This window comes from Halomonas rhizosphaerae (assembly GCF_030012485.1).
Classification (GTDB): Bacteria; Pseudomonadota; Gammaproteobacteria; order Pseudomonadales; family Halomonadaceae; genus Halomonas; species Halomonas rhizosphaerae.
The window spans coordinates 113074-221455 of the sequence record NZ_JASCQQ010000038.1 but is presented as its reverse complement, the minus strand read 5'-3'; the positions used below and the strand labels follow the sequence as shown (position 1 = coordinate 221455).

The 108382-nt window shown below is 61.6% G+C and carries 102 protein-coding genes, 3 tRNA genes, 2 rRNA genes and 6 pseudogenes (1 of these 113 cut by a window edge); 85 read left to right on the top strand and 28 right to left on the bottom strand.

The window, feature by feature from the left end:
• Positions 1 to 1692, top strand: a 23S ribosomal RNA gene (locus QLQ86_RS18545); the annotation flags it as partial.
• A gap of 82 nt (positions 1693 to 1774) precedes the next feature.
• A 5S ribosomal RNA gene (gene rrf, locus QLQ86_RS18540) occupies positions 1775 to 1890 on the top strand.
• A gap of 90 nt (positions 1891 to 1980) precedes the next feature.
• On the opposite strand, the gene gloA2 is transcribed toward rrf, so the two are convergent.
• Together gloA2 and hisC are read right to left on the bottom strand one after the other, a co-directional pair.
• Positions 1981 to 2409: an SMU1112c/YaeR family gloxylase I-like metalloprotein gene (gloA2, locus tag QLQ86_RS18535; RefSeq protein WP_282817956.1), complete on the bottom strand. Its 429-nt coding sequence runs from the start codon at positions 2407 to 2409 to the stop codon at positions 1981 to 1983.
• A gap of 8 nt (positions 2410 to 2417) precedes the next feature.
• Entirely contained in the window at positions 2418 to 3473 is a 1056-nt protein-coding gene (hisC, locus tag QLQ86_RS18530) for a histidinol-phosphate transaminase (protein WP_282817955.1), read from the bottom strand.
• A gap of 120 nt (positions 3474 to 3593) precedes the next feature.
• Here hisC and QLQ86_RS18525 point away from each other — a divergent pair, with 120 nt between their 5' ends.
• The 5 genes from QLQ86_RS18525 to mnmH all read left to right on the top strand — a co-directional run bounded on the left by QLQ86_RS18525 (position 3594) and on the right by mnmH (position 8747).
• Entirely contained in the window at positions 3594 to 4487 is an 894-nt protein-coding gene (locus tag QLQ86_RS18525; protein WP_106230265.1) for an AEC family transporter, read from the top strand.
• Positions 4488 to 4587: 100 nt separating this feature from the next.
• On the top strand, positions 4588 to 5037 hold the full coding sequence (locus tag QLQ86_RS18520) for a copper resistance protein NlpE N-terminal domain-containing protein (protein ID WP_282817954.1): 450 nt from the start codon (positions 4588 to 4590) through the stop codon (positions 5035 to 5037).
• A 121-nt stretch (positions 5038 to 5158) separates the two neighbouring features.
• Positions 5159 to 6538 (top strand): DNA repair protein RadA, encoded by a 1380-nt coding sequence (gene radA, locus QLQ86_RS18515; RefSeq protein ID WP_282817953.1) that lies wholly within the window; start codon positions 5159 to 5161, stop codon positions 6536 to 6538.
• Positions 6539 to 6588: 50 nt separating this feature from the next.
• Positions 6589 to 7626, top strand: coding sequence for a selenide, water dikinase SelD (gene selD / locus QLQ86_RS18510; protein ID WP_282817952.1), 1038 nt, complete (start codon positions 6589 to 6591; stop codon positions 7624 to 7626).
• Positions 7623 to 8747 (top strand): tRNA 2-selenouridine(34) synthase MnmH, encoded by a 1125-nt coding sequence (gene mnmH, locus QLQ86_RS18505; protein WP_282817951.1) that lies wholly within the window; start codon positions 7623 to 7625, stop codon positions 8745 to 8747. Before selD ends, mnmH begins: the two co-directional genes overlap by 4 nt.
• 4 nt (positions 8748 to 8751) lie before the next feature.
• Here the strand turns inward: mnmH and QLQ86_RS18500 are convergent, their stop codons facing one another.
• Positions 8752 to 9450, bottom strand: coding sequence for a type 1 glutamine amidotransferase (locus QLQ86_RS18500; protein ID WP_282817950.1), 699 nt, complete (start codon positions 9448 to 9450; stop codon positions 8752 to 8754).
• Positions 9451 to 9506: 56 nt separating this feature from the next.
• Here QLQ86_RS18500 and QLQ86_RS18495 point away from each other — a divergent pair, with 56 nt between their 5' ends.
• Positions 9507 to 9800, top strand: coding sequence for an MGMT family protein (locus tag QLQ86_RS18495; RefSeq protein WP_282817949.1), 294 nt, complete (start codon positions 9507 to 9509; stop codon positions 9798 to 9800).
• Positions 9801 to 9972: 172 nt separating this feature from the next.
• On the top strand, positions 9973 to 10557 hold the full coding sequence (locus QLQ86_RS18490) for a YjaG family protein (protein WP_282817948.1): 585 nt from the start codon (positions 9973 to 9975) through the stop codon (positions 10555 to 10557).
• Positions 10558 to 10611: 54 nt separating this feature from the next.
• Here the strand turns inward: QLQ86_RS18490 and hisF are convergent, their stop codons facing one another.
• The 4 genes from hisF to hisB form a co-directional block, all read right to left on the bottom strand.
• On the bottom strand, positions 10612 to 11385 hold the full coding sequence (gene hisF, locus QLQ86_RS18485; protein WP_282817947.1) for an imidazole glycerol phosphate synthase subunit HisF: 774 nt from the start codon (positions 11383 to 11385) through the stop codon (positions 10612 to 10614).
• A 3-nt stretch (positions 11386 to 11388) separates the two neighbouring features.
• Entirely contained in the window at positions 11389 to 12135 is a 747-nt protein-coding gene (gene hisA / locus QLQ86_RS18480; RefSeq protein ID WP_282817946.1) for a 1-(5-phosphoribosyl)-5-[(5-phosphoribosylamino)methylideneamino]imidazole-4-carboxamide isomerase, read from the bottom strand.
• A 78-nt stretch (positions 12136 to 12213) separates the two neighbouring features.
• Positions 12214 to 12855 carry an imidazole glycerol phosphate synthase subunit HisH gene (hisH, locus tag QLQ86_RS18475; RefSeq protein WP_282734410.1) on the bottom strand — a complete coding sequence of 214 codons (642 nt, stop codon included), beginning with the start codon at positions 12853 to 12855 and terminating at the stop codon, positions 12214 to 12216.
• Positions 12856 to 12886: 31 nt separating this feature from the next.
• Positions 12887 to 13480, bottom strand: coding sequence for an imidazoleglycerol-phosphate dehydratase HisB (gene hisB, locus QLQ86_RS18470; protein ID WP_282734409.1), 594 nt, complete (start codon positions 13478 to 13480; stop codon positions 12887 to 12889).
• Between the two features lie 193 nt (positions 13481 to 13673).
• Here hisB and QLQ86_RS18465 point away from each other — a divergent pair, with 193 nt between their 5' ends.
• The 39 genes from QLQ86_RS18465 (at position 13674) to QLQ86_RS18275 (ending at position 47015) form a co-directional block, all read left to right on the top strand.
• Positions 13674 to 14126, top strand: coding sequence for an acetyl-CoA sensor PanZ family protein (locus QLQ86_RS18465; RefSeq protein WP_282734408.1), 453 nt, complete (start codon positions 13674 to 13676; stop codon positions 14124 to 14126).
• A complete protein-coding gene (locus QLQ86_RS18460) occupies positions 14123 to 16468 on the top strand; it encodes an AsmA family protein (protein WP_282817945.1) in 2346 nt (781 codons plus the stop codon). Before QLQ86_RS18465 ends, QLQ86_RS18460 begins: the two co-directional genes overlap by 4 nt.
• Before the next feature lie 69 nt (positions 16469 to 16537).
• Positions 16538 to 17629 (top strand): A/G-specific adenine glycosylase, encoded by a 1092-nt coding sequence (gene mutY / locus QLQ86_RS18455; RefSeq protein ID WP_282817944.1) that lies wholly within the window; start codon positions 16538 to 16540, stop codon positions 17627 to 17629.
• Between the two features lie 22 nt (positions 17630 to 17651).
• The gene (locus QLQ86_RS18450) at positions 17652 to 17924 is read left to right on the top strand and encodes an oxidative damage protection protein (RefSeq protein WP_250063664.1); all 273 of its coding nucleotides are present in this window, start codon (positions 17652 to 17654) and stop codon (positions 17922 to 17924) included.
• A gap of 90 nt (positions 17925 to 18014) precedes the next feature.
• A tRNA-Phe gene (locus QLQ86_RS18445) sits at positions 18015 to 18090 on the top strand.
• Positions 18091 to 18096: 6 nt separating this feature from the next.
• A tRNA-Gln gene (locus QLQ86_RS18440) sits at positions 18097 to 18171 on the top strand.
• Between the two features lie 43 nt (positions 18172 to 18214).
• Positions 18215 to 18290: transfer RNA gene (locus QLQ86_RS18435), tRNA-Thr, on the top strand.
• 138 nt (positions 18291 to 18428) lie between these two features.
• The gene (locus QLQ86_RS18430; RefSeq protein ID WP_282817943.1) at positions 18429 to 19295 is read left to right on the top strand and encodes a ParA family protein; all 867 of its coding nucleotides are present in this window, start codon (positions 18429 to 18431) and stop codon (positions 19293 to 19295) included.
• Entirely contained in the window at positions 19282 to 20685 is a 1404-nt protein-coding gene (dnaB, locus tag QLQ86_RS18425; RefSeq protein WP_407650121.1) for a replicative DNA helicase, read from the top strand. Before QLQ86_RS18430 ends, dnaB begins: the two co-directional genes overlap by 14 nt.
• Positions 20682 to 21062 carry a DUF7673 family protein gene (locus QLQ86_RS18420; protein ID WP_095623389.1) on the top strand — a complete coding sequence of 127 codons (381 nt, stop codon included), beginning with the start codon at positions 20682 to 20684 and terminating at the stop codon, positions 21060 to 21062. The genes dnaB and QLQ86_RS18420 overlap by 4 nt, the downstream gene beginning before the upstream one ends.
• Entirely contained in the window at positions 21055 to 21291 is a 237-nt protein-coding gene (locus QLQ86_RS18415; protein WP_095623388.1) for a hypothetical protein, read from the top strand. The genes QLQ86_RS18420 and QLQ86_RS18415 overlap by 8 nt, the downstream gene beginning before the upstream one ends.
• 48 nt (positions 21292 to 21339) lie before the next feature.
• Entirely contained in the window at positions 21340 to 23229 is a 1890-nt protein-coding gene (locus tag QLQ86_RS18410; RefSeq protein ID WP_282817942.1) for a ParB family protein, read from the top strand.
• Positions 23226 to 23828, top strand: a complete 603-nt coding sequence (locus QLQ86_RS18405; RefSeq protein WP_282817941.1) for a DUF2857 domain-containing protein — start codon at positions 23226 to 23228, stop codon at positions 23826 to 23828. The genes QLQ86_RS18410 and QLQ86_RS18405 overlap by 4 nt, the downstream gene beginning before the upstream one ends.
• Positions 23828 to 25189: an STY4528 family pathogenicity island replication protein gene (locus QLQ86_RS18400; protein ID WP_282817940.1), complete on the top strand. Its 1362-nt coding sequence runs from the start codon at positions 23828 to 23830 to the stop codon at positions 25187 to 25189. The genes QLQ86_RS18405 and QLQ86_RS18400 overlap by 1 nt, the downstream gene beginning before the upstream one ends.
• An 82-nt stretch (positions 25190 to 25271) precedes the next feature.
• Positions 25272 to 26039, top strand: a complete 768-nt coding sequence (locus tag QLQ86_RS18395) for a PFL_4669 family integrating conjugative element protein (protein ID WP_282817939.1) — start codon at positions 25272 to 25274, stop codon at positions 26037 to 26039.
• 168 nt (positions 26040 to 26207) lie between these two features.
• The gene (locus QLQ86_RS18390) at positions 26208 to 26663 is read left to right on the top strand and encodes a DUF3158 family protein (protein WP_282817938.1); all 456 of its coding nucleotides are present in this window, start codon (positions 26208 to 26210) and stop codon (positions 26661 to 26663) included.
• Between the two features lie 18 nt (positions 26664 to 26681).
• Positions 26682 to 27116 (top strand): single-stranded DNA-binding protein, encoded by a 435-nt coding sequence (locus tag QLQ86_RS18385; RefSeq protein WP_282817937.1) that lies wholly within the window; start codon positions 26682 to 26684, stop codon positions 27114 to 27116.
• A 37-nt stretch (positions 27117 to 27153) separates the two neighbouring features.
• Positions 27154 to 27741 carry a hypothetical protein gene (locus tag QLQ86_RS18380; RefSeq protein ID WP_282817936.1) on the top strand — a complete coding sequence of 196 codons (588 nt, stop codon included), beginning with the start codon at positions 27154 to 27156 and terminating at the stop codon, positions 27739 to 27741.
• Between the two features lie 348 nt (positions 27742 to 28089).
• Positions 28090 to 30090, top strand: a complete 2001-nt coding sequence (locus QLQ86_RS18375; RefSeq protein ID WP_282817935.1) for a DNA topoisomerase III — start codon at positions 28090 to 28092, stop codon at positions 30088 to 30090.
• Positions 30091 to 30901: 811 nt separating this feature from the next.
• On the top strand, positions 30902 to 31177 hold the full coding sequence (locus tag QLQ86_RS18370; protein WP_282817934.1) for a hypothetical protein: 276 nt from the start codon (positions 30902 to 30904) through the stop codon (positions 31175 to 31177).
• A gap of 104 nt (positions 31178 to 31281) precedes the next feature.
• On the top strand, positions 31282 to 31815 hold the full coding sequence (locus tag QLQ86_RS18365) for an STY4534 family ICE replication protein (protein ID WP_282817933.1): 534 nt from the start codon (positions 31282 to 31284) through the stop codon (positions 31813 to 31815).
• Between the two features lie 206 nt (positions 31816 to 32021).
• A complete protein-coding gene (gene pilL2 / locus QLQ86_RS18360) occupies positions 32022 to 32666 on the top strand; it encodes a PFGI-1 class ICE element type IV pilus protein PilL2 (protein ID WP_282817932.1) in 645 nt (214 codons plus the stop codon).
• Entirely contained in the window at positions 32659 to 33423 is a 765-nt protein-coding gene (locus QLQ86_RS18355; RefSeq protein ID WP_282817931.1) for a type II toxin-antitoxin system HicA family toxin, read from the top strand. The genes pilL2 and QLQ86_RS18355 overlap by 8 nt, the downstream gene beginning before the upstream one ends.
• 19 nt (positions 33424 to 33442) lie before the next feature.
• Positions 33443 to 34186 carry a TIGR03759 family integrating conjugative element protein gene (locus QLQ86_RS18350; RefSeq protein WP_282817930.1) on the top strand — a complete coding sequence of 248 codons (744 nt, stop codon included), beginning with the start codon at positions 33443 to 33445 and terminating at the stop codon, positions 34184 to 34186.
• A 14-nt stretch (positions 34187 to 34200) separates the two neighbouring features.
• Positions 34201 to 34770, top strand: a complete 570-nt coding sequence (locus QLQ86_RS18345) for a transglycosylase SLT domain-containing protein (protein ID WP_282817929.1) — start codon at positions 34201 to 34203, stop codon at positions 34768 to 34770.
• 14 nt (positions 34771 to 34784) lie between these two features.
• Complete coding sequence (locus tag QLQ86_RS18340; RefSeq protein WP_282817928.1) at positions 34785 to 35366, top strand: integrating conjugative element protein; 582 nt, start codon at positions 34785 to 34787, stop codon at positions 35364 to 35366.
• Between the two features lie 9 nt (positions 35367 to 35375).
• The gene (gene traD / locus QLQ86_RS18335; protein WP_282817927.1) at positions 35376 to 37559 is read left to right on the top strand and encodes a type IV conjugative transfer system coupling protein TraD; all 2184 of its coding nucleotides are present in this window, start codon (positions 35376 to 35378) and stop codon (positions 37557 to 37559) included.
• Entirely contained in the window at positions 37528 to 37818 is a 291-nt protein-coding gene (locus tag QLQ86_RS18330; RefSeq protein WP_282817926.1) for a hypothetical protein, read from the top strand. The genes traD and QLQ86_RS18330 overlap by 32 nt, the downstream gene beginning before the upstream one ends.
• A gap of 1 nt (position 37819) precedes the next feature.
• Entirely contained in the window at positions 37820 to 38512 is a 693-nt protein-coding gene (locus tag QLQ86_RS18325) for a TIGR03747 family integrating conjugative element membrane protein (protein ID WP_282817925.1), read from the top strand.
• Positions 38513 to 38692: 180 nt separating this feature from the next.
• The gene (locus QLQ86_RS18320) at positions 38693 to 39046 is read left to right on the top strand and encodes an integrative conjugative element protein, RAQPRD family (protein WP_282817924.1); all 354 of its coding nucleotides are present in this window, start codon (positions 38693 to 38695) and stop codon (positions 39044 to 39046) included.
• On the top strand, positions 39046 to 39261 hold the full coding sequence (locus tag QLQ86_RS18315; protein WP_282817923.1) for a TIGR03758 family integrating conjugative element protein: 216 nt from the start codon (positions 39046 to 39048) through the stop codon (positions 39259 to 39261). The genes QLQ86_RS18320 and QLQ86_RS18315 overlap by 1 nt, the downstream gene beginning before the upstream one ends.
• A 59-nt stretch (positions 39262 to 39320) precedes the next feature.
• Positions 39321 to 39701 carry a TIGR03745 family integrating conjugative element membrane protein gene (locus QLQ86_RS18310; protein WP_282817922.1) on the top strand — a complete coding sequence of 127 codons (381 nt, stop codon included), beginning with the start codon at positions 39321 to 39323 and terminating at the stop codon, positions 39699 to 39701.
• Complete coding sequence (locus QLQ86_RS18305) at positions 39701 to 40084, top strand: TIGR03750 family conjugal transfer protein (protein WP_282817921.1); 384 nt, start codon at positions 39701 to 39703, stop codon at positions 40082 to 40084. The genes QLQ86_RS18310 and QLQ86_RS18305 overlap by 1 nt, the downstream gene beginning before the upstream one ends.
• Positions 40081 to 40725: a PFL_4703 family integrating conjugative element protein gene (locus tag QLQ86_RS18300; protein WP_282817920.1), complete on the top strand. Its 645-nt coding sequence runs from the start codon at positions 40081 to 40083 to the stop codon at positions 40723 to 40725. Before QLQ86_RS18305 ends, QLQ86_RS18300 begins: the two co-directional genes overlap by 4 nt.
• Positions 40725 to 41597 carry a TIGR03749 family integrating conjugative element protein gene (locus QLQ86_RS18295; protein ID WP_282817919.1) on the top strand — a complete coding sequence of 291 codons (873 nt, stop codon included), beginning with the start codon at positions 40725 to 40727 and terminating at the stop codon, positions 41595 to 41597. The genes QLQ86_RS18300 and QLQ86_RS18295 overlap by 1 nt, the downstream gene beginning before the upstream one ends.
• A complete protein-coding gene (locus QLQ86_RS18290; protein ID WP_407650120.1) occupies positions 41594 to 43036 on the top strand; it encodes a TIGR03752 family integrating conjugative element protein in 1443 nt (480 codons plus the stop codon). The genes QLQ86_RS18295 and QLQ86_RS18290 overlap by 4 nt, the downstream gene beginning before the upstream one ends.
• Complete coding sequence (locus QLQ86_RS18285; RefSeq protein ID WP_407650119.1) at positions 42999 to 43466, top strand: TIGR03751 family conjugal transfer lipoprotein; 468 nt, start codon at positions 42999 to 43001, stop codon at positions 43464 to 43466. Before QLQ86_RS18290 ends, QLQ86_RS18285 begins: the two co-directional genes overlap by 38 nt.
• Positions 43466 to 46393, top strand: a complete 2928-nt coding sequence (locus QLQ86_RS18280; RefSeq protein WP_282817918.1) for a conjugative transfer ATPase — start codon at positions 43466 to 43468, stop codon at positions 46391 to 46393. The genes QLQ86_RS18285 and QLQ86_RS18280 overlap by 1 nt, the downstream gene beginning before the upstream one ends.
• Before the next feature lie 199 nt (positions 46394 to 46592).
• Positions 46593 to 47015, top strand: a complete 423-nt coding sequence (locus QLQ86_RS18275) for a hypothetical protein (protein WP_282817917.1) — start codon at positions 46593 to 46595, stop codon at positions 47013 to 47015.
• 170 nt (positions 47016 to 47185) lie between these two features.
• Here QLQ86_RS18275 and QLQ86_RS18270 read toward each other — a convergent pair whose 3' ends face one another.
• The gene (locus tag QLQ86_RS18270) at positions 47186 to 47557 is read right to left on the bottom strand and encodes a histone-like nucleoid-structuring protein, MvaT/MvaU family (protein WP_282817916.1); all 372 of its coding nucleotides are present in this window, start codon (positions 47555 to 47557) and stop codon (positions 47186 to 47188) included.
• Between the two features lie 235 nt (positions 47558 to 47792).
• On the opposite strand from QLQ86_RS18270, the gene QLQ86_RS18265 reads away from it, so the two are divergent.
• From QLQ86_RS18265 to QLQ86_RS18245, 5 genes are read left to right on the top strand one after another with little or no spacing between them, the layout of a single operon-like run.
• Positions 47793 to 48227: a TIGR03757 family integrating conjugative element protein gene (locus QLQ86_RS18265; RefSeq protein ID WP_282817915.1), complete on the top strand. Its 435-nt coding sequence runs from the start codon at positions 47793 to 47795 to the stop codon at positions 48225 to 48227.
• Entirely contained in the window at positions 48224 to 49174 is a 951-nt protein-coding gene (locus tag QLQ86_RS18260; protein WP_282817914.1) for a TIGR03756 family integrating conjugative element protein, read from the top strand. Before QLQ86_RS18265 ends, QLQ86_RS18260 begins: the two co-directional genes overlap by 4 nt.
• A gap of 14 nt (positions 49175 to 49188) precedes the next feature.
• Positions 49189 to 50658, top strand: coding sequence for an integrating conjugative element protein (locus QLQ86_RS18255; protein ID WP_282817913.1), 1470 nt, complete (start codon positions 49189 to 49191; stop codon positions 50656 to 50658).
• A complete protein-coding gene (locus tag QLQ86_RS18250) occupies positions 50658 to 51038 on the top strand; it encodes a hypothetical protein (protein ID WP_282817912.1) in 381 nt (126 codons plus the stop codon). Before QLQ86_RS18255 ends, QLQ86_RS18250 begins: the two co-directional genes overlap by 1 nt.
• Positions 51038 to 52582: a conjugal transfer protein TraG N-terminal domain-containing protein gene (locus QLQ86_RS18245; protein ID WP_282817911.1), complete on the top strand. Its 1545-nt coding sequence runs from the start codon at positions 51038 to 51040 to the stop codon at positions 52580 to 52582. Before QLQ86_RS18250 ends, QLQ86_RS18245 begins: the two co-directional genes overlap by 1 nt.
• Positions 52583 to 52628: 46 nt before the next feature.
• Here the strand turns inward: QLQ86_RS18245 and QLQ86_RS18240 are convergent, their stop codons facing one another.
• The 4 genes and pseudogenes from QLQ86_RS18240 to QLQ86_RS20205 form a co-directional block, all read right to left on the bottom strand.
• Positions 52629 to 53015 carry a hypothetical protein gene (locus tag QLQ86_RS18240; RefSeq protein ID WP_282817910.1) on the bottom strand — a complete coding sequence of 129 codons (387 nt, stop codon included), beginning with the start codon at positions 53013 to 53015 and terminating at the stop codon, positions 52629 to 52631.
• A gap of 66 nt (positions 53016 to 53081) precedes the next feature.
• The gene (locus QLQ86_RS18235) at positions 53082 to 53396 is read right to left on the bottom strand and encodes a helix-turn-helix domain-containing protein (RefSeq protein WP_282817909.1); all 315 of its coding nucleotides are present in this window, start codon (positions 53394 to 53396) and stop codon (positions 53082 to 53084) included.
• Between the two features lie 2 nt (positions 53397 to 53398).
• Entirely contained in the window at positions 53399 to 53737 is a 339-nt protein-coding gene (locus QLQ86_RS18230) for a toxin (RefSeq protein WP_282817908.1), read from the bottom strand.
• Between the two features lie 622 nt (positions 53738 to 54359).
• Positions 54360 to 54620 (bottom strand): annotated as a pseudogene (locus QLQ86_RS20205) (IS1380 family transposase); the annotation flags it as partial.
• Here QLQ86_RS20205 and QLQ86_RS18220 point away from each other — a divergent pair.
• From QLQ86_RS18220 to QLQ86_RS18200, 5 genes and pseudogenes are all read left to right on the top strand, one after another.
• Positions 54615 to 55000: pseudogene (locus QLQ86_RS18220) on the top strand (transposase); the annotation flags it as partial. The pseudogenes QLQ86_RS20205 and QLQ86_RS18220 sit on opposite strands and share 6 nt — an antisense overlap.
• A 428-nt stretch (positions 55001 to 55428) precedes the next feature.
• Positions 55429 to 57552: a DEAD/DEAH box helicase family protein gene (locus QLQ86_RS18215; RefSeq protein WP_282817907.1), complete on the top strand. Its 2124-nt coding sequence runs from the start codon at positions 55429 to 55431 to the stop codon at positions 57550 to 57552.
• 213 nt (positions 57553 to 57765) lie between these two features.
• Positions 57766 to 59901, top strand: coding sequence for an AAA family ATPase (locus tag QLQ86_RS18210; RefSeq protein ID WP_282817906.1), 2136 nt, complete (start codon positions 57766 to 57768; stop codon positions 59899 to 59901).
• Positions 59901 to 60335 (top strand): hypothetical protein, encoded by a 435-nt coding sequence (locus QLQ86_RS18205; protein ID WP_282817905.1) that lies wholly within the window; start codon positions 59901 to 59903, stop codon positions 60333 to 60335. The genes QLQ86_RS18210 and QLQ86_RS18205 overlap by 1 nt, the downstream gene beginning before the upstream one ends.
• A 312-nt stretch (positions 60336 to 60647) precedes the next feature.
• The gene (locus QLQ86_RS18200) at positions 60648 to 63230 is read left to right on the top strand and encodes a DNA phosphorothioation-associated putative methyltransferase (protein WP_282817904.1); all 2583 of its coding nucleotides are present in this window, start codon (positions 60648 to 60650) and stop codon (positions 63228 to 63230) included.
• Positions 63231 to 63299: 69 nt separating this feature from the next.
• On the opposite strand, the gene QLQ86_RS18195 is transcribed toward QLQ86_RS18200, so the two are convergent.
• The 10 genes and pseudogenes from QLQ86_RS18195 to QLQ86_RS18150 form a co-directional block, all read right to left on the bottom strand.
• Complete coding sequence (locus tag QLQ86_RS18195) at positions 63300 to 64115, bottom strand: phosphoadenosine phosphosulfate reductase family protein (RefSeq protein WP_282817903.1); 816 nt, start codon at positions 64113 to 64115, stop codon at positions 63300 to 63302.
• Complete coding sequence (locus QLQ86_RS18190; RefSeq protein ID WP_282817902.1) at positions 64102 to 67401, bottom strand: hypothetical protein; 3300 nt, start codon at positions 67399 to 67401, stop codon at positions 64102 to 64104. The genes QLQ86_RS18195 and QLQ86_RS18190 overlap by 14 nt, the downstream gene beginning before the upstream one ends.
• A 2-nt stretch (positions 67402 to 67403) precedes the next feature.
• A complete protein-coding gene (locus QLQ86_RS18185) occupies positions 67404 to 68306 on the bottom strand; it encodes a DUF4007 family protein (RefSeq protein WP_282817901.1) in 903 nt (300 codons plus the stop codon).
• Positions 68303 to 69505, bottom strand: coding sequence for a cysteine desulfurase family protein (locus QLQ86_RS18180; protein WP_282817900.1), 1203 nt, complete (start codon positions 69503 to 69505; stop codon positions 68303 to 68305). The genes QLQ86_RS18185 and QLQ86_RS18180 overlap by 4 nt, the downstream gene beginning before the upstream one ends.
• Positions 69506 to 69734: 229 nt before the next feature.
• Positions 69735 to 70409: a hypothetical protein gene (locus QLQ86_RS18175; protein ID WP_282817899.1), complete on the bottom strand. Its 675-nt coding sequence runs from the start codon at positions 70407 to 70409 to the stop codon at positions 69735 to 69737.
• Between the two features lie 141 nt (positions 70410 to 70550).
• Positions 70551 to 71228, bottom strand: coding sequence for a methionine adenosyltransferase domain-containing protein (locus QLQ86_RS18170; RefSeq protein ID WP_282817898.1), 678 nt, complete (start codon positions 71226 to 71228; stop codon positions 70551 to 70553).
• Between the two features lie 100 nt (positions 71229 to 71328).
• Positions 71329 to 71787: pseudogene (locus tag QLQ86_RS18165) on the bottom strand (S-adenosylmethionine synthetase N-terminal domain-containing protein); the annotation flags it as partial.
• Between the two features lie 91 nt (positions 71788 to 71878).
• Complete coding sequence (locus QLQ86_RS18160; protein WP_282817897.1) at positions 71879 to 72556, bottom strand: hypothetical protein; 678 nt, start codon at positions 72554 to 72556, stop codon at positions 71879 to 71881.
• Between the two features lie 224 nt (positions 72557 to 72780).
• Positions 72781 to 73437: a hypothetical protein gene (locus QLQ86_RS18155; RefSeq protein WP_282817896.1), complete on the bottom strand. Its 657-nt coding sequence runs from the start codon at positions 73435 to 73437 to the stop codon at positions 72781 to 72783.
• A complete protein-coding gene (locus tag QLQ86_RS18150; RefSeq protein ID WP_282817895.1) occupies positions 73434 to 73649 on the bottom strand; it encodes a hypothetical protein in 216 nt (71 codons plus the stop codon). The genes QLQ86_RS18155 and QLQ86_RS18150 overlap by 4 nt, the downstream gene beginning before the upstream one ends.
• Before the next feature lie 404 nt (positions 73650 to 74053).
• Here QLQ86_RS18150 and QLQ86_RS18145 point away from each other — a divergent pair, with 404 nt between their 5' ends.
• From QLQ86_RS18145 to QLQ86_RS18130, 4 genes are all read left to right on the top strand, one after another.
• Complete coding sequence (locus QLQ86_RS18145) at positions 74054 to 74395, top strand: YbjQ family protein (protein ID WP_282817894.1); 342 nt, start codon at positions 74054 to 74056, stop codon at positions 74393 to 74395.
• 76 nt (positions 74396 to 74471) lie between these two features.
• A complete protein-coding gene (locus QLQ86_RS18140) occupies positions 74472 to 75023 on the top strand; it encodes a hypothetical protein (RefSeq protein ID WP_282817893.1) in 552 nt (183 codons plus the stop codon).
• Between the two features lie 446 nt (positions 75024 to 75469).
• Complete coding sequence (locus QLQ86_RS18135; RefSeq protein WP_282817892.1) at positions 75470 to 76438, top strand: hypothetical protein; 969 nt, start codon at positions 75470 to 75472, stop codon at positions 76436 to 76438.
• Positions 76432 to 76722: a hypothetical protein gene (locus tag QLQ86_RS18130; RefSeq protein ID WP_282817891.1), complete on the top strand. Its 291-nt coding sequence runs from the start codon at positions 76432 to 76434 to the stop codon at positions 76720 to 76722. Before QLQ86_RS18135 ends, QLQ86_RS18130 begins: the two co-directional genes overlap by 7 nt.
• Positions 76723 to 76743: 21 nt before the next feature.
• On the opposite strand, the gene QLQ86_RS18125 is transcribed toward QLQ86_RS18130, so the two are convergent.
• A complete protein-coding gene (locus QLQ86_RS18125; RefSeq protein ID WP_282817890.1) occupies positions 76744 to 77814 on the bottom strand; it encodes a tetratricopeptide repeat protein in 1071 nt (356 codons plus the stop codon).
• Positions 77815 to 77923: 109 nt separating this feature from the next.
• On the opposite strand from QLQ86_RS18125, the gene QLQ86_RS18120 reads away from it, so the two are divergent.
• Positions 77924 to 78592 carry an SOS response-associated peptidase gene (locus QLQ86_RS18120; RefSeq protein ID WP_282817889.1) on the top strand — a complete coding sequence of 223 codons (669 nt, stop codon included), beginning with the start codon at positions 77924 to 77926 and terminating at the stop codon, positions 78590 to 78592.
• 331 nt (positions 78593 to 78923) lie between these two features.
• Here QLQ86_RS18120 and QLQ86_RS18115 read toward each other — a convergent pair whose 3' ends face one another.
• The gene (locus QLQ86_RS18115) at positions 78924 to 80198 is read right to left on the bottom strand and encodes a Y-family DNA polymerase (protein ID WP_282817888.1); all 1275 of its coding nucleotides are present in this window, start codon (positions 80196 to 80198) and stop codon (positions 78924 to 78926) included.
• A 14-nt stretch (positions 80199 to 80212) separates the two neighbouring features.
• A complete protein-coding gene (locus QLQ86_RS18110; protein WP_282817887.1) occupies positions 80213 to 80653 on the bottom strand; it encodes a LexA family protein in 441 nt (146 codons plus the stop codon).
• A 488-nt stretch (positions 80654 to 81141) separates the two neighbouring features.
• Here QLQ86_RS18110 and QLQ86_RS18105 point away from each other — a divergent pair, with 488 nt between their 5' ends.
• The 14 genes and pseudogenes from QLQ86_RS18105 (at position 81142) to istB (ending at position 98476) form a co-directional block, all read left to right on the top strand.
• Positions 81142 to 82530 (top strand): hypothetical protein, encoded by a 1389-nt coding sequence (locus tag QLQ86_RS18105; RefSeq protein ID WP_282817886.1) that lies wholly within the window; start codon positions 81142 to 81144, stop codon positions 82528 to 82530.
• 308 nt (positions 82531 to 82838) lie between these two features.
• Positions 82839 to 83300 (top strand): DUF6998 domain-containing protein, encoded by a 462-nt coding sequence (locus QLQ86_RS18100; RefSeq protein ID WP_282817885.1) that lies wholly within the window; start codon positions 82839 to 82841, stop codon positions 83298 to 83300.
• 317 nt (positions 83301 to 83617) lie between these two features.
• Positions 83618 to 83980, top strand: coding sequence for a hypothetical protein (locus QLQ86_RS18095; protein ID WP_282817884.1), 363 nt, complete (start codon positions 83618 to 83620; stop codon positions 83978 to 83980).
• A gap of 77 nt (positions 83981 to 84057) precedes the next feature.
• Entirely contained in the window at positions 84058 to 84597 is a 540-nt protein-coding gene (gene radC / locus QLQ86_RS18090; RefSeq protein WP_282817883.1) for a RadC family protein, read from the top strand.
• 93 nt (positions 84598 to 84690) lie between these two features.
• Positions 84691 to 85323, top strand: coding sequence for a DUF3275 family protein (locus QLQ86_RS18085; RefSeq protein WP_282817882.1), 633 nt, complete (start codon positions 84691 to 84693; stop codon positions 85321 to 85323).
• 82 nt (positions 85324 to 85405) lie between these two features.
• The gene (locus tag QLQ86_RS18080; protein WP_282817881.1) at positions 85406 to 85999 is read left to right on the top strand and encodes a hypothetical protein; all 594 of its coding nucleotides are present in this window, start codon (positions 85406 to 85408) and stop codon (positions 85997 to 85999) included.
• A 17-nt stretch (positions 86000 to 86016) separates the two neighbouring features.
• A complete protein-coding gene (locus QLQ86_RS18075; protein WP_456067123.1) occupies positions 86017 to 87570 on the top strand; it encodes a DUF6094 domain-containing protein in 1554 nt (517 codons plus the stop codon).
• 95 nt (positions 87571 to 87665) lie between these two features.
• The gene (locus QLQ86_RS18065; RefSeq protein ID WP_456067121.1) at positions 87666 to 89930 is read left to right on the top strand and encodes an SNF2-related protein; all 2265 of its coding nucleotides are present in this window, start codon (positions 87666 to 87668) and stop codon (positions 89928 to 89930) included.
• A gap of 321 nt (positions 89931 to 90251) precedes the next feature.
• On the top strand, positions 90252 to 91979 hold the full coding sequence (gene mobH / locus QLQ86_RS18060; protein WP_282817880.1) for a MobH family relaxase: 1728 nt from the start codon (positions 90252 to 90254) through the stop codon (positions 91977 to 91979).
• On the top strand, positions 91976 to 92917 hold the full coding sequence (locus QLQ86_RS18055; protein WP_282817879.1) for a tyrosine-type recombinase/integrase: 942 nt from the start codon (positions 91976 to 91978) through the stop codon (positions 92915 to 92917). Before mobH ends, QLQ86_RS18055 begins: the two co-directional genes overlap by 4 nt.
• 275 nt (positions 92918 to 93192) lie before the next feature.
• Complete coding sequence (locus tag QLQ86_RS18050; protein ID WP_282817878.1) at positions 93193 to 94125, top strand: IS4 family transposase; 933 nt, start codon at positions 93193 to 93195, stop codon at positions 94123 to 94125.
• Between the two features lie 319 nt (positions 94126 to 94444).
• Positions 94445 to 95863 (top strand): annotated as a pseudogene (locus tag QLQ86_RS18045) (IS1380 family transposase).
• A 221-nt stretch (positions 95864 to 96084) separates the two neighbouring features.
• A pseudogene (gene istA / locus QLQ86_RS18040) lies at positions 96085 to 97610 on the top strand (IS21 family transposase).
• On the top strand, positions 97607 to 98476 hold the full coding sequence (istB, locus tag QLQ86_RS18035) for an IS21-like element helper ATPase IstB (RefSeq protein ID WP_282817877.1): 870 nt from the start codon (positions 97607 to 97609) through the stop codon (positions 98474 to 98476). Before istA ends, istB begins: the two are co-directional and overlap by 4 nt.
• A gap of 67 nt (positions 98477 to 98543) precedes the next feature.
• On the opposite strand, the gene QLQ86_RS18030 is transcribed toward istB, so the two are convergent.
• On the bottom strand, positions 98544 to 98714 hold the full coding sequence (locus QLQ86_RS18030; protein ID WP_282817876.1) for a hypothetical protein: 171 nt from the start codon (positions 98712 to 98714) through the stop codon (positions 98544 to 98546).
• 193 nt (positions 98715 to 98907) lie between these two features.
• Between QLQ86_RS18030 and dctP the strand changes: the two genes are divergently transcribed.
• The 3 genes from dctP (at position 98908) to gltA (ending at position 103122) form a co-directional block, all read left to right on the top strand.
• Positions 98908 to 99930, top strand: coding sequence for a TRAP transporter substrate-binding protein DctP (gene dctP / locus QLQ86_RS18025; RefSeq protein WP_282817875.1), 1023 nt, complete (start codon positions 98908 to 98910; stop codon positions 99928 to 99930).
• Between the two features lie 267 nt (positions 99931 to 100197).
• Entirely contained in the window at positions 100198 to 101226 is a 1029-nt protein-coding gene (locus QLQ86_RS18020; RefSeq protein WP_282817874.1) for a porin, read from the top strand.
• Positions 101227 to 101835: 609 nt separating this feature from the next.
• Entirely contained in the window at positions 101836 to 103122 is a 1287-nt protein-coding gene (gene gltA, locus QLQ86_RS18015; protein ID WP_282817873.1) for a citrate synthase, read from the top strand.
• 127 nt (positions 103123 to 103249) lie between these two features.
• Here the strand turns inward: gltA and QLQ86_RS18010 are convergent.
• Together QLQ86_RS18010 and QLQ86_RS18005 are read right to left on the bottom strand one after the other, a co-directional pair.
• A pseudogene (locus QLQ86_RS18010) lies at positions 103250 to 103472 on the bottom strand (transposase domain-containing protein); the annotation flags it as partial.
• Between the two features lie 340 nt (positions 103473 to 103812).
• On the bottom strand, positions 103813 to 104577 hold the full coding sequence (locus QLQ86_RS18005; RefSeq protein ID WP_282817872.1) for an IclR family transcriptional regulator: 765 nt from the start codon (positions 104575 to 104577) through the stop codon (positions 103813 to 103815).
• 201 nt (positions 104578 to 104778) lie between these two features.
• On the opposite strand from QLQ86_RS18005, the gene QLQ86_RS18000 reads away from it, so the two are divergent.
• The 5 genes from QLQ86_RS18000 to QLQ86_RS17980 all read left to right on the top strand — a co-directional run.
• Complete coding sequence (locus tag QLQ86_RS18000; RefSeq protein WP_282817871.1) at positions 104779 to 105615, top strand: cyclase family protein; 837 nt, start codon at positions 104779 to 104781, stop codon at positions 105613 to 105615.
• A gap of 69 nt (positions 105616 to 105684) precedes the next feature.
• Entirely contained in the window at positions 105685 to 106029 is a 345-nt protein-coding gene (locus QLQ86_RS17995) for a cupin domain-containing protein (protein ID WP_282817870.1), read from the top strand.
• 3 nt (positions 106030 to 106032) lie between these two features.
• Complete coding sequence (locus QLQ86_RS17990) at positions 106033 to 106830, top strand: SDR family NAD(P)-dependent oxidoreductase (protein WP_282817869.1); 798 nt, start codon at positions 106033 to 106035, stop codon at positions 106828 to 106830.
• A 3-nt stretch (positions 106831 to 106833) separates the two neighbouring features.
• Positions 106834 to 107763, top strand: coding sequence for a 3-hydroxyacyl-CoA dehydrogenase family protein (locus QLQ86_RS17985; protein ID WP_282817868.1), 930 nt, complete (start codon positions 106834 to 106836; stop codon positions 107761 to 107763).
• A 69-nt stretch (positions 107764 to 107832) separates the two neighbouring features.
• A protein-coding gene (locus QLQ86_RS17980) for a sodium:solute symporter family protein (RefSeq protein WP_282817867.1) crosses the window boundary here: on the top strand, positions 107833 to 108382 show its 5' end (the start). It continues 923 nt past the right edge of the window; 550 of the gene's 1473 nt are visible here — the first part of the coding sequence; its start codon is at positions 107833 to 107835; its stop codon lies off the right edge, out of view.

Below are 108382 nucleotides of genomic sequence, written 5' to 3'. Positions count from 1 at the left end.
GAAGGTGGATCGAGAGGTCTGCTGGAGGTATCACGAGTGCGAATGCTGACATGAGTAACGACAAGGGGAGTGAAAAACTCCCCCGCCGGAAGACCAAGGGTTTCTGTTCGACGCTAATCGGAGCAGAGTGAGTCGGCCCCTAAGGCGAGGCCGAAAGGCGTAGTCGATGGGAAACGGGTCAATATTCCCGTACCTCACTGTATTGCGATGGGGGGACGAAGAAGGCTAGGTGAGCCAGGCGTTGGTTGTCCTGGTGAAAGTCAGTAGGCTGGGGAGTCAGGCAAATCCGGTTCCCCAAGGCCGAGAGACGAGACGAACTGACCACGGTCAGGAAGTCATCGATGCCACGCTTCCAGGAAAAGCCTCTAAGCTTCAGATACAGTGGGACCGTACCCCAAACCGACACAGGTGGTCAGGTAGAGAATACCCAGGCGCTTGAGAGAACTCGGGTGAAGGAACTAGGCAAAATGGTGCCGTAACTTCGGGAGAAGGCACGCCGGCATAGGGTGACGGGACTTGCTCCCCGAGCCTGAACCGGTCGAAGATACCAGGTGGCTGCAACTGTTTATTAAAAACACAGCACTCTGCAAACGCGCAAGCGGACGTATAGGGTGTGACGCCTGCCCGGTGCCGGAAGGTTAAGTGATGGTGTTAGCTCACGCGAAGCTCCTGATCGAAGCCCCGGTAAACGGCGGCCGTAACTATAACGGTCCTAAGGTAGCGAAATTCCTTGTCGGGTAAGTTCCGACCTGCACGAATGGCGTAATGATGGCCACGCTGTCTCCACCCGAGACTCAGTGAAATTGAAATCGCAGTGAAGATGCTGTGTACCCGCGGCTAGACGGAAAGACCCCGTGAACCTTTACTATAGCTTCACACTGGACGCTGATGTTGCTTGTGTAGGATAGCTGGGAGGCTTGGAAACCCGGACGCCAGTTCGGGTGGAGCCAACCTTGAAATACCAGCCTGGCATCATTGGCGTTCTAACTCAGGTCCGTGATCCGGATCGAGGACCGTGTGTGGTGGGTAGTTTGACTGGGGCGGTCTCCTCCCAAAGCGTAACGGAGGAGCACGAAGGTACCCTCAGCACGGTTGGAAATCGTGCATTGAGTGCAAGAGCATAAGGGTGCTTAACTGCGAGACAGACACGTCGAGCAGGTACGAAAGTAGGTTCTAGTGATCCGGTGGTTCTGTATGGAAGGGCCATCGCTCAACGGATAAAAGGTACTCCGGGGATAACAGGCTGATACCGCCCAAGAGTTCACATCGACGGCGGTGTTTGGCACCTCGATGTCGGCTCATCACATCCTGGGGCTGAAGTCGGTCCCAAGGGTATGGCTGTTCGCCATTTAAAGTGGTACGCGAGCTGGGTTTAGAACGTCGTGAGACAGTTCGGTCCCTATCTGCCGTGGGCGTTGGATGTTTGAGAAGTGCTGCTCCTAGTACGAGAGGACCGGAGTGGACGCACCTCTGGTGTTCCGGTTGTCACGCCAGTGGCATTGCCGGGTAGCTATGTGCGGACGGGATAACCGCTGAAAGCATCTAAGCGGGAAGCCCCCTTCAAGATGAGACATCCCCGAGGCCTCGAGCCTCCTGAAGGGCCCAGCGAGACCAGCTGGTTGATAGGCCGGGTGTGGAAGCGCTGCAAGGCGTTGAGCTAACCGGTACTAATGGCCCGTGAGGCTTGACCATATAACACCCAAGCGGTCTGCCGATGGCGACCGACAGCCGGATACGACGAGACGTTCTCGCCAGCATGATTCACCGTTTTTCGCCTGACGACCATAGCGTGCGGGAACCACCTGATCCCATGCCGAACTCAGCAGTGAAACCGCTCAGCGCCGATGGTAGTGTGGGGCCTCCCCATGCGAGAGTAGGTCATCGTCAGGCACCTATTCCGAGAAAACCCCGTGTTCGAAAGAGCACGGGGTTTTTTCATTTCAGGAACCCCGGCTTCTAACGACGCTGGGGTTTCCTCGTTTAGGGCCGCCGTTCCGGCGTTGGCACTTCGTACAGCTCGATCGGGGTGCCATCGGGGTCGGCCAGGAAGGTGAAGCGTGCGCCCGTGATCTCGTCGACCCGAATGGGTTCCGGCTGCGCACCACGGGCCCTCAGCAGGTCGATGCAGGCCTCGAGGTCCGAAGTGGCCAGGGCGAGATGACGAAGCCCGCAGGCTTCGGGGTAGCTGGGGCGTGGCGGCGGAGAGGGGAAGGAAAACAGCTCGAGCTGGATACCTCCCGGGAGGCGCAGGTCCAGCTTGTAGCTGTCACGCTCGGCTCGCCAGGTCTCGTGGATGATCTCGGCATCCATCACCTCGAGATAGAAGCGTCGGGCATGGGCGTAGTCGGCAGTGATCAGTGCCACGTGATGGACCCTGGCGAGGGGCAGTCGAGGACGTTCCTTGACCATGGGCGGCCCTAGCGGCAAAGGCTCTCGAGCGCCTCGACGAGGCTGTCCATCTCGTCATCGGTGCCGATGGAGATCCGCAGGTGGTCACGCAGCACCTCGGTGTTGAAGTGGCGCACCAGCACGCCGCGCTCGCGCAGGCCCACGAAGAGCTGGGCGGCATCGAGCTCCGGGTGGCTGACCAGCACGAAGTTGGCCTGCGAGGGCAACACCTGGAAGCCCAGGCTCTCGAGTCGCACCCGGGTGCGTTCGCGGGTGGTGATCACCGCCTCGCGACAGGCCTCGAAGTGCTCGTGGTCCGCCAGGGAGGCGATGCCCAGTGCACTGGCCAGGCTGTCGACGGGGTAGGAGTTGAAGGAGTCCTTGACCCGCTCCAGCCCCTCGATCAGCTCGCGGGAGCCTACGGCATAGCCGAGCCGCAGCCCGGCCAGACTGCGCGACTTCGAGAAGGTCCCGGTGACCAGCAGGTTGGGAAAGCGCTCGACCAGCGGCACGGCACTCTCGCCACCGAAGTCCACGTAAGCCTCGTCGACCAGCACCACCGCCTCGGAAACACGATCGAGCAGTCCGGCGATGGCCTCGCGTCCGTGGCCATGGCCGGTGGGGGCGTTGGGGTTGGCGAAGATCACCCCGCCGGCATCCTGGTAGAAGGCATCGAGATCGACGCGCCATTCGGTGTCGAGCGGGTGGGTGCGGCGCTCGACACCATAGAGGCGGCAGTAGACCGGATAGAAGCTGTAGGAGATGGTCGGCATCTCCAGCGGCCGCGCCTGGCGAAAGAAGGCCTGGAAGGCCAGGGCGAGCACCTCGTCGGAGCCGTTGCCGACGAACACCTGCTCTGTCGCTACCCCGAGCTCCGCCGCCAGGGCCTCGCGCAGGGCGCGGGACTCCGGGTCCGGATAGCGCCGCAGGTGGTCGGCGGGGAAGTTGCGCAGGGCGGCCTCGACCCCCGGGGCCGGCGGATAGGGGTTCTCGTTGGTGTTCAGCTTGATCAGGCGCTCGCGGGGCTGCTCGCCCGGGACATAGGGCGTCAGCTCGCGAACGGCGGGGCTCCAGAACTTGCTCATGGTCACTCGCTCGGGGGATTGGACTTTGGTCATGGTGACCCGAGCGGCGTGACCGCGCAAGCCGCGGCCATGCTAGTCTCGGGGCCGCCATCGATCATTCGCTGCCTACGGACCCATGCAATGACCGCCCAGATCCTCGCCACCCTGCTGCCCGTCTTCCTGATCGCCGGTTGCGGGACCCTCTACGGCCGCTTTCGCACGCCGGACATCCGCGGCCTGAACACCCTCAACATGGAGTTGTTCGTGCCGATGCTGGTGTTCGCCGTGCTCGCCGACCGCCAGGCACCCCTGGCGGACTATGCGAGCCTGGCCCTGGCGGGGGCCGTGGTGGTGCTGGGATCGGGGCTTGTGCTCTGGCCGGTGGCGAAGTGGCTGAAGCTCGAGACCAAGACCTTCCTGCCGCCGATGATGTTCAACAACTCCGGCAACATGGGGATCCCCCTGCTCGTGCTGGCCTTCGGCGAGAAGGCCCTGCCGGCGGCGGTGGTGCTGTTCATCATCGAGATGCTGCTGCACTTCTCGGTGGGGCTCTACATGCTCAGCCCGCATACCCCCCTGTGGCGGCTCCTGCGCATGCCCATCGTGCTGGCGAGCCTGGCGGGCCTCGCCGTCAACCTGGGCGGTGTGCCGCTGCCGGGCTGGTTCCTGGAGGCGCTGCACATGCTGGGTGGGGTCTGCATTCCGCTGATGCTCTTCGCCCTGGGCGTGCGGATGCTGGACATCGACTTCGGCGACTGGAAGACGGGCTTGCTCGGGGCGGTGCTCTGTCCGCTCTCGGGGCTGGTGCTTGCCGTGCCGCTGATCTGGTGGCTCGACCTGTCGGGCCTCCAGGCGGCGGCCCTATGGGTGTTTGCCGCCCTGCCGCCGGCCGTGTTGAACTATCTGGTAGCCGAGCAATATCGCCAGGAGCCCCACAAGGTGGCCTCGCTGGTGCTGATCGGCAACCTGGGCAGCCTAGTGGTCATGCCGCTGGTGCTGGCACTGATCTTCACCCATGTCTATCCGCTGGCCTGACGCATGGCGGGAAGGCTGTCCGCTGAGGGCACGAGAGGTTATGCTGTCACTCAGGCTGCCGTGCATCACGGCGTCATGCCCATTGGTTAGGAGGACACAAATGCAAATCAGGACCTTGCTGGCCGGCACTGCCCTGGCCGCCCTGTTGGCCGGCTGCGCCGCCGGACCCACCGACCAGGCCGCCGCTCCCGAGATGGAAGCGACCACGGCGACCTACCAGGGAACCCTGCCGTGTCGCAACTGCGACGGCATCGACCTGAACGTGACCCTGAACGGCGAGGAGCAGGATGCGTCCGATGAGCGCACCTTCGACCTCGAGGCCTCCTATCGGGAGCACCCGCAGGACCCGCCGGACGAGAACTACGCGGGTAACTGGGAGGTCCTCGAGGGAACCGAGCAGGATCCCACCGCCACCGTCTACGAGCTGACCCCCGATGGCGAAGGGCAGACCTACTACTTCCTGCGCGTCGATGAGCAGACCCTCGAGCTGATCGATCCCAACCTGCGGCGCTTCCAGAACAGCGAGATGCTGCAGCTCAAGCGCCTGTAAACGTCTGAATGCGCAGTAGCGGGGCGGCCCTCAGGGTCGCCCCTTGTCGTTGCGGGCATGCCATCGGCACGAGGCCCGTGGCGGATGGAAAGATGGCCCTGACCGTGGGAGAGAGCACCGCATGGCCAAAGCGAAGAGCGCCTTCGTCTGCACCGAGTGTGGTGCCGAGTACCGCAAGTGGCAGGGGCAGTGCAGCAGCTGTCAGGAGTGGAACACCCTGAGCGAGGTTCGTCTCTCGGCGGCGCGGCCCGGTGCCGCCACGGGCGCCTCCGCGACCGCGCGCGGCGGCTATGCCGGCGGCCTGTCCCGCGAGGTGGTCGACCTGGCCAGCGTCGACCTCAGCGAGGTACCCAGGCTCTCCTCCACCTTCGCGGAGTTCGACCGGGTGCTGGGCGGAGGCCTGGTGCCGGGGTCGGCGGTGCTGCTCGGGGGACATCCCGGGGCCGGCAAGTCGACCCTGCTGCTGCAGACCGCGTGCAAGCTGGCCCAGTCCCGCCAGGTGGTCTACGTCACCGGCGAGGAGTCGCTCTCCCAGGTGGCGATGCGCGCCCATCGCCTGCAGCTGCCGGTGCAGGGCCTGAAGATGCTGGCCGAGACCAGCATCGAGACCATCCTCGCCGTGGCCGAGCGCGAGCGCCCCGAGATCCTGATCATCGACTCCATCCAGACCATGCACCTGGAAGACATCGCCTCGGCGCCCGGCGGTGTGGCCCAGGTGCGTGAGTCCGCTGCGGCCCTGACCCGCTTCGCCAAGCAGAGCAATACCGTGCTGATGCTGGTGGGGCACGTCACCAAGGACGGCAGCCTGGCGGGCCCCAAGGTGCTGGAGCACATGATCGATGCCTCGCTGCTGCTCGAGGGCGGGGCGGACTCCCGCTTTCGCACACTCCGTGGCCAGAAGAACCGTTTCGGCGCGGTCAACGAGCTCGGCGTGTTCGCCATGCTCGAGCACGGCCTCAAGGAGGTGAAGAATCCCAGCGCTATCTTCCTCTCGCGCAACGAGGAGCAGAGTGCCGGCAGCCTGGTGATGGTGGTCTGGGAGGGCACTCGGCCGATCCTCGTGGAAGTCCAGGCGCTGCTCGACGAGTCGGCGCTGGGCAACCCGCGCCGCGTCGCCGTGGGCCTCGACCAGAATCGCCTGGCCATGCTGCTGGCGGTGCTGCACCGCCATGGCGGGCTGTTCACCGGGGACCAGGACGTCTTCCTCAACGTGGTCGGCGGGGTCAAGGTGCTGGAGACCAGCGCCGACCTCGCGGTGCTGCTGGCGGTGGTCTCCAGCCTGCAGAACCGGCCGCTTCCCCGGGAGCTGGTGGTGTTCGGCGAGGTGGGGCTCTCCGGCGAGATCCGCCCGGTACCCAGTGGCCAGGAGCGCATCGTCGAGGCGGCCAAGCACGGTTTCAAGCGGGCCATCGTGCCCCGCGGCAATGCCCCCAAGCGTTCGCCCGAGGGCATGGAGGTGGTCGCCGTGGACAAGCTTGCCGAAGCCCTGGACGCCCTCTAGGCCCCCCACTCTGATGTAGAATGCGGTTAGTGAATGCCAAGGAGAACGAGATGAGCGCCATCCGCCTGACCCAGTACAGCCACGGCGCCGGCTGCGGCTGCAAGATCGCCCCCGACGTGCTCGACGGCATCCTCGCCAAGGCCGGCCCCGGAGCCAGCCACTCGCGGCTGATCGTCGGCAACCAGGGGCGCGAGGACGCCGCCGTCTATGACCTGGGCGACGGTCGCGGCATGATCGCCACCACCGACTTCTTCATGCCGATCGTCGACGACCCCTTCGACTTCGGCCGTATCGCGGCGATCAATGCCATCAGCGACGTCTATGCCATGGGCGGCAAGCCGGTGCTGGCGCTGGGCATCCTCGGCTGGCCGCTGGACAAGCTCGGCGCCGACGTCGCCGGCGACGTGGTGGCCGGTGCTCAGGCGGTGTGCCGCGAACTCGGCCTGGCGCTGGCCGGGGGACACTCCATCGACGCCCCCGAGCCGATCTTCGGCCTGGCGGTCAACGGCCTCGTCGACCTCGAGCATCTCAAGCTCAACAAGGGAGCGAAGCCCGGTGACCTGCTGTTCCTCACCAAGCCATTGGGGGTGGGCCTGCTGACCACCGCCGAGAAGCAGGGGCTGATCGAGCCCGGCCATCAGGGCCTGGCGCGGGAGACCATGCTCAAGTCCAATGCCATCGGCATGGAGCTGGCTAAGGTCAAGGGCGTGCATGCCATGACCGACGTCACCGGTTTCGGCCTCGCCGGACACCTCGCCGAGATCTGCACGGCCAGTGGCGTGGCCGCCCGGGTCAACTTCCGCCGCCTGCCGCGGCTGGCTGAGGCCGAGGCCTACCGCCGTCAGGGCGCGGTGCCCGGCGGCACCAAGCGCAACCGCGAGGCGCTGGGCGCGAGCCTGCCGCAGATGGACGAGGCCCACTGGCAGTGGCTCTGCGACCCGCAGACCTCCGGTGGCCTGCTGCTCTCGGTGCACCCCTCCTGGGAGGACGATGTGGAACGCATCGGCCGCCAGCACGGCATCGAGCTCGTGCCCTTCGGCGAGGTCGTCAAGGCCGGCGGGCAAGCGTTGATCGAGGTGCGTGGATGAGCCTGCCGCTGGTCGAGCCCGACCTCGCACTGCTGCGGGAAGGGCGCGTGCTGATCGATGTCCGCGCGCCGGTGGAGTTCGCCCAGGGCGCCCTGCCAGGGGCAGTCAACCTGCCGCTGATGGACGACGAGGAGCGCCACCTCGTGGGGATCGCCTACAAGGCGCATGGCCAGGACGCCGCCATCGCCCTGGGGGAGCGGCTGGTCAGCGGCGGCCTCAAGGCGGCGCGGGTCGCCGCCTGGCAGCGGCTTCTCGCCGCCCATCCCGATGCCATCATCTACTGCTTCCGTGGCGGGCTGCGCTCCCAGGTCGCCCAGCAGTGGCTGGCGGATGTCGGCACCCTGCGCCCGCGCATCCGCGGTGGCTGGAAGGCGATGCGCCAGGCCCTCTGCGCACGCATCGACGGTGCGACCGAGCAGCCGCTGCTGGTGGTGGGCGGCCTCACCGGCTGTGCCAAGACGCCGCTGATCCTGGCACTGGACAATGGGCTCGATCTGGAGGGCTGTGCGCGCCACAAGGGCTCGGCCTTCGGGCGCCACCCGCTGCCGGCACCCAGCCAGATCGACTTCGAGCATGCCATGGGGCGGCGCCTGCTGGACCTGCCCGGGCCGGTGGTGGTGGAGGACGAGTCCCGGCGCATCGGGGCGGCCAACATCCCGCTGCGCTTCTGGGAAGGCATGGTGCCGGCGCCACGTATCCGAATCGAGATGCCGCTGGACTGGCGGCTGGCGCAGATCCGCAAGGACTACATCGATGACCTGTGGGAGGTCCATCGCCGGCAGTTCGGCGACTGGTTGGGCTGGGTGCTGATGCGCAAGCAGCTCAGCACCGCCCTGGGCCGGCTGAGGAAGCGCCTGGGCAGCGAACGCCTGGCGCGCCTGCAGCGCCTGCAGGCGCTCGCCTTCCGCGAGCATGAGCGGGGCAACCGCCAGGCCCATGAGGCGTGGCTGGCCCCGCTGCTGACCGAATACTATGACCCGCTCTATCGCCACCAGCTGGAGAAGCACCCCGAGCGCCACTTTCTCCACGTGGGCGACTGGGAGAGCTGCCTGCAGGTCGCCAGGGAGTGGTCGGCCGAGGCGGCGAGCAAGGACGGCCGGCCGCAGCCCCAGTCGGCCTGAGCCCTCATGCCGCGGCCGTGCTGCCCAGCCACTGGCTGAGCAGGCGGTCGAGCAGCGGGGCCAGCCGGTCGAAGCGCCTCGGGTCGTCGAGCATTGCTGCCCGGTCCTGGGCATGGAGGCTGGTCTCGCTGCCCTCGGGCGGCGCCTGATGGTCGAGCAGGGCGGTGACGCTGGCGGCGGTGGCCTCCAGATGGCAGAGCAGGGCCACCACCCGGCCGTCGTCCCAGGTGAAGCCCTGCAGCGGGCTGGCCTCGCTGCGGCCCAGCGCCAGGGCATAGTCGGGCAGCGCGAAGACCTCGCGGTGCCACATGAAGGCCTCGAAGGTGTCAGGCAGGTCGACGGGGCTCAGCGGGGCGAGGTCCACCCGGTGCCAGCCGGTCTCGGCCACGGTGCCGCGGGCCACCACCGCCCCCAGCGCCTCGGCGATCAGCCGGGCGCCGAAGCCGATCCCCAGCAGCGGCTTGTTGGCGTCCAGCGCCTGGTGGATCAGCTTGCGCTCGCCTCTGAGCCAGGGGCATCGGCTATCCTCGAGGCTGCCCTCCGGGCCGTCGAGCACGATCAGCGCATCGCCGTCGGCCAGCCGCGGCGGCAGCTCCCCCGCATCGAGGTGGAAGACGGTATGGCTGTGGCCCATGCTGGCAAGCCAGTCGGCGATGCGGGCCGGTCCCTGGTGGGGGCTGTGCTGGAGAAGGTGAACGTGCATGCGGGCCTCGCCTTGATGGAATACCGAGTGACGGACGGGACGGAGCGCAAGGGTACATGAAGCCGGAGCTGCGGGAACAGATACTGACCATCCTGGCCGAGATCCCGCCCGGCCGGGTGACCACCTACGGGCGCATCGCCGCAATGACCGAGGGCGCCACGCCGCGCCTGGTGGCACGGGCCCTGCGTGAGCTGCCCGCCGGCCACGGCCTGCCCTGGTTCCGGGTCATCACCGCCTCCCGCAAGCTGGCAGATCACGGCGGGGCCGATGAGCAGCGCAAGCGGCTGGTCGCCGAGGGCGTGCTGTTCGATCCCCGTGGGCGCGCCCCGGCGGAGCTTCTATGGCCTTGATCTGCGAAACGTCAGCGGGGCTGATTCGGCGACAGGCCTATGGGGAGGCGCTGTGAACCCATCCCTGGGCGCTACCGACGCCTTCCCTGGCGTAGGACCTCCCCTCCGGCCTGCCCCCGGCGCCCCTTGCCATCCATCGAGAACTCGGACAACAGGATCCCAAGGAGACTCCATGAGCGGCTTCTTCCAACGCCTGCAGCAGCTCGACCCGCGACGCCAGCAGGCCTTCATGGCGGCGCTCTGCGAGCGACTGCTGCCCAACTACCGCCTCTACGCCGAAACCACCGGCCAAGGCGACCCGCATGGCATCAGGGTGATCCTGGACCTGGTCTGGGAGCGGCTGGCGGTGAAGGAGGTACGCATCGACTTCGACCGCCAGGCCGAGAAGCTCGCCGACCTGGAGCCCCCCGGCGAAGACGACAGCTTCGGTGCCCGTCGTGCCCTGGAGGCGGTGGTGGCCCTCTCGGCGCTGCTCGACACCCTGCGCGGCGAGGCCCCGGAGGCGGTGCTGGAGGTCAGCCGGGCGTCCCGCAGCGGGGTGCGAGCCTATATCGAGCTCACCGAGGGCGAGGAGGACGCCGCGCGGCTGGGCGAGCTGGTGCGCGGCCATCCGCTGATGGCGGACGAGAACGACTTCCAGGACGCGGTGCTCGAGGCCGTGGAGGCGGGAGAGCTGGATCGCGAGGCACTCAAGGCGCTGCGTCGGCTGGGGCGCAACGAGGGCGTCAGCAACCTGGGCCTCTCCGCCGAGGAGTAGACCCAGGCCGGCCAGAATGCAAGGGGCTCGCCAAATGGCGAGCCCGTCGTTTTCCTACAGCCGCATCTCGATCCCCCGCTCGGCCATGTAGCGCTTGGCCTCGGGAATGGTGTATTCGCCGAAGTGGAAGATGCTGGCCGCCAGCACCGCGTCGGCACCGCCGTCGATGACGCCCTCGACCAGGTGGTCGAGGTTGCCGACCCCGCCGGAGGCGATCACCGGCACGCTCACCGCGTCCGCGATGGCGCGGGTCACCCCCAGGTCGAAGCCGACCTTGGTGCCGTCGCGATCCATGCTGGTCAGCAGCAGTTCTCCGGCGCCGTAGGCCACCATCTTCTTCGCCCACTCCACGGCATCCAGCCCGGTGGGGCGGCGTCCGCCATGGGTGAAGATCTCCCAGCGGTCCGGCTCGCCTTCCCCGGAGACCTTCTTGGCGTCGATGGCCACCACGATGCACTGGCTGCCGAAGCGCTCGGCGGCCTCGTGCACGAAGTCGGGATTGGTCACCGCGGCGGTGTTGATCGACACCTTGTCGGCGCCGGCGTTGAGCATGGTGCGGATGTCGTCGCAGGTGCGGATGCCACCGCCCACGGTCAGCGGGATGAACACCTCGCCCGCGATGCGCTCGACCATCTCCACCGTGGTGTCGCGGTCCTCGTGGCTCGCCGTGATGTCGAGGAAGGTGATCTCGTCGGCGCCCTGCTGGTTGTAGCGCTGGGCGATTTCCACCGGGTCACCGGCGTCGCGGATGCCGATGAAGTTGACGCCCTTGACCACGCGGCCGGCGTCCACGTCCAGGCACGGAATGATGCGCTTGGCGAGTCCCATGGATCAGCTCCCCTTGTGGCTGAGTTCGTCGCAGAGCCGTTGCGCCTCGGCCACGTCGAGGCTGCCCTCGTAGATGGCCCGCCCGGTGATGGCCCCCAGGATCCCCGGCTCGCCGGCCGCGATCAGGGCGCGCAGGTCATCGAGGTCGGTCACCCCGCCGGAGGCGATCACCGGCAGGCCCCCCTCGCGGGCAAGCTGAGCGGTGGCCTCGACGTTGACGCCGGACATCATGCCGTCGCGGGCGATGTCGGTGTAGACGATGCTGGAGACGCCGTCGTCGGCGAAGCGCTTGGCCAGGTCAGTGGCCTTCACCGTCGAGACCTCGGCCCAGCCGTCGGTGGCCACGAAGCCATCCCGGGCGTCCAGGCCGACGATCACGTGGCCGGGAAAGGCCTTGCACATCTCGCCGACGAAGGCCGGTTCCTTGACCGCCTTGGTGCCGATGATCACGTAGGAGACCCCCGCCTCGAGGTAGTGCTCGATGGTACGGGCGCTGCGGATGCCGCCGCCGATCTGGATGGGCAGGTCGGGCCAGGCGCGGGCGATGGCGGTGACCGCCTCGCCGTTGACCGGCGTGCCCTCGAAGGCGCCGTTCAGGTCGACCAGGTGGAGGCGCCGGGCGCCGGCCTCGACCCAGCGGGCGGCCATGGCCACCGGGTCGTCGCCATAGGTGGTGGCATCGTCCATGCGGCCCTGCTTGAGGCGGACGCACTTGCCGTCCTTGAGGTCGATGGCGGGAATTACCAGCATGTCAGTGTCCTCGGTTGGCGCGGCCACGGGCGCCCTGAATGGTGGCGCGGCGGCCACTCCCGTGAAGTGTGTCGCCGCTCAGGGCGTCCATTGAACGAAGTTTTCCAGCAGCTTGAGGCCGGCCCGGGAGCTCTTCTCCGGGTGGAACTGCACGGCGAAGGTGGCATCGCGGCCGATGGCCACATGGGCATTCACGCGACCATACTCGGTGGTGCCGAATACCGTGGCGTCGTCGGTGGCGTCGACATAGTAGCTGTGCACGAAGTAGAAGTGCTCGTCCTGGTCGATGCCTGCCCACAGGGGGTGGTCATGGTGCTGGTGCACCAGGTTCCAGCCCATGTGGGGCACCTTGAGGCGATTGTTCCGGTCATCGCGCATGTCGGTCGGGAACTTCCTCACCTCGCCGCGCAGGAAACCCAGACAGCCGATGCCGCCGTTCTCCTCGCTATGATCGAGCAGCATCTGCTGGCCGACGCAGATGCCGAGCAGCGGCTTGGCCTGGCGGGCGAGCAGTTCCTCGACCAGGCCACGCAGTTCGGTCTTCTCGAGCTCGCCCATGCAGTCGCGGATGGCGCCCTGGCCGGGCAGCACCAGGCGGGTGGCGCCGCGGATGCGACGGGCATCCCGCGTCACGATCACGTTCTCGTGGGTGACGTGTTCCAGTGCCTTGGCGACGGAATGCAGGTTGCCCATCCCGTAGTCGATGACGGCAATGGTCATGGAGCGCTCCTCGTGTGATCGTTTGGCGGCCTTAGAGACTGCCCTTGGTGGACGGCATCTGGCCGGCCATGCGCGGGTCCGGTGCCACGGCCATGCGCAGCGCGCGGCCGAAGGCCTTGAAGATGGTTTCCGCCTGATGGTGGGCGTTGAAGCCCTTCAGGTTGTCGATGTGCAGGGTCACCCGGGCATGGTTGACGAAGCCCTGGAAGAACTCCCAGAACAGCTGGGTATCCAGGCGGCCGATGCTGGCGCGGGTGAACTCGACGTCCATGAAGAGTCCCGGGCGGCCGGAGAAGTCTACCACCACCCGCGACAGGGCCTCGTCCAGGGGGACGTAGGCATGGCCGTAGCGGTGGATGCCGCGCTTGTCGCCGATCGCCTGATGGAAGGCCTGGCCCAGGGTGATGCCGAGGTCCTCTACGGTATGGTGGTCATCGATGTGCAGGTCGCCCACCGCCTCGATGTCGAGGTCTATCAGGCCATGGCGGGCCACCTGGTCGAGCATGTGGTCGAGGAAGGGCACGCCGGTCTCGCAGGCCAGGCGCCCCTCGCCGTCGAGATTGATGGTCACCGTGATCTGGGTTTCCCGGGTGTTCCGGGTGACCGTGGCGATACGCTCGGACATGTCGGGTCTCCAGCGCCGGGGCGCGTGTCGAGAGGGGCCGGTGATGGCCACCGGCCGGCAAGGCGGAAGGGCGCCGGGTGCTGTGCCTGACGCCGCGAGCCTGCCATTATAGTGAATCGCCTGCCCCATCCGCTACAATGCGGGCCATTACAGTGGTGGCGACCCCGCCGCCCCGGCTCAAGGAGAATCACGCATGCCGGTGACCCTTCAACAGGTCGACCAGGCCGCCTGGGAAGCGGATGCCCAGATACGCCTCGACCTCGCGCGCATCTACGCCGACGCTCCCGCCGAGCGCCTGCCCTTGCCCGTGGACGACTTCATCCGAGACCATCTCGCGAGTGGCCACCTGTTCAGCTGCGCCCGCTTCAACGACCGGCTGCTGGGCGCTGTGGCGGTGAAGCCCGACCAGGACGCCTGGTGGCTGTCGAACCTCTGCGTGCGCAGGACGACCCGGCGGCGCGGCGTCGGCTCACGGCTGCTGGCGCTGGTCAGCGAGAGCGCCCATGCCGAGGGACGTCGCCTCTATGCCGACTCCACCCACCTGCCGGTGGCCGACCAGATGCTGCTTGCCCGGCTCGGCTACCGGCTCACCAAGGACGGCGACTACTTCGAGCTCGACCTGTCACCGCGGGGAGGCCAGCAATGAAGCGCCTGTTGCGGACCCTGCTTGCCGCCATCGGCGTGCTCGGCCTGGTGATGGTCGGCGCTGTGGTCTATGTCACCACCTTCTTCGACCCCAATGACCTCAAGCCGCGGCTGGTCGAGGTGGTGCGAGAACACAGCGGGCTGGAACTGAGCCTGGATGGCTCCCTCTCCTGGTCCTTCTACCCCCGTCTGGGGGTGGGCGTGGAGAAGGCCGAGGCCCGCCTGCCGGATCAGGCGGTCGACTCGACGCCCTTCGCCGCCTTCTCCCACGCCGAGGTCAGCCTCGCCTTCACGCCGCTGCTGCGCGGGGAGATCGCCATCGACGGCCTGACCCTCGAGGGCCTCTATCTCGACCTTCGGCGCGACGCCCAGGGGGAGGGTAACTGGGAAGTGCTGCTCGAGCAGCTCAGAGAGAGCAGCGAGGAGGCCGAGGCCGCCCTGGCCCCGGCCAGCGCCGGGCCCGACCCCGACATCGACACCGGCCTTTCGGTGGCGCTCAACGTCGCCAGCGTGCAGGTCCGGGGCGGTGAGGTGCGTTTCCGCGATGCCCTGGGCGATCGCGAACTGCTCTTCGAGAACGTCCAGGTCAGTGGCAGCAACGTCAATCCCGGGCGGGCCTTCCCGGTCGCGTCCTCCTTCCGGCTGACGGCCCACGAGGGCCTCGACTGGCGGGAGCAGGAGCGTGAGGCGCGTCTGGTCAGCGACGTCTCCCTGGAGGGCCGGGTGGCCCTGGGCCTGGCGGAGGGCCGGCACGTGCTGGAGGGGCTGAGCCTGGAGACGGTCAACCGTCTCGCCGGTCTCGACAGCGAACAGAAGGTCAACCTTCAGGGCGCCGAGCTGGTCGTGAACGTCGCCGACGGCAGCCTGCAGCTGGAGGAGGGGCAGCTCGACGCCAGCCTCAAACATCCGCGCCTGGGCGAGAAGGTGGCGCCGCTGTCGCTGGCGTTCTCCCTGGATGCCGACCTCGACGAGCAGAGCGCCCGCCTGCGCGACATGGCGCTCACCGGCCCCGACGGCCTGGAGCTCAACGGTAACCTCAACTTCAGCGACCTCGCCGAGGCACCGGCCTACACCGGCCAGCTGCGCCTGGCGCCGCTGTCGCTGCGTCCCTGGCTGGCGCGGCTCGACATGATGCCCGAGATGGCCAATGGCGAGGCGCTCTCCGACGTGGCGCTGACCAGCCCCGTCAGCGGCGACCTCGAACGCTTCGAGCTCGCCGGCCTGACCCTGGTGCTGGACGGCAGCACCTTCACCGGCCGCCTGGCGGGGCAGTACGATGGTGAACAACTCGCCGCCGACCTGCAGGGTGACCAGCTCGACGTGGACGGCTACCTGCCGCCCCCGGGAGTGGAGGACGACGGCGCCTCGTTGTGGCGCCTGCCGGGCGTCCGCCGGGCCCATGCCGCCGAGTCGGACGCCCTGATGCCGACGGGTTGGCTGGCCGCACTCACGCTCGATGCTCACCTGTCCCTGGGTGAGCTGCGTCTGGCGGGGCTGGACTTTCAGGACGTTGACCTGACCCTCGAGGGGCGTGACGGGCGCCATCGCCTGGTCGCCTTCGAGTCGCGCTTCCACGATGGCCGCCTGGCCGCCGACGGTGCCCTCGACATGCGCGAGACGCCGGCCCGCTGGCAGCTGGCGCCGAAGGTCGAGCGGGTGCGCCTGGAGTCGTTGCTCGAGGCCCTCGGCAAAGAGCCCGCCCCCTTGAGCGGCCGCTTCAGCGGCGAGGGCGAACTCGCCACCCGTGGCAACACCCTGGTGGAGCTCAGGCGCCATCTGGGCGGCAACCTCGCCACCCGCGTCGAGGAGGGCGCGATTCCCGGGGTCAACATCTCCCGGGAGCTGTGCATCACGGCCGCCGCCCTGGAGGGCGAGCAGCTCGACCGCGAATGGCGCGACGAGACCCGCTTCGAGCGCATCCGTGCCACCCTCAAGCTGGATGAAGGTACCGCCAGGAGCGACGATCTTCTGGTCACGCTGCCCGGCATGGAGGTGGGCGGCAAGGGCGAACTGGACCTGGTCAGCGAGCAGTTCGACCTGCGTGCCGCCGTACGGCTGGTCAATGCCGAGAACGCTCCCTGTGAGGTCAACCGGCGCCTGGAGCGGGTGCCGCTGCCGGTGCGCTGCGAGGGGCAGCTGGACGGTGACAGTGCCGAATGGTGCCGCGTCGACCGCCAGGCCTTCCAGGGCACCCTGGCCGAGCTGCTGCGGGACGAGGCCTCGCAGCGGGCCGGCGAGGAGGTCGAGAAGCGCCTCGAGGGCGCCGCCGAGAAGATCGACGAGCGCATCGGCGAGGAAGCCGGCAAGGAACTTCGCGACGCCCTGAAGGGTCTATTCAATTGAGCAACACGTACGACCAGTCCCTGCGCCGACTTCCCCAGTCGGCGCTTTTTTGCGCGCAGTGAGAGCCCCATGACGGACATGCCGCCAGCCATCCTGCCGCCGGAGCGCTTCCAGCAGCGCCTGCTCGCATGGTTCGACGAGCACGGCCGCCACGATCTGCCCTGGCAGCACGAACGCAGCCCCTACCGGGTGTGGGTCTCGGAGATCATGTTGCAGCAAACCCAGGTGGCCACGGTGATCCCCTACTTCGAGCGCTTCATGACACGCTTTCCCGACGTGGCGTCGCTGGCGGCGGCCGACCAGGACGAGGTACTGCACCTGTGGACCGGGCTTGGCTATTACGCCCGGGGGCGCAACCTCCACAAGGCCGCTCGGGTGGTGGCCGATCAGCATGATGGGGCGTTTCCCGTCCACAGCCTCGACGAGATGGCGGCGCTGCCCGGCATCGGCCGCTCCACGGCCGGGGCGATCATCGCCCAGAGCACCGGGCGGCGCGCGGTGATCCTCGACGGCAACGTCAAGCGCGTCCTCACGCGCCTGCACACCGTGGAGGGCTGGCCGGGACGACCGGCGGTAGAACGGCGGCTGTGGGCTTTGGCCGAGCACTACACGCCCGACGAGCGGCTGGTCGACTTCACCCAGGCGATGATGGACCTGGGCGCGACCCTCTGCCGGCGCGGCACCCCGGACTGCGCTCGCTGTCCCTTCGAGGAGGTCTGCGTGGCCCACGCCCGCGGCGAGGAGAAGCTCTTCCCCGAGGGCAAGCCGAGGAAGGCCCTGCCCACGCGCACCACCGTCATGCTGCTCCTGCAGGACCGGGAGGGGCGCGTGCTGCTCGAGCAGCGCCCCTCCAGCGGCCTCTGGGGCGGGCTCTGGAGCCTGCCCCAGTTCGACGATGTCGAGGCGCTGCAGGGCTGGCTGGACGTCCAGGCGCCGGGCAGCCAGCTCCAACCCGCCTGGACGCCCTTCACCCATGTCTTCAGCCATTTCCGCCTCGAGATCACCCCGCAGCCGGCACGCATCGGTCGGCTGGACGCGGTGGACGAGGCGCGCTGCTGGTACGATCCCTCCGATCCCGCCAGCATCGGCCTGGCGGCGCCGGTCAAGGCGCTGCTGGCGTCCCTGGCGCCCTTCGCGCTGACTACCACTGCCGGGCCCTGAAACCCGCACGAGGAGAGACCTAATGAGCCAGACCGTCTTCTGTCGCAAGTACCAGAAGGAAATGGACGCCCTGCCGTTCCCGCCGCTGCCCGGCAAGAAGGGCCAGGAGATCCAGGCCAGCGTTTCCCGCCAGGCCTGGGAGGAGTGGCAGGCACTGCAGACACGCCTGATCAACGAGAAGCACCTCAACATGCTCGACGCCGCCTCCCGGGAGTACCTGATGGAGCAGATGGAGCGCTTCCTCGACAACCGCGAGACCGACCAGGCCGAAGGCTATGTTCCCCGGGGCGAGTAGCCCCCATGTCGCCGATCCTCGGCCATCTTTCTGAAACGGAAGGGGTTGACGGAAACGGCCCGCTGGGGTTTAATACGCACCGTTGGCAGCGGCCAGATAGCTCAGTCGGTAGAGCAGGGGATTGAAAATCCCCGTGTCGGCGGTTCGATTCCGTCTCTGGCCACCAATCTGCTGGGGTATAGCCAAGTGGTAAGGCACCGGTTTTTGGTATCGGCATTCCCAGGTTCGAATCCTGGTACCCCAGCCACGCCAACCCTGTTTCCGATTCTGTGACTCGAGTCGGTTCCCGAGCCGGCATAGCTCAGTTGGTAGAGCAACTGACTTGTAATCAGTAGGTCCCGGGTTCGACTCCTGGTGCCGGCACCACGTAAATTTCTCGAAATCAGCGTCTTGCGAGCGAGAAGTGGAAGCCCCGCGCGGGGTGGTGTGGATCGAGCCGTCTTCGTGTAATAGCTACAGATCATCAGCCTCACGCTTGATTCCATCTGGAACCGAGGTGAGGTTATGCGTGTTGTTTCCGTTGTTTCGACCAAGGGCGGCGTCGGCAAGACCACCGTCACTGCCAATCTGGGTGGCCTGTTGGCCGATGCGGGCCTCAAAGTCCTGTTCATCGACCTGGACAGCCAGCCCACGCTCTCCAGCTACTATCCCCTCCGCACCGAAGCCCCCGGCGGCACCTACGAGCTGATCGCGCTCAGCGATACCGCTCCTGCCCATGTCATATCGCATACCGCCCATCCCAACCTGGATGTGGTGATCTCCAACGATCACGCCGGCCAGCTCCCTCAGCTGCTGCTCAACGCGCCGGATGGCCGCTTCCGTCTCGCCCAGCTGCTCTCCAGCCTGTCGGGCTATGACCTGATCCTGATTGATACCCAGGGCGCTCGCTCGATCACCCTGGAGATGGCCGTCTTGGCCTCCGATCATGCCCTCTCACCCATCACCCCCGAGCTGCTCTCCGCCCGCGAGTTCGTGCGAGGCACCGTCGGCCTGCTGCGCGATCTCGAAGCGCTTAGCCAGTTCACCCACCTCTCCGTTCCCCCCGTTTCCGTCCTGGTTAACCGCCTGGATGAGACCGCCGATGCGCGGAGCATCCACCAGACGCTGGCGGAGATGTTCGCCGCCGGCGAGCAGGGCGTCAGCGTGATGCAAAGCACCATCCGTGCCGGTGTGGCCTTCCGACAGGCCGCCAGCGCCGGCCTGCCGGCGCATCAGTTCGAGCCGCGCAAGCCCGCCGGTCGCAAGTCGCCCGCCGCTGCCGACCAGGTCAAGGCGATGGCCTGTGAGCTCAACCCCGAGTGGCAGCCGTTGATCGACGCCATGGTCTGCACCACCGCCATGCAGGGGGGCTGCCACGATGAGTGCCATTGAGAACCTGGCCGAACTTCGGGTGGCCGAGGAGCGTCCGGAGGCCGGCTACATGCCGCCGCATAGTCTGGAGGCGGAGCAGTCGGTGCTGGGCGGTCTGCTGCTGGATAACGCCATGTGGGATGAGGTTGCCGACCGCCTGGCACCGGCGATGTTCTACCAGCAGGCCCATCGCCTGGTGTTTCAGGCGATTCAAGGGCTGGCGGAGTGCGACCAGCCAATGGATGTCGTGACGGTGTCCGAGGCACTGGAAGAAGCGCGTCAGCTTGAACAGGTGGGAGGTCTCGCCTTCCTGGCGGAGCTGGCACGCAATACGCCCAGTGCGGCCAATGTCGAGGCCTATGCTGAGATCGTGCGGGACCGCCATGCCCTGCGGCAGCTGATCCATACCTGCTTCACCCTGAACCAGCAGGCCCTGATGGCTCAGGGCCGTTCGGCCACCGAGCTGATCGAGGAGGCCGAGCAGAAGCTCTTTGCCCTGACGGAAGAGAGGAATGAGCAGCTGAGCTCCATGAAGGAGATGCTCGGTGAGGCCATCAACGTCATCGACCGGGCCTTCAATGCACAGGGTGGGGTGACGGGCATCCCGAGCGGCCTAAGCGAGCTGGACGCCATGACTGCGGGCTGGCAGCCAGGGGATCTGATCATCCTGGCCGGCCGCCCCTCCATGGGCAAGACCGCCATGGGGCTCGGTTTCGCGGAGCATGCCCTGACGGCAGAGGACGTTGCCGGCCCGGTCTTCATTTTCTCCCTGGAGATGCCGGAAGCGCAGCTGATGCTCCGGCTGATCGCCAGCCTGGGCAATGTCTCCCTGCAGAAGCTGCGCACCGGGAAGATGGAAGACGAGGATTGGCCGAAGGTGACCGCCGCGGTCAATCGGCTCACCCAGCTGGAAGGGAAGCTGCTGATCGATGATGTCTCCGGCATCACCGCCTCCAGCCTGAAGGCACGCGCACGCCGCATGACGCGCCGCTTCGGTCGCCCCTCCATGATCTTGGTGGACTACCTGCAGCTGCTTCAGGAGCCGGGCAGCGAGAACCGCACCCTCGAGGTGGGCAAGGTCAGCCGGATTCTCAAGGAGACCGCCAAGGAGCTGCGTGCCCCGGTCATTGCCCTGTCGCAGCTCAATCGCTCCCTGGAGACCCGCCCCAACAAGCGACCCTGCATGGCCGATCTGCGTGACAGCGGTGCCCTGGAGCAGGACGCCGACGTGATCGCCTTCATCTACCGCGATGAGGTCTACCACCCCGACAACGAAGACAGCCACGGCCTGGCTGAGCTGATCCTCGGCAAGCAGCGCAACGGGCCCACCGGCACCGTGCACCTGGCGTTCCAGGGGGAGTCGGCGCGCTTCAAGCCGTTGGCGTGGCAGCGCCAGGAGGTGACCCCATGAGCCAGCACCGCGTACGCACACCGGAGCCCCGTTCCCGGCTCTCCCAAGCCCTGGCCGAGGTGATGCACGAGACTCGCCAGCGGCAGCTCGAGGCTGAACAGCAGGGCCTTGCCGCTCTGGAGCACCTGGTCCGTGTGGCCCAGGGGCATAGCGGTCAGTCCCACCATCTTCGTCGCCTCCTGCTCGGGCTCTACAACGGCTACCGCTGGCCTTTCGAGATGCAGCGGCTGCGAGGGCTCGATGCAGACCTTCAGGCAGACGCCCTCGCGGTTATTCGGATGGCCACCTACAGCGGCCATGAGATCCACACCTTCATCGAAGGCGGTGACACCTTGCTGAAACGCTTCTGGGAGATCGAGGAGGCCGCAGATGAGTAAGTCGCTTTCCGTAGCGCGGGGGTGTAAGGGGATGCAGCGCCTGATTCGCTATGCCGCGACCCAGGGCTGGGAAGTGCAGCGTACCAGCGGTGGTCACCTGCGATTCAGCAAGCCAGGCTGTGCGCCGGTCTTCACCTCCTTCACCACCAAGGACCGCCGCGCCGAGCTCAATGCGCGCTCCCAGTTGCGCCGTGCGGAGTGGGAGAGGCGGTACCGCCATGAAGAGTGATTCCACTGTCATCACCTCCGTCGTGTCTATCGTAGAGGGAGCCCTCCTATGAAGCGTCCTACCGATCAACAGCTGCGGGACCGACTGACGCAGCCGGGACCCAGGCGCCAGGGGCAGCCGGTCGACGCCGTCACGCCGCCAGACCAGGAGATGGCGGTCTGGGTGACCCTGGACATGCTCAAGCCCTATGAGCACAACCCACGGCAGGTCCAGAACTCCAAGTATGAGGATATCAAGGCCTCGATCCGTGCCGCGGGTCTCAAGCACAAGCCCCCGGTGACCCAGCGGCCGGGCGAGAAGCACTACACCATCTGCGACGGCGGCAATACCCGCCTGCAGATCCTACGCGAGCTCTACGAAGAGACCGGTGAGTCGCGTTTCCATGCCTTCTATGCCCTATACCGACCTTGGCAGTCGGAAGTGAAGATGCTGACGGGTCACCTCAGCGAGAACGACAACCGTGGCCAGCTGCTTTGGATCGAGCGAGCCAAGGGGGTGATGGATGCCAAGGCGATGTACGAGGAGGAGAGCGGTGAATCGCTATCGCAGCGCGAGTTGGTCAAGCGCCTGTCGGAGGACGGCTACCAGGTGGCCCAGAGCCATATCAGCAAGATGCTCTATACCGTCGAGCATCTGCTGCCCACGCTGCCCAACACCCTCTACAGCGGCCTGGGGAGGCCGCAGGTCGAGAAGCTTATCAGCTACCGGGAAGCCTGCCGGCTGATCTGGGAGCGCTGCACCGAGGAAATCGCGCCAGAGGGGTTTGCCGAGGCCTGGCACCAGACCCTGGCCTGGTTCGATGACGAGGGCCAGACCGAGATGAACTGGGGCATCGTGGTCGACCGGTTATGCGGCATGCTCGCCGATCACACTGGGGTGCACTTCAATGTCTGCGAGCTGACCCTCGACAACATCGTCACCTATCGCAAGCGGCGCTGGGATCTTGAAGAGCACCAGGCCTTCGAGGCCCTGGATGCCGAACTTCAGCAGATGCGTGATCCCGATGCCCAGCCGCCTTCGCTCTATCCACCGCTGCCCGATAGTTCTACCGAACCGGCAGCGGGCAGTGCGCCGAAGGAAAAACCGCCAGCGCCTGACTCGGAGCCGCAAGCCGAGCAGCTGCCATCGCCGCGCACCCTCAGCGGAAGAGATGTGCATCCCGATGAGGGGCGGACGGAGAGTACTGAGCTGATCCGGCTCCGTCAGCAGGTCGCAGAGCTGGAGCGTGAAAAGGAGCAGATAAGCGAGTCGCAGTCTCCTGTAGTTCCGGGGGTCGAAGCGCCGGCGGCGGTGCCGGGATCTGCGTCCATGGTGGCGTCTCTGGAGGAGGAGCTCGACTGGCCCGAAGGCGCCGCTCGGACGGAGGCCGAACAGGCCGCCCGAGTCGAGGGGTTGACCCAGTCTCACTGGGAAGAGAGTCCCGGGAAACGGGGCTACCGCCACCACCTGGCCAGTGAGCTCGGTGTGCCCAGCTTCGACTTCGAGCAGCTGGCTCCCCTGGCGGCCCCGGTGCTCTCCGGCGAGACCACCCCGCCCATTGCCGATGTCTGGTTTATCGAAGGGGTAGAGGATGAGCCCCGTTCACTACGTATCCGTATCCGTGAGCTGGTCCAGGTCATTGCGCGCTGGGGTGGCTTTGGCGGAAGCGAGGTCGTGATCGCCGATGACGATGGCATCGGCTTCGATCTCGACCCGCTGCCGGACGCCGACGACCGTCGTGCCCTTTTCGCCTGGCAGGCGCTGGCCAGCCTGCGTGGCGAGCTCAACCCCGAGTACCCCTCGGACGCCACCCTGTGGGGAGCGCTGCTCGGCACTCACGGGGAAGAAGGTGACGAGAGTGCCTGGGACGATGCGGTGTTGCTTCGCTACTTCCGCCTGGTGCGGCTGATTCGCCGGCTTCGTGAACACCTGCAGGTACAACAGGAGGCCCAGTCATGAGCGCTTCATCCGCCAACCTGAACCAGGCGCTGCTCAGCCAGGTCATGGGGTTTCTTCGTGAGGGCAACATGCGCCGTGCGCTGGCCCTTGGCTTCAGTGAGGATGAGCTGCGCACCCTGCGTCGCCTGAGAGCGAGTGACATCGATTCGCTGGCCTGCGCGGGGCCTGTCGTCGCACGCTTCTCGGTGGACCACGCCGCGCTGCGCGGTGTCCTGGCGCGCATCGATCGCGACCAGGACCGCGAAACCCTGATCGACCGCTGCCTGAGGCTGGGGGCCAGCGTCAGCATGATGGGGGCCTTCTTCGGCCTGACCGGCAACGACTGCTCCACGCGCCGTCAGCTGCTGGGCATTGCGCCGCGGCAGGGACGTCTGGCGATGCCATCGGAGCAGGACGAGCATGATGCCTGGGAGCGCTGGCAGCATATTGCACTGGATCCCAGGTCGACGGATGACCTGCAGGGCATGGTCACCCTCGCGGAGGAGACCGGTATCCCCCTGGCGGTCCTCTGGCACCTCATCAAGCAGTGGGTGGATCCTGGCCAGCCGCGCACGTCGCCCCCTGCAGAAGAGTGGGCGGGCCCTGAAGGAGAGCGGTGATGGTTCAGCTGCGCGACGCCACTCGGCAGGGGCTGGATCGCTTGATCGGCCAAGCGGCTTCCGAGATGACCCAGCGCCGGGGGGAGTCCCCGGCATCTGCCATGGCGGGCAACGAGACGGGCCAGCCTGGGGAGACCTCGCCGGGGCTGGATGGGCTGCTGTTCTTCGGGAATCCGCACGAGACCGTGCCACGAGCCCTGCTGCTCGACCCTCGTCTGGGGCACGTCGACAAGCTCGGCTGGCAGATGATGCGGATGCTGGTCAATCCGGACCGAACCACCGCGGTGCCGACCTATGACGAACTGCAGCCCTTGCTGCGGGGCGCTCCAGGCCAGAAGGCCTCGCGGGCCACGGTTGCCCGCGTCATTGCCGTTCTCAGGCTGACCCGCTGGGTGAGCCTCGGGCACCGGGCTCGGAACGCGCAGAATGGCCGCATCATCGGCAACGTCTACATCCTGCACGACGAGCCGCTCTCTCCCGCCGAGGCCTCGGTGCTGGATGCCGATTACGTCGAGTATGTGTGCCGCTGTCTGAATCACCAGAACAAGGTGGTCAAGGCGGTGGCCGCCATCGTCTTCGAGGAGCTCCAGGAGGCCGGGGCACTCCATGAGCTACCGACGCGTCTCGATACCCTGGCGTCTCGCTCCAGCAAGGTTCGGCCTCCCTCGCCGGCTAAGCGTCAGGCCACTCAGTTCTCCACCACGACTCAGCAGAAGAACCAGGGGGAAGCGCCGAGTTCTCAGCGAGAACCCGGCAGGGTGAGCCACAAGAACTCCCCCGGTTTTCATCGAGAACCAAGTCTGGAATCAAGAGCTTATGAGGCCATTGATGCCGTTCTCCATGAAAACTCGGGCAGTTCTCCACGTACAGTACGTACTTCACACTGTGTAAAACCTACAGGTACGTCAGCCGTGAACCTGCACTGGCCGGCGTGTCTCTCGCTGGATGATAGCGAGCGTCAGGCGACTCAGCTGCTGATGTCGGGGCTATCAGGCGACACCCAGCAAGCCATTCTCGATGAGGCGGCGGGCCGCGTGAGCAGCGGTTCGGTGAGAAACCCCAAAGGCTTCCTGCGGGGGCTGATCAAGCGCGCTATCGGCGGCGAGTTCGTCGCGACCGGCTACGCCAAGACCCAGGCCGAACGCCGAACGGGCAGTGTGAGTCAGAGCACTCCACCCGCCATGCAGCGGTCTGCACCTCGTGCCGCGACTCAGCCACTCAGGCAGCCTGCGGCACCCACGGCATCGAGCACTCCGTCCAGCACCACGTCTCCCGAGGAGGCCCAGGCGGCCCGAGAGCAGTGCCTGCGCAAGCTGGGGCTATGGCCGGCTGGCGGGAAAAACTCACTCAGCAGCCATTAACGATTCCGCTGTCTCCCACTTACCAACTGATTGACAGTGCCTGCCATACCGCGGACACACATCAGCATGAGGACGACGCGACATGGCCGTTGATCGCCTGGGAGCACTGCGCAGCAAGATCGAGCTGACGCTTCATACCCACCACGCCGCACGGATCTGGAAGGGCCGTGGGGTCGAGACGGGGCGCCCACAGATAATCGGCATGCGGCAGTTCCTGCTGATCTGCGGTGCGATCAAGCAGAATGCAGCCAAGGATGACCCCTATGCGGACTACTGGCTGCTGCAGCTGGATGCCAAGCTTGCCGACACTCGCGCTCAGCTGGACCAGCGCCTCCAGGAGTTGGATAGCCTGATGGCACAGCTGCCGCCAGAGCTGGATGTCGAGGAGAACCTCAACCAGCAGCCGCTCAAGATCCCCGTCTATACCGGCGGCCAGCATGGATGGCTCGCCCTGCGCCTGCTGATCGACTTCGACCGCTTCGTCAGGCGCGTCATGCTTGCCCACCACATTGCCCTGATCGGCCGGCGCCAGATGGAGGAGTACGTCCGGGTTGGCGGACACCTTCTGCGTAGCCTTTGTGCGAGCACCCAGAAGTACCCGGGATTCAGCGGTGCCACCCGCGACGACTTCGCTGCCAACAATGCGAAGGCCCGAGATGCCATCGAGAAGTTTGGTGAGATGCCCGACGATGTGCTCTCCGGCAAGCACCGCAGCGAGTTTGCGCCACCGATAACCAAGCCGTCGGAGGCCAAGGCAGCCAGTGGTGGGAGCGAGTCAGAGAGTGACCAGGCCCCCTCCGCTGAGGCGTCGCGAATGGGGCCCCGGGGTGATTCCACTGGAATCACCTAGGTGGCTGAGCCGGAGTAGGTCTCTGGGGTGATTCCAGTGGAATCACTTCGGTGGTGGTGCCGGAGGGCGGTCTTGGGGTGATTCCAATGGAATCACTTCAGCGGTGGAGCCAGAGGAGGTCTCTGACGTGATGCCAGTGGCATCACGGCAAGAGCAGGAGAGGGCAGTTTGAATACCGCATCGAACAGCTATGGCAATGACGCATTCAACAGCTACGCAAAGGGTTTTTTAAAACCCTTTAAGGGTAAGGGGGAGCTGATTCGTCTACGTGATGAGCTTGAAGGCTCGGCAAGGGCGGCTCGGCAGGAGGCGATCGATATGGCGTCTAAGGCGAATGGCGGCCTGCTGAAATCGACCGATCTTTGGCTGACCCCATGGGGGAAGTCGGGCATCCCTGCCAGAACCCTGCAGTGGCGCGATAACAAGCAGCGAAGCATGGGACTTTGGCTGCTTGAGACGTTCTTGTCGCGTGATGACATATCCGAGGCGATGCGGCAATCCGTCATCGACCTAGAAGTCCAGCGCTGCGTGTTCAATGCCAAGGCGGCCACGATCAACTGGTCGATCAAGCGAATCGGTAAGGCGCTAGCGGATATCGAACATGCGGTCTCTTTTCAGCGATAACGACCAAGGAGGATACCCATGGGCACACGCTTCTACGGTGAGGGAAATATCGGCAGTGACCCCGAGGTTAGGACCTTCCCCGTGCGTGACAATCAGCCGCCCCGCACGCTGCTCAGGCTCAACGTGCGGTTCGATAACCTGGTCCCCAAGGATGGGGAAGTCGTGGATCGCGGTGGTTTCTGGGCAGACGTGGAGTGGTGGCACCGTGAAGCAGAGCGGTGGTCGCGGTTGTATCAGCGAGGGATGCGGATCGTGGTGGTGGGCAAGATGGTTCAGGACAGCTGGGAGCAGAACGGCGAGACGCGCACGGCCTTCAAGGTGCAGGCAGACCGGGTGGCCATCTTGCCTCATCGGGTGGCTCAGGTAATCATGGATACCCCCCATACCCACCAGCAGCCGGCGGAGCAATATGCCAGCGTCCCGGGAGCGAGCCAGGAAGGCTACGGGGAATAACCGCTGCGTGATCATGGATGAATCAAGGAGGAGAGCGATGAAGGGGGCGAAGAGAGTCCTGTGTTGGGTTGGGCTTGGCGCTATTGTGACTGTGGCAGCGGGCTGTACCACTCAGGACCACCTCTACTCTCAAGGGCGCTGCCTGACATGCATCAATAACCCGGTGACGGGGCAGCCTATCAATTACGATCTCGAGCAGCAGCCTGCTATCGAAGAAGACGCTGTGGCAGCTGGCCGGGACCAGGGAACAGCTGCAGGCAATCGGCATGGGCGGTTCAGCATGGCGTCGCCGTTGGACGTGGATACGGCCTATGCGAGGGTGCGCTCCGAGTTCGGATTCCGCTCGGAGGCGGACTTCAACCCGAACAGTAACTCTGACCAGTGGGCGATGATGGGTAATGCATGGCACTTTGATGCCACGCCCGGCGCCTTCTATCAGATGAGCGACTACGCCAGACAGACCGTCAACGGCACCGAGCACTCTCTCGTGCTGAAGGCTCAGATTCAGCGCGACGGTAGCAGCTCTCGCATCAACGTGGAGTACCTGCCGACTGCCAATGCCAGGTACGATGGAGATGCCATGGGCGAGGTGCTCGAGCAGCGCTTCCGCACGGCGCTTCGTTAACGCAGGGAGGAGGGCACTTGGTGACATCACGGGAGCTGAGAAACGAGCGGATCGGCATTGGCCATGCGGCTCAGCTGCTCGGCGTCCGTGTCACCGAGCTCAAGCATGCCCTTCGGCATGGCCGCGACCTTCGCGGCCATGCGCCACCCCGGCCTATCGTTAGGGGCGCCGGCTCGTCTGGCACCCAGATGCTGTTTCTCCTGGGTGACGTCATGGACGCTGCTGAGCTGATGGCGAAAGCCTGATGCCTGGTGGTACAAAGCCGCGTCGCTGACGTTTCCTTTCTTGCTTCGCTCGCCTCTATGGACTTGCCATGCTGCCCTCGACGTTCATGAGGGAGATGAGCCAATGCGTGTATTCCTGTGCGAGAAGCCCTCGCAGGCCCGTGATATTGCCCGTGTGATAGGTGCTGGCCAGCGTAGCGAGGGCTACCTGCACGGCGGCGGGAACGTGGTGACGTGGGGGTTCGGTCACCTACTCGAGCAGGCGCCGCCAGAGGAGTACGACCCGGCGCTCAAGCGCTGGTCCCTGGAGGCGCTGCCGATTATCCCCTCGACCTGGAAGATGGAGGTCAAGAAGAGTGGCCGCAAGCAATTCGGTGTCGTGAGGAAGCTGCTGGGCCAGGCGACCGAAGTGGTAGTGGCCACCGACGCCGACCGGGAAGGGGAGACCATCGCCCGCGAGCTACTGGATTACTGTGGCTACCGGGGGAGGGTGACCCGCCTGTGGCTTTCGGCCCTGGACGATGCCTCGATCCGGAAGGCGTTGGCCAGCATCAGGTCTGGGGAGGCGACCTATCCGCTCTATCTGGCCGGGCTGGGGCGTAGTCGGGCCGACTGGCTGGTCGGGATGAACCTGACCCGGGCCTATACGGTGCTGGCCCAGCGGCAGGGGCACCAGAGCGTGCTTTCGGTGGGGCGCGTGCAGACGCCCGCGCTGCGGCTGGTGGTGGATCGCGACCGGGAGATTACGAACTTCGTGCCCCAACCCTTCTGGGAAGTCGTGGCTCAGTTCCAGACGGCGGGCGGTACCTTCCAGGCGAAGTGGCAGCCACGCGACGCCTCGATCCTGGATGCCGCCGGGCGCTGCGTCAGCGAGGTTGCGGCCCAGTCACTGGTCCAGAGAGTCGCCGGGCAGCAGGGACACATCAGCCACCTCGAGACGACCCACAAGAAAGAGTCGCCCCCGCTGGTGATGGACCTGTCATCGCTTCAGCAGGAGGCCTCTCGCCGCTTTGGCTACGGTGCCCAGCAGGTGCTGGACACCGCCCAGGCACTCTACGAAACCCACAAGGTCACGACCTACCCCCGGACCGACTGCCGGTATCTGCCGGAGTCGCAGCTCGAGGATGCCGAGCGCATCGTGACGATGCTGCTGCACTCGGACGAGACGCTGTCGCCGCTTCGCCAGCGCCTGGATACGAGCCGCACGAGCCGCGTCTGGAATGACAGCAAGATCACCGCGCACCACGGCATCATCCCGGCGGGGGTGCCGTGTGACCTGGCCAAGCTGAGTGACGCCGAGCGCAACGTCTTTGACCTGATTCGTCGCCACTACCTATCTCAGTTCCTGCCGGCTCACGAGTATGATCAGACCGAGGTGGGGGTGGACCTGGAGGGTGAGGCGTTCCTGGCCTCGGGACGGCAGGTTAGGGTGGAGGGATGGCGCCTGCTCTTCCCTCGAGCGGCGTCGGACGAGGGCGGCGGGGAAGACCGGGAGGCACCCCCGCTGCCGGCCCTGAGCGAGGGAGAGTCCTGCAAGGCGCAGCACCTCGAGATGTTGGCCAAGCAGACGACGCCGCCCAAGCCGTTTACCGAGGGTACCTTGATCGCCGCCATGAAGCATGCAGCCCGGTTCGTGACAGACGAGCGCCTGAAGGCCCGCCTCAAGGAGACCGCCGGGATCGGCACCGAGGCAACGCGGGCCGGCATCATCGAGACATTGCTGAAGCGGGGCTTCATCAAGCGGCAGAAGCGCGCACTGGTCTCCACCCCGACCGGCCAGCAGCTCATTGATGCACTGCCCTCTGCCATCACCAACCCCGGAATGACGGCGCTCTGGGAGCAGGCGCTGGATGAGGTCGCGGCAGGGCGCCTGGTGCTGCAGGACTTCATGGCGCGACAAGTCGGCATGGTGGAGAAGCTGGTCCAGCATGCGCGGGAAGCTACGGTGACGATGCCTCAGCAAGACATCAAGAGGTGCCCGGAGTGTCAGGCGCCCATGCGCAAGCGCCAAGGCAAATACGGTGCCTTCTGGGGCTGCACGCGCTACCCGGAGTGTAAGGGCATGTTGCGCGATAAGGCGCCCAGGAAGGGCTCCGATAGCCGGCGTAAAGCGGTATCGCCTTGACCGTGGAGAGGGCAGCCTCAATAATATGAATACACCCCGTTGGTTGCTGACGGTCATCACGCAACGCCCTTTGAGCGCCAACGCTCATTCCCCCGAAGTATTCGCACCTCGCGCGACGAATACGCCCCATCCCGCCTTTACGGCTCACACTGCATCATCAACAGTCGGGGTTCGAGGTTCCTTAGTCCTAGGCCAGCTTGGTTGGTTGGCCACCCGTCTCATACGACGACCGGCCTGCCGGCTACCTTGATCCAGGGTAGCCGGCAGGCCGGTTGACGTTTCCACGCTGGAAACGCCTGCCCTTCTGCGGAGCCCGCCGCATCACCAACGGGAGCCCTTTGTACAGGGATCTGTGCTTGATCGACCGAATGCGTCCGCGAAGAGATTCGGGTGCCTCCGTGAGCAAAGCATGGCAACGAGGGACATGCCTTGGCTCCAGTCGCATGGCGGACATCCTGGTGCTTGTCGGTACGGCAACGACCCTGTTGATGCCCTCTATGGTCTTCAATCCCAAGACGTGGCGTGCCGCGTCTTGCGAGTGAGGATTTCGAGGAGACGCTGCCGAGCTGGCGGGCAGCCTCCCAGTGTGCAAGTGCTGCCGCTGGCAGCCCGGTGGTCTCGACCGGCTCCAACCGAGACACCCAGGCACCCAGGCGTTTCAAGGGTGCGCCGCCTGGCGGCACGCCATTTCCCAAGGCCTCGCGCATCCCGAGACGAGGCCGCCCGCCAGGGCTGGATGCCACTGCTACCACCCATTCGGGGAGATGCCTCCCCAGGGGGGCGGACCCCCTGGAATCTGGAGGAATGCCCCATGGCCACGATTGTTGACGACCACTTCATGGTCTGCCCCGACTGCCTGATGATCATCGCCAACGATGATGCCACCGGGCTGGATCACTTCCTGGATGAAGAGAGCGCAGCCGCCTGCGAGCGGGAGGTGCGTCACTCGATCGCCCCAGCGCAGCGCGACGGGAACTACCTCGTCGTCGGCGAGAACGAGCAAGACGAAGATCTCTCAACGGCGTCCTGCGACTGCTGCAACACTACCCTGGCCGGCTCCCGGCACCACTGCGTGCTGATGACCTGAGCCAACGCCTGAATCCACTGCCCACCCGGGAAGCCACTCGACTTCCCTGAGGGGGCGAGTGTCTCACCTGGGATCTCTCTCTGAACTCACCGAGGAGACACACCATGACGACCACTATTCACCAGAGTGCCACCACTGGCTTCTTCGATCTGCATATCACCGGCCTTGGCTACCTCAACCGAATCCGGGAGGTAAAGCCGAAGCGCGGGGAAGCGTTCTGGGCATGCGATATCGCGGCCCTGAATGGCCCTGCGGACGATGTGGGCTACACCCGCTTCGACTGCCGGATCAGCGGCCGTGAGGCCGAGGCGCTCGTCAAACGCTGCCGTCAGGCGGTCTACCAGGGCCGCAAAGTGCTGGTCGGCTTCAAGCTGGGCGATCTCTGGGCGGACACCTTCGTCTACGCGAAGGGCGACAAGGCCGGCCAAACCGGCGTTAGTCTCAAGGCTCGCCTGCTGTTCATCAGCTGGATCAAGGTGAACGGCGAGATGGTTTACCAGGCGCCCCGGCGCGATGAACAAGGTGCCGGTAACGACAGCCACGCTGGCTCAGCGGAGCCGCCTGAAGCAGGCAACGGCTACGCCGCTGCCCACGCTGGAGAAGCGGCCGGCTCCTTCGATTCGCCGGCCATGCACTGATCCACAGCGCTTCGATCAACCTCACCCTGGCGGGAATGACCCCGACACGTCATGCCCCTGCATTGACGATCGTCAACCCGCGAAGAACGCCCCACCCCGGGGCGTTTTTCCTTCTCCGCCTGATTACGCTTTCCAATCGACCCGCCCCCGCAAACCCGAGAACCTCCTGCCTCAACGCCATTGAATGGACTCCCTTGAGGCTACGCATGCTCAACCTTCCCACCCTCTCGACCGCTGCGCTGATCACCACCACGCTGCTGGCGGGCTGTGCCCATCAACCGCCACAGCTCCCTGATCCTTCGAACGTCGACCCGCTGGTGCTTTCGCTTCCGCACTTCGACGTCGATGGCGAGCGGCATCGGACCGTGGTCACCGGCCCCAACCCGCCGACGACCGAGGCCGTGACGCCGGACATCTATAGCGACGAACTGCCTTCCGTCGAGGTGATTCGCACCGGGCGCTACCAGCTGGTGGCGACTCAAGCCTCGCTGGGCCAGCGCCACCTCATGGAGCAGACCATTGACGTGCGTATTCCCGCTTCCATGACCACCACCGTGGAGGATGCGCTGCATCACACCTTGCGCTATACCGGCTACTCGCTATGTCCGGCACCCGGTCCCGCTCAGCGCACTCTCTATCGCAAGCCGTTGCCGGCGGCCCACTACTGGCTGGGCCCCATGCCGCTGCGCGAGGCCCTGCAGGTGCTGGGCGGCGATGCCTGGGAGCTGGAGGTCGACCCGGTGGCAAGAGAGGTCTGCTACCAGGTGCGGGATATCCGCTACGTGCCGGGCCAAGACGACAACAGCCGTGACGAGAGCAGCGTGACGGTGGCGGAGGAGAGCGATGAGTGAGCCCACCGAGCTGTCGCCCGACCACAAGCCGATTGGTCCTGCCTCCTCTTCGAAGCACAGCAGCAAGCGAGGGGCAGGGAAGGGCGGCAGGAAGGCCCTCTATGGCCTGCTGGCGGTCAGCCTGGTCGGCGCTGTGGTGTCAGGGGCCCTGCTGGTGAGACCGGCTCCCGACGAGGTTCCGGTGGAATCCTTGGTGCAGTCCAAGGTGCAGCAGGCGGTGGTGCCCCTGGAGGAGGTACTGGCTCGGGTAGAGTCCCAACAGGTCGCTCTGGAGCAGCGCCTGACGGACCTGGATCAGCGCCTCGAACAGGCCGAACAGCAAGTTCAGGAAACTGCTTCTGCCATCACTGCCAGGCAAGCTCAGCTGGAGCAGCTCGAGCCCCGCCTCGCTAGCCTGGCCGAGGAGCTGAGCCGCCTGGATAGCGAGCTTAACCTGCGCGTCACTGCCCAGAACGAGCAGATCCATGTGCTGAGCGAGCGTCTAGAGCAGAGCCGGCAGGCGGCGCCACGCCCGGCTCTTGCCCGCCAGGCGCCGCGGCCAGCGGCCCCGCCGTCGCCCCCGTTCCAGGTCACCGGCGTCGAGTCCCGGGGCGGGCGCCCCTACGTTGGCGTTTCTCCCAACGGCTTGTCGAGCCTGCGCGATATCCGGCTGCTGGGCGTGGGCGATCACCAGGATGGCTGGGAGCTGTCGGCGATTCGCGGCTCCCACGCGGTCTTCCGCCACAACGGCTACTCGGTCGACGTACAGATTCCCTGATGCCACCGGAGATCCTGCGATGACATTCATGCAACGCGCTGCCCTGCCTTTGGCGACCGTGGCTATGACGCTGCTGGGGAGCCAGGCATATGCCCAGTCCATCCCGGAGAGCCGCCCCGATGCCTCCGGCGTGATTCAAGAGGCGCAGCGGATGCTCGAGAGCGAGCGTACGCGCACGCGCACGGAGCAGGCCGAGGCCTGGAGGCTGACCGAGCGTGATTGGGAGCGTTATGAGTCGCTGATGGAGGGGCCTCGGGGGATCTGGTCGCCCAACTTGGATCCCATCACCGCACTCGGCGTCGAGGCACGCAGCGCCGAGGAGCGCCGCCGCTATGCGGAGCTGCTGGTGGAGGTGGAGCGTGCTCGCACCGAGCGTGAGCTGGCCTTCCAGCGCGCCTACGACGAGGCCTGGCAGCGCCTCTACCCCGATGAGATGCCCGTGGATGAGTTCACCCTGCGGCCGCGCTCGGCATTTCACTTTACCGATGAGGGCGCACTACAGGCCCGCCTGACGGTGTACGTGGCGGCCGAGGAGTGCGAGCGCTGTGACAGCACCGTCAGCGAGCTGATGGCCCAGGGCACCCAGATGGACATCTTCGTGCTCGACAGTGACGGCGACGACGCGGTGATACGCGACTGGGCGCGTCGAGTAGGCGTACCGGCTGACCGCGTGCGGGCAAGAGACATCACCCTCAACCACGGCCAACCGGACCCCGAGCGTGGCATTGCCGCGAAGTCACTGCCCCAGGTCTATCCCAGGTGAGGGAGGGGGTAGGCATGAGGCTGAAGCATTGGATGGGGAGTATGGCGATTGGCCTGGCAGTGCTGTCATCGCCGGCTACGGCATCACCGGTGCCGCCGGCCTACTTCGATGCCGCCAGCCTGCATCAGGTCCCGCCCGAAGTGCTCTACGCGGTGGCCACCGCGGAATCGGTGGTCAGCTTGAAGGCGGGGCGCCGGCCCTGGCCATGGACCCTGAACGTGGCGGGGGAGGGCTCCCATTTCGCGACCCGCCAGGCGGCCTGCGAGGCGCTGACGTTGGCCCTGCAGGAGACCCGCGTCGTGGACGTGGGAATCACCCAGCTTAATGTGCGCTGGCAGCCTCAGCTGTTTGGTGCCGGCAAGCGCTTTACTCAACCCTGCGATGCCCTGAACCCCTACGCCAATCTGGAGGAGGCGGCCCGCCTGCTGCGCGGCCACTATGAGGCCACCGGGGACTGGGTGCAGGCGGCCGGTCGCTATCACCGTCCCGCTGGCGGGGAGCCGGCGGCCCTCTATCGCCGCATCGTCGCCGCTGAGCTCGAACGGCTGAGAACGGCTCGCCAGCGGCAGCTGGCATCCAACTGAGGGAGATTCGACTGATGCTGCAGCGTGAATGCTATCGCCGAGTACTGTACGCAGTGACGGGGCTCGAACTGGTTCTCGGGCTCGCCGCAGCCGGCGCCCAGGCGGAAACGATGCCCCGGATGTCTCTGGTCGAGCGGTCCTCCCTGGAGGTACTTGCCGACCACGGCGGGGAGCCGGCACGCCCCTATTTCGTGGCCATCGGCATGGCCGGCATACCGGAGGAGGAGGGCTATGCGCCGGATCCGCGAGCGCCGGCGCCTTTCGGCGAGGCGGATATGCTGCCGGTGACCAGTGAGCGGCTGTCGCCCGGCGAGGTGCGCTTTCGCCCGCTCGAGCTGCCCAGCCGCATGACGCCCTTCTTCCTGGTCGGTGACGACCCGTTGTCGCTGCGCTGGTTGGAGACCCGAGGGGCGATCTTGCGCGAGCTCAATGCCGTGGGGCTGGTCGTCGAGGTGGCCACGGCCGAGGGGTTGCAGCGCCTGCGCGAGGCGGCGCCGGGGCTCGAGCTACGACCGACGCCGGGGGATGACCTGGCCGGCCGGCTGGGCCTTGCCCACTACCCGGTGCTGGTGACCGCCCAAGGGCTGGAGCAGTAGGAGCGTGCGATGAACCAGACACACCCCCTGGAGGCGCTGCTGCGCCCCGCGGTAGAGCTCAACACCGCCCTGGTCTGCCTGGCCTGTGCGGTGCTCTGCATCATGGCGCCCTGGTCGCTAGCCCTGTCGCCGAGCGTGGGTTACGGCATGGCGGCGGGCTTTTCTACCTTCGGGCTGTGGCGTGCCCGGCAGGCCTGGGTGGTACTGCGCTACCGTCGCAATATGAAGCGCCTGCCGCGCTTCGCCCTGCGCAGCCGGCAGATTCCGGTCAGCCAGCGGCTGCTGTGGATGGGCAAGGGCTTCAAGTGGGAGGCGCGCCACACCCAGCGGCTCCATGAGAGCCAGCAGCCCCACGTACAGCGCTATCTGCGCCCGGGGCTGGCCTACCGCTGGGCCCGTGGGCTGGAGAACCGGCTGGAGCGCTATGCTGCCGGCCGGACGCTGGTCAAGCTGCTCGCCGCGGATGTGCTCTGGAACCCGGTGCGCCCGCTGCCGCCAGTAGGTGGCATGGCGGCACTGCACGCCGTGGAGTGGCAGGAGCGCGATGTCTACCTGCCCCTAGGCGAGCGGGTCGGCCACACCCTGGTGGAGGGCACCACCCGGGTCGGCAAGACCAGGCTCGCCGAGATACTGATCACTCAGGACATTCATCGCGGTGACGTGGTGATCGCCTTCGACCCCAAGGGCGACGCCGACCTGATGATCCGCATGTATGCCGAGGCTCAGCGGGCGGGCCGCGGCGACGAGTTCTACGTCTTCCATCTGGGCTGGCCGGATATCTCCGCTCGCTACAACGCCGTGGGCCGCTTCGGGCGCATCTCCGAGGTAGCGACCCGGCTCGCCGGCCAGCTCTCCGGGGAGGGCAACAGCGCCGCCTTCCGCGAGTTCGCCTGGCGCTTCGTCAACATCGTGGCCCGGGCCCGCCACGCCCTGGGGCAACGCCCCACCTACGAGCAGATCCTCTCGGACGTGGTGAACATCGACGGGCTGATGATCGAGTACGCCCAGCAGACCCTGACCCGCCACGACCAGCACGCCTGGGAGCGGATCACCTCCATCGAGGGCAAGCTAAACGACAAGAACATCCCCCGCCAGTTTCAGGGGCGCGACAAGCGGGTGGTGGCGATCGAGCAGTACCTGCAGCAGATCAAGGTGGTGGACGCCGTGCTCGAGGGGCTGCGCAGTGCCGTGCGCTATGACAAGACCTACTTCGACAAGATCGTGGCGAGCCTGCTGCCGCTGCTGGAGAAGCTGACTACCGGGCGCATCGCCGAGCTGCTCTCGCCGGACTACGACGACATCGAAGACCCGCGGCCGATCATCGACTGGCAGCAGATCATCCGGAAGCGCGGCATCGTCTACGTGGGCCTGGATGCCATGAGCGACTTCGAGGTGGCCCAGGCGGTGGGCAACTCGATGTTCGCCGACCTGGTCTCAGTGGCCGGCCATATCTACAAGCACGGCATCGATGACGGCCTGCCCGCGGTGAACGGCAAGCGCATGGGCAAGGTGCCGATCAACCTGCACTGCGACGAATTCAACGAGCTGATGGGCGACGAGTTCATCCCGCTCATCAACAAGGGCGGTGGGGCCGGCATCCAGGTCACCGCCTATACCCAGACCCTCTCCGACATCGAGGCGCGCATCGGCAACGCCGCCAAGGCCGGCCAGGTGGTCGGCAACTTCAACAACCTGGTGATGCTGCGGGTGCGCGAGGAGAAAACAGCCGAGCTGCTGACCCGGCAGCTGCGCCAGGTCAACGTGGCCACTCGCATGCTGGTCAGCATGGCCTCCGACTCCAGCGACATTGCCAACGATATCGACTTCACCAGCTCCGGCGGCGACCGCATCAGCACCGTACAGGTACCGATGATCGAGCCGGCGGACGTGGTCTCGCTGCCCAAGGGGCAGGCCTTCGCCCTGCTCGAGGGTGGCCAGCTCTGGAAGGTGCGCATGCCGCTACCGCTACCCGACAAGCACGAGGATATCCCCGGCAGCATCGCCGAACTCGCCGAGCGCATGAAGCGCGACTACACCACCGGCGAGCAGTGGTGGACCGCGGTGATGCCACCGCCGGTGAACCTGGAGCTGAGTGACCTGGGGACAGAACTCTCCGTAGTGGGTAATGAACAACCCACGTCTCAAGCAATGGAGAACCGAAATGAACATCGAGACAGTGCCCATGACGGCTGACGCTGCGGCAACCGCCATCGTCTCCAGCGTCGCTCTGGAGAGCGGCTCCCTGAGTGAGCTGCCTCAAGCTCTGTTCGGGCTGCTCGATTACGTGGTCATCGGTATCGATCGCGTCGAGCTGACCCAGCGCGCCTATCGCAAGGGGCCCTCGCCGGTGTGGGAACAGGGCGACCACCCCCATGAGGGGCGGCTGATTCTGCACTATCACGACCGCCGTTGGTCGCTACTCTGCTCGCTAACACCGGTGAGGGTGCACTGAGATGGCCACCGCAGAGCGTGCCCAGGAGACGAGGCGCGGCTGGCTGGCCACGCTGTTCGGCCTGCCATTTCAGATCCTGGCGGTGCTGGTGGTCTCGCTGCTGATGTCGGTACTGGTCGAGTGGGCGGGGATCTACTGGCAGTGGTGGAGCCAGCCCGGTGCCCAGCATGCCCTGGAGACCCTGGAAGCCGAGGTGGCCCGACTGGATACCCACTTTACCCGCTCGCTGCTGGTTTCGGACCCAGTGGCACTGGCCACGGGTGCTGTTACCGGCGCCTACGATTGGCTGTTCATCAGAAGCGGCATCTCGGGATGGCTGGAGAGTAACGCCACTCAGGGTGGATGGCTGGGTACCTTGCATACCTACCTGCAGGCGGCCCTCTACGTCACGCTGATGACCCTGACCCGCGTGGTCATTCTGCTGCTCACCTCGCCGCTCTTCGCCCTGGCGGCCCTGGTCGGCTTCGTCGACGGCCTGGTGCGCCGCGACCTGCGCCGATTCGGCGCGGGACGCGAGTCCGCGTTTATCTACCACCATGCCAAGCGGGCGATCACGCCGATCTTCGTGGTCGGCTGGCTGCTCTACCTCAGCGTGCCCTTTGCCATCCACCCCAACGCCTTCCTGCTGCCCTGCGCGGCGCTCTTTGGCCTGCTGATCAGCATCGCCACGGGCTCCTTCAAGAAGTACCTCTGAGGCCTTCCCGCATCTACGCAGCCATTGGCCGGAGCCTGTGTGAGCTCCGGCGTTTCCATGAGTATCGAGTTGAGCTGACACAGATAAACGTCGTATGCGGCGCTTATGGTTTCCTGCTGCGCTGCACCCTGGCGGGCGACAGTATGACGGCAATCCCAGCCAACGGATGGACTGTCTGCCATGATGCTTCGCCGCTTGCCACGCGCCTTGTCGCCCCTGCTATTGGCGCTGCTGACCGCTCCTTTCGGTGCCGCGCATGCAGGCGAGCGCGACGGCATGCGTGATGAGATTGCCCGACAGGATCTGGCCCTGATCCAGGACCAACTGGCCCAGATCCAGCGCATCGTGGACCGGCTCGAGAACCGCGTCGGTGAATTCGACCCCCACACCTCCCGCGTCTTTCTGGACGTGCCGCGCCTGCGTTACGACATCGAGGCGGTGGCCGAGGGCATCGATGAAGTGCTGTCACCTCCGCGTCTTCCCCCTCGTCGGCCGGCGCCGCTTGCCGGGGACTACCTCCGGGAGCTGCGCTGATGGAGGCCTTCGCCGCCGGTGCCGGCTTCGATGCGCCACCCTTGGGCACGTTGATTGCCGGGGTGGGCTGCACCGTGGTGCTGCTATGGGCGTGCTGGAGCGCCATCTCCTCCTACCGGGGCTACGCCAAGGGACGCGTCAGCGGTGACGACTTCGGCTTTGCCGCCCTGCGAGCCGTCTTCCTGGTCGTGGTGATGTTCTGGGTTTTCCTCTGAGGTCGCCGGCCTCGCACTCTCCGACATTCAGCAATTCGTCATTCAAGAAGGAGCTCGTTATGACTACCGTGCGTTCACTCTTCTCCCGTGCCCGTGCCCGTGCCCGTGCCCGTACCCGAGGCCTCGCCGCGATGGCCTTGGTAGGGCTAGTTCCGGCTCAGGCCATGGCGCAGGGGCTTCCCACCATGGAGGCGCCGTCACGGGGGGAGGGCGATGGTCTTCTCACCACGCTCCAGAATTATCTCTATGACTTTGGCGCCCTGGGCGGCCTGATCCTGGCCACGGTGGCGTTCCTGATCGTCGCGATTGCCGCCATTGCCACCTTCAACGAGGCCCGGGTGCGTGGTGAATGGTCGAAGTTCGGGGTCGTGGTGGTCGTCGGGGTGGTGCTGATCATCGCCATCATCTGGCTGGCGACCAAGGCCGCGGAGATCCTCTGATGGCGAACCGCCTCGACTTTCTGCCGACCCGCCTGAACGCCGCACCGGTGGTGTTTCGAGGCATGACCGGGCACGAGGTTGGGATGATGGCGCTGGGCGGCCTGGCCGCGGGCCTGCTGCCGGGCGCGATCGGCGCCTGGCTGCTGGGAGCCATCGCCATGGTGCCGACCGTGGCGTTTGCCTGTGCCGGCATGGCGCTCTACTTCGGTGGCGCCGTGATGCGGCGGATGCGTCGTGGTCGCCCCGCCTCCTGGCTCTACCGCAGCCTACAGTTTCGTCTCGCTCGGCAGGGCATCCGTCTCAGGGGAGCCGACGCCCTGATCACCCGTTCCGGCCCCTACTCCCGGCGGCGGATGCGCTACCAACCGGGAGGACGACCATGAGTCGCTTTCGTCACGCGCTCAGCGCACGGGATGCCCATATCACCACCCTGCGCTTCATCATCCTAGTGCTGGCCCTGCTGTGTGCCGGCCTGTGGTGGGGTTGGAAGTCGGCCCCGGAGAATTTGACCATTCACAACCCGCCCGACCTGCGCTCCGGCAGTACCCGCGCCTGGTGGGAGGTCGACCCGTCGAGCGTCTACGCCTTCGGATTCTATGTCTGGCAGCAGATCAACCGCTGGCCCGCCGATGGCCAGACCGACTACCGGCGCAACCTGCAGGCCTATTCGGCGTTCCTCACCCCCTCCTGTCAGCGCTACCTGGCCAAGGACTACGAGGACCGCGATCGTCGCCAGGAGCTTTCCGGCCGGGTACGCGGCATCTACGAAATTCCCGGGCGAGGCTATCGTCCCGAAGCCGTAGAGATCCTCAGTCGCGACGCCTGGGTAGTGACCCTGGAAATGGCCATCGACGAGCAGTACGCCGGCACGCCGGTGCGCGACCTGTTCATTCGCTACCCGTTACGGGTGGTGCGTGCCGACGTGGACCCTCAGCGCAACCCCTGGGGCCTGCAGGTGGACTGCTTCGATGGCATTCCTCAGCGGCTGTCTGTACCAGACGCAGAGAAGCAAGGAGGCTCCTAATGAAGCGTGTGATGCTGGCCTGTTTGGCCACCGCTCTATTCGCCGGTGAGGCGCTGGCGGTGGAGGTCATGCACTGGGAGCGTCGCCCCCTGGAGATACCGCTGCCGGTGGACGAGGAGCGCATCGTCACCCTGGACCGCAACGTGCGCGTGGGGCTGCCTCAGGCGTTGGCCAACCCCGAGGTGCTGCGAGTCCAGAGCGCCGGAGGCGTGCTCTATCTCAAGGCCTTCGATCCCTTCGATACCCAGCGGGTGCGGGTGCAGGACGTGGAGACCGGCGACGTGCTGCTGCTGGACCTGTCGGCCGGGGAGGGCGCGAGTAGCGAGGAGATCCTGGTGTTGGACAGTCGAGAGGCATCTCCGGCCAGCTCTTCCTCGGGCAGCAGCGGAGCGCAGGTGACGCAGGCCTCTTCATCGTCGAAAGATGCTTCAGGCAGCGAGGCCCAGCACCCGACCTCCACGCCGGTGCCTGTGCTGCTGACCCGGCATGCGGCCCAGTCGCTCTACGCGCCGCAACGGACCATCGAGCCCCTGCGCGGCGTCTCACGCGTTCCCATGCGACTGCCGGAGTCCCTTAGCACCCTGCTGCCGTCGCTGCCGGTGACGACCACGCCCCTGGGCGCCTGGCGGCTCGAGGGCTGGACGGTCACCGCGGTGAAGCTGGAGAACAACGATCGGCAGCGCGCCTTCGAGATGGATCCGCGCTGGCTGCAGGGGGAGTTCTACTCCGCCACCTTCATGCATCCCTACCTGGCGCCGCGGGGCTCCATGGAGGACACCACCACGGTATTCCTGGTTACCCGCCGCGGTGGTCTGGACAGGGCGCTGATTCCCCTGGAAGAGGCGGATGATGCCGAGGAGGGCGCCTCATGACGCTGCGCAGCAACACCCTGCTGAAGATTCTGGTGCCTGGGCTGTTGGTGATCGTGTTGCTGATCCTGGTGCGCAGCCTGAGCGGGGGCGAAGCCGACCCTGAGGCAGAAAACGCCGAGACTGACCCGACGCTAAGCCTGACCGATGACGAGCTGCAGGCGCTGGGCATCGAGGGGGATACCCCGCGGGACACCGTGGCCACCCTGGTGGGCCACGTCCAGGCCATGCGTCGCGATCTGGAGCAGGCCCAGGCCGAAACCCAGGCGCTGCGTGACCAGAACGAGCAGCTGATGAGCCGCCACCAGAATGTGGAGGGCGCCATCGACGAGGCGTTGAACCGTGAGCGTGAACGGCTGCGTCAGGAGGCGCAGCGCACGCAGCAGGACAATCCACTGTTGAACACGCTTCAGCGGCAGCTGGACCAGCTGCGTCGGCAGGTGGGTGACCAGGGAGACCAGGAACTGCCTATCGGGTTGGGGCTGGAAGGGGGCGGTGGGCCATCCGGTACCGCCTACACCGGGCCAGGCTCGGAGCATGCGCTGACTTGGGTCGAGCCCCTGGACGCCCAGGAGGAGGAGCGTGGGCGCGGAGACACCACCTTCCCGACCCGTTTCAGTGAGGCGGCGAATGAGCTGGGCGAGGCGGCCTGGAGCACTTCGAGTGCGGTAGAGAGCCGGGTGACCGGTCGCCCCGATGAATCCACCGTGGAGCCCGTCTACACCCTGCCGGAAAACTCCACCCTGATGGGTTCGGTGGCCATGACGGCGCTGCTGGGGCGGGTGCCGATCGATGGCACGGTCAACGACCCCTATCCGTTCAAGGTAGTGATCGGCCGCGACAACCTTACCGCCAACGGCGTCACCCTGCCGGAGGTGGAGAGTGCCATCGTCAGCGGCACCGCCACCGGTGATTGGACGCTCTCCTGTGTGCGTGGCCAGGTCAACTCGATGACCTTCGTCTTCGAGGACGGCACCGTGCGCACCCTGCCGGCTCCCGATGACGTCAACGCCGGAGACGGCTCTGGTCGCACCATCCTCGGCTGGCTCTCCGACCCGCGCGGGCTGCCCTGCATTCCCGGGGATCGCAAGACCAATGCCCAGCAGTTCCTGCTGACCAGCTTCATCCTGGGCGCTGCCGAGGCCGGCGCCGATGCCATGGCCATGAACGAGGTGACCACCAGCGTGGACAGTAGTGGAGTGGTCAGCGGCCTTACCGGCGACTCCGGGCGCTACGCCGCCAGCCAGGCCCTGGCCGGGGGCGTCTCGGACGTGCGTGAGTGGGTGCAGGAGCGCTTCGGCCAGACCTTCGATGCCGTCTATGTGCCGCCGGGGCAGCCGGTGGCCATTCATATCGAGCGTGAGCTGCCCATCGACTATGAAACCCAAGGAAGGAGGGTGCGATATGACCGTTCCGGTGCGGGCAACCTCGATTTGCCGTAGCGCCGCCTTGCCGCTGGCGGCCTTGATGACCACCCTGGCGGTGGCGGGTTGTGCGACCTCCCAGAAAGAGCTGATGCCGGTGGGCGATACCACCATGAGGGACATCTGGCAGCACCAGGCCGGCCACAGTACCGGCGAGCGCCGCCTGTTGGACGTGCGCAGCGAGCTGCGACGCACGCTGGAGAGCGAAGACATGGTCACGGAGCAGCTGCGCTACAGCCGCGATGTGGGCAACGAGATCTACAGCCAGTTCCGCCGCCTGCCCAACCCGGACCTGGTGATGTATGTCTTTCCTCATCTGGCCGGGACGGAGCAGGTGCCGGTTCCCGGCTACTCGACGGTGTTTCCCCTCTATCAGCGCATCCAATACGCCATGCCCGGGGAGAGCGCACGCCCCACCGCAGAGTGGGTCGACGGGAGGGCTCTCTGATGTCCCAGTTCGATGACCTGATGAACCGACTGTTTAGCAGCGCCAAGGCGGGTGTGATCGATCAAAGGCGGTCGTTTGACGAGGAGCTGTCGACCCAGCCTTTAGCCCGTGAGCATGAGGCAAGGCCGACCGAATCCGACGCGCTGGCCGCGCTCAGCAACGACGCGCAGGGTCGGCCGCTGAGCCTGCCCCGAGGCAAGGCGCCGTCCGTGGCTGAGCTGCGTTCGCACTTCCGCCGGGCGCCGTCTTTCAGCAACTACCTGCCCTGGGTGGAATACCTGCCGGAGTCGGACTGCTTCCTCCTCGAGGATGGGGTCTCGGTGGGCGTGGTGGCCGAGATCTTCCCCATCGCCACCGAGGGACGCGCCCCGGAGTCCCTGGAGGCGATTCGCGACCAGATCGAGGCGGCTTTCCAGGACAGCCTGCCCGAGTATGAGCAGCACCCTTGGGTGGTGCAGCTCTACGTCAAGGATGAGCTCGACGCTCGCCCCGACCTGGAACGCATGCGCGACTACGTGCGGCCGCGGGCCCGGAAGACTGAGTTCACCCAGGACTGGCTGGCGAGCATGACCGACCACCTCAAGGCCATCGCCAAGCCGGGCGGGCTGTTCCACGACGACGGCGTGACCCAGACACGCTGGCGGGGCCAGACTCGTCGCACGCGTCTGGTGCTCTACCGCTGGCTCGGCAAGAAGCGCCAGGCGGGGGAACGCCAGCGGGGACTCTCTCCCGAGCAGACGGCCAACCAGGTCTACGAGCGACTGGCCGCGGCGCTGCGCGGTGCGGGCCTGCGCCTGGAGCGCTACGACGGACGCGCCTTTCACCGCTGGATGCTGCCGCGCTTCAATCCGCGGCCACGGCTGGCCCCCGATGACCCGGCGCGTTTCTATGCCCTGTGCGACTACCCCGAGGAGGCCGGTGATGTGGCCTGGAACTACGACCTGGCCGAGGGAATGCTCTTCAACTCGCCCCGCGGCGACGTCGAGACGGGGCTCTGGTGGTTTGATGGGCTGCCCCAGTGCTGCGTGGTGGTGGAGGAGATGCGCCGAGCCCCGGTGGTAGGCCACCTCACTGGCGAGGTGCGCCGCTCCGATGGCCAGGCGAGCAATGCGCTGATGGACAAGTTACCCGAGGGCACCGAGGCGGTGCTGACAATCGTCGCTACGCCTCAGGAGCCCCTGGAGGACCATATCAACCGACTGAACCACAAGGCGGTGGGTGACAGTGTGCTGGCACGCCAGGTCCGCGAAGACTGCGAGACCGCACGGCGCTATCTGGGCCAGAACCACAAGCTCTACCAGAGCACCCTCGCCTTCTACCTGATGGGGGAGGACGAACAGGATCTTCAGCAGCGCAGCATGGAGCTGGCAACCCAGCTGCTGCAGGTCAACCTCTCGCCGGTGGACCCTGAGGATGAGGTCGCCGGCTTGAATACCTACCTGCGCTGGCTGCCGATGAACTTCGAGCCGGAGCAGGACCGCAAGAACCGCTGGTACACCCAGTTCAACTATGTCCACCACCTGGCCAATCTGGCGCCGGTGTTCGGGCGTGGCCGTGGCACCGGCCACCCCGGGATGACCTTCTTCAACCGCGGCGGCGAGACCTTCAGCTTCGACCCGCTGAGCCTCGAGGATCGTTCGGCCAACGCCCATATGCTGGTGTTCGGCCCTACCGGAGCCGGCAAGTCGGCCACTCTGAACGGCGTGCTGAGCCAGGTGATGGCCATGCACCGTCCGCGGCTGTTCATCATCGAGGTGGGCAACAGCTTCGGGCTGCTGGGCCAATACTTCGAGCGCAAGGGGATAAGCGTCAACCAGGTCAAGCTGTCGCCGGGCTGTGGGGCGAGACTGCCGCCCTTCGCGGCGGCCACACGGCTTCTGGAAAACGAGGTGGAGGAGCGGCGACTGGCCCGAGACGCCGAGGACGCCAACCCCTTCGAGGAAGCCCCCTTGGAGGAGGAAGAGGAGCAGCCCGACGAGGAGCGCGACCTGCTGGGCGAGATGGAGATCACCGCCCGGCTGATGATCACCGGCGGCGACCCCAAGGAGGAGCGGGAGTTTCGCCGCGCCGACCGGCGCATGGTGCGCGATGCCATCTACCGGGCAGCGGAGCACTGCTGCGAAGAGGACCGCGACTGCATGACCCAGGACGTACGTGAGGCGCTTTATGCGATCTCACGCGACACGGCTATCCCCGAGGAGCGGCAGCGCCGCGCCTACGACATGGGTGAGGCCATGGGACTGTTCTGCGACGGCTTCGACGGTGAGGTCTTCAATCGGCCCGGCAGCGCCTGGCCAGAGTGCGACGTGACCATCATCGACCTGGCCCACTTCGCTCGAGAAGGCTACGAGGCCCAACTCGCCCTGGCGGTCATCAGCGTGACCAACATGATCACCAACCTGGCCGAGCGGGACCAGTACAGCGGCCGGCCCATCGTCCAGGTCATCGACGAGTGCCACCTGCTCACCGTCAACCCGCTGCTCAGCCCCTACCTGGTCAAGGTGGGCAAGATGGGGCGCAAGCTCTCCCACTGGATCTGGATGGCCACCCAGAACCTCGAGGACTTCCCGGACGCGGCCCGCAAGCTGCTCAACATGATCGAGTTCTGGCTGTGCCTCTACATGCCGCCGGACGAGATCGAGCAGGTCAGCCGCTTCAAGGAGCTCACCGCCACCCAGCGCAAGCTGATGGCTTCCGCTACTAAGGTCTCGAAGAAGTACACCGAGGGGGTGGTGCTCTCAGGGCGCCTGGAGGCGCTGTTCCGGGTGGTACCGCCCAGTCTCTACCTGGCCCTCGCCGGCACCGAGGGCGAGGAGAAGGCCGAGCGCATGCGGGTGATGCGCGAGCGGGGCTGCTCGGAGCTCGAGGCGGTGCTGCATATCACCCAGCGGCTGGACGAGGCCCGGGGTATTGGGGCCGCGACATAGGTGTTCTTGGGAGAGTGCTCAGGCGCCCTGAATATCGAGGTGCTGCATTTTTTTATTGAAATAATAATGTTGAGTTGGTAGGTTTATGCGCATTTTTTCAAGCGTAGGTAAGTGGCAAGGGAATGCACATAGGCCGATTCCCAGTGCTTAATAACTGCAAGAGGAATTTGAGGTGGGTCTAAGGGAAAATATGGATATAATGGAATACACTCTTCTGGTTATTACTGTGCTGGCGGCCCTTTCAGCATGTCTCCTGCTATGGCTTATTCGTCACCCAAAAACCCCGCGAGCACTAGATTTTATTGTAGGGGTTCAGTTGATTGCATTCGCTGCTTTTTTTCTCGGGCTACTTGGAGATCTTCGGGAGCTAGTACCGGATGAAAATAAAGTGAAAGCGGGCTATGATGTGGCTTTGCTTATTATTCCATTTTTCACAGCTGGGTTGGGGACAAACATAATATCGCATGTGGTGCTTTCTCGGCGAGACTACGAGGGGACGGTGAGTGTAAATGAAATTGGGGGGAGGGTGGCTTACTGGCTAGTGGTGTTATTCGGCATTATAATGCCGTTTGTGCTGCTTATTTATGTTATTTATTGCAAGTGTTACAAGAAGGCTTTCTGACAAGATTTTGAGCTTAAGCATCTGCTTTTTAGCAGTGGTTATAGGTTATCTTTGGATAGGGTGAAATTTTTTAGTCAGTGTCGCTTGGGTGTGTGCTTTGGGCGAAGGCTTTCCTGCCTGCCATCTTTTTGGCAAGCAGGAATGAGGCATATTGAGCTTCAGGAATATAGTTAGTCCTCAGTCCTCACCAGCCAACCCTCAACCGTCTCGGCACCATACTCCTCCTTCCACGCTTTCAGCGTCTTCTGGTTGCCGCCGCGGGTCTCGACGACTTCGCCGGTGTTGGGATTCTTGTAGATCTTCAGCTTGCGCTTGGCGCGGCCGGTGCTCGTGGTGATGGCGGCCTTGGCGGTAGCCGGCTTCGGGTCAAGCAGCTTGATGACGTCGGCAGCCGACTTGTCGAACTCGCGCATCAGGGCCTCGAGCTTGTCCTTGAACTCCAGCTCGGCCTTAAGGCGATCATCGTTCTTCAGCCTGTCGAGCTCTTCCTGGAGCTGCTTGAGCTGCTGTTCCTTCTGCATGTAGGTGTTGAGAATGGACATGGACTTCCTCGTGCTAGTGAATGTTGAGAAGGATTATGGTGGCAGCTTGGGTTTGAATCAATGTTCTTGGTCAGGTAAACGAAGATGATTTCGGCTATGAGTCGGGTTTAGTGATTATTGAGCCTTTGATGGCTGGGCCAGAAAACACCTCGCAACCGAATTAACATTTCCTGCTGCCTCTATTGATGTGCTCGGCAATGCTGTGCCAGTTCCTTGATCTACTGGAGTGGCAAGCATGGAGAGACACCACCCGCGCCGCTGGCTGGCTGCCTTTGGGTTATCTACTTGCCTGGCAGGCTCCGCACTCGCTGAGTCGACCGTCGAAGTCTTCACCACCGCCGGAGAGCCGGTCATCAATGTGCCGTCTGGCATGGTGGTTATCGAGCTCGATGCGCCTGGGCGTTTGGATGCTGCGCTGTCGCAAGATCTGCCCGCAGACCCTGAAGTCGCTGAGGGCTTTATGCGTGAGCGCATGTCGGTGCCTGAGTGGCAGGAGACCGCCGAGCGCTACGCCGATAGCTATCTCGGGTTGGCCAGGGCCTGGCAGCTGGGTGTCGAGAAAGTCCCTGCCGTGGTGATCGATGGCCGCTATGTGATTTACGGGCAGCCGGACGTCGCCGAGGCGGTGCGAGAAGCGGAGCGTCTCTTGGGGCAGGAGGGCCGCCGATGATCCCCTTCAAGACCCTGGTGGCCGTGCTCGGCGGTGCGCTGCTGAGTCTGAGCGTGGCGCAGAAGCCTGCCCTTGCCCTGACGACGCCGCAGATCGTTGCCTCGTCGCTCTCCACCCAGTGCCTGGATTACCAGGTCATCGGCATCTGTGTCTGGCTTAACTGCTCCTGGTCGGGCTGCTCGATCCGCACCTCAGTCCAAGTGCGTCACTTCATCCCAGAGCTCGTGGTCTCCAGCTATGAGAACACCGGCGATAACCCCTGGTGGGAGGTAGCGACTCTGTCGCCGCCTCTGGGAGAGGCGCTGGCCGGTGGGCAGAGCACGTCCGATGCCAACCGGGCTCGGCACGAGCACCTGCGCTTCAAGAATGTGGACGCCATCGGCCACCCAGCCGGCGGGGCCTTCAGCAGCTTCGCCAGCGCCTTCGGTATGACCTGCGCTGGGGCAGCGACGCCCTTCCAGCCCTACCACCTCTCGACCCTGGATGCCCTGGCGTGGCGCAGCGGGATTCCCGAGTCGCTTTACCCCGAGGCGCTGACGCCCGGCATGCGTGAACTGGGGCAGCCCGGCGACTTGTGGGGCAACATTTTTCCGCGCAGCGGCTTCCTGACCCAGGTGCACGACTACAAGACCGCGGCGACCACCGCCCAGCGCTCCGCCGACATCGTCACCCGCACGGGGCAGCCCCACGTCTATACCCCGCTGGTCGCCTCCAGCCGCGACGGCTACTGGCCCCCCGGGCCGGTCAAGGAGGGCGATGCCTCGACCCATCGCTGGCAGCGCCTGACGCCCAACATGAGTAACGCCTGCCGTGTGTGGCCTGACCGCAGCGTGACCGAGACCTATGCCGACCGCCTGGATATGGGGGGTGACTACGCCTGGTCGCTGTGGCGCCCCTATCGCTGCTGCCAGCGCCGTGGGCAGACCCTGCTCTACGCAGTCCCCTGAAGGAGAGAGGCACGATGAAAGGATCTCGCAAGCGCCGCTTCACCGTCACGCCGCTGGTCGGCGCCCTGGTCATGGGGCTGTTCGCTTCACAGGCCCAGGCTCAGTCGGCCGATGCGCTCTACTACCAGATCGGCGGGGCCTCACCCTTCAGCGTCTCCGCCGGTCGGGGCTACAACCCCAACAGTCGCGGGCTCGGCATCAGCTGGAACATGAATGCCAGCTGCGGCAACTTCGATATCGGCGCCACGGTCTCCAACCAGCTCAACGGTGTCACCAACGGCTTCCAGAACCTGATGGGGACGGTGGTCCAGAATGCCCAGAGTGCCGTGGCATCGCTGCCCGCCATGGTCATCCAGCGGGCCAACCCGGGCCTCTATGATCTCCTGAGCAACGGCGTGCTGCAGGGGCGGATTGATTTCGATCGCGCCTCGATGTCGTGCCGCCAGATGTCCGAGCGCATGGCGGACATGGTCACCGGTCAGGGATGGCAGCAGATGGCCATGGCCGAGAGCTGGCAGAGCGCAGCGCAGTCCAACGCCGATATCGTCTCGGCCCAGGAGCAGGTCGACCAGTCTGGCGGCAACCAAGGCGTGACCTGGGTGGGTGGCCAGCGCCGCGGCGGCCAAGATCAGGCGCCGATCCGCGTGGTACAGGACACCGCCCGCGCCGGCTATAACCTCCTGCATGGGCGAGACGACACCACCAGCAATGCGCCCATCGCCGGAGGCGGTGGCGGCTGGGGGTCGGTGGCCACCAATGATGGTACCTGGATCGGTGGCGGTGGACTGTCAGCCCCTTCCGGTGGGGATGGCTCAGGTATCGGTGGCGGAACAGGATCTTGCCTGGGCGGCATGTGCACGGTGTGGCAGAGCCCAGAAGAGGCCGCTGAGTGGGCCCAGACCGTGATAGGCGAGCAGTCGATCCGCACCTGCGACGGCTGCGAGCGTAGCGAGACCCAGGCCGGCAGTGGTCTGGTGCGCGAGCTGGAGCGTGAGCAGCAGGAGGTCTACGGCACGCTCCTGAGTCTGGTCGACGGCAGCGAGCCGTTGACGCCGGAGAACCTGCGCCAGGTCTCCGCCGGTGACGGCCTGACCGTGTCCCGAGGAGTGATCGAGTCGCTGCGCACCGACCCCGAGGCCTCTCTGTTGATTCACCGCCTGAGCGGTGAGATGGCCCTGGCCAGGACGCTGACCAAGGCGCTGTGGGCGCGCCGGCTGCTGCTGGCCGGCAGCAGCGACCCCGGTATCGCTGACAATGAACAGGGCATGTCGGCGCTGGATCGCAAGCTGGTAGCCCTGGATCGGGATATCGAGTCGCTGCGCTCCGAGATGGAGATCCGCCAGGCGCTGGGCAACAGTGCTGCCGGCATTGCCCTGGAGCGAGCCTCCCGGCGCAGCCAGGGAGCCTCTCAGGGCGAGACCTTCCGGCCGGATGCGGCCTTGGACAGCCGCGGGCGCCCAGCAAGCGAGGAGGGCGGCGACTGATGGCTCGACGCGTCTTCTCCTGCATGAATCCGGCCCGCTGGCCGTCGCTACTGGTCGCCATGGCGGTTCTGGTCGGGATGTTCCTGCTCAGCGGCGTCATTCTGGCCATCAGCGTGCGGCTGCTCGGCGGGCTCGAGGCCCACCATAGCGCCTGGCAGGCCGCCTGGCCGTGGCTGCTGGCCTGGCGGTTGAGCCTCTATGCCGCGCTGTTCCTAATCTGGTGGTACAAAGTGCGCCCCCGGGCAGTGGCTCGGCTGCGCCGGGATCGTGACGACGGTCGGCAGGCACTCGCTAAGCTGAGGCGGCTCGAGCTGATGGCCCTGGGCATCCTGGTCCTGCTGGAAGTCACCAACCTGATCAACCAGCTGGGAGGTGCCTGATGGGAGGCTTGCTTACCGCGCCGCTGGTGGTGTTCGACTACTTCGCCAACGCCATGACGCTGCTGGGCTGGATCATCAACAACGCCATCTGGAACGTCATGGTCGGTACCGGCATCGCCGCGGTGCCGTTCATTACCCTGGTGCTCTCCGAGTGGTTCAAGGCCCGGCAGGAGGGCGACGAGGCGGGGACCAAGGGCATCCTGACAGTCAACCGCATCGAGACCCGGCTCTACGCCATGATCCTGGCCTACGCCTTCACCTGCCTGCCGCTACTGCAGGTCCAGTTGGCCACCGCCGACATCGACGAGAGCCGCTCGCTGGAGTGCGGCACTCGCCAATTTGCCTCCGGCGGCTGGTCCGAGGGAGCGTTCGGCGCCACCGAGAACTCCATCGGTGGCCAGCAGGCCAGGATGCCGCTGTGGTGGGCGGGGGTGCATGCGGTATCGCACGGGGTCACTGCGGCGGCGATCCACGCGATCCCCTGCTCGACGGACTTCGAGTCGATCCGCATGGAGCTGGATCTGCACACTATCGAAGATCCGGGGCTGCAACAGGAGGTAGGGGAGTTTCAGCGCCAGTGCTTCGGCCCGGCGCGAAACCGGCTGCTGCAGGAGGGCGGGACCATTGAGGCGACACGTGCCATGGACGTGGACTGGATCGGCTCCAACTACTTCCAGACCACGCCCGGCTACTACGACAGCTTCTACGCCGGGCGACCTATCGCGGGTTTCCCCTACGATGCCGACCGGGATGTCTCCCGGCCCAACACCGGCCCCGGCTTGCCCGGCTATCCCTCCTGCCAGGAGTGGTGGTCAGCGGAGAACGTAGGCCTGAGGGCCCGGCTTCACGAGGAGATCAGCCCCGGCTTCTGGGACGACTTCCGTAGCGTCTTCACCAGCAGCGAGGCCGAGGACTACGTGATTCGGCGCCTGGTCAGCCCCCGCTCGGGTGCGGCCAGCGGCAATCTGGATCAGGCCGTGGTCGGCTTTCGCGGCCTGGATGGCGGCAGCAGCTTCTGGGGTGCCACCGTTACCGCCGGCTCCGCCATTGGCGGCACCCTGTCGATCCTGCCCTTCCAGGCCGGCATGGACATGCTCAAGCAGGCGCTGCCGATGGTGCAGGGCATCCTGGTGATGGCCATCATCATTTGCCTGCCGTTCGTGATGGTCATCTCCAGCTACAGCTTCAAGGTCGCCGGCATGGCCACCTTCGGGCTATTCGCCATGTGGTTCCTGACCTTCTGGTGGGAGCTCGCCCGCTGGATCAACGCCAACCTGGTGGATCTTCTCTACCGCAGCGACGCCGCCAAGCTGAGCTGGCTTTCCGCCGCCAATAACCTCTACGACCGCATGGTGCTGCAGTTCGTGGAGGGGATGATGTTTCTGGTGCTGCCGACGTTATGGGTCGGAGTGCTGAGTTGGGCTGGGATGCGGATTGGTAGCACAATCGGTCAGAGTGTTTCTCGGGGCTCTGAAGATGCTCAAGGAGCGGGCAGGTCAGGGGGCAGTAAAGCACAATCAACCGCCTCGGGAGGGAAGCTGTAGCGGTGCCTTGGCCGATGAATCCTTGCAGAGCCATCATGTGATGGCTCTACACTTCATCATCCATACGCCAGCCACCGTAGTAATACCCGTACCCAGCATGTCCGTCCCTCCAGCCGTTCTGTCTTTCTACTTGATCTTCTTTCTCTTCAGAATCCGCAGCCTGCAGCACCCCTTGGGCCACGCCACCGGCCACCACGGCCGCACCACCGACCACCTTCCCCGCTCCACGAGCAAGTCGTCGCCACCCATCCTGGGTGGTGGCGGTATGGGCGGTAGATTTGGCCGCATCGGCGGTGGAGTCACGCAGCACGCGCAACGATTCCGCGGTGCTCGCCCGGGTGTGCCATCCATCGGACCAGCCGTCCTGCTGGCCCTGACGGTGAGCCTGCTTGCCAGCTGCGACGGCTCGGGCCAGGAGTGATTTCATCACCATGGATTTCCCTCCCTGGGTACATCAGTCCTCTAGCATAGACCCTGTGCGGGAACGTCTCTACCTGGGTCAATTGAGCGATGCCAAGTGTTCGATGGTCTCGGGGTACCTCTGCACGAGCCGAATCAGGGTCTTGGCCTGAGCATTGGGCTTGGCGCGCCCTTGCTCCCAGTTCTCCAGTGTCCTGGGGTTGGTACGCAGGTACATGGCGAACACCGGGCGAGACATATGCAGCTTCTCGCGTAGCGCGATGAGCTCACCGGCCGTGATATCGGGGACTTCCTCCAGTGCTACAGAGTGAGAGCGCAGCGTGCGCTTGCCTTTGCGCTCATCCGCCAGAGCATCAAAGCCCTCGACGAGCTCGTCAAAGATGTTACGGCCCATGGTCATGTCCTCGCGTTGAGCTCCGCATCCAGCAGCTGTTTCAGGGTCTTGCGCTGGGCTGGCGTCAGGTCATCCTGTGAATCCTTGTCGTACAGGGTGAACAGCCAGAACTGGGAGCCACCCAGCCACCAGTAGTAGATGATGCGAACACCGCCCCGTTTGCCCTTCTGCCGCTTGGGGTCGCTGAACCGAACCTTGCGCAGCCCTCCTGTGCCCTGGATGACGTCTCCCGCCGCTGGGTTCCTGAGCAAAAAGTTCTGGAAGGCACGAAACGCAGCATCGTCGAAGTGGCTCGAGCGATGCCGCTCGAAGGCTGGCAGCTCGACAAATGTTGCTTTCATATAAGTGTACGTAGTTTGCGTATATTTTTGCCGCTGCACCTGACTCTGTCAAGGGGTGCACGATGGTCAGCCTAGAGGTATTACATCAGCAAAGGGTGAAAATGCCAAAAGGGCGGAAAGGGGTGTAAGGGAAGGGGTGCTCAAGGGGAAGGGGATTACCCCGAAAAGTCAGCATATTACGAACCCCCAAAGGGGAAAGGGCAAAGGGTTGCTACCGGGGCCCAGGTGCTGCTCGACCGTGTCACTGCCACTTTTGCACACGGCTACCGTGCAGAAAGAAAACTCCACTACTGCTGAAAGGAGCACAGCTAACCTGCTGAACCTGCAGTTTCTTACGCCGCTTTCGGTGCCCCGCCTTCAGCAACGGTTTGTCGCAGTGCAGAATGAGACCTGAATCCGTGATGCCGGCGCCGACACTTTCCCTATCACCGCCAATGTGCATTTTTTGACCACCGACCCCGCCTCGACCGACCAATGCGAGACTGTCATGGCCGGCAATAGCCGCGTCGGCCGGCGCCGACGGCCAGTTTTATTATGCATTTCTCTACCCGTCGGGCACGATAGATTTGGCGATCGCGTGTGGCTCGGAAGTGCCTGTGGATAGCGTGCCTTCGGTCGGCGGTCAACATGGTAGACCTCGCGTGTAACGCAGGCGGGCCCGCAGGGTGGTCAACACCGTCACACGCCCGATGTTCTGCCTGAAGTCGAGGATGATCTGGCGGGCCTTGTGGCACACGAGGCCAACACGATGCACCAGTTCCTGCAGGACGGTGCGCAGCCGGCGCCGCGTGGCCGGGTGGCGCACCGGGCTCAGCTCACCGTTCATGCCCAGTTGTTCCATCAGGCACAGGATATTGTAGGCGAGTTGCGCGAGGATCAGGATCGCCCCGATGACTTGCTATTGCATGCCTTCTTCATGGTCACCAACCTCAGTAAGTTCGACTGGCCGCCGGAGAGGGTCTTGGCTCTCTACCGCAAGCGCGGCAGCGCCGAAGCGCACATGGGTGAAGTGAAGTCGGGCTCGACTTGCACCTCTCATCGACCGATCGCGGCGCCTCCACTATCCAGGACGTGATGACCCGCAACTAGGTGAGCCTGTACGTCTACCAGGTCCTGCATGGGCTGCGGCGCTTGCTAGAGAGCCGGACGCACCAGGGATGGAGCCTGATCCGGATGCGTAAGCAGGTCCTCAAAGTCGCGGCGACGATGTCGCTGTGCGCCCGGCGTATCGCCGTTCATCCCGGCGCCGGCGCTGACAAGTAGTGGTCGACGTTGCTTAAGGAGCTGCCGAAGCTGACCGCACTGAACTGACGCTCCAGCGAGACCACCACAGCACCAGGAATCGAGCGACTACAGCGGTGGCCGGCGCTCACGGTTGTTTTGATAGCGGAGATTGATTCCTAAAAATTATAAAAAAGGTGGTAGAGAAGTAGCATTTGGGAATGAAGCAGTTGGATCTGACGCGGGCGATACTGATCCTGATGACAGATGCCGCTGGTAAGTAGCTTCAGACCGCCCGATCAGAGCCTTCATGAATGAGGCGGGTTCATCAAGATGGTGAAATATCAGGTCGCCGACTCAAATATCAATCAATAGCGTTGTGTTTGCAATTTGAGACCTCCGGGGGTTGCCCAAAAAGGAAAAGTACGGCTAAATAGGCTTAACAATAAAGCTTGCAGGAGGAGTGAGTGGTGAGTATAGACGAAATCGATAATTTGCCTCCTATATTTTTCCCTTCTGATGGAGGGGTTGATGAAAGGCTTTTTTATCCGCTAGCAAAAAATGCTATCGCACTAAAATGCATGGTTGGATACTTTTCAAGTGGATATGTTTCTGAGCTGGCTAGGTCAATATCCATATATCTAAACAGCGACCAAAACAAAAAGATGTCATTTGTTATAAGCCCTAACTTAGATAGGAGAGATGTTGAAGAGATAAAGAGAGCTTACGAGGGCGGGGACGATATGTTTGGGCACTTGTTCCCAATCGAAGAGGTGAACTACAGCGTTTTACAAGACTATGCTGTAAAGTCGCTTGCTTATCTGGTGAATAAGGGGCGTATTGAGCTAAAAGTTGCTTTAAAAAAGAAAGGGATATTTCACACTAAGTGCTGGATTTTTACAACACATCACGGCGAAGTGGCAGTGCATGGGTCAAGTAATGCAACTCAAGGGGGGATGCTTAATAATTTTGAGCAACTTGTAGTGAGTAGGTCATGGAGGAGCGAGGAATCACAATATATATGTCAAGAGTTAAGTGGTAAATTTGACTACCTTTGGCAAGGTGGCGATGAAGAGATTAGAGTGCTGCCTTTAAACAAAGCGACTGTAGATAAGATTAATAGTTATGCTCATGACTTCCAGTTTGATGAGAAGGAAGTTAAAGGAAAACTCGGAGAAATTTTGGGTGTAGCACAGGACTCTGACTGCTTTGATGTAAGCCCTCAACCTTGTACGCTTAAAATCCCCACCTACATGAATTACCAAGAAGGTGACTTCAAGCACCAAGGGGAGGCAGTAAAAGCATGGTTCGCGAATGAATGTGTTGGCATTTTAGCTATTGCTACAGGAGGTGGTAAAACATATACTTCCCTTATAGCTTCGACAAAATTATTGGAAAAAAAGAAGTCTCTTTTAGTGGTCGTTGCCGTTCCTACTAAAACTCTTATTGATCAATGGGAGGGCGATGTTGCTGAGTTTGGGATTTCAGCTATAAATACAAATGGGATGGGGCAAGGAGCAATAGCTAGAAATTTGAAATCAGCGATGAGGAAATTGCGTCTTAGTAGTAGCAAGTGCGAGGTTGTTATAGTTACGCATGATGCACTTTGTAGCAACGCGTTGAAGACTCTTGAAGGATATTCTCAGGAGTCTATGCTGCTTATTGCAGATGAAGTTCATAATTTAGGGGGGCCAAGAACGCAAGAAAATATCCCTACTTATTTTAAATATAAGCTAGGGCTTTCAGCAACCCATGAAAGGCAATTTGACCCTGAAGGTACCGACTTTCTTGTCAATTATTTTGGGGGAAAGGTTTATGAATTTGGCTTGCGTGATGCGATTGGAAAATGTTTGGTTGAATACGATTACTTCGTTTATAATGTTTACCTCAGCCCTGAGGAAGAGGAAGAGTTTCAAGAGCTGACACATGAAATAAAGCGTGTGTCATATGCGGCTTATGATGTTTCTGATACTCCTGCAAAAGAACGTTGGCAGCGGCTATGTCTGAAACGAAGATCTCTTGTTGAGTCGTCAAGCAATAAAATAAAAGCACTTGAAAATACTTTGAATGGCTTATATGACTGTAAGATCAGTAAAGCTTTAATATTCTGCACTGATAAAAAACCTGAGCAGCTTGTTAGTGTCAATAAACTTCTTATCGAGCTGGGAATAATGTTTCACCAGGTGACCGCAGAGGAGACGTCTAAGAAAGCAGTTGTTAAAAATATAATAGAGTCATTTTCTTCTGGGGAATTACAGGCTATAACATCCAAAAGGGTGTTGGATGAGGGCTTTAATTTACCTCAGACGGAACTTGCTTTTATTCTTGCTAGCAATACGGTTAAGAGGCAATGGACACAGCGGCTAGGACGCGTTCTGCGGATGTCCCCCAAAACAGGAAAAAAGAAAGCTGTAATTCACGATTATTTGGTCATTCCTGTTGCATCCGGCGAGGTTGACGAAGACTTGAAGTCTCTTATAGAATCAGAATATAAGCGAGTAGCTTTTTTTACGCAACTAAGCTCGAATAAGTCTGACTCGAATGGAGGAATGAAGGCAATGAATACACTTATGGAGATGTTGGGTGCATTATGAGTATTTCGCACAAGAAGATCAACTCAATGATAGAAAATGTTGTTGAAGATAGCGAGCTATTTACGGAAAAAAAGAATGAGTTTATCGAACTCTGTCAGCGGGTATATTTAATCGAGTCGACCGCTTCATCTTCAACAAGCAATAGGCAGCTTATATCAGATATAAAAGAAGAAATAGAAAGACGCTCGAAAACATTTACCAAGGAGGGGTGAAATGAAACTAATTAGCGCGAGCATTAAGAATTTTAGGCTTCTTAAGGACCTTCGTCTTGATTTTTCAATAGATCCTGAAAAGCCTCTTACTGTGATCAGAGCTGCTAATGAAACAGGAAAAACTACATGCTTGAATGCTTTGATGTGGTGCCTTTATGGCTCGTCATCTCTTCCAAGTAAAGGCCGATACTCTTTATTCCCCACCGATGAAGTTACAAAAGGTAAGGAAAGAATCGAAGTTTCTGTAGAGATCGATTTTGAAGCTGAGCATGCTATTGGAAAGGGTAGAGGGCGGCATGAGTATGTGGTGGCACGTTACAAGCTAAAACGCTCCTGCATAGAATTTTCTCCATCAGACAAGAGGAGTGAACGAGAAAATGAATTGTACAGTATGTGGGAGGTTTCAGATGAGGGGTTGAAGCGTATTGAACAGGCTATGGCAGTTAAAATTATCGAAGATGCTTTGCCTGAGACGCTTAAAGATGTATATTTTACAGATGGCGATAGGGCAATGTCATTTATTGAGGCGGCTGCTTCAAGTAGTGTGAAAAGACAGCGAGTCACCTCTGCTATTGAGTCTCTTCTAGGAATAAATACTCTCAAGAGAACAATATCTCATCTTGATAATGTCACTAATAAGTTCAGCCAAGAGATTGATAATCGAGATTATGCAAAAGAGCTAGAGAATTTGAATGATAGGATCGAAAGTTACAAAGAGGATATTGAATCGTGGACTAGTGAGAGAGAGGATGCCGAAGAGAAAATCGAGGAGTTAAATAAAGAGCTTAAGTCAATCAACACGAAGCTTGATGAAAGTTTAATGCTAGGGGATAAAGATAAGCTTGTTAAGAAGAAAGATCAGGCTATAAAAAATATTGAGAGGATGACTAAAAGTCTGGAGACGAGCCAGGCATCATTGGCTAGGCTAACTTGTTCTGAAGTTACATCAACTGCAATGCTGGCAGATTTTATTGATGATGCAAAAGAGCGTTTAACAGGCCTTAACAAAAATAAGCAGCTTCCTAAGGTCAATGTTCCTATCTTAGAAGAGCTTCTGGATAGAGACGTTTGTTTTTGTGGGAGTGATCTTAGAACTTCTGTTGTAGAAGGTGAAAAACGCAGAAGTGAGATAATAAAAGCTATTGAAAGTAGCCGACAATCAGACAAAGTACAAGAGGCCGCGTCAAGCCTTTTTTATAGAGTAAGAAGTCTAAATACAGATGATGCGGAAGCTAAGTGGGTAGAAAAATATTCAGATGTTTACGGGAGCATGCAAAATATTGCTGCATCTATAAAGAGATCTGAAGAGGATCTTAAAGAAGTTGAAAAAGATATAAAGGGAATCAACGATTCCCACATAGAAAAACTTAAAGAGCAACGAGAACATACAATCAGCGAGCTGCAAAAGTTTAGAGGTGTTGAGTCTTCTCGAAGTAGTCAAATTGAGGAAGTTCACAATCGTTTAAAAGATGCTGATCATGAACGAGAGGTGGTTCGAAAGAGGCTTGGTAAAACAAACACTTCTGCAGTTAAATGGGATCTCGGAAAAGCTTGTAAAGATACCTTTTCCTTAATTATAGATAAGCTTCTTAAGGAAGAACTTGCGAAGGTTAGCCATGAGATGAATAGGATATTCCTATCTATGATTGGTGCCGGTGCTGGGTCTACAGATTTGTCGTTAATTACAAGGGCTGAACTTACTGAAGAATTTGATATTGCTGTGTATGGACATAGCGGTGTAAGATTAAATCCAGATCAAGATTTAAATGGCGCTTCAAGAAGGGCTATTACCCTGTCATTTATACTTGCACTTACAAAAGTGAGCGAGGCTCATGCTCCAAATATAATAGACACCCCATTAGGGATGATGGCAGGTTATGTAAAACAATCGGTTCTATACAATACTGTAAAAGAAGGTTCTCAAGTAATACTCTTCTTGACTCATGATGAGATTCAAGGAGTTGAGTCAATAATTGATAAATACGCTGGCGTTTTTTATACGTTAACAAATCCCGGGCATTATCCAAAAATGCTTAAAAACCCACCTCCTACAGATGAGTCTAAGGTAATGAGATGCGAATGTAATTACTACCAACACTGCGATTTGTGTGAAAGAGTTTCTTTGGAGGTGGCTTGATGTCTGATAATCCATTTTCTTCATATAACGTACTGCTTCCAAAAAAACATGGTGAAGCAATTAGAGGCTATTGCGCGCAGAGTAATAGCCGTGTTTCTCGTGAGCAGGCGCCATTTGATCGGCAGGTTGATTTTTGGTATTGTTCATTTTTAATTGCAATAAAAGAAAAATACCATTTGGAAGAGGCAAAAGATACGTATAATGTAACCCCTGCTTCAATTTTGTCTTCAGATGGTTACAGGATTACTCATATCCAATCGGCTTATTTGTCTATCACCGGTGATCTTGATGGGCTCGCTAATAATAGAAAAGTTTTTGATTTTGCAAATGATTATGCGATAGCTGGAACTCCATATTTACTCCAGATTCTCGGCGAAATGTCGCAAAAACCATTGTGGAATATTCTAGACAAGCTCGAACAGGAACTAGGATGATTTAGATCATATGATAAAATCATGTGCTAATTGAGCTTAATCCGTAGCAAGATCAATATCTCGCTCCGGCAAAATTTTAATAGTTGGTATAAATGCAAAGTCGTGTACCAGCCTTATCCACCGGGCAGTCCTGAAAATGAAGATGGAGGCTGGTATCCTCTTAAGAAATCAGAAAATTCGACCAAGAACCTGATTCCAGAGGACCAGCCATGGGTGAAACCCTAACGACCTGGTCGCCCTGCAACGGGTCGATGAACGTCCAGCTCAGCGGCGACGCGACCACCAGGGCGAATTAGGGGAAGAGCTGTAGACATGAGTGAGCGAAAAACGTTAGAGGCAGAGGTCAAGACAACCGGTCCACCTGTGGCCCTAGGCAAGCGCATAGGTGGTTACCTGTACGTTCATCGCAGTGCCTGTGATGCGCTCGATGAGACCGCCAAGGCAACGCTTTCGGTCGCAGAGGAACTTGCTGGAGAGGTCGACTGGAACGTTGCCAAGCTCAGCCTCGAGGGCAGCAATGTGTCGCTGCTTTTTTATTCGCATTTTTTTGACAGCGCGTTCCCCGAGCTGGCTCGTAGCTATCGTATTGATCTGGCAAACGAGACCATGCGGGTGCTGGACTACCCCGAAGGCAGCAATCGACCCGTGCTGCATCGCAAGGAGCTGTTGCTCAGCGCTGAGCACCCCCGCTATGCGGAGTACGCGCAGCTGACAGCAGCACTTGAGCGCGCCGGACTACTGCATAATAGCCACGCTGTTGGCTACGGCCGACAGTGGCAAGAGCGTCTGACTACTAGCGGCTATTGCGTGGAAGGGCATACGCTAGTGGTCGCCGATTCGGAGGTGGTGCGCGAGCGGTCTGAAGTGCAGCGCCATCGCACGGCGCTGCGCCGCTATTCCCTTTCACGACCGATGCAGGCGTTAGCCCGCCATGGTTACCTTGACGGTCGTCGCGTGGTGTTCGATTACGGGTGCGGCCGAGGCGATGACCTGCGCTTGCTAGAGTTGAACGGCGTGCCATCTAGCGGCTGGGACCCGCACTTTCGGCCTGGCGCCGAGAAGGTTACGGCCCCCATAGTCAATCTCGGTTTCGTGATCAATGTGATCGAACAGCCAGATGAAAGAGTACGCGTACTCGCTGATGCGTTTGCACATGCGCAGGAACTGCTTGTGGTAGGTGTGATGCTACAAGGAACCTCGGCTGTAGAGCATGCTGCGTTTGGTGATGGAGTGCTGACCAGCCGCGGTACTTTTCAGAAGTACTTTTCCCAGGAAGAGTGCAAAACCTTCATTGAGGACGTGCTCAATATCGATCCGGTGCCGGTATCACCCGGAGTTTTTTTTGTGTTCCGAAAGGAGCAGGACGCTCAGGCTTTTCTTGAACACCGAGTAGTCAACCGAGTACACCTACAGCACTTGCGTCAACGCATTCCGGTGTGCAGCCATGAAGAGCGGACGGAAGCGATCTATCGGGAGCATCAGAGCGCGCTTGATCCACTTTGGGAGCTCTATCTCAGTCTCGGCCGGGCACCACATCAGGACGAGGTAAATAACCTTGACGGTTTACTCGAGCACTTTGGCACTCTGCGCCGCGCGCTCTCATTTCTGAAGCGCTACCACGGGGATGAGCTAATTGCCGAGGCGGCGCAATCACGCGCTAGTGACCTAGGCATCTACCTCACGCTTCAGCTATTCCGGCCACGTCAGCTTTTTAGCAAATACTCTTTGGGTACACAGCGCGACATCAAAGCCTTTTTCAGTTCGCTGCGGATGGCGCGTGAGAGTGCCGCGACCTTGCTGTATTCAATCGGCAATCCCGATAACATCCAAGCCGACTGCCGAGCGGCCGCCGAATCCGGTATCGGGTGTCTCGATGATGAGCAGCGCTCCTTGACGTTGTACACGGGCGATGTGGAGCGCCTTTCTGAGCGGCTACGGGTGTATGTTGGCTGTGCGACGCAGCTCTATGGTGACCCGCAAGCTGCGGATCTGATCAAGATCCACTCTGAGACTGGTAAGCTGTCGCTGATGATTTACGATAATTTCGAGAGCAAACCACTCCCGCTCTTGGTGGAACGTGTGAAGCTCAACTTCCGCAGCCAGAACATCGATCTGTTTGAGTATGGTGACGAATACCCTTCGCCGTACCTGTATAACAAGTCTCGCTATGTCGGTGAGGAATTTCCGAACTACGAGGAGCAAAAAGAGTTCGAGCATCAGCTTGCTGAACTTGAACTATTCGATTTATCGGGTCATGGGCCTCGAAGAGAGAAATTTGATGCGGCACTGCGTAATTTACGTCTTGAGGTGCAGGGCTTCGAGCTCGTGGGTGCTACCGATGTACCGTTGCTTGACGAGCCTTGTGGCAAGTATCATTGTTTCCGAGATTTTGTTGAATGCGGTGAGACCCAGGCTAAACATGACATTCCAAACATCCCGAAAGAGCCAGAGAGCTACAATGCACTTGCTCAGCTTGCTCGTGAAGTGATTGACCCGGTTATGGATTATTTCGGTGGGATAAAGCTGACATATGGTTTTTGTAGCAGGGAGCTCGCCCTTAAGGTGTCGGGACGGAACGATCCATCGCGCGATCAGCATGCGGGATATGAGTATAACAGTCGGGGGAACCGGATCTGTAAGCGGCTAGGGGCAGCGGTGGATTTTCTCATCGAAGACGAGGATATGGCAGAGGCTGCGTTATGGATTTATGAGCACTGTGCTTTTGATAGGCTTTATTTTTATGGGCATGATCGACCTCTTCATGTAAGTATTGGTCCGGAAACGAACAAGCTCGTTGTGGAAATGGTGACCGCGTTTAACGGTAGTAAAATCCCTAAAGTAAAAAAAGAGCCGAGTGTTTGGCTGAAGAAGTTATTAAAAGGAGGAATCAGGTAAGTATTGCCCTTACTTACTCCTTCCCCCCCCCCCCCCCCCTTTTTTTTGAAGGTTTTTAAGTTTGGCTTGTTAAAGGTGACAGATTGCGCAACCATCGGCATCGTCTGGCGTTTTCACCTCATACTGACGGGGATCTTTCTCAAGGTCTTCTAAGGTTCGACCTTCGACCCAGGTGAATTGCGCACCGTTAACAGGGTTCTCATACATCTTGGCACGAGCGAAGAGATCGGGGTGGTTACGCTTGAGCGCCTGCCACTCGCCTTTTTGCTGGTAGAAACAAAAGTAACAGCCAGAACGCGAGCGCCAGTTGTAGTACTTAGGAAGGCCGAGCCCTGATTCTTCCAACAGGCGCTGGATGTCTGTCAGTCCCATCTTGTGCTCTTTGAATGGATAGATGGGCAAAATGTTAGGTTTGTCAGAGAGAGTAGGCGGTTTCTTCGACTGTTGTGTATAGCCTTCACGATTCTCGTCGTGGCGAATACCTATGTAACTATATGCGGTATTGGCACCAACATAGTCCTCGAATGGCTGGATCTTAAGCACCCGAGTGCACCAGCGTGAGCGAGGGCTTGGGAGGTAGCCTCCATAAACTTCGAGCCAGAGATCAAAAGGGTTGCGGTTACCTTTTTTCTTTGCGCCGAGCTTGTCAAGTGCATTGAGGCGGACAATCTCCGTACCGAGTACTGCCTCAAGTCGCTCGAGGTATTCGTCTGTTTCCGGTAGTTCGACGCCGGTATCACAAAATACGTATTCGACGGGAAGTTCAGGGTAATGCTCTCGCATAAAGAGCGCGAGTGCTGTTGAGTCTTTTCCACCGGATAGGCTGACGATATGTTTGACGCTAGTATCGTTAGCTTTGGCTAAGGCTTCTTCAAGAGTCGCCATTTTCAGCCTCCTCAGTTTGATCTAGTAGATAGCGTAGCTGTGCTTGGGCATCAGAATGGCCTATCAGCTGTGAAAGATTGCCCATCAAGGTTTCGATGCGATAAGTGTACAGCTTTGCGATGGCGGCACGACCCTCTGCGCTCGGGGGATGATCGGAGTCGAGTGTGAGCGCTTGGGTTTCGATCTGGCCTACCAAGGCTGCGAAGTTGTTACGGAAGCGGACGAGGTCGCTGTCGGTCCAACGCTGCGGTTTTTTCTCAGCAACGATGGCAGCTAGTGCGTCGGCAAAAGCGTAATCATCTGAGAACCGGGCCAGGGGCAGTGCGAGTAGCGCCTTTGCGAGCCCTGAAAGCTGCTTACGAACATACTGCGGTAGGGTTTGGCGCCACCGCTCAAATCGCGCCATTGTGCTGCTGCTTGGTGCGGCATCCGTTATAAGCCGGAGGTTGTCATCGACCGTAGCGAGGACGCTTTCACGATAGCGGTCGACGACGCTAGCCAGTCTACTTGTGGCAGAAGCAGCCCAACGAACTATACCGTCATAGTCCTTGGTATCAACTCCGGCGAGCTGCGGGAAACGGTGGAAGAATAATTGTACTGGACTGACCTCACCGGTCAGCGAATGCTGTAGTCCCCGAACGTCGGCTGGTACCTCAGAGGTGTCCAAGGCGCCGGGGGGGAGCTTTACCCGCCAAGCCTCGACACCGTCATATACCGCACGAATCAAGTCACTTGCGCTAAAGATGTTGGCACCGAAGACTTCGCCAAGATTGATAAGATAACGGCGTGTTTCCGAGTCGAGCATCATGACCCTCAGCGTGAAAGCACTCGGCTGGCGGCAAATGCTCTCGATATGCCTAGGAAGAAGATCCTCGAGATAGTCGCCTTTCTCATCGCTGATAGAGAGCGCAGAGGGGAATGCCTTGAGCGCTGCCGCAAATAAAATTGGCATGACGCCATCGCGCATTCCATAGGGGGGCGCCGCTAGCTCAGAGAAGAAACCAGCAAGATCCTTAGGCTGCTCATCCGGGATAGTTAGAAGATCCTTGAACTTCTGCCAGACTTGGGCAAGCGCCAGGTCTTTAAGATCTGTCGGCTGTTTATAGACGTAGACGTCCTCGCCATCGGTTGATTTTGTATATAAACCAGTATTGGAGAGTACCGTCCGGAATACAGAGGCATCCGCAAACTCACCGACGATGCCGAGTCGTTCCTCACCATGGCGCTCCAGAATCCCCATTATCACTTTACGCCGTGCATTGACGAGTTGTGGCGACGGTTTGTGGCGTACGATCATCTCATTCTTGATGACTGGAGTGCATCTGAAGAGGTTCTCGCAGATATCGGAGAGTGTGGTTAACAGATCTGCGCGATCTGCGATATGAAGCGCTTCACCACCATTAAACCAAAGGGCCTCAAATCCGGGTTGGGTGAGCCGGGTGAGCTGGTTGTGCAGATGGATCTGAGTCTCATCAAGCATCTGCTGCAGTTCTGTGCTGATGAGTGGGTCTTCGGCGAGCAGTGCCTCATCATCCTGCATTCGGGTCAAGCAAATCAGTTCCGCCGCGGCGGCACGGATATCGATCATCTCGCTTGGTACCGCAATGACCGTAAGAGGATCATGATGATTTAATGCCGCCTGGCAAGCTGCATCGTAATCTTTCTCGTTCTGTGGCACGACGTAAAGAACACGACCATCGGCCTGCGAACCGCTTTGTATCGAGCCTTTTTTGCTGCTGATCAGATCTTGCGCAGGGATGTACTCACACTCGAAGTAGCGGCGGATACTGTACTTGTCATTGTAACGCACCGGCCGCCATACAGAAGGGCGAAACTCCTTGTTGAGTAGCGTGAGGATGTCGAAGTCGCCCTCAAGGCGCGCGAGCTCCTCCTCAAGGCGGCTGCGGAGATCGACATCGGTGCCGTGCCAGAGTGAGACTTGATCGCTGCGTCGACGATGCAGTAGTAGCTTACGTTCGATTAGTTGGTCGATAGTGCGCTTAGCTGCAGGGGTATCACCGAGTGCGAACTCTAACAATGCGCGACTGACACGGCTGCGCTCGCCCGAGAGACCGAGCTCGAGGATGCTTGCAGTCTTTAGGGCGCGGGCCTCGAGCTTGTCGTCGACTTTAGAGAGCGCGCTTTCGGTTTCGAGCCACTTACGATATGTACCGCCGACACCAGTATCGGCCTGCATTGCGACTGCGAAGTAGTCATACAAATGTTCGGGTGTGACAGATTGTTCTAAATCCGCTGAGAGAACAAAGCCAAAGAGAGTGCGCTCATGCTGTGCGGCACGGGCGGCAAGGCGCGGCAAGATATGGAGCGCAGCCGGGTGAAGGGGGGACGCGCGTGAAAGCAGATCTGGCAGTTCGCCTTCAAGGTCAGTCAGTAAACCCACTTCTAAGGCCCGGTCAGCGATGTGCTCGTCGGAGTGTGAAAGTGAAAGCTCGCGAGGTTTTTGCGCGTCGACAATCTTGCCGATCAGACGGTACAGTTCGCGGCTATCATCAACGTACTGGATGGGCTCAAAGCGGCCTTCGATCTTGCGCCATTCGCCCAGCATGGATTGGCTGAGGCCTGTTGCGTATTGCAGCAGTCCTTGATGCATGAGGAGGCCGAGCGTGACCGGCAATTTCTGGGTGCGTGCTGCGTACTCGGCCAAAGTCTGGATATCAGCCAGGCGCTGGGGGTGACCACTGCGGATGAGCTGCTCGACATGGCGGCCAAACTCATCCCAGAGGAGGACCACACGATCAATTTGGCATGGCTCGGAGTTTGAGAGTGTGCTTTTGTCCTTGAGATAATCCAAGACCGCAAGTGCCCCGGCGATACCACTGGCCTCCATCTGCTTGAGTGCTTGTGCAAGCTCTTGCATCCCCAAGCGCTGCAGCGAAGCGCACGCAGCATCGCGTATGGCGAGGCCAACATCTTGTATGGCACCTTCGAGCGCAATCACAACACCATGGATATTTCCATGAGCCAGCCGCTTCTGGGCAAAGTCGCCGAGCTGTGGCTCAACCCGTTGCAGACGCTGGCCTACCGCTTCGAGCGTCGTCCAGGCGTGCTTGCGATTTTCCACTAACTGCAGGAGATAGGTGGCGCTGATGGATTTTCCCGAACCGTACGGGGCGATAACGAAAAAGGCGCGACTATCACTATGGCCGCTGACGCCTTTCAGGAAGGCAATGGCCTTGGACGTCGGCTCGTAGTGGCCGATACGCTCAGGTTCACTAGCGTCGAAGACGACGTTGATGGAACGCAGAAATGGGGTTTCTTGTTGCATAGCTATGCTGCGACTACCTGAGCTTGGGTTCGATGGTAATAGGCTTCGAGCCACTCGATGGGAGGGAGTGCGGCAACATGTAGCTTGCGCTCTCCGGCTGAGCTGATCACCCTTACGGTGCCTTCTGAAAGTTCCGCCTCTGCCTGTTCGACGACATCGATAAAGGCATCGAGGCCGAGCTGTAGACAACGGCCAAGGCCACCTTCGATGAAGCATGCCTCCCGCAACGGTAGGCCTCCCTCTTTTAGCGCACCGTTGACGCATAATGCGTAGCCGAGCATTTCCACCGGGATGGTGGCGACGTCTAGCTCGTTACGCCGATACATGTGCGAGTCGCGGAAGTAGGTCAGGAGACCCAGGCGCCGGAACGGGGAGTCGGACGCATCTTCTGGATCAGCGTGTTCATTCGGAACAGGCACAGCGTAGGTGGAGAGCAAGCAGGCGACATCGCGTTGCAGAGTTCTCAGGACCGGCGAGCGCTGTTGTGAAGCATCCAGATGACGCTTGAGGGCCTCTGAACAGGCAATCCGATCGAAGCGTTGAGCGCTGTAACGAGAGAAAAACCAGTGCCAACTCTGGGCCTCATCAGGATTGTTTACGAGATTGATATGTAGTGCGATCCAGGTGCCGATCTGCAGGAAATATCGGTCATGTTTCAAAATCAGCTTGCCAAGGTCAGTAGGCACCAAAACTTTGCTCTTCTTTCCCTTTTGTCCAGGTTGCGTCTTAGCTAGCCCGGTAGCAATGAGCCAATGGCGAATTGATTTAGCCATATTGCGGCCTACCCCTAGAGTATCAGCAACATAGGGGTCGCTGAACGCATCTTCTTTGTCCTCGATCAGAGTTAGGCCCTTATGGAGCCAACCTTCGCGGACGGGAAACGTCTCGTGTCCGCCAAATCTCATGCGAAAATCCTCTTCAGATGCTCGGCTTCGGTAGCGACAATGGTCGCGGCGAGCTCCGCTTCTTGATGTGTATTAGTAACTCCGAACGAGAAGCGAACGCTAGCATATGCCTGCGCCTCACTCAGGCCCATTGCACGCAGCACGTGGGAAGGCTCTGGTCGTCCGGTTGTACAGGCAGAGCTTTGCGAGCAGTAGATGCCTAACGTATCAAGGCGGCCAACTAATGCTTGCCCGTCGATGCCCTCGAAGCAAAGATTCGATGTGTTACAGACTCGCTTATCGCGGTTCCCATTGATGCGCACCCATGAACACCGGTCAAGCACTGTCTTCTCAAAGATGTCACGAAGTTCAGCCATATGAGCCATAGCTTCATGGTGTTGGCTGTAACGCAGCTCTAGTGCACGCTGCAGCCCGGCGATACCGGCTGTATTTTCGGTGCCGGCATGCCAACCGCCTTGTTGCCCACCTCCGACACAAAGAGGGTCGATGAGCGCTGGTTGCCGTGCGTAGAGGGCGCCAACGCCGGCTGGACCATTAAACTTATGGGCAGTCAGACTTAGGAAGTCGGGGTCGAGCTCCTCTATAATATTTGTATCGATTTTTCCTACTGCTTGAGCTGCATCGATATGCAAGAGCGCACCATGCTCGCGCGCTAGAGACGTAATCTCTCGGACCGGTTGAATAATACCGGTTTCATTATTGATCCATTGAATGGAGACAGCCGCATGGCGGTGGGCCATAAGTTGCTGACGCAGTACGCACAAATCTACCTCACCCTCTGCGGTGGCCGTGATGATTTCTGTAGGTGACCCCTCAGCTTGTAGACGCGTTGCACAGTTTAAGATTGATGAATGCTCGATCGCGTTCGTGATGATGCAACTGCCATGACGAGCGAGAGAGCGTAGGGCGAGGTTGTTCGCCTCCGTGCCACTTCCAGTAAAAACGAATTGCTCATCAGGCGTGCCGAGATAGCCTTGTAGCGTCTCGCGTGCGCGCTGCAGGAGACGACGTGCCGGCTCGCCCTGCCGATGTCCGCTCGACGGATTGCCGTAGGCGGTACGGAGAGCCTCGCACACGGCTTCGACCACCTCCGGTAGAGGAGGGGTCGTTGCGTTGTGGTCCAAGTAGATTTGCTGTGCGGGCTTTTTCATAGCTACAAAGGTATACGTTATTTTTCTGCTGGACAAGGTCTTCCACATGCATCCAGCAGTCACTGTGGATGAGCGTACTTACTGATGGTGCTCTTGGTCTGCTCAAGCATTTGATGCGTAAGATGCTGAAATAAAAGCTATTCATGGCCTGGTCCGGTTTTGACATCTGACGGAAGCCCCTCCAAGGCCTTCTGACGTTAGCTCTCGGCTTGTGGTGCCGTCACCGGGTCACCGGGTAAACTCGGGTTATCTTCGTAATGCCTCAGATAGTGCTCCGTCACCTGCCTAGCGGACGCTCGTCCGTTGCTGTGGCTGGCGTAAGGTGGTCGCAGACTGCAGCGACTCTAGGTTGTGTGTATAAGCAGTATAAGTATTTAAGTATCTGATCTATATATAAAATATCGTAGACAGCGCTGCCTAAAGTTGTCGGAAAACGGGTTCTTCCCTCGCCGTAGCAGCAATCCACCTCGTAGGGATCCATCGGTATTACGTTCTCGGCAAACAGTTCATAGATCAGCAGGATGCCGTCACGGCGTCCCTCGGCCAGGGTGGCGATGATCTCCTGCGCATTGTGGCGTTCCCACGCGAGGAACAACTCCCGGTTCACCCCGTGGCCCTCGGACAGCCCGAAGTGGTTATGAAACCTGTCTGGCAGCGGCTGCCAGCGCTCAGGAGCGACGGGCAACAGCTCTTGCACGGTGGGGATCGAGAAGTCGAGCCGCTCCAGCGTGGCCCGTATGTCGTCTTCCGTGACCCACCTCTGCTGCCGGTACTTGAGGAACAGCTCGATGAGCCCATCCGTGATCGCCTGAAGGTTCTTGCAGGGCGGGTCGGCCAGCCAGGCGGACAGATCAGCAGGATCCAGCCTGCCCGTCGGGCTTTCGGTCTCCTTGGCCAGAAGGGACCATACGCCGAAGTCGGGGGACCGGCATAGGAAGAAGTCGTAATCCATGCACAGCTGCCGTATCTACGGATTCTTGCCCATCGCCAGGCTGGGCAGAGCGTTCTGGACACTGTCAGTCAGCAGCATGCACTCGTAGCGGTCACCCTCGGTGCGGATAATACCGGCGCTCAGCATTGCCACCTCCATGGGTCATGATCGGCCCGCCGTGCTGGGACGGCGGGCCGAACAGTCAGTAGCGGTTGACCCACCACGCGGCCATTTCGTTGCGGATAGCCCCTGCGGGCTGAGGGATTCCAGCAGGAACCGGGTCAGGCGCTGCTGATCCGGGGGGGAGCGACGGATCACGCCTGCCGCCTCCTGAAGCTGACGAATCCGAGGCGTCCGCTCCCAGGGCAGGGCGATGTCCTCGCGGCCGACGTGGCCGTAGGCGGCGGTGTCGTAGTAGCTCACCACTTGGAGCGACAGGTCATTCACGATCCCATCCACTGAGAAGTCGAAAGTCCCGCGTACTGCCCACTCCAGGGTCTCGTCCGACACTTTGCCGGTGCCATGGGTATCGACCAGCAGGGAAACCGGGTCTGGTTGCCCGATGACATAGGAGAGCTGCAGCGTGGCCCATCGGGCCAGCCCCGCCGACACGAGGTGCTTGGCGATCCAGCGAGCGGCATAGGCGCCGGAGCGATTCACCTTGGTGGGATCCTTGCCGGAGAAGGCGCCACCGCCGTGTGGGCAGCACCCGCCGTAGGTGTCGACGATAATCTTGCGCCCGGTCAGGCCGGCATCGGCCTGGGGGCCGCCGATCTCGAAGCGCCCGGCGGGATTGATCAGGTAGCGGACCGAGGGGCTGCGCAGTGCCTCGGGGATCACCGGCTCGATCAGCTCGCGGAGTATTGCTAGCTAGCTCCACGATCTCGCTGGACACGGCCGCGTCGTGCTGTGTCGACAGCACCACCGTCTCCACGGCGACCGGGGTGTCGTCCTCATAGCGCACCGTGACCTGCGCCTTGGCGTCCGGCCGCAGCCAGCGGAGGGCGCCACTCTTGCGCAGTTCGCGATGCCGCAGCATCAGCTGGTGGGCGAGGTGAATCGGCAGAGACATCAGAGTCTCGGTCTCGTCGCAGGCGTAGACGACCATCAGGCCCTGGTCACCCACAACAAAGGTTCCGTCGGCGCGTTCCACGGCCTGGCCAATCTGCTGTGACTGGTGATTCACCCTGACCAGAATCTCGCACTCGTCGGGATCGATCCCTGGAAAGGTCTCGCTGTAGCCGGTGTCGAGCAACACGTTACGAACGATCCCCGGAATCTCCTCCCGCACCTGGTCATGGCGCAGTTCGGTAGGAAAGTCGATCTCGCTGGACACCACCACGAGATTGGGCGCGATAAGTGTCTCGCAGACGACACACGCCATTGGCTCGATCTCCAGACAGCGGTCCAGGATGGCATCCGAGAGTCGATCGGCCAGCTTGTCGGGGTGACCGTCGGAACCTACGCGGAGGTGAACAGGTAGCGGCGGGTCATGAGCGGGCCTCCTGCCGCTGGTGGGCCAGGGCTTCCAGCTCGGCGGGCCCGCCCTTCTCCCGGCAGTAGCCGCAGCCGAACTGATCCGAGCTGCTGCTGATCATCAGCCGGTGTGCCTTGCCGGGACAGTCGGCGTACCAGGCAGATGGCGATTGCCCGGCAGGCTTGGGCCGCAGCCCCAGCCGGCGGGCCAGCACCAGGGTCGGGGCCTGGGCCTGCAACTCCGCCTCCTGTCGGTTGCGCTCGATTCCGGCCTCCAGCTCGCCGATAATGCGGCGATGAGCGGCCTCCGTGATCAGTGGGCCCTCGAGGCAACCCTCGGGCCAGACATGGCCTTGGCGGGCGGCAGTGAGGGCGCGGAACAAGATATCGGCCCCCGCGGCGCGGGAACCCTGGCTGCCGGCCCAGGCCACGCGACCTTGCTGGTAGGCGCAGGCCAGCTGTTCGTCCCGCGGCTTGCCGGGGGCGTCGTGGGTCAGGCCGGCGGCCCACAGCTCGTCCTGGCCGTCATGGCGACGGAAGAACAGCGCCTCGAGGATTACGTCAACGGCGCCCAGGTTGACCTCCTGCAGGCAGGCGAACTCGGCGTCGTTCGGCACGCTGACCCGGTTCTCTGGCTGCTTGAACCAGACATCCAACTCGAGGCTGGCAGGATGGAAATCGATGGTAGGCATGTGAACTCCTTCTCCCCCTGGATGGGTCGGCAAGCGCCGACCCGGGGGAAAAGCGAGTCACGGCGCCGCTTTAGCTGCATTTCTATCCCGCCCGCAAGTTGGTGCTTAAATCGGCGGTAGCCTGTGTTGATTAGGAATTAAAAAAAGCTTGGCATCCCAGATCTGCCGCCGTACGGTGCCGCGTTCCTGCCGTGTGGTTTGCGGATCCAGCCATACGTTACTGGCTATTCGTCATCCTTCACGAACAGGTCAGGGAGGTTTTCCTTGCTGCCTTTCAGTCCGAAGGTGGCGCATGGAGGGTCGAAGTCCTCCTGTTCGCCGATCACTTCGCCCGTAGTCGAGATGACGATGCTGCGCTTCTCAGCAAAGCAGTAGTGGTAGCGCTTTATCTCACCCCAGGTGACCAGTGTGCCGCCGCTCTCCTGCATGTGGTCGCGAGCCTTCTGGCAGGCGGCTACCAGGCGCTCTTCCCAGGGCAGCCGCCAGAACCCGAGCGGGAGCTTGAGCCGACGGAATTTCTCGGTGAAGGCCATGGCGAAGATCGGCGTTCCCGGGCCACGCACATAGTCGGTATCGGCGAACAGCCAGTGGTGAAAGGCAGCCCGATCCTCGGCCAGTCGTTCGGTCAGGCCCTCGATGGCGGCCAGAGCTTCGGCCTCGTCGAGTGCCGCGCATCGGCACAGTGCCTCGAGGAACCCCCTCTCACCGTAGCGTTTATCGCGGTATGTCGTTTCCAGGCCGAGATACGGGCTCCTCCGTACGGTATTCAGGTGGGCCATCGCCTCCTCTCCGGCCGTTGTGTAGCCCATGCCGCGGAGCACTTCGGTGTCCGTCAGGTGCTGAGTCCTGAGCAGCAGTTCCTGAATAAGTTGCATGATCACGACCTCCTCGTCAGCGTGTGGTGATGCCGATCATCGCGTTGCGTGACCCGTGAAGCAGCTTGCGCTCCGAGGATGGCGGCATTGCGCAGCTCCGGACGCACGATGTCGTCCTGAGAGAGTAAGGCGGCCAGGCTATTGCTTATTGACGCGGGGGAGGTGCCGGCAATGGCCGGCCTGGTTTGGTCGTGAGATTCGGTGGTGCGATGGGTCATGATCGTCTCCTTGTTCCCCTGTGGTGCTCTGGATAGCGTGTTTCGGCAAGCGCCGACCCAGGGGAGTGGAGCCGTACGCCGCTTTAGCTGCATTTCTACCCCGCCCGCAAGTTGGTGCTTAAATCGGCGGCGACCCGAAGGCCAGGCAACAAAAAACCCGCTCAGCATGTGCTAAAGCGGGCCTCTTGGCATCGCTTTAGCGGCATTTGTAGAGCGCCCGCAAGCTGAGACTCAAATCGGCGCTAATTGGAAGATACTGACTGGGTCTGTGCTGTGTCAACCTATATCCTGGTAGCGTCTTACACTGTGGCACAGAATGATCATGCTGGACATGCGACCTCGTGCACGTCAGCGCCGCCACGAGGCATCGGCATTGTTGCCACAACGTCAGAAGGAGCCCGCTCATGTCGGACCGCGTGATCCTCACCACCTCCTCGCACCTCGAGGGCTACCGTGTCAGCGAGCACATCGACATCGTGTCAGCCGAGTGCGTGTTCGGCATGAACATCCTAAAGGACATGTTCGCCGGCTTTCGCGACTTCTTCGGCGGCCGCAACAATGCTTCCCAAGAGGCGCTGCGCGACGCCAGGGTGGCCTGTCTGGACGAGCTGCGCCGTGAGCCGGGGGAGATGGGTGCCAACGCCGTGATCGGCATCGACCTCGACTACAGCGAGATCTCCGGCGGCGGCAAGTCGATGCTGTTCCTGGTGGCTACCGGCACCGCGGTGAAGGTCGCCAAGGCTTGAGTTCGTGCGCTGACGCGTTGGAGCAATCCCCAAGGCCACATCCACATGGCTGTCGTCATTTCCGGAGGAAGTCGGCATGCCACGCAGAAAACAGCGGAAGCCGCGTGATACCTACGAGTTTCTCTCCATGTGGCTTACGGGATATGACGTCCGGGTCGAGATGGGGGTGAACACCAACCTGAGAAGCAATCCGCTGCGGGTCGACCTGGATGATCGGATTGTCACCTCTCGCACTTGGCTGGGAATCAGGGGGAAGTGCTTCGACCCCGAGGAGCGTGCGGGAGAGAAGTTCGTCATCATGCTGTCAGGTGATATGAAGCCAGAAGGCTTCAGTGAGACAGTGCGCGATATCCAGAAACGGGGGGAGTACGGTGCACCGCAATATCGGCTCTACCGCGGTGCGCATGTTCCCATTTTTGAGTGCCCTCAGGGAATCACGCCGCTTTGGCGTGTCAGTAAGGCCGATCCATGGCACGGCTACCTCAAGGTTCCCGAATGTTATGTCAGCGACTGCCTCCTCGTACTGACCAGCAAGGCCGCACGTTATATGTTCATCCATGAGCGCATCATCGGCAGGGACCACTGGATCAATGGTTTCTCTATCCAGTCGGGCAACCCGACCGAGTGATCAGGGACTGTCCAACCTCGAGTATGATCTTGCCCGGCCACGCGGCTTCGCCGCCAGGCCAACCCCGGGCCCGCACGGCTGACGCCATGCTGCTGCCGTGCCATCCTTCCCCGCTCGCGCCGTCGGGCCATCGCCACGCCATCCTCCGCCTGGCTCGGCCCAACCGGCACATCGCTGGTGAGGTGCAGGTCCCGACTTGGTCTCCGTGGCCCGCTTGCGGCCTCGGTCGTGGCGCCTCGCCAAACCCTCGGCCAGCCGGCCACGCCCGCGGCCACGGCGCTATTTTTGGTCAGCGGGTAGCGCTTCGCGCCACCCTGCAACTCTCAGCGTGTTCCCCAGCCTCTCTCCTGGCCCGCCCCCGGCTGACGCCGGCGGCTGCGGTGGTGCCCACCGTCACCATGGCTGGTGTACCCTGATCTCACTGCATCCACCAGCATGAGCCGCGCATGACCCAGGCCACCTACCGCCATTACCCCAGCTTCACTCGCCGCTACGTGCGCTCGGTGATGAAGATGATGGGCCTGCCTAAGAAGCCCCGGATCGAGGCCGAGCTGTTCGAGAGCATTCTGCAGGATCAGGAACTGGCGCTCTCCATCAATGGCGAGGTGTTGATGCTGGAGTGGCACCATGGCCGCGAGGGCAGGGTGGTGGTGCCGGAGCCATCGCTGTCACAGTGGCTGCAGACGGTGCAGCTGACCAAGGTGCAGGGCGACGCCTGGTCGTGGCCCTGGGAGTTCAGCACCCTGTCCTTCCCCACAGCGCTGTCCTTCCATGGACATCCGGTGGATGGCGCCCTGGTCGCCTGGGTGGACTCCACCACGCTGCCCGGCCGCTACGACGCCTTCCTCAGCGCCCACGGCAACCCCAACTGGATCGACATGCGTGGAATTGGCGAACCGTGGCTGATGGTGGCGATCCACAATCCCCTGGAAGCCAAGCCCAGCGAGAACCCCACCATGCTACGCGGCGCCTTCAAGCCCAGCCAGATTAGCGACTTCATCAACCGCGAGGCCATCGAGCATGCGGGTGGTCGTGCGGCGCCGCTGGCGGACGAGGAGGGCATGATCCTGCGCGACGTGGTGCGCTATGTGCTGTCGCTGGGCATGTACCTCTCCGCCTACCCCGAGGCGCAGTCGAGTGGCGTGCCGACATGGATGAAGAACAAGCACCCCGATGGGAAGAAAGGCGTGCCCTTCGCCCAGGTCGGCGTCGACCGCGAGGATCGCGAACTCTCCCTGGCGATGACCGCGCCGCGCTCGGTGTCACCCTACTGGCGACAGCTGCGCGACGAGCGCTTCTACCGTGGTAAGTGGGCCGACCACCGCCCTGGCAGCCGCTATGTGCTGGTCAGCGGCTACGAGGTGGGCGCGAGCAAGACCGTGGGGGTGGAGTCGATTCAGGAGGCCAGATGGTGATCATCATCGACGACGCCTTCATGGTCTGCACCGACTGCTTGATGATCATTGCCAACGATGATGCCAGCGGACTGGACTACTCGCTGGGTGAGGAAGAGGCCGGGGCCTGGGAGCGTGAGATCCGCGGTGCCATCGCCGAGATCCAGCGGCAGGTGGGGCAGATTGCCGTGGGCGACGGCGACCGGGACGACGAGTTCTCCTCGAGCCCGTGTGCATGCTGCGGAATCCGCCTCGCGGGGTGGCGGCATCACTGCGTGATTCTGGGAAGCGGCCGGGAGCATTGATCTCCCGGCCCCGGTGGCAGGTTACTTGCCGGCCATGGTCTTGGCGGCTTCGTACTCGGCGTCCAGGCCGGACTGCGTGTCCAGTGACGGATCGATCTGCTTCAGACCGACGTGCATCATCGACAGCAGCTGCAGGCCAGAGAAATCACCGTCCAGGCTCTTGAGCGTGTAGCGCGTGTCCGGATCGTTGATCGAAAGGCCGCTCTCGCCGAGCTTGGCGATCTCGAACACCACCTTGGCGAGCTCCTGCTGCTCCATGTGCTCGAAGGTCTCGAAGGCGCCGGTCATATACATCACCGCGTCCATGCGCAGGCCGCCGTCGGCCTTCTCCTTCATGGTGCCCTGGGCCAGACGGCTCAGTGCCTTTTTAGCCTCGGTGGCGATCGGGGAGTTCGGCTCCAGCTCGATGATGCGCTTGTAGTTGCCGATGGCCTGCTCATGGTTCTGCGGACCCAGCTCCTCCAGGTTCAGCGCCAGGCCGTACAGGGTGCCGACATCCTTGGGGTTGGCCGCCAGCGCGCGCTCGAAGTAGGGCTTGGCGTCCTCATGCTTGCCGCGCTTGGCCAGCAGGCCGGCCAGGTTGCGGTTGATCCACAGGTCGTCGGGCAGCTTGTCGGCGGCGTTGCGGAGGGTGGCTTCGGCCTTGTCCAGCTCGCCCAGCTTCACGTAGGAGAAGCCCAGGGCCGCGTGGGCATGAGCGTAGTCGGGCTCGGCCTCGGTGCAGGCCTTGAGCGGCGCCACCGACTCTTCGGCACGTCCCATCTCCGATAGGCAGACGCCGTAGTTGTAGAGAATCTCGGGATCGTTGGTCATCTCGGCCATGATCTCGAGCGCGGGCAGTGCATCCTCTAGGAAGCGATGCTCGAGCAGGCCCAGAATGTACTGCTTAGGCTCGACGCCCTCCTGCGGCACCGCCACGCCCAGAACATGCCCGTCCTGCACCACGATCGCCGCGGTGTAGCCCTTGGCGGCATACTGCAGCGTGATGGACTGCAGGACGGCATCCTCGAAGCCCGGGTCATCTCGCGGCGGCAGGCCATCGAGCTTGATGTCGTCGAGGCTGCGTTTGAAGATCTCGGGGGCTTGCGGCATTGCGTCACCTACGGTGCAGATAATGAGTGTTGCGGCCAATGGTACCAAGGAATGTTGGTAACGTTGGAAGAGAAAGATCTCGGAGACACGACGCGTAGGGAGTACCGTCATGTGCGGCCGTTTTGCCCTCTACAGCACCTACCCGAGCCTGGCTGCGTCGCTGCGTCTGCCGCTGGAGGCCACTGAGACTGACCTGGTTCCGCGCTACAACGTGGCACCGGGCACCTGGGTCAGCGCCGTGCGCCGGTTGGACGATGAGGGGCCTCTGGTGCTGGATGCGGTGTGGTGGGGCTATCACCCTCACTGGGCCGGTGAGAGTGCCCCTGAACCCATCAATGCCCGGGTTGAGAAGGTCGCGACCTCGAAGTATTTCCGCGGTGCCTTTACCCACCACCGCTGCCTGGTGCCTGCCAACGGCTGGTTTGAGTGGGCACCAGTCGATGGCAAGAAGCAGCCCCACTTCCTGACACGGGAGGATGGTGAGCCTTTCTGGTTGGCGGGTATCTGGTCGGAGCGCCCCGACGGCAAGCCAGGGTGTGCCATCCTCACCGAGCCGGCGAGAGGCGTGGCCAAGCAGGTCCATGACCGTATGCCGCTGGCTCTGGATGCCGAAAGCCTGGCGCCGTGGATGGATCCGAACCTGATAGACCGAGAGACCATGCGGCAGGTTATTCGTCACTTCGATTTCCGACAGATCACCCATTGGCCAGTGAGTACCCGCGTCAACGCGCCCGCTCACGATGATGAGAGCCTGATAGCGCCGCTTCCACCACTGTGAGGCCGGTGGTGGCGCCGGGTGCTGGTGCTCTGCTGGGGTAGCTGACAAAGCGCTCTATGGGCGTGACAGGCGCGGCAGCGTATCCAGAACCGCCCCTCCGAGCCCCAGATGAATTCGAAGTGGGTCCAGGTCCTGGGCTTGTGGGTCAGACGCTGGCTCTGGCCGCAGCCGCATATCAGCGCACAGCCGCGGCTATCCAACGAGGTCAGTGTGATGGTCTCCACGCCATGTCCCACCCTCATATCGTCCATGAAAGACACTGTGGGCCAGGCGACGGCGAAGTGGTGTGAGCGATGTCGGAAAAGCACGATGGTGTTTGGCTGACAGCGTGTCAGCGCAGGCAGGGGAGCTCATCCCAGCGTGTCGTCCACCGCGGCGTGCGGTTGGCACAGCGTAGGTGCCAGGCCGCCTTGGGAGAGGGGCGTCCGAAGGTGACCGTGCCGCGCCCCATCTTATGGTTGAGCGTATCCAGGGTCGCCATCAGCCGATCATTGCGCTCGCGTTGTGCCTGACATTCTGGGGTATCGAGCAGAGAGAGCTGGGCGCGGTTGGCATCGACCAGGTCCACCAGCATCACGCCTGCCTTCATGAAGCGGTAGTGGGGGCGATAGATAGCCGCGAATGCCTGGCTGGCCGCCTGCAGGATGTGGCGGCTGTCATCGGTGGGCTGTGGCAGCTCCACCACCGCGCTCGGTGAATACTGTGGCAGGTCGGGGCGGTGGGGGTTGGTCTTCAGGAACACGTACACCGCTCGGGCCAGGCCGTCCTGCCAGCGCAGCTTTTCGGCGCTGCGCTGAGCAAACTGGCGGATGGCCTGGTGAATCTCCTGACGGTTGTCGGTCAGCCGCCCGAAGGAGCGCGAGGTCATGATCCGCTGCCGGGCCTCATCAGGGTCGTTCATCTCGATGCAGGGGATGCCCTTCAGCTCCATGCAGGTTCGCTCCAACGTCACCGAGAAGCGCTGTCGGATCTGCTTGGGGTCGGCCTGAGCGAGATCCCAGGCGCTGTGTATACCCAGCAGCGCCAGACGCTCCACCAGCCGGCGGCCGACACCCCATACATCGCCCAGCTCGACCTGACGCAGCAGCTTCTCGCACCCCCCGCTGCCCGATCTCAGCACGCAGACGCCGCTGTAGACCGGCAGCTTCTTGGCCGCTCGGTTGGCTAGCTTGGCCAGGGTGCGCGTCGGTGCAATCCCTACGCTGACCGGAATATGCGTGAAGCGCCGCACCTTGGTGAACAGCTCCTGAGCGTGGTTATGCATCTGCTCGAGGGCAAAGCCGTCGAAGCGCACGAACATCTCGTCGATGGAGTAGGGCTCCACACCGGCGGAGAACTCCTCCAGCACCTGCTGGACCCGCGATGACATGTCGCCATAAAGCTCATAGTTCGACGACAGCAGCTCGATCCGGCGCTGGCGGAGCAGGGGCCGCAGCTCGAAGCCCGGTGTGCCCATTTCCACGCCCAGTGCCTTGAGCTCGTTGGAGCGGGCGATCACGCAGCCATCGTTGTTGGAGAGCACGCCCACGGGTACGCCTTCCAATCGTGGCTGGAAGGCGCGCTCGCAGCTGACATAGAAGTTGTTGCAGTCGATCAGTCCGATCATGGGCCTGGCCCCGGCTAGACGGCGTACTCGTGAACCACGGCACGCACCACGCCCCAGGCCTGGCACTCAAGGTCCGCGGCGGGGATAGGACGGTAGGCGGGGTTGGCCGAGGTAAGGTAGGGGCGGTTGCCGATCAGCTCGTAGCGCTTCACCACCAGCTCACCCTCTACTGTGGCGACCAGGATATGCCCGGGGCGCGGTTCGATGGCGCTATCAACCACCAGCAAGTCACCCTCCGCGATACCCAGAGCCACCATGCTGTCACCGGTAACCGTCATGAAGAAGGTTGAGGAGGGGCGCTTCACCAGCCGCTCGTTGAGGTCCAGAGTGCGCCCCTCGTAGTCCTGGGCCGGGCTGGGAAAGCCCGACAGCCCGGCCCGCGTGAGGGGTAGGGGGTAGGGTAAGGGCAGCAATGGCGGCTCAGGGTTCGCGGGGATGAACATTGCATCCGACATGGTGGGTTCCTCTCAATACCTGATATTTATACAGTATCAGGCAGAAAGGCCCGGCCTGCCAAGCCCATCCACCCCGAAGGTCGCGAGCAGGCATAGCATGATGCTGCTAACCTGACCGAGGTTTAGGTATAGCAAGGGAGTGCGAGGTTAAAGCCATGACTATCAATCCAAGACCTGTTTACCGGTACCGGCACGATGTCGGCTTACGACCGAGGCTGTGTGAAAACGCACGGAGAGTCTCAGGCTGGACAAAAATTGATCAAAAATGGCTTTTTCCCGCTCATTCGGAGGCACTCCATTGCAACTTCTCCAGATTTCGCGTAGGGACGCCATCTTCTGGATAGCTCGTGAGTTTTCACACAGCCTGGACCCAAAATCGACATGCCGGTAAAGGTAGCAGGCACGCTCATCGGTGTTAGGCAATAATAAATATTGGGGAAATAATGAGATTTTCGGAGTTTTTTAATCTCGGTCGGAGCCAACCTTACTTGGACTTCGTTGACATTCCTCTCGATACTGATCTTCCAGTGTTTTTGGAGCCTGGCGCAATAAAATCGCTGCGTTCTCCTTGGGGGAACGATATTTCCTCTATGCTGCAAACCTTTTTCGATACAGTATTAAGGCTTATTCATTCTGGCGAACATGAGAAAGCTCAACGATTACTTTCTTCGCTTAACGAGAGAAATGAGTTCCATCTGGGCTATTCAAGTGGCGAGTCTAGAGGCCATGGATTCGGGTCTGGGTCGGCAGAGACTGTATGGGGAGCACTAAGCAAAAGTAATGCTGCCGTTACAGGGTTGCTCAAAGACCTTGAGGATACAGCTTTGCTCATTCCCGGAATCGGCACAGATATGATTTCGGATGCTGTGTGTAATATTATCCGTGGTCCATTAATAAAATATACTCAGGATATGTGTTTTTATTATGGCGTGCCGCTAACACCGGATGTTGCTTCTGGCCCCATCTGGAATCCACAGCAAGAGCGGTGGGATCACTCCCTAATCCCTTTGCCGGTTACTGACTATGGAAAAGTAATACTGGTGCCAAAGATATTGGTTCGTTATCGACTTTCCGTTCAGTACGACGAATACTATAGGCATTACATCCTTCCAGAAATGCAGGATGAGCACATAAAGGCTCACTCTCCCTTAGTGGAAGTGCTCAAAGACGGGACAGAGCGGGTTACAAAAAAGTCCCTGATCGAAAAATATGGAAACGACAAGTTGGCTGTGGCCGAACAAACAAAAGTCCGCCCGAATATTCTTCAAGAATACAAAGACCAGAAGGCTGCTCAGCCATCCAATCCGCTTACCCAAGACCAGTTTTGCGAGCTTGAGGCGACCCAGCCGCCTGATCTAGATCCGTTAGTGACCGAGTTGCGCTCGCTCCCGACTGGTCGAGATTCGGCGGCAAAGTATGAAGATATAATTGAGCGGATACTTTCCGTTATTTTGTATCCGTCTCTTTGCAATCCGATTAAACAACACAACATCCACCAAGGTCGTAAAAGAATAGATATTACTTATACCAACGAGTCAAAGACGGGGTTTTTTTACTGGTTGTCAATGCATTATCCCTGTCCTCTGATGTTCGTAGAGTGTAAGAATTACGGAAAAGAAGCCGGGAATCCTGAAATAGACCAATTGTCAGGTCGGTTCTCTCCAAGTCGAGGCCAAGTTGGGCTGTTAATTTGCCGAAATATAGAAGACAAAAACCTGCTGTACCAACGTTGCATTGATACGGCTAAAGATCGAAGGGGATATATGCTGGTCCTAGACGATGAGGATATATTCTCTTTAGTAGAGGAATATAAATTGAACCCAGAAGACCAGTCATTCGATCTGCTGAGGAAGCTTTGGGGAATGCTGATCGACTAATATGACTAACAATTCGCGTCACGCAGGCGCACTAAAGTGTGCCGGTGCGCTCTGGGATTATACACCAGAAAAGTCTCAATGCCCGCTTCTGGCCGAGGTTGTGTGGAAACTCCCGAGCCGACCCGTAGATGGCGTCCGTACATGAAATATGAATCTGGAGAAGTGTGGCAATGGAGAGCCTCAGAATGAGCGTGAGGGCGCCATTTTTGATTAATTTTTGTCCAGCCTGAGGCTCTTTGGGTGTTGTCACACAGCCTGGTCCGTAAGCGGACCTCGCAAGCCACCACCATCACTTGCAAGTAGCCTGTGTGAATAAAGAGCGTCTTCCTCAGCTTATTGCCGAGCTATACCGGGTCGTCAACGAGCTGGAGGCAATGTTCCCGGGCACGCACTTCACGCCAGATGGTCACTTAGTCGGCAGCCTTGGTGAATGCCTGGCGGCATATCACTATGGACTGGAACTGCTGCCAGCCTCATCACCGGGTGTGGATGCTGTATGTGGCGGCCGGTACGTCGAGATCAAGGCCGCTCAGGGTGGCCGAGTTGCGTTGCGAAGCTGTCCTGAGCACCTGCTGGTCCTGAAACAGGATCGACGCGGCAGCTTCACGGAGGCCTACAACGGTCCGGGTGACCTGGTGTGGCAAGAGCTGGCCGACAAGCCGCTGCCTCGCAATGGTCAGTACCAGGTGTCTCTGGTCCGGCTCGCAAAGCTGATGGATAACGTGGAGCCTGCAGCGCAGCTCCCCATGGTCGTGCCGATTGAAGGATAGACCGCGCTGCCGAGCGTGATGGGCTCGCTTGACTCCCCTTGCTCGTGTCGTAAGCTTACTGGTGGAAGCGCCGCCCATGGCGGCCCGGTGGTCTCGACCGGCACCAACCGAGGCACCCCGGCACCCAGGCGTTTTGAGGGTGCGCCGCTTGGCGGTACGCCACCTCCCAAGGCCTCGCGCATCCCGTAACGAGGCCGCCCGCCAGGGCTGGATGCCGCACCTCTTCCTCGGCACTCATGTGCCATCACCCACCAGGGGATTCACATTCCCGGTGGGGAGGGTGTGTCCCCTGTGTGCATCACTGCAGGAGATCCACCATGAAATCCTACGATATGTCGTCTCTGGCGCGTGACTTCGGTTTTGCGGGCAAGGTCCGCATAAGCGAGCGTGTCATGGACGACTGCATGTATGTCGCAGAGCACGTGGTCTCGGAGCATGGGGTCACCCCCATCGAACGATTCCAGCTGCTGCTGCAGTGCGTGGCCAGCCAACTGTCCGGGTACCCGGCAGGGACCCAGGCGGTGCGGCTGACGCATCATCGCATCCCGCCCAGCGGGAACCCCCACCAGCCTCTGGCTCTCGAGCTCGAGGCCCTCGTGGTGCAGAACGACCGTCAGCACGGTGACTACCTGCTGGTGGCACGCCACGACGAGCTGAATCACGCGCTACTCGCTGCGTAACCCTTCCTCACTATCCACCCCGACCGGGACATTGCTCCCGGAGGGGGCGGTCTCGGTCATGTCCGGAGGTTCTGGTCATGACAAACTCTTCAGCAGCTGCCCTCCCGGCAGATTCTCGCTACGCCTCATCCATTGCGCCTCAGCTGTTCGTGCGTGACAGCGACGGCAACTACCTGGTAGCCCCCGATGACCGCGTCATCGATGCGGCGCGGCAGGTGGTGGAGCGTTCCGTCGCCAAGGGCATGAAGCTCAACACACCCAACCGGGTGCGTGAGTTCCTGTGGCTCAAGCTGGCCGGCTACGACCACGAGGTGTTCGGTGCCATCTTCCTGGACACCCAGCACCGCGTGATCGAGTTCAGCGAGCTGTTCCACGGCACCCTCGACTCCGCCTCGGTCTATCCGCGGGAGGTGGTGAAGGCGGCGCTGCACCACAACGCCGGTGCGGTGATCTTCACCCACAACCACCCCAGCGGGGAGCCCGATCCGAGCGATGCGGACCGACGCATCACCCAGCGCCTCAAGGAGGCGTTGGGGCTGATCGAAGTACGCGTGCTCGACCACATCGTGGTCGGCGGCTCGGACTCGGTCTCCTTCGCGGAGCGGGGCTATCTCTGACTCATCGGACCCTTGCCCGAGGCCGCTTGGACGGGTGCCGGCGATGCCGGCCCCGTCCGCTCTATTTGCATCCTGTCGAACAGGAGTCTGGTGATGATCAAGATCCCCGGGCGGCTCACCGTCCGTACCATTCATGGGCGCAACGGCCCCTTCAACGTGGGCCGGCTGGCGGCCTCGATCGGCGAGTTCGTCATCAAGGACCCTCAGCTGGACCAGTTCAACGAAGGGGTGTTTGAGGGCGAGTTCCTGCTGCTCGAGATTCGTCCGGCGAGCTACTTAGCCGGTGGCCGGCTGGTCGTGGAGGTTCGCGCCAAGGTCGGCGAGATGCTGCTGACCGAGGACGGCATGCTGGTGACCCAGCATGGCCCGCGCTTCGACTCCGCGGAGATGGATCCGCTGGAGGAGGAGGGGGCAGCACCTGCGTCTCCTATGCCGTCAGCGCAACCTGCACAGGCAGAGCCGTCGTCCCCTCAGGCGCCGGCTACGGCGCCTCAGGGCCCAGCCGGCGAGGCGCCGGCGCCAGGGGCGCAAGCCCCGGATACCCACGCCACTGGCCAGGAGGTCGATCACGATGCCGAGCTCTTCGGGTTGCTGTGGCCCCTGGGGCAGAGCGTCAAGCTGGATCCCACCGTGGACCGCGCGCTGTTCCGCCGTCAGGTGAGTCGACTGAAGGAGTTGGGCTACCGATTCCAGGCGCCGACTCAGACCTGGCAAGCCGCTGCCTGAGGCAGCCACTCCCCACCGGGGCATCTCGATGCCCTGGGCTCGGGATGTCCCCATCGATCTTCGCTAACCGATGGAAGCCATCATGCCCGAGCTCTACACCCTCGATGAGTGCCTGGACCTGTACGCCGATGCGTTCTGCATTGGCCGGCAGCGTGAGTGCCTGTTCCTCTCCCTGTGGGGGCGGGATACGACGCTGCAGGAGCTGCTGGCCAGGCTGACGCTGCCAACGGCAGATAACGGCCTGGATACCCTGCATCTCTGCCAGGGCGACACTCGCCACGCTATGGTCTTTGGCGACATGGACCGCTACTCCCGGCGCTCCGCCCGGTTGCGCCAGACGCGCTTCGGCACCCTGGTGCACGTGTGGATCTTCGATCAGCGCTGCATCACGCCGGATCGCGCCAACCTTCACAGCATCGCCCTGCTCAACGACGAGGAGGGTACCTGCCTGGTGGATGACCAGCTGTGGCCTCGCGTGCGGGAGCTCTGCCCGCTGCCTCTGCTGGATCACTGGCGAGCGCCGGTGATGACGCTGCTGCATGCCCAGCATGCGGTGCTGCCGGCCCCGTTCTCACAGGGGCCGATCCAGGCCTGGGAGATCTCCCTCGATGAGAACGACCTGGCCCCACGCCTCTGCGGCATGATCCGCGCCGGCGTGCTCACCCCCGAGCCCTGAGCTCTCGCTCCACCGCGGTGCGACCGTTCTGGTCGCGCCTACCACACCCAACCGACAGGAGGTGTCGTATGGCACTGATGTTTCAGCGCATTGCGCGCAACTTTGCCAGGAATGGCTACTTCCCCACGGACGAGGCGTCGCTCGAGCGGGTGCTTCAGGCGCTCAGCCCAACGAGCGCCGGCCGGATGCGAGTGCTCGATCCCTGTGCGGGGGAGGGCGCTGCCATCGCCGAGCTTGCCCATCACCTGGGGCGCGAACGCGTTCAGGCCTGCGGCGTGGAGTATCACGCCGAGCGGGCCGCTTCGATGCATGGCCTGGTGGATAGAAGCCTGCAGGGCGACCTGATGGACACGGTGATCTCACCGCGCAGTATGGGTTGCTTGTGGCTCAACCCGCCCTATGGCGACCTGCTGGCCGACCACGCCGGCTATGAGCGCTATCAGGGCAAGGGGCGCAGGCGCCTGGAGAAGCTGTTCTACCAGCGCAGCGTCGGCACACTGCAATATGGGGGTGTGATGGTGCTGATCGTTCCCGACTACGCTCTGGACAAGGAGCTGACCGGCTGGCTGGTCAACCACTTCACCGAGCTGCGGGTATTCCGCGCCGCCGTGGATGACTTCCAGCAGGTGGTGATCCTGGGCCGCCGGGTGCGACGCCGTGAGGCAGAGCGCAGTCAGGAGGCCAAGGCGATGCGCGCCCAGCTGCTGCGCGTGGGAAGCAAGGAGGTTACGCCCGAGGTGATCCCGGAGGTGTGGCCCTTCGAGCCCTACGCGGTGCCGGCGGCTCAGGGCGAGCTGCGCCACTTCTACCGCGTGTCGCTCGATGCCGAGCAGCTGGCCGATGAGGTCGGGCGGCTGCAGGGGCTCTGGCCAGAGGCGGGCAGCGTGTTCAGGAAGACCGGCCAGGCGCCGCGTCCCCCGGTCCGCCGACTCTCCTCCTGGCATCTGGCCCTGTCGCTGGCGGCTGGGGCGATCTCCGGCGTGGTCACTGCGCCCAGCGGGCGCTGCCTGGTGGTCAAGGGCAACACCCACAAGGATAAGGTCGCCAAGACCGAGTTCACCGAACGGGAGGATGGCACCATCACCGAGACCCGCGTGCTCACCGACCGCTTCGTGCCGGTGATCCGCGCCTGGGAGATGACGCCAGACTCGCCTCGCTGTGGGCAGCTGCTGACCATTACCTCGACGCCGGCAGCCAATGATGGCGAGCCGGAAGAGGGTGATCAGACGGCCGATGCTGAGGCAAGCGATGCGCCTGAGCCGCTCAACCGGGTCGCCGAACGTGCCGCGAGGCCGGATCCACGCCGCTTCGATGTAGGGCGTATGGTGATGACTCGGGCCGTGAACGAGCTGGTGGAGCGGGGCGAGGTCTCGCCCATGGCGCTGCTCCGACGACACGTCACCGGCGACTGGGGTGATGTGCCTGAGGAGGACCGCCAGAGCAACGAGCAGGCCCTGGTTCACGGTGACAGGCTGCTCTCGTCCTACCGGATCGGTGAGTCGCTCACCGTCTGGATCATCACCGAGGCGGATCGCAGCGCTACCACGCTTCTGCTGCCAGACGACTACTGACCGGCGCCCTGGGCGCCACATTCCCCACGGCGGGCCTTTCCAACCCGCCAGGCGAGGGGAGTGTCCGCCGTTTTCTTGTGCACAAGGAGACGGACATGAACGACATCACTCAGCTGCCGGCGCGTGCCGGCATGGCGCAGTCTAGCGAGGTCTTCGGGCCTCAGGTGGACCTTAACGCCTTCGTGGAGGAGTTTGGCGATGGCCTGCTGGCCTCGCTCAACCGCTCCCATCCCCCGGTCTATGACGGCGAGGCCAACCCTCGTCGCCAGGCCATCATGGAGGCACTCAAGCGGGCGCCTTTCCCCGAGCAGGCCGGGGTGGTCCAGGCCATCTCGGCGCTGCTGCTCGACCGGCATGAGCCGGCGGGCATCATCAACGCCGAGATGGGCACCGGCAAGACCATGATGGCCATTGCCACCGCGGCGGTCTGTCACGGTGAGGGCTACCGGCGCTTCCTGGTGATCGCGCCGCCCCACCTGGTCTACAAGTGGCGGCGGGAGATCCTGGAGACCGTTGATCAGGCCAGGGTCTGGGTGCTGAACGGCCCGGACACCCTGGTCAAACTGCTCAAGCTCCGTGAGGCCCTGGGCCAGCCGTCCGATGGGCGGCCGGAGTTCTTCATCTTGGGGCGTGTGCGCATGCGCATGGGCTTCCACTGGCGACCCGCCGCGGCGCGCAAGCGCGTGCCGGGCGGCGAGCTGGCGGCCTGCCCTCAGTGCGGTAGCACGGTGATCGACAGCGACAACGAAGCGGTATCGCTGTCGCAGTTTCTCCGTGAGGAGCGGCGCCACAAGTGCCGGCACTGTCACAGCCCTCTCTGGACGCTGATGCGGCCGCAGCGGGCGACGGGCAGCCTGCAACGCGACCTGGTGCTCAAGGCGCTACGCAAGCTGCCTACCATCGGCAAGGTCTCCTCGGAGCGCCTGGTGCAACAGTTTGGCGAGGAGTTCCTGGCCACGCTGCTGGGCGACAACATCCACGAGTTCATCAACCTCATGGATGAGAACGGCGAGCTGGTGTTCTCCGACCGGCAGGCGGCCCGTATGGAGCGGGCCATGGCCACGATGGAGTTCGGCTTCGGTGAAGGCGGCTATCAGCCGACCGAGTTCATCAAGCGGCAGCTGCCGGATCACACCTTCGACCTGCTGATCGTGGACGAGGGGCATGAGTACAAGAACGCCGGGTCGGCCCAGGGCCAGGCCATGGGCGTGCTGGCAGCCAAGGCGCGCAAGTCGCTGCTGCTGACCGGTACCCTGATGGGCGGCTACGCCGATGACCTGTTCCACCTGCTATTCCGCATCCTCACACCGAAGTTGCTCGAAGACGGCTATCGCCCCAACGGGCGCGGATCGATGGGGCCTGCGGCCATGTCGTTCCTGCGTGACCACGGGGTGTTGAAGGACATCTACACCGAGCGCGATGGCGATTCGCACAAGACAGCGCGAGGTAAGAAGCTGTCGGTGCGCACCGTCAAGGCCCCGGGCTTCGGCCCCAAGGGGGTCATGCGCTACGTGCTGCCCTTCACCGTCTTCCTCAAGCTCAAGGACATCGGTGGCAATGTGCTGCCGCCTTACGATGAAGAGTTCATCGAGGTGCCGATGGACGACGAGCAGGCCTTTGCCTACCGGCGGCTCGAGGTGCAGCTGACCGCTGAGCTCAGACAGGCGCTGGCACGCAAGGACACCACCCTGCTGGGCGTGGTACTCAATGCGCTGCTGGCCTGGCCGGACTGCTGCTTCCGACCGGAGACGGTCAAGCATCCGCGCTCGGGCAGCCTGCTGGCGTTCGTGAAGAGCCTCTATGGCGAGCAGCAGCCGATGCCCAAGGAGCGCGAGCTTGTGGAGATCTGCCGGCGAGAGAAGGCCGAGGGTCGCAAGGTGCTGGTCTACACGACCTACACCGGCAAGCGCGATACCAGCAGCCGACTCAAGGCGGTGCTCACCGAGGCAGGCTTCAAGGTCGCGGTGCTGCGTTCCAGTGTGGAGACCCAGCGGCGCGAGGACTGGATTGCCGATCAGGTCGACCGCGGTGTCGACGTGCTGATCACCAATCCGGACCTGGTGAAGACCGGGCTCGACCTGCTGGACTTCCCCACCATCGTCTTCATGCAGACGGGCTGGAACGTCTACACCCTGCAGCAGGCCGACCGCCGCTCCTGGCGGATTGGCCAGCGGCAGCCGGTGAAAGTGCTCTACTTCGGCTATGCCGGGTCGTCACAGATCGCCTGCCTGTCGCTGATGGCCAAGAAGATCGCCGTGGCCCAAAGCACGTCGGGAGACGTCCCCGAGTCGGGCCTGGATGCCCTCAATACGGACGGAGACTCCGTGGAGATGGCCCTGGCCAGGCAGCTGGTCGCCTGACCGTTACCTCAACCCATGCCCCCTCTTCGGAGGGGGCTTTTCTTCAAGCTCACCGAGCTGACGCCTTCGCGACTAATACTTTAGTTGTAAGACGAAAGATTCATAGAAATAAGAAATATCTCATTAAACCGATAGTGTTTTTTCCAGTGCAATGACTTTCCTGATAAGTAAAATCATTCGCGCTTGGGCTGCATCCCATAGCTATTGCACCGGGGCAAGGAGTGCCCTGGGGTAAAGCCTTCTCATCGCATTTAACGTTTCTTCTGGTGCCCGTTAGGGACTACCGCTGTGATGCATGGATTGCATCCAGAGGAGCGAAATTTGCTGATCCTCAATTTTCTACGCGGGCGCCGTGGCTCGACTGACGCTGGCAGCGTGCAGGGTGACGCCGATTGGGAAACCCCGCTCACCGGTGCAGAACTACTGGCGACACCATATCGCCAGCAGCTACTCACGGCGATCCAGGAAAGCACCTCGCTGACACCGCCCGTGTTCGAGGCTTATGTCAAGGAACCGGTACAGCGATACGCAGAGCGGGTACAGCTGCTGCCGGCCTCGGAGTCCCACCACCACAGCTACCCAGGCGGCATGCTGGATCATGGCCTCGAGACCTGTGTGTTTGGCCTGAGGCTGCGTCGACAGCACCTGCTCCCTCCGAAAGAGTCCCCAGAAAGGCAGTCCTCTACCGGGGAGCTGTGGAGCGTGGCGGTCATCTATGCCTGCCTGCTGCACGATATCGCCAAGGTCATCGTCGACGTCGACATTCACCTGAAATCTGGCCGCAGGTGGTGCCTGTGGGAAGGGGTCATCCCCGACCAGTATCGCGTTCGCTATATCAAGGGGCGCGACTACTTCCTTCACTCTGCTACCAACCTGCTGTTGTGCAGGGAGGTGGTAGGCAACTCTGCTCTGGAATGGTTGAGAAGCCAGCCGCAACTGTTTGGCCTGGTAATGTATACCATCAGCGGCCACTCTGAACGCTCTGGCATAGTCGGAGAGATCGTCAGTCAGGCGGACAGGGCCAGTGTTGCCAAGTCGCTGGGTGGCAAGGTCTCCAGCATTGAAAAAGCGCCCAAGGGCTCCCTGCAGAGCAAGCTGAAAGACGCCATTCGCCACATTGTCAAAGAGAAAATCAGACTTAATGGAAAAGGTGCGCAAGGGTTTGTGACCGCCGAAGCGCTGTGGCTGGTCACTCCTCTAGTACCCCGTGAGATAAAGAGTTACTTACTTTCCCATGGTATTGAGGACGTGCCATCCAACGAGACTCGCCTCTACGATGAAATGCAGTCCCATGGACTGATTATGGAAAACCAGGAGGGGCGATCGGTATGGAAGTGCCGAGTTGAGCTGGGTGAATGGAGTGCTGAGCTTTCCATGGTGAAAGTCCATAAATCACTCGTTTGGAGTGGCGAGGAGGTTGCTGAAGAGTTTGCTGGCAGTGTTCAGGCCCTTGAGGGTAGCCAGGATCAGCAAGAAGAGCCTTCAACAACACCTCCAGACGAAGTTTCTGCAGCGCAATCACATGAATCTGATGAGGAAAAGTACCTGCCGGATGATCTGGAAGCATCCATCCTCGCTATCGCGGGAGGGAGCAAGGAGGAGCCACCGGCTCCAGATGAAAAGTCAGAGGGGGAGGGCAGTAACGAAAAAGTGGGCCCCGAGGCGGGCTCACCAGGGGAGGCTTTCCTGGAGTGGATGAGGAGTGGACTCAGCTCTCACAAGGTATTGATGAATGACTCGAAGGCCCTGGTGCATACAGTAGATGGAAAGCTGTTTATTGTGAGTCCCAAAGTGTTCAAGCGCTACTGTCAGGAGGTTAGTGGAGAGGAGAGAGAGTGGAAGTCAGTTCAGGATTCATTCCAGAAGCTGAAGCTGCACAAGAAGAATAAGGATGGTGGAAGTTTTCACAAGGTGAAGGTGGTCGGTCCAAACAAGAAGTCGAGCACCCTTTGTGGTTATCTTGTGGCTAAGGATGACCTGATGGAGGAGGGTAAGGAGGTTTTTGATAACCCCTTTATTGAGCTGGTTGATGGGAACCCCGAAGAATGAAAACATTTACCTTTGACGACTTATTGCAATCCTATTTTTCTGAGCGCTGGCTAACGGAGCGGAGCAGAACTTCATATTTTGTTCCTGTAAAGCTTTTGCGGCGTTTCGTTGGTCAGGATAAGCTTCCTGAAGAAGTGACTCGTGATGATGTCAGGCAATGGAGAGACTTCTGCTTCTCTGAGGCGGGGAGAAACCTTGCGCACTCTAGTTGGAATAACTACTGCCGTCATAACAGAATCCTCTTCAAGCATGCGATAGATCATGCCCTGATTCCTATCTCCTCGAATCCGTTTGCCAAGATGGAAGTGAGCTCCCCGAAGAAGCGGAAAAAGACCCTGAGTAAGCGCCAGGTCGAGATGGCCAGGGAAGCGATTGACCTGCATAAGAAGATAGAGCGTTACCGAAACACTCCATCGGTGCTGCATCCTGTCTGGTTCTGGGAAGTGGTATTTGAAACGTTTTACCATACGGGCATTCGCCTGACCCAGCTACTGCTGATGAAGCCTGAAGATATTGACTTGAAGGGGCGAGTACTCACAGCCACCTGGCAGGGCGCCAAGAATAACCGCGAGCACTTTGTGCCCATCTCCAATGCGCTTTACCCACACCTGGAAAACCTGATGAACTCGGCCAGGATGGTGGGGATCAAGCGTGGTGAGCAGATCTTCAACGTGAACCGATTCAGCGTGCGGCACCGAATGGAGATGATGGACTCCTGGCAGGTGGAGAGCTTCTATCAGAAGCTTTCCCAGATTTGCGGCTATCAGATGAGCCCGCACCGATTCCGTCATACGTTGGGCACTGAGCTGATGAAGGAGCCAGACCGCAACCTGCACATCGTCAAGGCGCTGCTTGGCCACAGCAACATCAGCACGACGCTTGAGTACGTCGAGGTCGACATCGGCAGCCTGCGCAGCGCCATCGAAGGGCGTGTTTAGGTGCTGGTCAGCTCAAAACTGACCAGCTGCTAATCGATGCCAGTCCAGCCTCTGGTGAACCCAGGGGCTGGAGTAAAAATTTATCGATAAAGTAGAAGAGTTCTTCTATTTTCCAGTCGCCTAATTAGAACACCATGACATCTCCGTCATCGGGGATTAGCACCTGAGGAATCCCCAGGAAATACTTAATAAAATCAGAATTATATGATTGAAAAGGCCTGCATGAGTCGGCATGTTGTAAGTCGCCAAACACACAACAATGCCGAAGGAGACCCATGCAGGCCCCTCGATTCTTGCATACTCTGCTGCCGTCATCACTCCCCGTAGTCCACGCCAAACGCCTGCAAGCGTTGCTCGACGTCGTCGGTGCGCTGTTGGTTGAGCGTCGTCTCGGTGTGACGGCCTTGGGGCGTGCCTTGCCGGGATCGGCAGCCCCCAAGCATGCCATCAAGCGGGTCGATCGGTTGCTGGGAAATCATCACCTACATCAGGAACGGCCACTGTTCTACTGGCTCGTGGCCACCCTGCTGATCGGTCACACCACGCGCCCGCTGATTCTGGTGGACTGGTCGCCGATCGATGACCGTGGACGGCGGTTCCTGCTGCGCGCCGCGGTGCCATTTGCCGGGCGCTCACTGCCGATTTTCGAAAAGGTCCACCACAAGGATGGCTGCCAGCACTGTGAAGCGTACTTGCTCGCAGCCTTGGCCGAGATTCTGCCCGACAATGCGACGCCGATCCTCGTCACTGATGCGGGCTTTCGCAACCCGTGGTTCAAGGCAGTCGAGGCACGAGGCTGGTACTACGTTGGCCGAGTTCGAAGCCCGACGCGCTGCCAGGTGCCCGGCGCCGAGTGGCGGCCCGTAACCGCCTTGTTTCCAGAAGCCACCTCAATACCGCAATCCCTGGGGACCGTGCATATCGCCGAAAGCAATCCGCTGACCACCCACATGGTGCTCTATCATCGGCCACCAAAGGGGCGCAAACATCGCAATAAGCGGGGTCAGGTCTCCCGCGACGCCCGCAGTCGGGCGATGGCCCAGCGCCAGAAGGAACCTTGGGTGCTGGTCAGCAACCTGCCGGAGCGCTCAACGCTAGCAGACAAGCTGGTCGCTATCTACCGGCAGCGCATGCAGATTGAAGAAGGCTTCCGTGACATCAAGAGCCCCTTGTTTGGACTGGGATTCGGTATGCACCAGTCTCGCTAGGGCAAGCGCATCGAGATCCTGCTGCTGATCGCGATGCTGGCCAATGTCGTCGTGATGGTTGCCGGCCTGCATGTCCGTAACATCGGTCAACAGCAGCGCTACCAGAGCAACAGTATCCGGCACCGGAGTGTGCTCTCCGCGTGGCGGCTGTGTTTGGAATGGCTGCGGCGTCACCGTGCCAATGCTGCACCATGGCCCTCATGGGAAATGCTGAAGGCAAACCTTCGTGAGGAAATCAGGAAGCAGGACTTATCCCGCCTTATTCATGAGGGTGATCTGAAAACGAAGATAGCGGATGGTATCCTCTTGAAAAATCAGTGTGTTCCGCCAAGAACCTGACCCAAGAGAACCATCCGCTATGGATGAAAGCCTATCCACCTGGACGCCCTCCTGCAACGGCTCCGTCCGTGTCAAGCTGAGCGGCCAGCGAACCACCAGCGACAGCGGCGCTCTGCTGCTGCGTGAAGCCCTCGACAACAGCGGTGTTATCGAGGCGCTTGAAGACAATCTGGTCGATCGACGCCATCCACTGCGCATCCGCCACTCGCTGGCCAGCCAGCTGCGTACTCTGGTGCTTCAGCGCGCGATGGGCTGGATCGACCTCAGCGATACCGACACGCTGCTTCGTGACCCGCTCTGGCAGCTGGCCTGCAGCGATGCGCGCGGGATAACGCCCCTGGCCCAGGACCGGCCGTCTCAAGCCACGCTGTCGAGGCTGCTGACCTGCCTCGGGCGCAACGACAACATCGATGCCGTGCACGAAGGTCTGCTGAGGCTGGTGATCTGGCGCCTGACCTCGCTGAAGAGCGGCGAGCGCCCCATGCAGCTGACGCTGGACATCGACGGCCTGCCGATCGAGGTCCACGGTCACCAGGGCGGCTCCGCCTATCATGGCCTTCACGGGGCCCGCATCTACGCGCCGCTGGTCGCCTCGCTGGCCGAAACCGGCGATATGGTGGGCGGCCTGCTACGCGAGGGCAACGCCGGGCCGGCCGAGAACGCCGACACCTGGATCCCGCATCTGGTGCGGCGACTCAACGAGAGCACCGGGGCCCGGGGGCGGGTGCGCATCGATGCCGGTTTCACCGACAACGACACGCTGGAGGCGCTGGAAGATCGCGACATCGAGTATCTGGGCCGGTTGTGAAGTCATTCGGGGCTTCAGAAGCTGGCGGCGCCGCACCTGAAGCGGCCTCGAGGCCGCCCACCCGAGCAGCCTCGGGAATGGTGCCATGACCTTGAGTACCAAGCCGGCTCCTGGCCAACGCCGCGCCGCGTGGTGCTGGTGGTGCAGGAACGCCCCGATGATCTGCTGCTGCATGCCTTCTTCCTGGCCACCAACCTTGGCAAGTTCGACTGGCCGCCGGAGAAGGTCCTGGCGTTCTACCGCAAGCGCGGTAGCGCCAAGGCCCATATGGGTGAGGTGAAGTCCGCGCTCGACGTGCACCTCTCGTCGACGGATCGCGGGGCTTCCACCGTTCAGGACGTGATGGCCCGCAACGAGGTGAGCCTGCTGCTCAGCCTCTACGCCTACCAGGTCCTGCATGGGTTGCGGCGCCTGTTGGAGAGCCGGACGTACCAGGGGTGGAGCCTGATGCGGATGCGCGAGCAGGTGCTCAAGGTCGCCGCCACCTTGTCACTGCATGCCCGCCGCATTGCCGTTCACCTCGGCGCCGCCGCCGATAAATGGTGGCCAACGTTACTGAAGGGGCTGCCGAAACTGACCGCCCTGAGCTGACACTCCAGCGAGACCCACACGGCATCAGGAATCGAGCGACCGCAGGGCGGCCGGCGGTCACGGCTACTTTATAGCTCGTAATTGATTCCATAGAGTTATAGATACTCGAGAAAAAAGTCGCACTGGGCATATTTCCGCAGGCTCTCACGCCAGAGATACGGATCCTGGTGAGAGATACCGCCGGCGAGCAGTTTCAGACCGCCCGATCAGTGTCCTCGTGAATGAGGCGGGCTTATGCAGCGACTAGCCGAAGTTCGTGGGGATCCGTCAGGCTTTACATGACTTTTCGCCGTAGTGATAGTCCCGCCGCCGCTGCCAAGGCCGCGTTCAGCACGCCTCCGCTTACCGCCTCGAGGACGATCCTCGGTTACCGCCGCAAACGGCGGCACCACGCTACCGGCGTCGACCGGATCCGCTGGCCGGTCTCTTCGAGGAGGAGGTGGTTCCCCTATTGTAGGCGGCACCGGGACTGCGGCTGATCGCCGTGTTCGAGGAGTTGCGGCGCCGCCATCCAGAGCTCGAACACGGCATCCGCCGGACCCTGGAGCGTCGGATGCGCGCCTGGCGGGAGGTGCATGGGCCGGCGCAGGAGGTCATCTTCCGCCAGACCCATGAACCGGGACGCTTGGGCCTGTCCGACTTCACCGACATGGCCGACCTGGCGATCGTGGTGGCCGGGGTGCCGCTGGACCATCGGCTGTACCACTTCCAGATGACGTACGGCGGCTTCCAGCACGCCCATGTGGTGGTGGGCGGCGAGAGCTTCGTTGCGCTGGCGGAGGGTCTGCAGAACGCCTTGTGGGCCCTCGGCGGCGCTCCGCGCGAGCACCGCACCGACAGCCTCTCGGCGGCCTTCCGCAACCTCGAGCAGACGGCACAGGACGACCTCACCCAGCGCTACGAGGCGCTGTGCCGGGACTACGGCATGAGGGCGACCCGCAACAACCCCGGCGTGGCCCATGAGAACGGCAGCATCGAGAGTGCCCATGGCCATCTCAAGCTCGCCATCCGCGATGCCTTGCTGCTGCGGGGGTCGCCTCACTTTGATGACCTGGCCGCCTACCGGGCCTTCATCGATGAACTGGTCAGCCGGCGCAACGCCCGCCATCAGCCTCGCATCGACGCCGAACGGGCCCTGCTGCAGCCGCTGCCCCGGCAACGTAGTCAGGACTACGAGGAGATCCGGGTGCGGGTGACGTCCTCCGGCGGCTTCACGCTGCGCAAGGTGTTCTACTCGGTGCCTTCCCGGTTGATTGGCCATCAGCTGCGGGTACGCCTGTATGACGATCGCCTTGAGCTGTTCATCGGCGGCAGCGCCCTGATGACCCTGCCCCGCGGGCGTGCTCAGCGCGGCGGCCGGCATGGTCATGTGGTGAACTACCATCACGTCATTCATGCCCTGCGGCGCAAGCCGATGGCGTTGTTGAACCTGGTCTATCGCGACCAGCTGTTCCCGCGCGAAGCCTATCGGCGCACCTTCGACGCCTTGCTCGCCGGAGGGGACACTCGCCCGGCCTGCCGCTGCATGGTCGGCCTGCTGGCCCTGGCCCACGAGCGGGGCTGTGAAGCGGCACTCGCGCAGCACCTGGAGGCGCTACTCGAGGCCGGCGAGTTGCCGCAGCTCGACGCGCTGCGCGAGCGCTTCGGTCCCGCCCCGAGCGAGCTGCCCCATATCGAGGTGCGCCTGGCGTCGTTGGTGATTTATGACGAGCTGATGGACCAACCGGCCATGGGAGGGGTGGCATGAAAGCTTCCTCGATGACCGATGCCGCGCGGCTCGCCCTGATGCTCAACGACCTGCGCCTGCCCACCATCAAGGCGGTGTGGTCGCGCTTCGCCGACCAAGCTGATCAGGAGGGCTGGCCGGCGGTGAGGCTGCTGGCCACCCTCGCCGAACACGAGCTCGCCGAGCGTGCCCGGCGCCGGCTCGAACGCCACTTGAGCACTGCCCGGCTGCCGCCGGGCAAGACGCTCGACAACTTCGACTTCACGGTGGTACCGATGGTCTCCCAGGCTCAGGTGATGGCCTTGACCAGTGGCGACCGCTGGCTCGATGAAGGCGCCAACCTGATCCTCTTCGGCCCTCCCGGCGGGGGCAAAAGCCACCTGGCCGCCGCCATCGGCCTGGCCTTGGTGGAGGCGGGCTATCGGGTGCTCTACACCCGCACCACCGACTTGGTGCAACGGCTCCAGGTGGCCCGTCGGGAGCTTACCCTCGAGGCCGCCATCGCCAAGCTCGACAAGTACCATCTGCTGATCCTCGACGACCTGGCGTATGTCACCAAGGATCAGGCCGAGACCAGCGTGCTGTTCGAGCTGATCAGCGCCCGCTATGAGCAACGCTCGCTGCTGATCACCGCCAACCAGCCATTCGGCGAGTGGGGCAAGATCTTCCCCGATCCCGCCATGACGCTGGCCGCCGTGGACCGCCTGGTCCATCACGCCACCCTGTTCGAGCTCAACGTCGACAGCTACCGTCGCCGCACCGCGATGGACAACAAGCGTTCACGCGGGCGACCGGCGACGCGCGCGACACTCATGACCAGCCAACCCGTGTCGCACAGCGACAATGACTCGACTGATCTGCCTGGCTCACCTGGCGAGGCAGGGTAATAGCGAAGGGGCCGCGACATCCCGGTTCTCATCCTGATTGTCGCTGGATGCGCTACAGCTCGGCCTCTCAGCTAATCGCCGCCTCATAGTGAATGTCCTGCGATAGCTTCTCGAAGCGGCTGTTGGTGGTTAGGCCGACGATGTACTCAACGACACGACATGGCGTTCCATACCAGTCGAAGATCAGCGGCCGACTGAAGCCACTGTCGCCGCGGAAGCAGAGCTTCACCTTGATCATGCCAAGCTTCGTGGCCGCGTCAAGGAACATCCGGTAGTCGACGATGGCAGGCAGTTGCAAGAGATGTTTTGGCTCAAAATATATCATTCTGGTATGCAGTGTTATTATAATGACATTAGACAGTCATGTGATGTCGTCCAATACTGCTAAACATGCGGCGACTGCCGCATGTCGACGAACGAGGAGATAATTGATGAGAATCACCGCTCAAGTACTGCTGGTCGTGCTGGCTCTTATCGCGACAAGCGGAGTTCAGGCGAAGACCCGCCTGGTCGTCAACTGTATTTTTCCGCCGCAGGACTTCGTCTGTAAGGAGATCCTGCCGAACTGGCTGGCTGCCATCGAGGAGAAGACCGACGGACGCGTGTCCGGGATTATCCCGCCGAAAACGGTGGCCCCTCCCGCGGAACAGTTGTCTTCCGTCGAGTCCGGTATGGTCGACGTCGCGATCCAGTTCAACGGTCTGATCGCCAACCGTGTGACCGGACCGTTGGTCGCGATGAATCCGTTCATCGCGACCAATGACTCCGCCGCGATGTCGCAGGCGCTGTGGGAGACCAGCCGTAAGTTCTTCCCCGACGAGTTCAAGAACGTTCACCTGCTTTCGCTATGGGTGAAATCGCCGGCCGAACTGTTCAGCCTAACGGACGAACCGGTCAATACGATGGCCGACTTAAAGGCACGCAAGATTTGGGTGATACCGGGTACGCTGTCCGAGCTCACCAAATCGATCGGTTCGGGCGTGGTCGCCACGCCGGCAGTCAAATCCAACGAGATCATCTCGCGTGGCGTTGTCGATGCCTATCTCGGTCTCGATCCGCATCTGACCAAAAATTTCCAGCTAATCCCATACACGAAGTCGATGACCCGCTTCAATAACAGCATCTACAGTAGCAGTTTCTCAGTGTTCATCAACAAAGACAAATGGGCCGAGATCTCGGAGGCAGACCGCAAGGTCATCACCGAACTGAGCGGTTCGGAGCTCGGCAAGGCCGCTGGCGCTGCATGGCGGAGATCGATCGACGAGGCTCTCAAGACGTTTTCCGAGGCCGGAATCAAGATCGTCGATGCCGACCCGGAATTCGAGGCCGAGTTGCAGAAGGCTTCCGAATTTCTGACCAGGCAGTGGATCGCAAAGGCGAACGAGGCCGGTATCGACGGCCAGGCAGCTTACGACTACTACGTCTCACGTGTGCGGGAACTCTCCGCTGACTGAAGCCGCAACCTGACGGGAGAAGCTGATAAAACGGCTTAGCAGATGTAATCAAAAACGGTGCCGCGTGAACTCCAGGCACCTAAAAAAGTGACAGAGGGGGACGGTATTCGATTTCAAAAGACTTCTATGAGAAAAACAGACAAGGAATGATTCGTGAACGAAAAAATCATTCCCTTGGGCTTTGCCCATACACTAAAAAATTCAATAAAGTATTTAAATTTACAATACCAATAGGTTGGTCAGGTCATTATGAGCTCTAAGAATCCCATGATCACATGTACCTTTAGCAAGTGTCTTGCCTTCTGTGGGCTTGGTCTGTGCCTGGTTGGAAGCGCCAGTGCGGCTGAGCACAAGGGGCCGAACTTCTACACTCATCTCACCCTTGGTGCCTTGAATGTCTCGGACCGGGATCTTGATCCTTGGGCCTTCGAGGCGACGACCGGAATAAAAGGCCAGTACCATCTGGATAACGGCATCCGCTTTATCTATGAGCTTGAAGCGGAAGCCGCCGGAGCTGTCAATGACAGCGACGAGCAAACTTGGTCCCTGGGTGAGTACGATGCCGACGCCAAAGATGAAATCTACATCTCCAAGGCCAGGATGACGGCGGTGACGGACTATGGGGCCTTCATCGTTGCACCTCGCTTGATCTCTGGACAGTGGGTGTGGCTTTACGACAATGTGGATCGCTTCGTATACAACCGCTTCTTCAACCAGACCGGCAAAATCGCCATCTTTGGCCAGAGTTATCAGGCCCAGGATATTTTAGCTTACGGCTCACCGGAGATCGTGAAAGGGCTTAGGCTACAGATGGCTACAGGGCATCAGAATGACCTTAATGGTAAGGAGGCAGACGTCCATGGCATACGTCTGGTCTATCGTGCCGATGGTGTGCGTGCTGGTATCGGCCATATCCGAGTGAGTTCCGAGCTTCTACCCACGGATGAGGACTACGGCCGTACCACCCTCTCTGCTGGGGTGGATATCGGTAACCTTGCGCTGGATGCCGTCTATGAAATCAACAAGGACAGTGTCGTGCCTCCTCGTCCAGGACAATCACCCACCACCGGTGGCTTTGACTCCTTCGTGATCACGGGCGCCTATGAATTCCTGCCAACCTGGACGGCGACACTGGGTCTCGCCCAGAAGGATCACGATGAAGATCGTCTGGACGTGGACGGGGTGATCGCGCAGGTGAAGAAACACCTCGATGAGAATGTCTACCTGTTTGCCGAAACGGGGCAGTACGATAATGCGCCAGATAATGTGGCCGCTGGTGTGAGCTTTTCCTTCTAGACCTTTCCAGGAGACTTTGGGAGGTCGTGGAGCCGCTTCTGCCGCTGGAACAGCCAAAGCCGCGTGGTGGCCGTCCTCCCATCTCTAACCGTGCAGAAGTCGGCTGGGAAGAAAGGGATATGTCCACCGCCCAGAAGGCGAGGATCAGGCCAATGAGGCGGTGGGCGATCGACGTCAAGTCGGGAAAGGGGAAGTGTATCCGGGACAGTTCCAGATTTACGAGTCGTTTGCTGCACCCGGCTCCCTCCACATTCTCTTGGTCCCTTCTGCGGCTGTCGGGAGGGAGACCCGATCGGGCGGTGGTTTCGGGAAGGGACTCGCTCGTGGCTGCGGTGCCACAAGCGCCGTTAAGATTGTAGGGACACCCCCCGACTTGACACGCCCCAGACCGGCTCGTATCAGGACCTTACGACAATCGGATTAACATCTTGCGACGCAGTATTTTCTATACAACAGTGCTCTGCTTCACCGCAGCAAGCACTTATAGCCGCGGACCTGTGGGCTAATTGACAAACGCTGGGACGCTTCGACAGTGGGCGAACCTTTTCGTCGGCAACTTCAGCGAAATCACGACTCATCGCTCCAACTTGAACTCGAGAGGAGGCCAGCATGGCTGACAGGATAGCGACATTGACGGTAGACGGTCTGGAAAACCCGATCGACCTGCCGATCTACTCTGGCACCCTGGGCCCCGACGTCATCGACGTTCGCGGCCTCGGTGCCGAAGGCCTCTTCACCTATGACCCCGGCTTCATGGCAACCTCCTCCTGCCAGTCGGCGATCACCTATATCGACGGCGGCAAGGGGGTGCTGCTGCACCGTGGCTACCCGATCGACCAGTTGGCGAAGGAGTCCAACTTCGTCGAGCTGTGCTACCTGCTGATGTTCGGCGAGCTGCCCGACGATGCCCAGTACGCCGACTTCGAGTCGCGGATCAACAACCACACCATGGTCCACGACCAGATCAACAACTTCTTCAAGGGCTTCCGCCGCGACGCCCACCCGATGTCGATCCTGTGCGGCGTGGTCGGTGGCCTGGCCGCCTTCTACCACGATCACATGGACATCAATGTGCAGGAGGACCGCGAGATCAGCGCCATCCGGCTGATCGCCAAGATGCCGACCATCGCCGCGATGTCCTACAAGTACAACGTCGGCCAGCCGTTCAACTATCCGCGCAATGACCTGAACTATGCAGAGAACTTCCTCTACATGATGTTCAGCAACCCCTGCGAGGAGTACCGGATCAACCCGGTCTACGCCAAGGCCATGGACCGCATCTTCATGCTGCATGCGGATCACGAGCAGAACGCCTCCACCTCCACGGTGCGCCTGGCGGGCTCCACCGGCGCCAACCCCTTCGCCTGCATCAGCGCCGGCATCGCGGCCCTCTGGGGCCCGGCCCACGGCGGCGCCAACGAGGCGGTGCTGAACATGCTCGACGAGATCGGTGACGACTCCGAGGATAACATCCAGCGCTTCGTCGACAAGGCCAAGGACAAGGACGACCCGTTCAAGCTGATGGGCTTCGGCCACCGCGTCTACCGTAACTTCGACCCGCGCGCCAAGGTGATGAAGGAGACCTGCGACGAGGTGCTGGCCGAACTGGGCCTGGCCGACGATCCGCAGCTGAAGATCGCCAAGCGCCTGGAGCAGATCGCCCTGGAGGACGAGTACTTCATCGAGCGCAAGCTCTACCCCAACGTCGACTTCTATTCCGGCATCATCCTCAAGGCCATGGGTATTCCCAAGAACATGTTCACGGTGATCTTCGCCGTCTCCCGCACCATCGGCTGGATCTCCCACTGGAACGAGATGCTCAGCGACAGCTACAAGATCGGTCGCCCGCGCCAGCTCTACACCGGCCACGCCCAGTGCGACTATCCGACCAAGTAAGTCGCCGACCCCGGCGCCACGGCCGCCGCACGATGCGAAGCCGCCCGCAGACGGCTTCGCACGTTTTCATGGCCTGGCAACAGCCAACGACAGGCGTAAGCGACTGGGCAACACCGCTTGCCAGTGATCAGTCAATGTTCTGGCAGTTGTGGGGTAGGAGTTCGTGGAGCTGGCTGGCCTTATGTGTCGGTAGTCGTTCCAGCACGTCTTTGAGATAGGCGTAGGGCTCATGGCCGTTCAGCTTGGCGCACAGCATCAGGCTCATGATGGTGGCGGCGCGTTGGCCGCTTCGCAGCGACCCGGCGAATAGCCAGTTTGAGGGTCAGCGCCCAGGGGCGAATCAGGTTGTCGGGTAGTCGGATGTAGTTACCCGCATCCAACCCACTAAGAACCGTGCATGCGAGTTTCTCACCACACGGCTCAAGCCTCTACAAAGGCACGGTTAAGCACGCGACTATACTTCTTTAACAAAGGCATTCTTTTGTCATTTTGGGCAACACAGATGACGAAGTTAAAGATTGACTGCTGCATCCGTTCCACCATTATCCCGTTTCCCAATATGGTTGGTTTGCCATGGTGTGTCCTTCTCCATGCGAATATATAAACTACCACCGATGTAGTCCAAGATTTCGTCCGCACCTCCTTTACGAACTTATAGCTCCGGCATCGACAGACAAGATTGCCAAGGTATTATGAGTCGATTCCAACAATCTTGGATACCCGCTGAGAGATGCTAGACAGAGCCGCTTCTACTTCCTCCCGGACGCTGAAAAAACGGGGTGATGGCACAGGAATCGAGATGGCATGAGGTGTTCCCGCCCAATCTCTAAAGGCAATCCCGATCGCGGAGACACCTTCATTGTGCTCATCAATGTCGTAGGCCAGGCCTGAGGATTGGATATCTGCCAGTTCCCTTAGCATGGCATCCAGATCACCCTTGTGCCGAGTACGTGCCCACTCTCTCTCCAGAACGCGCTTCACCTGCGCTTTGGGCAGAAGAGCAAGGCAAGCTTTGCCATTGGCCGATGTGGTCAGGTTGAAGACTTCACCCACAGCAGAGACGGCGCGTAGTCGGTGGAGTCCCACTGACTGATCAAGGAAAACCATTCCCTCCCGACGCATGACCGAGAGATCGGTCGTTTCTCCGGTACGCTCGGTCAGTTCGAGCAGCAGGGGGCGAAGATATCTGACGATGTCCTGACGTGCCTGATCTGCCAGATGCATCACCCCGGGGCCGATACGTAGCTGCCCAGCATAGCCATCGCTAGTCAGGAATCCTTCCTGTTGAAGAGCACCAGTGATCCTTTGCACGGTTGAGCGGGGCAGGCCGGTCAGGCAGGCCAGCTCTGCGAGACTTTTGCCATCGGGATGGGCGCCGATAGTATTCAGAATATCGCATGCACGAGCGATGACCTGGATGCCAGTCTTAGAGTTTTTTCTAGAGAATTCAGACACTTGAGTAACCACCTTGATGCTGTCGAGGTATGAATTGCTGTTAGCGAACCTTACGCCAATTAACCGCATTGCGGTACAATACTATCGTATAATGATCTTTTGTTGACCAGCTGTGCCGCTGGGTTCTATTGTTGCCCGTGTTGGCTCTACAAAAAACGCATCAAAAGAGTGTTTTGTAACGGCAGATAGGAGATACCTAGAATGGTAATGATTCGTGGTACGGAGTATCAATCCAATACCGATAACGACATGGGGCTGGAGTTTTACAATCTGAGTCATCGTTTTGGTTTTCAAAATCCCAACTGGCCATATTTTGAAGATACGAAAATCGAGCGTATCCACTACATGGCGAAGTCCGGTGTGCTAAGCCAGAGAATTACTACGACGATGCATGCCACAACGCATATTGATGCACCTGCACACGTAGTTCAAGGCACACCTTTTATTGATGAAGTACCGCTGCCGCACTTCTTCGGCACCGGTCTCGTGGTTTCCATTCCCAAGAAGCGTTGGGAGCCGATTACCGGAGAAGATCTGGAGAAGGCATGCGGCCACGCGATCCGCAAGGGTGACGTGCTGATCATCAACACCGGCTGGCACCATGATTACGAGGATGGCGATTACTTTGCCTATTGCCCCGGGCTGGTGCCCTCGGCCGGCGAATGGATGGTCGAGAAGGGCATCAAGGTTGTCGGCCACGACACCCAGGCCAACGACCACCCGCTGGCCACAGCAATCGGCCCACAGCGCAACGGCCCGCTGCTGCCGCACCTGGCAGAGGAATACAAGGAATGGTCAGGAGGCAACGACTGGAAAGACGACTTCCCGGACTGGGAGCCGGTGCATAACATCCTGTTCAAGAATGGCATTCTGGGCATCGAGAACGTCGGCGGCGACCTCGACGCGGTGACCGGAAAGCGCTGCACGTTCGCCTTCTTCCCGTGGAACTGGGATCGTGGTGACGGCTGCATCATCCGCCTCGTGGCGATGATCGACAAGGGTCAGAAGTTCCGCATAGACGACGGTTCCGAATTCTGAATACTCCCTGATTGGCCGCCGGGCGACCGGCGGTCCTTTTTGTCAGAAGCAAGTGCTAGGGAGGATGACATGAAGGTCAAACGTTTCGAGGATGCGAAGCCCTACGAGGCGCCCAACCATTTCGAATGCCACGGGCTCAGGCTTCAGGGCTTTGAGGAAGGCGGACCGACCAACCAGTGGGTGGGCTTCAGCCAGTTCCTGCCCGGTGGAGGTGCGGGCCCGGATTCCACGCCGTTCGAGAAGGTCTATGTCGTACTTGAAGGCGAGATGACGGTAATCGTCGATGGCAAGGAAACGGTGCTGGGCAAGATGGACAGCTGCACCATCCCGCCCGACGAGGTCCGCAAGATCGAGAACCGCCGCAACGACGTCTGCAAGATGCTCGTGATCATTCCCTATCCGCCGGAGATCTGAGACATGAACGTATTGACCAATCCCCTTTCCATGTTCGACGTGAAAGACAAAGTGGCGTTGATCACCGGAGCCTCGGGCGCCTTCGGCATGGTGGCTGCGCGCATTCTTGGCGGCGCGGGTGCCAAGCTGATACTTGTGGCCGGCAACCAGGAGGCGCTGGACGAGATCACCTCCGAGTGTCGCGACATGGGCGCTGAGGTTACGGCGATTAACAAGCGTCCCTTGGATGAAGAGACCTGCAATGGCCTCGTGGCCGAAGCGGTCGAAGCCTACGGGCGGCTCGATATTCTCGTCGTCGCCTCGGGCATGAACAAGGTCGCGCTGATCAACGACATGGCGCCGGAGACCTTTACTTCGGTTATGGACGCCAATGTTACCCAAAGCTGGCTTTTGGCGCGCGCTGCTTCCGGGCAGATGAAGGCGCAGGGCGAGGGTGGCAAGATTGTTCTGGTGTCATCGGCGCGGGGCCTTTTGGGGCACCCGGCAGGCTACACTGCCTATTGCGCCTCCAAGGCCGCGACCGACGGCATCGTCAAGGCGCTCGGCTGTGAGCTTGGTCCCACCGGTATCACCGTTAACGCCATTGCGCCCACGGTCTTCCGTTCGCCGCTCACCGCATGGATGTTCGAGGACACCGACAAGGCCAAGGAGGTCCGTAAGGGCTTTCTCTCCCGCGTTCCCAAGGGCCGTCTGGGAGAGCCGGAAGATCTGGCCGGGCCGCTTCTCTTCCTCGCCTCCAAAGCTTCTGATTTTTACACCGGGCATATTCTTTATGCTGACGGTGGCTATACGGCGGGCTGAGTGATGGTTCCCAAGAAGCAACAGATGGCTGTTATCGGCGCCGGGCTCATGGGCCACGGAATTGCGCTGACCCTCGCCCGTGCCGGACAGTATGTGACGATCACCGACCCACATGAGGAGACGCTAAAAAATGCGCCGAAGCGGATTTCTGAAAGCCTGAAGGTGCTGGGTGCCGAGGACGAGGAAATCGGCCGCGCGCTGAAGATGATCGATCTGTGCAGTTCGATCGGCACTGCGGTCCGGAACGCCGATTTCGTGTTCGAGGCGGCGCCCGAAAAGCTGGATCTAAAGCGCCAGATCTTTGCCGAGGTCGAAGAACATGCGCCGAAGGAGGCGATTCTGGCATCGAACACCTCGGTCATCCAGATCACCAAGATCATGGAGGAGATGAAACTGCGCGAGCGCGCACTGGGCACCCATTGGTGGAACCCGCCGCACATGATCCCGCTGGTCGAGGTCATCAAGACTGAATGGACCGATAGGGACGTGGTCGACCGGATGATGGCGCTTCTCGCCAGTGCCGGAAAGACACCGGTCATCGTCGAAAAGGACGTTCCGGGCTTTATTGGCAACCGCCTGCAACACGCGCTCTGGCGCGAGGCGATTAGCCTAGTAGAGCGTGGAATTTGCGACGCGGAAGCTGTTGACACCGTGACCAAATCCTGCTTTGGGCGACGGCTGGCTGTGCTGGGGCCGCTGGAAAACGCCGATCTGGTGGGCACCGACCTGACGCTGGATATCCACGAAAACGTGCTTTTCGATCTGGAGAGCCGTCAGGGGCCATCGCCGTATCTCAAGCAACTCGTGGAGGACGGGAAGCTGGGGATGAAGACCGGGGAGGGGTTCCGTAAATGGACCGAGGCCGAGGCCGAAGCCGTCCGCAGACGGGTCGGCAATCACCTGAAGCGCCTGGATGACATAATCGGCGATTGAGGCCAGGCAAGTCACGTGGACGCGGCCAGGCTTTCCCGCTGCAGCGTCCGATGAGGGAGAAGGCACTGCATGAACTGGGGAATTCTTCTCAGCGTCCTGGCCTATGAGCTGGTGGTCGTCGTCGGCCTGGGACTCTACCTTTCGCGCAAGGAAAAGGCCGCGCCGGAAGAGAGAAGCTTTCTTCTCTCGAACCGCGACCTCCCGGTTGCCGTCGTAGCAGTGACCTTCGCGTTGATCGTCCTCGGGACTCCACACATCTTCGGCATTTTCGAGATGACCTGGTTCATAGGCGCTGCCAGTATCTGGTTCGGAATCGCCCACGCGATCCTCCTGGTGGCCACGATCCTTTCGACCGCCATCTGGGCGCGTCGCGCCAGAGTCACCTCAATGCCGGAGTTCATTTCACAGATCTTCGGCGAGACCCCGCGGCTCATGGTGAGCTTCGTCATGGCGGGCCTGATCTGGGGCAGCCTGACGCTAGAATCTCAGGGAATCGGTATCGTCTTCGCGGCCGTCACCGGGATCACGATCCCGCAAGGCGCGATGATCGGCGGCTTCATCGGCATCCTCTACGTCATCTTCGCCGGCATGAAGGAGATCGGTTGGGTGAATTTGATCA

What these genes read in the sequence shown, in the direction of transcription:
- dctP (WP_282817875.1), top strand. Translation starts at nt 98,908, where the DNA reads ATGAGAATCACCGCTCAAGTACTGCTGGTCGTGCTGGCTCTTATCGCG.
- istB (WP_282817877.1), top strand. Translation starts at nt 97,607, where the DNA reads ATGAAAGCTTCCTCGATGACCGATGCCGCGCGGCTCGCCCTGATGCTC.
- traD (WP_282817927.1), top strand. Translation starts at nt 35,376, where the DNA reads ATGAACCAGACACACCCCCTGGAGGCGCTGCTGCGCCCCGCGGTAGAG.
- QLQ86_RS18080 (WP_282817881.1), top strand. Translation starts at nt 85,406, where the DNA reads ATGCCCGAGCTCTACACCCTCGATGAGTGCCTGGACCTGTACGCCGAT.
- dnaB (WP_407650121.1), top strand. Translation starts at nt 19,282, where the DNA reads ATGAGTGCCATTGAGAACCTGGCCGAACTTCGGGTGGCCGAGGAGCGT.
- QLQ86_RS18255 (WP_282817913.1), top strand. Translation starts at nt 49,189, where the DNA reads ATGAAAGGATCTCGCAAGCGCCGCTTCACCGTCACGCCGCTGGTCGGC.
- QLQ86_RS18280 (WP_282817918.1), top strand. Translation starts at nt 43,466, where the DNA reads ATGTCCCAGTTCGATGACCTGATGAACCGACTGTTTAGCAGCGCCAAG.
- QLQ86_RS18160 (WP_282817897.1), bottom strand. Translation starts at nt 72,556, where the DNA reads ATGCCTACCATCGATTTCCATCCTGCCAGCCTCGAGTTGGATGTCTGG.
- QLQ86_RS18065 (WP_456067121.1), top strand. Translation starts at nt 87,666, where the DNA reads ATGAACGACATCACTCAGCTGCCGGCGCGTGCCGGCATGGCGCAGTCT.
- QLQ86_RS18355 (WP_282817931.1), top strand. Translation starts at nt 32,659, where the DNA reads ATGAGTGAGCCCACCGAGCTGTCGCCCGACCACAAGCCGATTGGTCCT.
- QLQ86_RS18295 (WP_282817919.1), top strand. Translation starts at nt 40,725, where the DNA reads ATGAAGCGTGTGATGCTGGCCTGTTTGGCCACCGCTCTATTCGCCGGT.
- hisA (WP_282817946.1), bottom strand. Translation starts at nt 12,135, where the DNA reads ATGCTGGTAATTCCCGCCATCGACCTCAAGGACGGCAAGTGCGTCCGC.
- QLQ86_RS18000 (WP_282817871.1), top strand. Translation starts at nt 104,779, where the DNA reads ATGGTAATGATTCGTGGTACGGAGTATCAATCCAATACCGATAACGAC.
- QLQ86_RS18175 (WP_282817899.1), bottom strand. Translation starts at nt 70,409, where the DNA reads ATGGATTACGACTTCTTCCTATGCCGGTCCCCCGACTTCGGCGTATGG.
- QLQ86_RS18305 (WP_282817921.1), top strand. Translation starts at nt 39,701, where the DNA reads ATGGCGAACCGCCTCGACTTTCTGCCGACCCGCCTGAACGCCGCACCG.
- QLQ86_RS17995 (WP_282817870.1), top strand. Translation starts at nt 105,685, where the DNA reads ATGAAGGTCAAACGTTTCGAGGATGCGAAGCCCTACGAGGCGCCCAAC.
- QLQ86_RS18030 (WP_282817876.1), bottom strand. Translation starts at nt 98,714, where the DNA reads ATGATCAAGGTGAAGCTCTGCTTCCGCGGCGACAGTGGCTTCAGTCGG.
- QLQ86_RS18245 (WP_282817911.1), top strand. Translation starts at nt 51,038, where the DNA reads ATGGGAGGCTTGCTTACCGCGCCGCTGGTGGTGTTCGACTACTTCGCC.
- QLQ86_RS17985 (WP_282817868.1), top strand. Translation starts at nt 106,834, where the DNA reads ATGGTTCCCAAGAAGCAACAGATGGCTGTTATCGGCGCCGGGCTCATG.
- QLQ86_RS18460 (WP_282817945.1), top strand. Translation starts at nt 14,123, where the DNA reads ATGAAGCGCCTGTTGCGGACCCTGCTTGCCGCCATCGGCGTGCTCGGC.
- QLQ86_RS18130 (WP_282817891.1), top strand. Translation starts at nt 76,432, where the DNA reads ATGGTGATCATCATCGACGACGCCTTCATGGTCTGCACCGACTGCTTG.
- QLQ86_RS18180 (WP_282817900.1), bottom strand. Translation starts at nt 69,505, where the DNA reads ATGTGGAAGACCTTGTCCAGCAGAAAAATAACGTATACCTTTGTAGCT.
- QLQ86_RS18195 (WP_282817903.1), bottom strand. Translation starts at nt 64,115, where the DNA reads ATGGCGACTCTTGAAGAAGCCTTAGCCAAAGCTAACGATACTAGCGTC.
- selD (WP_282817952.1), top strand. Translation starts at nt 6,589, where the DNA reads ATGAGCGCCATCCGCCTGACCCAGTACAGCCACGGCGCCGGCTGCGGC.
- QLQ86_RS18500 (WP_282817950.1), bottom strand. Translation starts at nt 9,450, where the DNA reads ATGCACGTTCACCTTCTCCAGCACAGCCCCCACCAGGGACCGGCCCGC.
- radA (WP_282817953.1), top strand. Translation starts at nt 5,159, where the DNA reads ATGGCCAAAGCGAAGAGCGCCTTCGTCTGCACCGAGTGTGGTGCCGAG.
- QLQ86_RS18120 (WP_282817889.1), top strand. Translation starts at nt 77,924, where the DNA reads ATGTGCGGCCGTTTTGCCCTCTACAGCACCTACCCGAGCCTGGCTGCG.
- QLQ86_RS18345 (WP_282817929.1), top strand. Translation starts at nt 34,201, where the DNA reads ATGAGGCTGAAGCATTGGATGGGGAGTATGGCGATTGGCCTGGCAGTG.
- hisH (WP_282734410.1), bottom strand. Translation starts at nt 12,855, where the DNA reads ATGACCATTGCCGTCATCGACTACGGGATGGGCAACCTGCATTCCGTC.
- QLQ86_RS18310 (WP_282817922.1), top strand. Translation starts at nt 39,321, where the DNA reads ATGACTACCGTGCGTTCACTCTTCTCCCGTGCCCGTGCCCGTGCCCGT.
- QLQ86_RS18395 (WP_282817939.1), top strand. Translation starts at nt 25,272, where the DNA reads ATGGCCGTTGATCGCCTGGGAGCACTGCGCAGCAAGATCGAGCTGACG.
- QLQ86_RS18365 (WP_282817933.1), top strand. Translation starts at nt 31,282, where the DNA reads ATGACGACCACTATTCACCAGAGTGCCACCACTGGCTTCTTCGATCTG.
- QLQ86_RS18115 (WP_282817888.1), bottom strand. Translation starts at nt 80,198, where the DNA reads ATGATCGGACTGATCGACTGCAACAACTTCTATGTCAGCTGCGAGCGC.
- QLQ86_RS18135 (WP_282817892.1), top strand. Translation starts at nt 75,470, where the DNA reads ATGACCCAGGCCACCTACCGCCATTACCCCAGCTTCACTCGCCGCTAC.
- QLQ86_RS18085 (WP_282817882.1), top strand. Translation starts at nt 84,691, where the DNA reads ATGATCAAGATCCCCGGGCGGCTCACCGTCCGTACCATTCATGGGCGC.
- gltA (WP_282817873.1), top strand. Translation starts at nt 101,836, where the DNA reads ATGGCTGACAGGATAGCGACATTGACGGTAGACGGTCTGGAAAACCCG.
- QLQ86_RS18270 (WP_282817916.1), bottom strand. Translation starts at nt 47,557, where the DNA reads ATGTCCATTCTCAACACCTACATGCAGAAGGAACAGCAGCTCAAGCAG.
- QLQ86_RS18340 (WP_282817928.1), top strand. Translation starts at nt 34,785, where the DNA reads ATGCTGCAGCGTGAATGCTATCGCCGAGTACTGTACGCAGTGACGGGG.
- QLQ86_RS18520 (WP_282817954.1), top strand. Translation starts at nt 4,588, where the DNA reads ATGCAAATCAGGACCTTGCTGGCCGGCACTGCCCTGGCCGCCCTGTTG.
- radC (WP_282817883.1), top strand. Translation starts at nt 84,058, where the DNA reads ATGACAAACTCTTCAGCAGCTGCCCTCCCGGCAGATTCTCGCTACGCC.
- QLQ86_RS18300 (WP_282817920.1), top strand. Translation starts at nt 40,081, where the DNA reads ATGAGTCGCTTTCGTCACGCGCTCAGCGCACGGGATGCCCATATCACC.
- QLQ86_RS18205 (WP_282817905.1), top strand. Translation starts at nt 59,901, where the DNA reads ATGTCTGATAATCCATTTTCTTCATATAACGTACTGCTTCCAAAAAAA.
- QLQ86_RS18400 (WP_282817940.1), top strand. Translation starts at nt 23,828, where the DNA reads ATGGTTCAGCTGCGCGACGCCACTCGGCAGGGGCTGGATCGCTTGATC.
- QLQ86_RS18430 (WP_282817943.1), top strand. Translation starts at nt 18,429, where the DNA reads ATGCGTGTTGTTTCCGTTGTTTCGACCAAGGGCGGCGTCGGCAAGACC.
- QLQ86_RS18450 (WP_250063664.1), top strand. Translation starts at nt 17,652, where the DNA reads ATGAGCCAGACCGTCTTCTGTCGCAAGTACCAGAAGGAAATGGACGCC.
- QLQ86_RS18315 (WP_282817923.1), top strand. Translation starts at nt 39,046, where the DNA reads ATGGAGGCCTTCGCCGCCGGTGCCGGCTTCGATGCGCCACCCTTGGGC.
- gloA2 (WP_282817956.1), bottom strand. Translation starts at nt 2,409, where the DNA reads ATGGTCAAGGAACGTCCTCGACTGCCCCTCGCCAGGGTCCATCACGTG.
- QLQ86_RS18370 (WP_282817934.1), top strand. Translation starts at nt 30,902, where the DNA reads ATGGCCACGATTGTTGACGACCACTTCATGGTCTGCCCCGACTGCCTG.
- QLQ86_RS18465 (WP_282734408.1), top strand. Translation starts at nt 13,674, where the DNA reads ATGCCGGTGACCCTTCAACAGGTCGACCAGGCCGCCTGGGAAGCGGAT.
- hisC (WP_282817955.1), bottom strand. Translation starts at nt 3,473, where the DNA reads ATGAGCAAGTTCTGGAGCCCCGCCGTTCGCGAGCTGACGCCCTATGTC.
- QLQ86_RS18235 (WP_282817909.1), bottom strand. Translation starts at nt 53,396, where the DNA reads ATGGGCCGTAACATCTTTGACGAGCTCGTCGAGGGCTTTGATGCTCTG.
- QLQ86_RS18125 (WP_282817890.1), bottom strand. Translation starts at nt 77,814, where the DNA reads ATGCCGCAAGCCCCCGAGATCTTCAAACGCAGCCTCGACGACATCAAG.
- QLQ86_RS18415 (WP_095623388.1), top strand. Translation starts at nt 21,055, where the DNA reads ATGAGTAAGTCGCTTTCCGTAGCGCGGGGGTGTAAGGGGATGCAGCGC.
- QLQ86_RS18380 (WP_282817936.1), top strand. Translation starts at nt 27,154, where the DNA reads ATGAAGGGGGCGAAGAGAGTCCTGTGTTGGGTTGGGCTTGGCGCTATT.
- QLQ86_RS18055 (WP_282817879.1), top strand. Translation starts at nt 91,976, where the DNA reads ATGAAAACATTTACCTTTGACGACTTATTGCAATCCTATTTTTCTGAG.
- QLQ86_RS18325 (WP_282817925.1), top strand. Translation starts at nt 37,820, where the DNA reads ATGGCCACCGCAGAGCGTGCCCAGGAGACGAGGCGCGGCTGGCTGGCC.
- QLQ86_RS18260 (WP_282817914.1), top strand. Translation starts at nt 48,224, where the DNA reads ATGATCCCCTTCAAGACCCTGGTGGCCGTGCTCGGCGGTGCGCTGCTG.
- QLQ86_RS18110 (WP_282817887.1), bottom strand. Translation starts at nt 80,653, where the DNA reads ATGTCGGATGCAATGTTCATCCCCGCGAACCCTGAGCCGCCATTGCTG.
- QLQ86_RS18050 (WP_282817878.1), top strand. Translation starts at nt 93,193, where the DNA reads ATGCAGGCCCCTCGATTCTTGCATACTCTGCTGCCGTCATCACTCCCC.
- QLQ86_RS18420 (WP_095623389.1), top strand. Translation starts at nt 20,682, where the DNA reads ATGAGCCAGCACCGCGTACGCACACCGGAGCCCCGTTCCCGGCTCTCC.
- QLQ86_RS18350 (WP_282817930.1), top strand. Translation starts at nt 33,443, where the DNA reads ATGACATTCATGCAACGCGCTGCCCTGCCTTTGGCGACCGTGGCTATG.
- mutY (WP_282817944.1), top strand. Translation starts at nt 16,538, where the DNA reads ATGACGGACATGCCGCCAGCCATCCTGCCGCCGGAGCGCTTCCAGCAG.
- QLQ86_RS18230 (WP_282817908.1), bottom strand. Translation starts at nt 53,737, where the DNA reads ATGAAAGCAACATTTGTCGAGCTGCCAGCCTTCGAGCGGCATCGCTCG.
- mnmH (WP_282817951.1), top strand. Translation starts at nt 7,623, where the DNA reads ATGAGCCTGCCGCTGGTCGAGCCCGACCTCGCACTGCTGCGGGAAGGG.
- pilL2 (WP_282817932.1), top strand. Translation starts at nt 32,022, where the DNA reads ATGCTCAACCTTCCCACCCTCTCGACCGCTGCGCTGATCACCACCACG.
- hisB (WP_282734409.1), bottom strand. Translation starts at nt 13,480, where the DNA reads ATGTCCGAGCGTATCGCCACGGTCACCCGGAACACCCGGGAAACCCAG.
- QLQ86_RS18385 (WP_282817937.1), top strand. Translation starts at nt 26,682, where the DNA reads ATGGGCACACGCTTCTACGGTGAGGGAAATATCGGCAGTGACCCCGAG.
- QLQ86_RS18185 (WP_282817901.1), bottom strand. Translation starts at nt 68,306, where the DNA reads ATGAGATTTGGCGGACACGAGACGTTTCCCGTCCGCGAAGGTTGGCTC.
- hisF (WP_282817947.1), bottom strand. Translation starts at nt 11,385, where the DNA reads ATGGGACTCGCCAAGCGCATCATTCCGTGCCTGGACGTGGACGCCGGC.
- QLQ86_RS18095 (WP_282817884.1), top strand. Translation starts at nt 83,618, where the DNA reads ATGAAATCCTACGATATGTCGTCTCTGGCGCGTGACTTCGGTTTTGCG.
- QLQ86_RS18375 (WP_282817935.1), top strand. Translation starts at nt 28,090, where the DNA reads ATGCGTGTATTCCTGTGCGAGAAGCCCTCGCAGGCCCGTGATATTGCC.
- QLQ86_RS18140 (WP_282817893.1), top strand. Translation starts at nt 74,472, where the DNA reads ATGCCACGCAGAAAACAGCGGAAGCCGCGTGATACCTACGAGTTTCTC.
- QLQ86_RS18265 (WP_282817915.1), top strand. Translation starts at nt 47,793, where the DNA reads ATGGAGAGACACCACCCGCGCCGCTGGCTGGCTGCCTTTGGGTTATCT.
- QLQ86_RS18285 (WP_407650119.1), top strand. Translation starts at nt 42,999, where the DNA reads ATGACCGTTCCGGTGCGGGCAACCTCGATTTGCCGTAGCGCCGCCTTG.
- QLQ86_RS18490 (WP_282817948.1), top strand. Translation starts at nt 9,973, where the DNA reads ATGAGCGGCTTCTTCCAACGCCTGCAGCAGCTCGACCCGCGACGCCAG.
- QLQ86_RS18410 (WP_282817942.1), top strand. Translation starts at nt 21,340, where the DNA reads ATGAAGCGTCCTACCGATCAACAGCTGCGGGACCGACTGACGCAGCCG.
- QLQ86_RS18525 (WP_106230265.1), top strand. Translation starts at nt 3,594, where the DNA reads ATGACCGCCCAGATCCTCGCCACCCTGCTGCCCGTCTTCCTGATCGCC.
- QLQ86_RS18210 (WP_282817906.1), top strand. Translation starts at nt 57,766, where the DNA reads ATGAAACTAATTAGCGCGAGCATTAAGAATTTTAGGCTTCTTAAGGAC.
- QLQ86_RS18200 (WP_282817904.1), top strand. Translation starts at nt 60,648, where the DNA reads ATGAGTGAGCGAAAAACGTTAGAGGCAGAGGTCAAGACAACCGGTCCA.
- QLQ86_RS18190 (WP_282817902.1), bottom strand. Translation starts at nt 67,401, where the DNA reads ATGCAACAAGAAACCCCATTTCTGCGTTCCATCAACGTCGTCTTCGAC.
- QLQ86_RS18290 (WP_407650120.1), top strand. Translation starts at nt 41,594, where the DNA reads ATGACGCTGCGCAGCAACACCCTGCTGAAGATTCTGGTGCCTGGGCTG.
- QLQ86_RS18330 (WP_282817926.1), top strand. Translation starts at nt 37,528, where the DNA reads ATGAACATCGAGACAGTGCCCATGACGGCTGACGCTGCGGCAACCGCC.
- QLQ86_RS18320 (WP_282817924.1), top strand. Translation starts at nt 38,693, where the DNA reads ATGATGCTTCGCCGCTTGCCACGCGCCTTGTCGCCCCTGCTATTGGCG.
- QLQ86_RS18405 (WP_282817941.1), top strand. Translation starts at nt 23,226, where the DNA reads ATGAGCGCTTCATCCGCCAACCTGAACCAGGCGCTGCTCAGCCAGGTC.
- QLQ86_RS18020 (WP_282817874.1), top strand. Translation starts at nt 100,198, where the DNA reads ATGATCACATGTACCTTTAGCAAGTGTCTTGCCTTCTGTGGGCTTGGT.
- QLQ86_RS18240 (WP_282817910.1), bottom strand. Translation starts at nt 53,015, where the DNA reads ATGGTGATGAAATCACTCCTGGCCCGAGCCGTCGCAGCTGGCAAGCAG.
- QLQ86_RS18150 (WP_282817895.1), bottom strand. Translation starts at nt 73,649, where the DNA reads ATGACCCATCGCACCACCGAATCTCACGACCAAACCAGGCCGGCCATT.
- QLQ86_RS18495 (WP_282817949.1), top strand. Translation starts at nt 9,507, where the DNA reads ATGAAGCCGGAGCTGCGGGAACAGATACTGACCATCCTGGCCGAGATC.
- QLQ86_RS18250 (WP_282817912.1), top strand. Translation starts at nt 50,658, where the DNA reads ATGGCTCGACGCGTCTTCTCCTGCATGAATCCGGCCCGCTGGCCGTCG.
- QLQ86_RS17990 (WP_282817869.1), top strand. Translation starts at nt 106,033, where the DNA reads ATGAACGTATTGACCAATCCCCTTTCCATGTTCGACGTGAAAGACAAA.
- QLQ86_RS18145 (WP_282817894.1), top strand. Translation starts at nt 74,054, where the DNA reads ATGTCGGACCGCGTGATCCTCACCACCTCCTCGCACCTCGAGGGCTAC.
- QLQ86_RS18275 (WP_282817917.1), top strand. Translation starts at nt 46,593, where the DNA reads ATGGAATACACTCTTCTGGTTATTACTGTGCTGGCGGCCCTTTCAGCA.